The sequence below is a fragment of the Roseinatronobacter sp. genome (assembly GCF_051859525.1).
In the GTDB taxonomy this organism is placed as follows: Bacteria; Pseudomonadota; Alphaproteobacteria; order Rhodobacterales; family Rhodobacteraceae; genus Roseinatronobacter.
In genome coordinates this window covers 1-82,128 of record NZ_JBHYFM010000011.1, presented here as the reverse complement: position 1 = coordinate 82,128, position 82,128 = coordinate 1, and the positions used below count along the sequence as shown (strand labels likewise).

Sequence of the window (82,128 nt, the reverse complement as noted above, 5' to 3'; positions counted from 1 at the left end):
GTGGCTGGACAATCATGCGCTGGGCGAGGAAGTGTTCGGCCCGCTGGGCCTGATCATCCGTGCCCGCGATGCGGACCAGATGCTGGAGCTGGCGCGCGCGCTGCAAGGGCAGCTGACCTGCACGCTGCATCTGGATGGGGGCGACACCGCACTGGGCCAGCGCCTGATGCCGGTTCTGGAACGCAAGGCGGGGCGCATTCTGGCCAACGGCTTCCCCACAGGGGTCGAGGTGGCCGACACCATGGTCCATGGCGGCCCCTACCCCGCCTCCACCAATTTCGGCGCAACATCGGTGGGCACCCTGTCCATCCGCCGCTTCCTGCGCCCCGTGTGCTACCAGAACATCCCCGCAGACCTGCGGCCCGATGACCTGCAGTAACAGCGCCAGACCAGAACCGACATGCAAAAGGGGGCCAAAACGGCCCCCTTTATACGTTCAGCGCATCGACTGATCGGTACGCGCTGCAGGCGGTTGCGTGGCATATTCTAGAGACTGGCCACCATGTCACGCGCGCCCTTTTCAAGCAGGCCGGACAGGGCCTGTGACAACTGCGCGGCAAACCCTTCGTCATGGCGCAGGGCTTCGGGAAAGACCTCGGACATATTCAGATATCCTGCGACCGTATCGCGCGGCTCGTCACGCCAAAGGGCTGCCAGACGTGGCGCAAGGGGGTCTTTGACATCAATCTCGGCGCCCGCCTCGTCGAAGCCGGATGTGTAGCGCATCCATGCCGCCAGCGCCAGAACCAGCCCAGCGCTGTCGCGCCCTGCGGCACGGTTATCGGCCAGTGTCGCCAGAATACGCTGTGGCAGTTTCTGGCTGCCATCCATGGCGATTTGCCACGTCCGGTGCCGGATGGCGGGGTTGGCATAGCGTTCGGCCAGCGCATCGGCATAGGCGGCCAGATCGGTGGCTTCGGGCGGGGTCAGGGTGGGAATAATCTCGGACTGCCACAAATTGCGCGCATAGGCCACAAAAACAGGGTCGGACATGACATCGGCAATGGTCTGGTGTCCGGCCAGATAACCCAGATAGGCCAGCGAGCTGTGCGTGCCATTCAGCATGCGCAGCTTCATATGCTCGAACGGGGTCACATCGGCGACCATCTGCGCGCCCGCCACTTCCCATTGGGGCCGCCCAGCGCAAAAACGGTCCTCGATCACCCATTGGCGGAACGGTTCGTGCATAACGGGCGCTTCGTCGCGCAGACCGGTCAGGGCGGCCACGCGACCCAGATCATCGGGTGTGGTCGCGGGAACGATCCGGTCCACCATCGTGGACGGGAATGCGCCATGCGCGTCAATCCATTCCGCAAGTGCAGGGTCAATCAGGCGGGCCAGTTCCAGCACGACACCACGCACCACATCGCCGTTTTCGGGCAGGTTGTCACAGCACATGACCGTAAAGGGCGGCAGGCCGCGCGCATGACGCAGTTGCAAGGCACGCACCAGATAGCCCGGCGCGGATTTCGGCAGGTCATGTTCCAGATCATGGGCAATATCGCGATGCGCAGTATCCAGCCGTCCGGTGGCGGGTTCGTGGCAATAGCCCTTTTCGGTAACCGTCAGGCTGACAATGCGGGTGGTGGGCGCGGCCATCGCCTCCAGCACGGCGGCGGGGTCTTCGGGGGCGACCAGCACATCGCGCAGCAGGGTCATAACCCGTGGTTTTTCACCGTCCGGCGTCAGTTCAACAGCCGTATAGGCCCAGCCCTGCGGGCGCAACCTGTCGCGCACCCCTGCCGATTGCAGCGACACGCCGATCACGCCCCACTCCCCGCCATGCTGCGCCATCGCATCGGCGATATAGCTAGCGACATGGGCGCGGAAGAAAGCCCCAAGGCCCAGATGCACGATTCCGGCGGGCGTATCTGCGGGGGGGTGATAAAGTCTTTCGGGCATTACAGCCTCCATCTGTGGTCGTGTCCGCCACGGGGGTGGCGGCGGTCAAATCGGCGTCGCGGCCCGCTGCGGGTCAGAGCTTATAGGCGCGCTTGGCCAGCCCGTAGGCCAGATCATGCGCCAGTTCGGGGGCATCACCCGCAGACAGGCGGCCGGTTTCCACCAATGTCGCCAGATAGGCACAATCCACCCGCCGCGCGACATCATGTCTGGCGGGGATCGAGCAGAACGCCCGCGTGTCGTCATTGAAGCCCACAGTGTTATAAAATCCGGCGGTTTCCGTGGTCATTTCGCGGAAACGGCGCATGCCTTCGGCGCTGTCATGGAACCACCATGCCGGACCCAGCTTCAGGCAGGGGTAAACACCGGCCAGCGGGGCCAGTTCGCGCGAATAGGCTGTCTCGTCCAGTGTGAACAGGATAAGCGTCAGGTCCGCGCGCAGGCCGACCGCATCCAGCAGCGGGCGCAAGGCGGTTACATAATCCGTGCGGGTGGGAATATCGAACCCCTTGTCGCGCCCGTGCATGGCCATGACGGGGGCGGAATGGTTCCGGTGCGACCCGGCATGAAGCTGCATCACCAACCCGTCCTCAAGGCTCATGCGGGCCATTTCGGTCAGCATATGGGCGCGGAACGTGTCGGCCTCCTGTGCTGTGCAGGTGCCGCGCAGCGCCTTGTCAAACAGCGCTGCCGCGTCCGCTTGCGACAGGTTTTCGGTGCGTGCACTGGGGTGGCCGTGATCGGATGATGTGGCACCGAACTCCTTGAAATACGCACGCCTTGCGCGATGCGCGTTCAGGTATCCCGCCCATGTGGTGGTATCTTCGCCGGTCTGTTCACCCATCAGCGCAAGGTTTTCGGCGAACCCCTCGATTTCGGGGTCAATCACCCCGTCAGGGCGATAGGCAGTGACGACATTGCCTGTCCAGCCGCTTTCACGGATCATACGGTGCCAGCGCAGGTCATCGGTCGCGGCCTCGGTCGTTGAGATGGCCTCGATATTGAAACGCTCGAACAATGCGCGGGGGCGGAATTCGGGTTTGGCCAGACAATCGGCGATATGGTCATAATACCAGTCCGCGCTGTCCGCGTTCAGCGGCCGGTCAATGCCAAACACATGCTGGAAGGAATAATCCAGCCACATCCGCGATGGTGTGCCCCGAAACAGGTGATAATGCTGCGCAAACAGCCGCCAGATTTTGCGGCCATCGGTTTCAACCGGCCCGCCATCACTGCGCGGCACCCCCAGATCGGCAAGCGCCACACCTTGCGAACACAGCATGCGGAAAACATAGTGGTCGGGCGTGACAAACAGCTGCGCGGGGTCGGGAAAGGCCGCGTTTTCCGCATACCAGCGCGGGTCGGTATGGCCGTGCGGGCTGATGATCGGCAAATCGCGGATTTCGGCATACAGCGCGCGGGCAAGGTCGCGGGCACGCCCCTCAAGGGGGAAAAGGCGGTCTTCGTGCAGCAGTGGCATTTGAACCTCTGGTTCGGGGGAATTGACTGCTCGACTAATATTCTAGTTTACAGGATGCGTCAAGGCAGCTAAAGACAGGGGCTATGTCATTGTCGCAGCTTCTACCGCCACTGGATGCACAGCACCCGCGCAGCATGGCTGATCAGGTGTATGATCTGCTGTATGAACGCATTATCAACCTGACACTGCCACCGGGGACCAAACTGTCCGAAGCCGAGGTAGCGGCGCAGCTGGGCGTGTCGCGACAACTGTTGCGCCCATTTCCAAAGAAGCGATCTTGCAGGCCTATTTCATTCGCAGCGCCTTGGAAGAAGCCACCATGCGCGTTGCCGCCGACAAGCTGGAGGCGGTGCATTTTACCGCCCTGCAGGATATTCTGAACCGGCAGGAAGACGCGCTGCGCGCACAGGATAAAACCGGTTTCCATATACTGGATGACCAGTTTCACCATGACATCTGCAGTTTTTCGGGGCTGGGTTTCGGCTGGACGCTGATCAAGGACCACAAGGGCCATATGGACCGCGCCCGCTACCTTAGCCTGTCATTCGAGGCCCCGCGCGCACATGCCGAACACCACGACATTCTGGCCGCCCTGCGCGCCCGCGACGGCGAAGGTGCGGCGGCAGCGGTCCGGACACATCTGGGCCATATCGGCCAGATCATTGACTGGATACAGGCGCACCAGCCCGAAGTTTTCTGAACCGCCAGCCAGTGCAGTCGCCTGCGCAGGGGCTGACAATACACAAGTGAAGTTTCTGTCTGGCATCCCTGTCTGCTTTGGGCTACACAAACATCAGGTCATCTGCGGGGTTTCCCGATGCAGCAATCTACTATGGGCAGATATGCAGTAATCACGCTTATCTATCTGGGCGCCGTGGGCACCGGTTGGGTCGCGTCCAAACTGCATGTACCATTGCCATGGATGATCGGTGCGCTGGTGTTTTCAACCGCAATCAGCCTTGCCGGTGTGCAGATCAAGGCCCCTGCATTGACACGCCCCGCCGGACAGATTGTCGTTGCCGGGTCTGTCGGGCTGGCCTTCACGCCCGAAGCGCTGGGGTCGCTGGGCGCGATGTTCGTGCCGATGGTGATCGCGGCCTTGTTGACGATTGCGGCGGGGTTCCTTGTGGCATGGGTGCTGATGCGCCTGTCAGATGTGGATGCAATGACCGCCACGCTGGCCTCTGTTCCCATGGGGCCTGTGGAATCCGCCAATCTGGCACAGCGATACGGGGTTGCGCCCGGACCAGTCATTTTTGCGCAGACCTTGCGGATCATGGCATTGGTGTTGTTGATCCCCCCTGCGATCCTGCTGATCGATGGCAGTGTGGCGGACCCGTCCGCAACCTTGCGGTCTATGCACTGGACACCTGCGGGGGCAGGGCTGCTGATCGTGCTGGCCATTCTGGGGGCGCTGGCGTTCAAGGTGGCGCGTGTCTCAAACCCGTTTTTCCTTGGTCCGCTGGCGGCATCTGCGGCGGCTGCGGCGCTGGGCCTGCCAGTCACCGCCACGCCCTATGTCATGCTTGCGGGTGCGCAGGTGTTGCTGGGCGTGTGGCTGGGGGCCGTGATCAACCGTGACCTGTTCCGGCGCGCGGGCCGGTTCGTGCCAGCGGCAATGTTGTCGACATTGCTGATGATGGCGCTTTGCGTGGCGCTTGCTGTGCTGCTGGCGGCACTGACGGGAACCAGCTGGGCGGCCATGGTTCTGGCCACCGCACCGGGCAGTGTGACCGAAATGGCCCTGACCGCCAAGGTGCTGCAAGAAAGCGTGGCACTGGTCACCGCCTATCACATCACGCGGATCTTTATCATTATCCCGTCTGCGCCCTTGCTGACGCGGGTGACCGCACGGCTGACCCATTGGACACCGCCCAAACGGGAATGAGCGACGCCTGCGTCAGTTCAGCAATTCCACCGCCTTGCGCACATTCGCATCAAGTTTGGTGCTGTCCTGTCTGGCCAGTTCGCATAAATGCGCGCGCATGGACGGGTCCCAGAAATCGCGCAGATGGCTGGCAATACGTTCGGCCCCGTCATCACCGGGTTGCGACTTGAAGAAGGTGGCGATCTGGTTGGCCATATAGATCAGTTTGTCAGGCTGCATCGGATACCTTTGTGATAATGCGCGCAGGATGCGCGTAAATGTCGAAACCGCCGCCACGGGCAAAGGCGGCAACGGTAATGCCCGCCCCTTCGGCCAGTCGCAGGGCAGCGGCAGTGGGCGCGGACACGGACACCAGCACAGGACACCCCGCCATCGCGCATTTCTGCACCAGTTCCACAGACAGGCGGCTTGTCATGATAAACGCCCCCTGCCCCGCATCCAGACCCGCGCGGGCCATAGCGCCGATCAGCTTGTCCAGCGCGTTATGGCGGCCCACATCCTCGCGCGCCAGAACGATGCGCCCGTCGCGCGCCATGAAACCCGCCGCATGGGTGGCCCCTGTCTGGTCGCGCAAGGGCTGGCACGCGGCCAGCGCATCGCCCGCCGCCGCAACGGCCTTGCGCGTCAGGCGCAGGCCGGTATCGGGCACATGCGGCAGTGGGCGGCTGGCCTGTTCCAGACTGTCAATCCCGCACAAGCCGCACCCCACCGGCCCCGCCATGAACCGGCGGCGCGCGGCCAGCGCGTCCGACTGGTCGCTGCGCAGCCAAAGCCGCGCCTCCAGCCCTTGGGGGTGGTCTGCCACCTCGAATTCCTGCACATCGCCTGCGGTGGAAATGATCCCCTCGCTTAGGGCAAATCCGACGGCCATGTCATGAATATCAGCGGGGCTGGCCATCATCACCGCAAGGGTTGTACCGTCAAAGACCAACGCCACCGGCACCTCATCGGGCAGGTTGCGCCACATATCGCGCTGTCCGTCCTTGTGGACGGACAGGCCCGACATGCTGGCAGCAGGGGTGCGGGGTGGCGTGGTCATGGCCCTACTCCGCCGCGGGCAGGATACGCCGCGACTGTGCCGCCTGCGCCTGATAGTCTTCCTGCCATTGGGTCGGCCCGTTTGACGGGCTGATCTGCACCGCCGTCACCTTGTATTCGGGGCAGTTGGTGGCCCAATCGGAATAATCCGTGGTGATGACATTCGCCTGCGTTTCAGGGTGGTGGAAGGTGGTGTAGACCACGCCCGGACTGACACGGTCGGTCAATGTGGCGCGCAAGGTGGTTTCCCCCGACCGGCTGGCCAGTTTCACCCAATCCCCCTGTTTGATGCCGCGCTGTTCCGCGTCATGGGGATGAATTTCCAGCAGGTCCTGATCATGCCAGACCACGTTATCAGTGCGCCGTGTCTGCGCGCCCACGTTATATTGCGACAGAATGCGCCCTGTGGTCAGCAGCAGCGGAAACCGCGGGCCGGTCTTTTCATCGGTCGCCACATATTCGGTGACAATGAACCGGCCCTTGCCGCGCACAAACCCGTCAACATGCATCAGCGGCGTGCCATCGGGGTTTGCGTCATTGCACGGCCATTGCACCGAGCCTTTTTCTTCCAGCGTGGCATAATCCACACCGGCGAAACTGGGCGTTGTCAGGGCAATTTCATCCATGATCTGGGCAGGATGGGTATAGCGCCAGTTCGCGCCCATCGCATTGGCCAGAAGCTGGGTCACTTCCCAATCGGCATAGCCGTTGCGCGGGGCCATGACCTGCCGAACACGGTTGATGCGCCGTTCGGCATTGGTGAATGTCCCGTCCTTTTCAAGGAAGGTCGACCCGGGCAGGAACACATGCGCATAATTCGCGGTTTCATTCAGGAACAGGTCATGCACGATCACGCATTCCATCGCGGCCAGCCCTGCGGCCACATGTTTGGTGTCGGGGTCCGATTGCAGAATATCCTCGCCCTGGCAATACAGCCCCTTGAACTGGCCTGACACGGCCGCATCCAGCATATTGGGAATGCGCAGGCCCGGTTCGGGGTCGATTTCCACGCCCCAAGCGGATTCAAAAATCGCGCGCACCTCGGGCAGTTTGACATGGCGGTAGCCGGGCAATTCATGCGGGAACGACCCCATGTCGCACGACCCCTGAACATTGTTCTGGCCGCGCAACGGGTTTACCCCCACACCACGCCGCCCGACATTGCCGGTCAGCATGGCCAGATTGGCAATCCCCATCACGGTGGTGGACCCTTGGGAATGCTCGGTCACGCCCAGCCCGTAATAAATGGCGCCATTGCCGCCCGTGGCAAACAACCGCGCGGCCGCGCGCAGTTCGGACGCGGGCACGCCGGTCAGCAATTCGGTGGCTTCAGGGCTGTGGCGCGGGTCGGACACGAATTCGGCATAATGCTGGAATTCATCCCAATCGCAGCGGGTGCGAATAAACGCCTCATCCATCAGCCCTTCGGTGACGACGACATGCGCCATCGCAGTGACGACCGCCACATTGGTGCCGGGCCGCAAGGGCAGGTGATGCGCGGCCTTGTAATGCGGCCCTTGCACGGTTTCGGTGCGGCGGGGGTCCACGACAATCAGTTTCGCGCCCGCGCGCAGGCGCTTTTTCATGCGGCTGGCGAACACCGGATGGCCCGCATGCGGGTTTGCGCCGATCACCATGATGACATCGGCCTGTTCCACACTGTCGAAATCCTGTGTGCCCGCGCTGGTACCGAATGTCTGGCCCAGCCCGTAGCCTGTGGGCGAATGGCACACCCGCGCACATGTGTCGGTATTGTTGTTGCCAAATACCGCACGCGCCAGTTTCTGCACCAGATAGGTTTCTTCATTCGTGCAGCGGCTGGATGTGATCACCCCCACGGATTTGCGCCCGTATTGCGCCTGAATGCCGCGCATTTTGGTGGCGGCAAAGGACAGCGCGTCTTCCCAGCTGACCTCGCGCCAGGGCTGGTCAATGCTGTCGCGGATCATCGGGTTCAGAATGCGGTCCTTGTGGTTGGCATAGCCATAGGCAAACCGCCCCTTCACACAGCTATGGCCGCGATTGGCCTTGCCATGCTTGTAGGGCACCATGCGCACCAATTCATCCCCGTTCAGTTCCGCCTTGAACGAACAGCCCACCCCGCAATAGGCGCAGGTCGTGATGACCGAGCGTGTGGGCGTGCCCAACTCGATCACGGATTTTTCCTGCAATGTGGCCGTCGGGCAGGCCTGAACGCAGGCCCCGCAGGACACACAATCAGACGCCAGCGCCGTGTCGGATTTCGCGCCAAACGACACGCGGCTGTCAAACCCGCGCCCTTCAATCGTCAGGGCAAATGTGCCCTGCACTTCCTCGCAGGCGCGCACACAGCGCGAACAGACAATGCATTTCGCAGGATCATAGGTGAAATACGGGTTGCTGTCGTCTTTCGGCAGGTATTCGCGATTGGCCTCGCCGCTGGTATTGCGCGGCGCAAAATGATTGGCCAGCGCGCCCCCCTCAGGGGCCTGATAGCGCACATCGCGCAGCCCCACAGCGCCCGCCATATCCTGCAATTCGCAATCGCCATTGGCCGCACAGGTCAGGCAATCCAGCGGGTGGTCACTGATATACAGCTCCATCACACCGCGGCGCAGCTTGCGCAGCTTGTCATTCTGGGTGTGCACCACCATGCCCGCCGCAACCGGCGTCGTGCAGGACGCAGGCGTGCCGCGCCGCCCCTCGATCTCGACCACGCATAGCCGGCACGACCCGAACGCCTCGACACTGTCTGTCGCACAAAGTTTCGGGATCGACAGGCCCGCCAACGCCGCTGCGCGCATCACCGACGTGCCTTCAGGCACCGTCACCTCGAACCCGTCAATCGACAAGGTCACGGGCGCACCCTCGCGCGCAGGGGTGCCCAGATCACGGTCATCGAACGGAATGACAAAATCCTTCATGCGCAAACCCTCTGCTTCATCTTGCTGAAAATACTCCGGGGGGTGTGGGGGGCAGCGCCCCCCACCGGGGCGACGCGCACAGCGCGGCGCAATACACGGGCCGACATCATTCTGCAGCCTCCTTCACACGCGCGAAATCATCGGGAAAATGCGTCAGTGCCGACATTACCGGAAACGGCGTGAACCCTCCCAGCGCGCAAAGCGATCCGTCCTTCATCGTCTCGCACAGGTCGGTCAGCAGCGGAATGGCCGCACCGTCCCCTGCCGCGATCCGGTCAATGGTTTCCACTCCGCGCACCGCGCCAATGCGGCAGGGCGTGCATTTCCCGCAGGATTCCACCGCGCAGAATTCCATGGCGAACCGCGCCATGCACAGCATGTCGGCGCTGTCGTCAAACACCACCAGTCCGGCATGTCCGATCAACCCGCCTGCGGCATCGAATTCCTCGTACCCCAGCGCGGTGTCGAATTTCGACACTGGCATATAGGCCCCCAAGGGGCCGCCGACCTGCACCGCCTTGACGGGTCGTCCGCTGGCAGTGCCGCCCGCAATATCATTGACCACAGCCCCCAGCGACATGCCGAAGGCCGTTTCAAACAGCCCCCCGCGCGCCACATTACCCGCGATTTGCAGCGTCACTGTGCCGCGCGACCGCCCAAGGCCGAAATCGGCATAGAACTGCGCGCCTTTTTCAAAAATCACCGGCACTGTGGCCAGCGAAATCACGTTATTGACCACAGTGGGCTGGCCCAGAAACCCTTCCAGCGCCGGAAGGGGCGGTTTGGCGCGCACCACACCGCGCTTGCCTTCCAGTGAATTCAGCAAGCTGGTTTCTTCACCGCAGACATAGGCACCGGCCCCTTTGCGGATTTCCAGATCGAATGCGCGCCCAGATCCCAGCACATCCGCCCCCAGAACGCCCGCTGCGCGCGCAATTTCCACCGCGCGGGTCATCACTGCAATCGCATCAGGGTATTCCGACCGCAGATAGACATAGCCGCGCGTGGCATCCACGCCCAGACCCGCTATGATCATCCCCTCGATCAGGGTGAAGGGGTCGCCTTCCATGATCATACGGTCGGCAAATGTGCCGCTGTCGCCCTCATCCGCGTTGCAGATGATGTATTTCTGTGCGGCCTGCGCCTGCCGCACGGTGTTCCACTTGATACCAGTGGGAAAGCCCGCACCACCGCGTCCGCGCAGGCCGGATTTTGTGACTTCATCAACGATATCGGCGCTGCTCATGGCGATGGCGCGCCTTAGCCCCGCAAGACCGCCATGCGCCTGATAATCCTCCAGTGACAGCGGATCGATGACGCCGCACCGCGCGAAGGTCAGGCGGGTCTGGCGCTGCATCCAGTCCAGCTTGTCCACAGGGCCAAGCGCCTTGGCGCTGGTGCCATCAAGGATTGCGTCCGCATCATCGGGGGTGGCAGGACCAAAGCCGTGGCGCACGCCATCCACCTCAACCTCGACCAGCGGCTCCAGCCAGATCATGCCGCGGGTGCCATTGCGCACCAACTCGACCGTCAGCCCGCGCGCGCGCGCCTGTTGTGTGATCGCATCCGCAATGTCATTGGCGCCCAGCGCCAGTGCTGCACTATCTGCGGGAACGTAGATCTTCATGCGCCCACCCCTGCCAGCAGTTTGTCCAGTTTCATGCCGTCAACGCGGCCCATAACCTTGTCATCCAGCATCGCGGCTGGTCCGCAGGCGCACAGCCCCAGACAATAGACCGGCTCCACTGTGACGGCACCGTTTGCGGTTGTGCCATGCCAGTCAATGCCCAGCTTGCGCAGGGTCGCTTCGGCCAGCGCATCACCGCCCACCGCCTGACAGGCCTCGGCACGGCAGATTTTCAGAACATGCCGACCGGCGGGGTTTTCGCGGAAATCATGGTAAAAACTGATGACACCGTGCAATTCCGCCCGCGAAATGTTCAGCGCTTCGGTAATCAACGGGCTGGCAGATTCGGGGACATGCCCGAATGCATCCTGAAGCGCGTGTAATATGGGCAAAAGCGGGCCTTCAAGATGGGAATGCTGCGCAATAATGGCGCGCATGTCATCAAGATCGGGGGCTGGCGCGGAAAGTGTCATGGCTGGCCTCGTTAGGTGTTTGCCAGATTAGACCAGTCTAATCATACGAAATCAATATTCGATATCGGTTGATTGATAGCTAAAAGCTATCAATCAACCGTCGAGAGCTGGCGGGCCTCGCGCAGCAGCGCTTCCAGAACCGGCGTGTGGGGTTCGCGCCATGGCGCGACCAGACCCACGACATGCGGGGCCGCCGCCCCGCGCAGGGGGATCGTGCAGACCGCCTTGCCACTGGCCAGAAACCGCGCACTGTCTTCGGGCATGACCGTCATCCAGCCCCCTTCGGCCACCATCGCCATCAAGACCACAGTCGAATTCGCCTCGACCCATGTTTCGGGGGTGACATTGGCATCGGCGAAGTTGCGGTTGATGATCCTGCGGTTCTGCATGTCGGGCGTCAACAGGCACAACCGTTCGCCCTGCAATTCGTCCCACCCCACCGCATCACGCGCAGCGAAACGCGATGTGGCCGCGCAGACCAGCAGATAGCGTTCTTCATACAGCGCTTCGGTGCTGACACGCCCCATGGGTTCATTGTCCAGATATGAAATTCCTGCATCCACATCCAGATTGTCCAGCATCGACAATATCTCGATCGAGGTGCGCGACAGGATGGTCAGGCGCACATTCGGGTGCTTTTCGCTGAAACTGGCCGCCAGCCGCGCGGCCCATGTCAGGGCGGTCGGAATGACAGCAATGCGCAACTGCCCTGCCAGCCCGTGCCGCTTGAAGCGCATTTCTTCCTTCAGCTGGCGGCTGTCGCCGACAATGCGCCGCGCCCAGACCAGCGCTGCCTGCCCTTCGGGCGTCAGCCCACCAAAGCGCGACCCGCGAAAGACAAGCTGCACGCCAAGCTGTTCTTCCAGATGCTTGATCCCGTTGGACAGGGACGGCTGCGTAATGCCCAGACTGGCGGCAGCACGGCCAAAATGCCCTTCGCGCGCAACGGCAATGAACATTTCCAGCTTGTCCAGCATATCTGCGCCTGCCTGTTACATATGCGCCCGCACCTTCCGTCAGGCAATGCGCTGCATCATGCCCTGCTGGGCCAGACTGTCCGCATCCACGGCCTCGGGTGGGGCACTTGCGTCACATGGTGGCACGGTGAAGTGCAGCTTTGCAAGGGTTCCCCCGCCGCTGGCGCGGGTCAGTGTCAATTCGCCATCCAGTGCCTTCGCGAACTGCCGCGCCACGGTCAGGCCCAGACTGTCGGACGCATCCAGATCGAACCCGTCCGGCAGCCCCCGCCCGTTGTCACGCATTTCCAGCGTGGCAGGGATCTGGCCCGCCTCATCTGTCGGGTCCACCTTCAGGGTGACATCGACCACGGCCTTGCCGTCCTGCGCGGCCCCATGTTCCATGGAGTTCATCATCAACTCGCTGGCGATCAGGCCCAAGGGCACTGCCGCGTCATTCAGAATGCGCAAGGGGGCCGCATTGAACCGCAAGGTGACAGGCGCTGCTTCCTTCGCAACCTCAAGGGTGTCTTGCAGCACTTCGCGCAGGTATTCGCCCGCATCAACGGCCTGCACGTCAACCGAATGCAAACGCCGTTGCAACCGCGAAATCGACGTGATCCGCGCCTGCGATGCCGATAATGCCCGCCGCGCGCCGGCGTCTTTGGTCTGCGAGGTCTGAAGCCGCAGCAACGCCGCGACAGTCGCCAGATTGTTTGAAACGCGGTGCTGCAACTCCGAGAACATCAGCGTTCTGGATTGCGCAACGGCATTCGCCTTCTCGCGCGCTAGCGACAGTTCCTGCAAGGCCCAGACCGCCGCTGTGATGAACAGCACATCCGTTGTCGTGATCAACACATAAAACCCGATAGCCAGCAAAGCGCCGCTTGTTATGCTGAACGACCCGAAGGGCGCGATGAACCATATCCACGCAATAACGCCACAGACCACAGCCACCGATATACCGCAGCGGATGGACGCAAAGACCAGCGACAACATGACTGCCGGAAAAAAGGTCAGGAACGGGAAGCCGGACGGCAGGACATCATCCAGCGCGAAGCGCAGCCCGGTGGCCAATATGACAGCCAGCGCGCCGAACATCACTTCAAATGTCAGGCTGCGCCGTGTCATCAATGCGGCACTAAGGCCGTTCATCAACCACCCGAAATACCTGCTATTGTCAAAAATCGTCGGAGTGGGAATAGGCTGCAATCGTCGTCCAGTTCGCGTTAAAGTGGCGATAAGAAATGTTGAAACACGCACAAGATGCGCCTTCCCCCAAAAAAATGGCTAATATCCATTAGGGAATCAAGCGCATTATCCGTGCGCCGGTCGTGATGGGCGAAATACCCCGCCCGCAAGACTGAAAACATGTCTGCCAAATGCGCTTTTTGGCGTTCATGCGGGCAAAATGCGCGGTTCTCCGCGCAAATGGGCGGCATTCCGGCCCGAAAGCTAACGCAACGTCACCCTTCGGCGACTGCGACAAACCGTGCCACAAACGGGGGGGGATTGACGGGAATCAGCCCTGTATGCGCTTGATTTGGGGGCTATTGCGGCTCTTTCGGATCAAAGGCAAAGAAGAACTGATATACGCAATACAGGCCGATTGCCCCGAACAGGACACCGAAAAACGGGCTTGCGGTGACGAATTCAAACACCGCCCAGCCAAGGCACAGCACGGTAATGACGATTCTGCGCCAAAGCGGCCGAAAAAACGGGTGTTGCACATCAAGTAATTTCATCTTCCGGACCAGACCTGCCATTGCACAAGGGGCAAACCCTATCCAGCGCGGGACCATCGTTCAAGCACGGGCGTGTTATATCTTGTTGGTTTCAGGCCAGCGCCCGTCCTGTCCGGCCCCCAGCAACCAGTCATGGACCAGCCGCGAACGCGGTGACGCATGCCTGTGCAGGGTTATCAGAAAATCCTCTTGCGGTTCCACCTGATCGGGCAACAAGGGCACAAGCTGGCCCGACTCCAGATAGGTTTTCGTCAGGCCCACCCAACCCAGAACCGCACCCATATCGTCACATGCGGCCTGAAGCGCGATGACATAGTTATTCACCCTGTGGCTGTTCCTGACCGGCCCGTTATGGCCAAGCGCGCGCAACCAGTCCTGCCAGTCGGTCCAGCCCGCGACATTCGACTGGAACTGGATCAACGGCAGGCGCGCAAGATCATCCAGCCCCGCAACAGGATGGGCGGCCGCAAAACGCGGGCTGGCCAGCGCCATGATCCGGTCATGCAACAGGACGCTGCTTTGCGCCGTGCCGCGTGCGGGTATACCATATGAAATGTTAAGGTCGCAGCCCGCGGGCGCAACGCCCGTATCATCGACAATCTGGGCCACCGAAATATCACCATGCGATTTCCAGAACTGCGCCAGCTTGGGTGTCAGCCACAGTGAACTTACCGCTGTCGTCACCCCGATTGTGACGGCGCTGGTACTGGACCGGCGCTTCAGTTGCGCAACCGCATCGCCCATCGCCTCGAATCCGGTCTGAAGCGCGACGCGCAAATAGGCGCCGGTTTCCGTTAGCGCAACGCCGCGATGATGGCGCAGAAACAACGCGCACTGCAATTCCTGTTCCAGCGCCTTGACCTGATGGCTTATGGCCGCTGGCGTCACATTCAATTCACGCGCGGCTGCCTTGAAACTGACATGGCGGGCGGCCGCGTCAAAGGCCACAAGCGCATTCATCGGCGGCAGGTCATAGGGGCGCTTGGGCAAGGGGACCTCATGCAGAATGCAAATACTCTGCCGAATGCATCATAAAATCCGGCATTTGAATTACTACAGCTAATGCAGGGTGAATCAATTCGGAATTGCGCCATCGCGCACAACGCGGGAACCTGGCAGCACCGCGCCCGCCCCGAAAGGACACCACCCCATGCTGGAACTGTCATCCCCGCCCGCCCGCAGGCCGCGCCGGAACCCGTCACGAACCCCGCGCAGCGCAACACCGGGCCAGAACCTGCATCTGCGCACGCCCTATATCACCCGCCGCATCCCGACATATGACCTGTTGGGTGATGAGGGTCTGACCCGCATCGAGGACACGGCAGACCGCATTCTGGCCGAAATCGGGATCGAGTTGCGCGACGATGTTCAGGCGATGCAGCTATATCGCGCCGCCGGTGCACAGGTTACGCATGTGTCGGGGGAAACATGGCGCATCCGCTTCGCGCCGGGCCTGCTGCGCGAGGTTCTGAAAACCGCGCCCGCGCAGTTCACCCAACACGCGCGCAACCCTGCCAACACTGTCGAAATCGGCGGGACTGCAATGGTGTTTGCGCCCGCCTATGGGTCGCCTTTCGTGATGGATATGGACAACGGGCGGCGCTACGGGACGATTGCGGATTTCGAGAACCTGATAAAACTGGCGCAATCGTCGCCATGGTTGCACCATTCCGGCGGCACGATTTGCGAACCCACTGATATACCCGTGAACAAACGGCATCTGGACATGGTCTATGCGCATATACGCTATTCCGACCGCGCGTTCCTTGGGTCGATCACCGCGCCGGACCGCGCCGCCGACAGTATCGAAATGTGCCGCATCCTGTTCGGGCCGGATTTCGTGGACCGCAACTGCGTCATCATGGGCAATTTCAACACCACATCACCGCTGGTTCTGGACGGGGTGACAACAGCGGGCATTCGCACTTATGCGCAAGCGGGTCAGGGCACCATCCACCTGCCGTTCCTGCTGGGCGGCGCTGTGTCCCCGCTGACCATGGCGGGCGCGGTTGCGCAATGTCTGGCGGAATCCATGGCATCTTGTGCACTGGCGCAACTGGTGCGACCCGGCGCGCCGGTGGTGCTGGGATCATTCCTGTCATCCATGTCATTGCGCACCGGATCGCCCACATTCGGCACGCCTGAACCCGCGCTTGGGTCGCTGGTCATGGGGCAACTGGCGCGGCGACTGAACCTGCCGTTGCGCTGCGCAGGCAATTTCAGCACCTCCAAGGCGCCGGACGGGCAGGCCCTGCAACAAGGCATGATGTCGATGATGTCGGCGGTTCAGGGTGGCGCGAATTACATCCTGCATGCGGCGGGGTTTGTGGACGGGTTGCTGTCCATGTCCTATGAAAAAATGGTCATGGATATGGATATGTGCGGCGCGCTGCATTCCTATATGGCGGGGCTGGATGTGAATGACGACACGCTGGCATTTGATGCGCTGGCCCAGTTCGGCCCGGGCGAGCATTTGTTCGGAACGGACCACACCTTGCGCCATTACCAGACCGCGTATTGGGACAGCGGGTTCAATGACGACCGCACCTATGAAACATGGTCCGAAACCGGCAGCATTGACGCGGCCACCCGCGCCAACCAGCGCTGGAAGGACACGCTGGCACAGTATGAACCGCCCCCCATCGACCCCGCCATTGATGCCGCGCTGAAAGACTATATCCTGCGCAAAAAGGCCGCGACGCCTGATGCGTGGTATTGACGCCTATCGGCGCTAGCTGTTTTGCGGCGCAATTTCGAACCGGAAAAAACAGTCAACTTTTTCTGAAATTGCTTAATGGGGGGAACCATGTCCAACGATCCGCTTTTGCAACCCTACCGCCTTAAGCACCTGACCCTGCGCAACCGTATCATGACCACGGCGCATGAACCCGCCTATCCCGAAGATGGCATGCCAAAAGCGCGCTATGTGGCCTATCATGCCGAGCGGGCCAAGGCCGGTGTGGCGCTGGCCATGACGGCGGGGTCTGCGGCGGTGTCGCGCGACAGCCCGCCCGTGTTCAACAATATCCTTGCGTGGCGCGACGAGGTGGTGCCCCATATCCGCGCCCTGACCGATGCCTGCCATGACCATGGCTGCGCAGTCATGATCCAGCTGACCCATCTGGGGCGGCGCACCGGCTGGAACAAGGGCGACTGGCTGCCCTCGGTATCGTCAAGCCGCCACCGCGAACCGGCGCATCGTGCCTTTCCCAAACTGGCCGAGGATTGGGACATAGAACGCATCATATCCGATTTCGCGGATGCCACCGAACGGATGCAGGCGGGCGGCATGGACGGGGTGGAATTGCAGGTTTACGGCCATTTGCTGGACCAGTTCTGGTCACCGCTGACCAATGATCTGGATGGCCCTTATGGCGGCGAGAGCCTGACATCCCGAATGCAGCTTCTGATGGATGTTTTGCATGGCATTCGTGCGCGCGTAGGTGACGGGTTTATTGTGGGCGTGCGCTATACCGCAGACGAGGCCGCGAAGGGCGGGATCAATGCCACCGAAGGGCTGGAGATTTCGCGCAAGCTGGCCGAATGCGGCATGGTGGATTTCCTGAATGTGGTCAGGGGGCGCATTCATACCGACCCCGCCATGACCGATGTGATTCCGGTGCAGGGCATGAAATCCGCCCCACATCTGGATTTCGCGGGCGCGGTCAAACAGGCCACCGGCATGCCCACCTTTCACGCCGCGCGCATTCCTGACGTGGCGACCGCGCGCCATGCTGTGGCGGCGGGGTTGCTGGATATGGTGGGCATGACCCGCGCGCATATGGCCGACCCGCATATCGTGCAGAAAATCCGCGACGGGCGCGAAGATGATATTCGCCCCTGTGTGGGGGCAACCTATTGTCTGGACCGGATCTATCAGGCGGGCGAGGCGCTGTGCATCCACAACGCCGCCACGGGCCGCGAATTGACCATGCCGCATGACATTATGCCTGCCCCCGCGCGCAAGAAGGTGGTGGTGGTCGGCGCTGGCCCCGCCGGTCTGGAGGCCGCGCGCGTGGCTGCCGCGCGCGGGCATGACGTCGTGGTGTTCGAGGCCCAGCCCGACCCCGGCGGACAAATCCGGCTGACGGCGCAGCACCCCCGCCGCCGCGAGATGGCGGGCATCATTGACTGGCGCATGGCCCAATGCGCCGCACACGATGTGGTGTTTCATTTCAACACCTTTGCAGAGGAACAGGATGTCACGGCACTGGCCCCTGATGTTGTCATCATTGCCACCGGCGGGCTGCCCAATCTGGAACTGTTCGAGGCGGGCACGGAAAACCCGCATGTGATCAGCGCATGGGACATGATCGCGGGCGATGTGAAACCCGCGGGCCGCGTGCTGGTCTATGACGAATCCGGTGATCATCCGGGCCTGATGGCGGCTGAAATTGCCGCAGGTGCGGGCGCTCGGGTCGAGGTGATGACCCCCGACCGCACTTTCGCGCCCGATATCATGGGCATGAACCTTGTGCCTTATATGCGCGCGCTGCAAGACAAGGACGTGACCTTCACCGTGACCCGCCGCCTGCTGGATGTGGTCCGCGATGGCAACCGCCTGCGCGCCACCATCGGCACGGATTACAGCGATTTTACCACGCATCAGCATTATGATCAGGTGGTGGTCAATTACGGGACAATGCCGCTGGATGATCTGTATTTTGCACTGAAACCCCTGTCATCGAATGCAGGCGCCGTGGATCACGACGCGCTGGTGTCGGGCCAGCCGCAGACCATTTCGCGCAACCCCGATGGTGCGTTCCAACTGTTCCGCATCGGCGATGCGGTCAGCGCGCGCAACACCCATGCCGCAATATACGATGCCCTGCGCCTGATGAAGGATATCTAGCACGGTACGCAAAAGCGGGAACCGGTTTTGCGCAACACGCTTTAGGCGACCCTGACCGCCCCCTGCGGCGAAAACCGTGCCGTGGATATATCCGCGTCATAGGCATCCTGCATCGGGTGCGGCATACGCGCCAGTTCATCCACCGCGGCAATGATGCAATCTGCCTTGGCGTCTGTCATCAGGACGCTGAAATTCAGCCGCACCCAACCCGGTTTGGCCATTTCATTGCCTGCGTGAATGGCTGTCAGCATATCTTGCGACTGGCGCGCGTCGATATCCAGCAAACGATGCGCATATGGCCCCGCACAGGCACACCCGCCGCGCGCCTGAATGCCATAGCAATCACTTAGCATACGGGTAAATAACTGGTGGTGGACATATCCGCCCTGCCCGTCACGAATGCGAAACGAAAAGATCGGCAGGCGCGCGCCCTTGTCCATGCCCAGCAATTCCAGACGCGGATTGTGGTCCCAGACCGCGCGCGCACGCGCGTCAAGTGCTGCATGGCGGGCATCCATGACATTGCGCCCGATGGCGTGTTTGACCATGAACGCCAGTGCCGCGCGAATGTCACCGATCACATTCGGGGTGCCCGCTTCCTCTCGCGCCTCCAGCCCCTCGGCATAGACATGGCCCCAAGGGGATACAAACCGCACTGTGCCCCCGCCGGGCATAACGGGCGATCTGCGTGGCCCCACCGCCCCCTTGCGGACAATCAGCACGCCCGACGCCCCCGGCCCGCCCAGAAACTTATGCGGGGAAATGACCACTGCATCCTTGGCGCACTCCCCCCCTGCCTGCATGTCGATGGGCAGATATGGCCCTGCGCCTGCATAATCCCACACACTGCGCACATCATGGGCACGCAGCAGGCGGGTGACGGCATCGACATTCGTGATGATGCCCGTGACATTGGACGCCGCCGAAAATGCCCCGATGCGCAGCGCGGCACCGCGTGTATCAGCCAGCGCGCGGGCCAGCGCGTCCATATCCGGCCCGCCTGTCGGGGCTTCGGGAATTTCCACGACCTCGGCCCCGCTTTCGCGCCATGGCAGAATGTTTGAATGATGCTCATACGGGCCGATGAACACAACCGCGCGCGCGCCATCCGCCAGCACCTGCGGCACCCCCAGCAGATGCACCAGACGGTTTATCCCCGCCGTTGCGCCCGACCCTGCAAAAATAACCGCATGCGTATCATCCGCCCCCGTCATGCGCGCAATGCTTGCGCGGGCCGCGCGCCGCATCCGGGTCATGGCCGCGCCGCAAAACGATGCTTCGGTGTGGCTGTTGGCATAATAGGGCAGCACCTCGGTCATCACAAAACGCTCGACCTGTTCCAGCGCGCGGCCAGAGGCGACATAGTCGGCGTAAATCAGGGGATGCGCGCCAAACGGGCCGGGCACAGGCACCCCTTCGCCAATCAATCCGCCGCGCAACCAGTCCAGCAGGTCGGGGCGGTCAAGCTGGGCCGCAAATCCGGCAAGGGGGGTGTCGCTGGGGGTCATGGCATATGGTCCTTTTGCTGCTGCGAAATTGACATTCACAGCCTAGCGGGCGAAACAGCGTTCATGTGACACTAAATGCACGACAAAAAGGGGTATTATGTTGTCAGACTCAACCAAAATGACCCATTCATTAGATCAGATGGACCGCAATATCCTGCGCGCACTGCAATCGGACCCGACCTTGTCGCAGCGCGCATTGGCCGAAACCGTGGGCATGTCGCAAAATGCCTGCTGGCGCAGGCTGCAAGCCATGCGCAATGCGGGCATTATTGACGGGCAATCGCTGCGGCTGGACCCTGTCAAACTGGGGCTGGGGCTGACGGTGTTTGTCATGATCCGCACGCGCCACCATTCCGGCGAGTGGCTGAAACTGTTTCGCCGCACCGTGACGGCCATTCCCAATGTCATAGATTTTTACCGCATCGCGGGCGATTACGACTATATGCTGAAGGTTGTGGCCGAGGATATGAATGATTTCGACCGCGTCTATCAACGCCTGATCGACCGGCTGGATCTGGATGCGGTGACATCCTACATCACCATGGAAAAAATCGCCGACCAGCGCGACCTGCCGCTATAGGGCCGCAGCGCTATGCGCTGGCGCTTCGGCGCAGGGACGACACGCCAAGGCAGTCAAGCGCCACCCCTTCGATATCATGCGCGGACATGGCGGCGTCCTGATACATGGCCGCCGGACTGGCCTGATGGATGAAACGGTCCGGCAGGGTGATTGTGCGAATGTTGCAGCCCCGCGACAGCCCGCCGGAATTGGCCAGATAATGCAGCACCTGCGCGCCGAACCCGCCTTGCGCGCCCTGCTCGATAGTGATCAGCGCTTCGTGGTGGCGCGACAACTGGTCAATCAGGCCGGTATCCAGCGGTTTGGCAAAACGTGCATCCGCAACAGTGCAGCTGATGCCGCGCGCGGCCAATGCCTCAACAGCCAGCTGCACTTCGGCCAGATGCGCGCCAAAGGACAGCAAGGCCAGCCGCGTGCCTTCGGTGACAATGCGGCCCTTGCCAATTTCCAGCACGGCCCCACGTTCGGGCAGTTCCGCCCCTGTGCCGTTGCCGCGCGGGAACCGGAAGGCGATGGGGCCGTCATCATGTCTGGCGGCTGTGGCCACCATATGCATCAGTTCGGCCTCATCCGCGGCGGCCATCACCACCATTCCGGGCAGGTTGGCCATGAAGGCCACGTCAAAACTGCCCGCATGGGTCGCGCCATCGGCCCCCACCAGCCCCGCGCGGTCAATCGCAAACCGCACCGGCAGGCCCTGAAGCGCGACATCATGCACAATCTGGTCATAGCCGCGTTGCAGGAAGGTGGAATAGATCGCGCAGAACGGGCGCAACCCGCTGGCCGCCATTCCGGCGGCAAATGTCACGGCATGCTGTTCTGCGATACCCACGTCAAACACGCGCCGCGCAAAACGTTGCGCCATGATATCGACGCCGGTGCCGTTGGGCATGGCCGCAGTTACCGCCACAAGCAGCGGATCGCGCGCGGCTTCATCCGCCAGCGTGCGCCCGAAAACGGCAGTATAGCTGGGGGCGTTCGCGCTGGCCTTGGCCTGCTGGCCCGATGCCACGTCGAATTTCGCCACGCCATGATATTTGCACGCGGCCCCTTCGGCGGGGGCATACCCCTTGCCCTTGATGGTGCGCACATGAATCAGAACCGGCCCTTCGGCGCGGTCGCGCGCCATGCGCAGTGTGGCCAGCAGGTCCGGCAGGGAATGGCCGTCAATCGGGCCGATATAGGTGAACCCCAGATGTTCAAACATAGTCGCATCAGGTGGCCCGCCTGCGGCAAGCGCGCGGGCGCGTTGTGCCTGTTCGCGCAAGGGTTCGGGAAGGGCCGCCATGAACCCCTGTGCAATGTCCCGAAGGGTTGCAGGTTGGCCATTCGACTGGCCGTTCAACTGGTTCAGGTAACTGTTCATCGCGCCGACAGGGGGCGCAATCGACATGTCATTATCGTTCAGAATGACAAACAGCCGCCGCCCTTCGCTGCCTGCATTGTTCAGCGCCTCATAGGCCATGCCCGCAGTGATGGACCCGTCGCCGATCACGGCAATCGCATCGCCCGTAGGCTGGCCCATATCACGCCCGATGGTGAAACCAAGGGCGGCAGAAATGCTGGTCGAACTATGCGCCGCGCCAAACGGGTCAAAGGCGGATTCACTGCGTTTGGTAAAGCCCGACAACCCGTCCTGCTGGCGCAGCGTGCCCATTTCCGCGCGCCTGCCCGTCAGGATTTTATGCGGATAGCATTGATGGCTGACATCCCAGACCAGTTTGTCAAAGGGCGCGCGAAACACCGCATGCAGCGCAACGGTCAGTTCCACCACCCCCAGCGACGACCCCAGATGCCCGCCTGTCCGGCTGACCACTTCAATGGTTTCGCGGCGCAACTCGTCGCATAATTCATTCAGTTCCGCATCGGTCAGATCCCGCAGATCGGCAGGTCCGCCGATACGGTCCAGATGCGGGGTGTCGATACCGTAAAGTTCACTGCCGCGCATTGCGTCCCTCCCTGCCCAGATCATGGCTTGGGCCTAAGCGTGAAAAAAGGTGCCGTGGGGCAAGGCCCGCACGGCACCAGTTTCCTGTTGCCAACAGGAAAGGGAACCGGGCGTCACATGCCCGAATCCGGACCGGCTATCTGGTCCGAACCTTGTGGTGGGCAGGCCGCAACGCGCGGCCCGCCCCTGTTTTTGCAATCAGACCCGGACGACAGGCGCATCAAGCGGCGCGTGCAGCTGGCTGAATGGCATTGGCGGGGGCGCGTTCTTGCTTTCTTCGGGCAGGAACAGGCTGACGATATAGATCAGCGCAATGATAAGCCCGATCCCCACCAGCACCGTGGCCGCATACCCCGCGCCGCGCAGCATTTCATACAAGATCCAGTTGCGAATACGCTCGGACGGGGTTTGCTGGATATAGTCGTGTTCAGCCATATCAATGCTCCTTAATAGGTGGGACGATAGCCGCGATCCTCGGCCCAGATGGCCCAGTTATCGACGACAGTGCCCGTCAACAGAATCCCGATACCGCCTGTTAATGTGCACAGAACCGCAAACCACCATGCCCAACGGTGAATCCCCTCCATTGTGGCATTGAACCCCATGGTCCAGCGCCAGAACAGGGCCGCCCGTTCAGATGCCGTGCCACGGTCAACGATCTGTTCCAGCTCACGGTCGCCGCCGAAACGGCTGACGGCCAGAATGGTGGCCCCGTGCATGGCAAACAACAATGCCGACCCATACAGGAACACAATCGACAGCGCATGGAACGGGTTATAGAACAGATTGCCGTAACGCAGGCTGAACAGGTTGGTCCAGTCCAGATGCGAGAAGATGCCATAAGGCACAGCCTCGGACCACGACCCCATCAGGATGGGACGGAACAGGCCCAGCACCAGAAACAGCCAGATGGCGCTGGCAAACGCCCATGCCACATGTTTGCCCATGCCCAGCGCCTCGGCGCGCAGCCATGTGCGCACCCACCACGACATGACCGAAATCAGCAAAAAGAAAGAGGCAATCAGGAAATAGCCGCCTTCGGCCATGGGTGGCATGCGCAACCCGTATTCCGGCCCCGGCGGGTCCAGCGAGAACCAGAACAGGTCGCGCATGAACACAGCCGGGTTGAACCCTGCCTGATACCAATACCACATACCCACCATAACAAACCATGTCAGGCCGGACACAAGGCTAAGAACACCCATAGCCCCCAGATAGACAGGCCCGATCTGGGCGTTGCCAAACCAACCCGCAAGGTTGGAGAAGCTGGCGGATTTGGTGCGGTTTTCCAGCTCGACGCCTTCGACCATGCCCATTTCAGGGGCGGCCCGCACTTGAACCTGTGTGAAAATGTTCTGATACTCAGCCATTGACGCCTCCTGCGATATCGCGCCACCAGGGCAGGTCAAGCCACCAGTCCCACCAGAAGACCCACTGGTCAAACCAGATGGTTCCCGAAATCACGATACAGACCGCCGACCAGAACCCCGCATTCAGCGCCAGCAGCAGGCCCAGACGGTGAATGCCCAATGTGCCCACCGAATAGCCGATCAGATCGCGGAAAAACGTATCCTCATGGTCGGGCGTTTTCATGATCTCGCCCTTCTTGGGGTTGGCGGCAGACAGAACCAGCGCGCCATGCAGCGCCAGCGCCAGTGTCGTGGTGAAGAAGAAGGTCACCGCGATCATATGCGCCGGATTGTAGTGGAAATTGCCGTAGGTGTAGCCAACATTCGACACCCAATCCAGATGGGTCCAGATGCCATAGGGGAACGCATGCCCCCAGGCCCCCATCAGCACAGGGCGGATGACCACCAGCGTGATGTATGCAAAGATCGCCACACCGAAGGCAAAGGGCACATGATAGCCCATGCCCAGTTTCTTGCAGATCTCCACCTCGCGCAGCGCCCAGGACACGAACGCCCCGATCGCGCAGATGGTGACAATCTGCCAAAGCCCGCCTTCAAGCAGCGGTGCCGGACCCAACCCATAGGACAGGGGTGGGGGATTAATTGAAATCAGCCAGGGGTTCCATGTGCCTTGCAGCACCGCCCCCCAAAAAATCAAGAGCGTTCCGAGCACGGCGAAAAAGACCGTCGTTACCCCGAAAAAACCGACGTAGAACGGCCCGACCCAGAAGTCGAACAAATTCCCGCCGACCAGCGTGCCGCCTGGCACACGGTATTTGCGCTCGAAGCTTAGCAGCGCCATGCTTCCCTCCGCTAGGCTCGGCGGCCGTCAAGGCCGTCATGGTTGAATGGATGGCTGCGGGCGGCACGGTGTGCCACGCCGCCCACAGTCGGGACGCAAAAACGCGTCTTAGCGGCCGTATTTCTCGGCTGCGATCTGGAACCAGTTGTAGCCATCGCTAGACAGCAGCACCAAATGGATCATCGCGGCCAGAAGAAACAGGAACACGCCCTGTGCCACGAAAACGCGGCGCGGATCGAAGATCAGCCAGATTTTGTAAAACTTGCTCATTTTCTAATCCCCTCAGAACCACGGGCGCCAGATGAACACGGCCAAATGAGCGACGATGGCAACGGCTGAAAACAGCCAAAGCCCGCTCATATAGACCGAGTGCAGTTCCTGGGCCTGCTCGTCGGTAAGACCTGTAAACGACAGGTCAGTTCTTTCAGCCATAGTATCCTCCGGATCATAAGACTGGCACCGCACACCCTGCGGCCGGGATGGTACCCCCGAAACGGGGTGCCCCAATCCCGCAGGCCCTGGCCCACGGGAATAACGCTCGCGCAGCCGCGTTAGCTGCGGAATACGATCGGCGCGATCACATGCGCATCGGCCAGCGCGCGGCCCACCGGGCCAAGGCGCGGCAATTTGCCGGTGGTCACGCCCCGCCAGCTCCAGGTCAGCAGACCCGTTACCAGCGCCAAAGCAAAGATCACGCTGAAATAAAGCCTGTATTCCCAGTTCCGCGCTCGCTCGTTGCGGGGTCTGGGGGCATTCACGGTGTAATCGGCCATGGTCTTTCCTCCTGTGGTCACGCGCGGGTCAGGTCTGGGCGTAGCGCCGCAACCAATTCGCTGTCGATTTCATCTGCCCCGCGGTCCAGTGCCGCGGCCTCTATGGCGTCACGCAGGCTGCGCGCGGCAGAAATACGGGTCAGAATGGGGTGTTGGGCCACGATGCGGTCCAGTTCGGCCTTGGCCTCGGCGGACCAGGGCAGATCGCGGCGCAATGTGGTGGGGGTGGCTGCGGCAGCGTCCATCTGGCTGCCCAGCGGCAGAATATGGAACAGCGCGTCAAACAGCCCGTTGCACACTTCTTGCAGCACATAGGTCGCGCCCGCATAGCCCATCATGGGCGTGCCGGTATGCCGCCGGATGGCCGCACCGGGAAAACTGGCGGGAATGAACGCAGGCGCCGGCCCGTGTCCGGCCTTCAACTCGGCCAGATACATTTTTTCGTTGATCGACCCGAACACCACCAAGGGGCGCTTTTCACCCAGCAGGGCACGCACACGGTCGTTGTCGGTCTTGGTGCCGCGAATACGCGCCACCGCGAAGGCACAGGGCAGGCCAAGGTCTTCTTCCAGATATTTGCGCAAACCGCGCGTATAGGTTTCGGACGCCACAACCGCGAAACTGGCCGTTGCAAAGAAATCCTGCGTGACTGAACGCCACAGATCCCAGACCGGTTTCAGCGTCGAGTGCTTTTCGCGCGCGATAAACGGCTCTGCATCCAGCTCCAGCAATTCCCCCAGACGGCGCAGGAATTTCGTGGTCGAGTCCATGCCAATGGGCGCTTGCAAATAGGGTTTGCCAAGGCATTCGGCCAATCCGCGCCCGAATTCGCGATACATCACGATATTGACGTCGGCATTCACCAGATTGCGCATATCCGCCAGATGGGTGCCCAATGGCATGACCATGTTGACCTCGGCGCCGATCCCTTCGACCAGACGCCGTATTTCAGCCAGATCGGACGGCATATTGAAGGTGCCATACATCGGCCCAAGGATATTGACGCGCGGGCGCGCGCCCTCCTCGCGCTTCTTCTCCGGCGGCATTCGGCCCTTGGTCTGGCCGAATTCGGTGAACAGCCATGTCATGGCGCGGTCGGCCGCTTCCCATTGATCCTCGTCAATGGTGCGGGGCAGGAACCGCTGGATATTCGTGCCTTGGGGCGTCACCCCCCCGCCAATCATTTCCGCGATTGACCCTGTCACCACAACCGCAGGCAAGGCAGGGTCGAGCGTTTTCCATGCCCGCGCCATCGATTCCTCGGTGCCCGATGACATTTCATCCTCGCCCAGTCCGGTGACGACGATGGGCAATTCATGCGGCGGCAGGGCATCGGTGTAATGCAAAACTGACGTCACAGGCAGGTTTTCACAACCTACGGGGCCATCAATGACAACCTGCAATCCCTTGACGGCGCAGAAGGCATAGACCGCCCCCCAATACCCGCCCGCGCGATCATGATCCTGAACAAGCATCAGATCATCTCCTGTGCTTTGGCGGCGCGCGCGGCCTTGTCCAGTTTTTTCTGGTGCTGTGCACGGAAATCAGGGCGCAGATTCGGGCTACCCTCCCAGATACCCGCAGTGTCACCTTCCCCCACCCCGTCGAAGAAATCGCGCATCGTGTCCATGCGGGCCTTGCCGTTGATCGCGGCATTCACCACCTCGCCCAAGCTGCCCGCACCAGCCGGTCCCATAAGGGGGCGCGCGGAAATCAGGTTGGTGAAATACAGCGAGGGAATGCCCTTTTGCTTGGCATGCTGCACCACAGGCGTGGTGCCAATGGCCAGATCGGGTTCCAGCCCGTCCACTGCGGCCAGATCATCGGCCAGCGACGCGCGGAATTTCACAACCACCCCGCGCGATTCCAGCCAGTCACGGTCTGCCGCCGACCATTTCGACGCCGCACAGGCGGTGCCCACATAGGCCAGATCAGCGCCGCTTTCGACCAGCAGGCGCGCCACCAGCAGTTCAGACCCCTCATAGCCTGACAGCGTGATCCGTCCCTTGATGGGCGCCCCCGCCAATGCGGCGCGCACCGCGGGCACGAAGGCATTTTGCGCCGCCGCAATACGGTCGGGGGCCACGTTGAACGCCGCCCCGATCGCGGCCAGCCAGTCATGCGTTCCGTCAACACCCACGGGCGCGGACCCGATGACGGGCCGCCCCGCGGCCTGAAATTCACGCACCGCCGCTGCATAGAACGGATGGATTGCCGCCACCGCCCCACAATCCAGCGCGGCATATAATTCGCGCCATTCGCGGCAGGGCACCACCGGCCCTGCGGCCAGCCCCATGGGCGCCAGCATGGCCCCGATCATCATCGGGTCGGCGGGAAACATCTCGCCCAGAAGCGTCACAGTCGGGCGGTCCGCACGGCCTGCTTCGGGCGCAGGCACGGGGCCCGCCTCAACCTCCTGACGGGCATAGTTCAGCATCGCACCGGCCAGAACGTCCTTGGCCTCGGCATGGGTGGGCACACCAAATCCGGGCACATCAATGCCCACAATGCGCACGCCGTTGATTTCCTTGGGCAACAACCGCAGCGGCACACCCGATGCAGTGGGCACACACAGGTTCGTCACCACAATCGCATCATATTGCGCCGGATCCGCCATGTCATGAACGGCATCACGAATGTCTTCAAACAGCTTGCCCGTGACCAGCGATTCCGAATTGAACGGCACATAGCCCACAGACCGCCGCGCGCCATAAAAATGGCTGACGAAACTCAGCCCATAGACGCAGCACGCAGACCCCGACAAAACCGTCGCCACACGCCGCATGCGCAATCCCACGCGCAATGACCCGAATGCCGGGCACATCGATTCCGGCTTATCATGCGGGCCGCGGGGATAATCCCTGGCAAACTGGTCCAGAACCGCCCCGTTTCCGGCAGCGCGGGTTTTCGCTTCCATCTGCTGCATGGGCGCATGACATCCCATGCCATCCGCCTGCCCTGCCGCATCATCACCTTTCATCTTGCCCGAAATACTCCGGGGGGAATCGCCGCAGGCGATGGGGGGCTGGCCCCCCTGTTCCATATGTGCAAAATCATCAGGCATCGTCATACACCACTTCCAGCGACGCTTTTGCCACGGCGTTCTTGCCGCGCATATCGGTGTCGGTGGCCGGTTCCAGAACGATATCGCCGCCGGTGTCCTTGCTGTCGAACAGTGCCAGCAGACCGTCCTGATCCAGCGGATCGGGTCGCAGTGGCGGGGCAAGCTCCACAGCCTCGGCCAGACCCACGAACAGGGATCCCCACTGGCTGGCTGCACTGCCGACAATCTGGTAATTTGCGGATTTCTTGCGCAAATCATCATCTTGCGGGATGGCGGCCAGCACCGGAATATTCACTGATCTGGCGAAAGCCGCCGCCTCGCCTGTGCCGTCATCCTTGTTGATGACCAGCCCTGCCACGCCGACATTGCCGCCCATCTTGCGGAAATATTCCACAGCGGAACACACGTTATTGGCCACATACAGTGATTGCAGGTCATTCGAGGCCACCAGAATAACCTTCTGTGCCATGTCGCGCGCAATCGGCAGGCCAAACCCCCCGCAGACCACATCGCCCAGGAAATCCAGCAGGACATAGTCGAAGTCCCAGTCGTGGAAGCCCAGTTTTTCCAGCAGTTCAAACCCGTGGATAATGCCGCGCCCCCCGCAGCCGCGCCCGACTTCCGGCCCGCCCAGTTCCATGGCGAACACGCCGTTGCGCTTGAAGCAGACATCGCCAATGGCCACTTCCTCGCCCGCCAGTTTCTTGCGGGTCGAGGTCTCGATAATTGTGGGGCAGGCCTTGCCGCCGAACAGCAGGCTGGTCGTGTCCGATTTCGGGTCGCACCCGATCAGCAGAACGCGCTTGCCCTGTTCGGCCATCATGCAAGACAGGTTCGCCAGCGTGAAGGACTTGCCAATCCCGCCCTTGCCATAGATCGCAATGATCTGGGTGTGTTTGCTGGGCGGGTCTTGCGGGACTTCCAACGACGGCTCTTCATGGGCCTCGTCGCGCAGCCGCTTGTCAAAATCCTTCAGGTTCGGAATATCAAGCGTCATATCTCAGGCCTCCCAGTCAAGTATCATTTTCAGGCAATCAGCGTCGCTGAAGGCCTGCTCATAGGCACGCGGCGCATTGTCAGGCGTGGCGTGATGGGTGATCAGACCGGCCAGCGACAACGCGCCGCGCCCGATCAGGTCACATGTGGCGATCATGTCTTCGGGCTGCCATTCGGCGGCCACGCGCAGGCGCAGTTCGCGCATGAACGCGGGGACGAAGGTGAATTGCAGCGGTGTGGTGTAGAACCCTGCCAGAACAACCTCGCCGCCCTTTGCCACGCGCCCGATCAACTGGTCCAGCAAACCTGCCGCGCCCGATGCATCCAGAATGCAGGCATAGTCGCGGCGGCTGTCATCATCAGGGTGGCACACGGAATAGCCCTGTGCGCCTGACTGGCGCGCGGGGTTCACCTCCCAGACCTGCGGGGCTGGCGCGCCAAGGGCAATAACAAGTCGCGCCACCAGGCGGCCCAGAACACCATGCCCGACCACCAGATCGGGCAGGCTGGCATTCGGTCCGGCCATGGCATGGCGCGCGGTCGCCGCCAGTGCCAGCAATGCGCCATCGGCACCCAATGCGGGGTCAATGCGGGTGACACGGCGGGCGTCGGTCACAAGGTGTCGCGCGGCCGCGCCAAACAAGCCGAACACCGCGCTGTCATCGGGGCCGGAAAAACAGTTCGCGCCTGGCACGAAGACAGTCTCGCCCGCCGTGAAACCGGTCGCAGGGCCTGCATGCTCGATCACGCCGGTGGCTTCATAACCCGGAACAAGCGGATACCCCATACCCGGAAACGGGGGCATTTCACCGGACCAGAACAGACGTTCGGTTCCCGTTGAAACACCGGAATGCGTGATGCGAATCCTTAGGTCCTGCGGGCCTGCCGCATTCAGCACCACGCGACCCAGCGACAGCTGGCGGGGGGCATTCAGGATGATGGCATCAGTCTGCACAGAAATCCTCCGGGGGTGAGCGCGCGCCGCAACCTGCCGCGCTATCGACTCATGCTTCCCTATGTGTAATCTTAACGATACATAACGGAGTGTCAATTATTATTGACAGTAAATTGGAAGATGACAGGCCCAGATTACAGCTTCTGCGCGGAAATAGCGCCCGTAATAAAGGGTCTATGCGTGCGTACTACCTTCATATTGGCGAATCCGGCAGCTTTTAGCAGGGTGCAGATCTGTTGCGCGCTTCGGGTTCGGCCCGTTTGCATGGCCATTGTGTAAACTGAAAAATACACATCTGTATGTGGATCAGGGCGCGTTCCGCCTGACATGGGTTCAACCACCAGAACCCTGCCCCCTGCGGGCAAGGCGTCATATGTTCTGCCCAGCAGTGCACGCACAGTGTCGTCACTGTGGTCATACAGCACCCGCACAAGCGAAATGGCATCTGCCCCCTGCGGCAGCGGATCGTTGCGGAATGACCCGCCGTGACGGGCAACATGATCCGGCACATCGGCCAGGGCAACGACATCGGGCAAATCGAACAGCGCCAGTTCCAGCGCGGGATAGCGCGCATGCACCGCGCGCAAGAACGCGCCCGTGCCACCCCCCACATCCAGCAATCGCGACACCCCTTGCAGGGACAGCGCCGCCAGCGCTTCGGCCGCTACAATCGTCTGGCTGTCCGCCATCAGGCGCGAATAGCGCGCCGATACATTCGGGTCCATGGAACCGGATGCGCCAAACACATAGGGCCAGAAATCCGCCAGCGCGGGCGCGGTCTCACCGCGAATGAACGCCACCGGATCGGCCAGATCACCATACAGAACGGCATGATGGCGCACCATATCTTCCAGCCCCGCAACCCCCAAAAAGGCCGCGCCGCGCTGTGCCAGATGGAACCTGTCGCCTTTGCGCCGCAACAATCGCATGGCCGCACCCGCCTGCAACAGAACTGCCATGCGGTCAGGCGGCACATTCAGCCGCGCGGCCAGCGTATCGGGGGTGGCGGCACCTTCCGCAAGGATATGCAGCACCCGCAATTCCACCAGCGCGGCCAGCATCTGGCTGTTCACGAACCCCTGCATCAGGTCAAACAGCGCCGCCCCTTCGCGCCGCACGATACCGCGCAGCAGGGGAACACGCGCCGCAAATGCCTGAAATCGCGGGGATGCAGCAAGCCGGTTCAGCATGCCCGCAGGCCGGACCGGCGCGGGCGGGGAAGTCCGGCCCGCTGGCAGGTCACGCACGAACGGGCGCAACCGGCGTCATACGTTCGGCATAGACGCGCACAAGGCTCGCCAGTTGCGCCTCGCCGGGGCAGGACGGAATCGACGCAATGGCCCCGCCCAGAATGTCATGCAGGCGCTTGATTGCCCCCTGCACGCCCAATTCCTCGACGGCGGATGGTCGCGCATAGGCCGCGTCCTGCCCTGCGGGTTTGCCCAGCGTGGCTTCGTCATACAAGGCATCGCGCAGATCGTCGGCCACCTGAAACGCCTCGCCTATGCGGGCACCAAGTTCTTCCCACGGGTCCGGCGCGTGACCGGCGGCCAAGGCACCCATCTGTGTGGCGGCCACGAAAAGGGCGGCAGTTTTCGCGCGGTGATAGGCGCGCAGATCGACCTTCGCTTCGCTTTCCCATGCCTGCCCCGCGCAAATACCATGCGGCATGCCCGTATGCCGCGCCAGCAACTGCACCAGACGCAAGGCGCGCGCGGCATCGGTCGGGGCCGCGCCGCCCAGCAGGTCGAACCCCGCAATAATCAGGCTGTCGCCCGTCAGCACGGCCAGCGGTTCGGAAAACGCCAGATGCACTGTCGGCTTGCCCCGCCGGAAGCTGGCATTGTCGAAGGCGGGCAAATCATCATGCACAAGGCTGGCGCAGTGTATCAACTCCAGCGCGACTGCCGCGCGGTCTGCAAGATCGGGGCGGTCGTCGCCACACGCCAGCGCCACCGACAGACATATCGTCGGCCGGATGCGCGCGCCGCCAGGGGTCACGGCATAGTTCAGCGCCGCCGCCAACCGCCCCGGCACCACATCGGGACTGCCAGCAGCACCCTGCGCCCGCGCAACCGCTGCGGTCATCGCCTTGTCAATCCGTCTGCTAAGATCCATTTGGTTCCCCTTTGCGCGCTTCTGTAAATTATTTTCTACATCATGCTGTAAGTTAAACTGGACAGTTTCGATGAAAGAGTCAAGAATTCCCGCCATGAGCCATGAAAAAGACCCCGTTCTTATCGTAGGTGCCGGCATTGGCGGACTGGTCGCGGCCGTTCATCTGGCCGCGCGCGGGCGGCGTGTTACCGTATTTGATGCGCATTCATGGGCAGGCGGCAAAATCCGCACCACGCCCAGCAGCGCCGGTCCGGTGGATGCAGGACCAACCGTCCTGACCATGCGCCCTGTATTCGAGGCGGTCTTTGCCGCAGCCGGAACCCGACTACAGGACCACCTGACACTTGTTGAACTGCCCGTTCTGGCGCGGCATTTCTGGACGGACGGCACGCGGCTGGACCTGACACCCTGCCCGTCCGCGAATGCCGCTGCGATTGCGTCTGCCTTCGGGTCGCGGGCCGAACGGGAATTTCGGGCGTTTCAGGCCCAAAGCATGACATTGTTTCAGGCCTTCAAGGCCCCTGTCATGCATGCGGCACGCCCTAACGCCCTTGCTGCCGCGCGCGCGGCGCTGCGCCATCCGCAAACCCTGCCATGGCTGGTGCCGGGCCGGACGCTGCAAGACATGCTGATGCGGCGCTTTGCCAGCCCCCATCTGCGGCAGTTATTCGGGCGATATGCCACCTATGTCGGCGGCAACCCCTTGCAGGCGCCCGCAGTTCTGGCCCTGATCTGGCAGGCAGAAGCGGCGGGGGTCTGGGCGGTTCAGGGGGGCATGGCGCAGCTTGCGCAGGGGCTGGGTGATCTGTTGCACCAGCTTGGTGGCAGGGTGCGGCTGGACATGCGGGTGCAGTCCATTCTGTCAAAGGATGGCAGGCTGGACGGGCTGCAACTGGCCGATGGCACGGTGATCCGCGCCACGCAGGTCATTTTCAACGGTGACCCTGCCGCGCTGCCCGCGCTGCTGGGCCAAGCGCGTGGCAGTCCCAAACCGAAACAGGTTTTCCCGCGCAGCCTGTCCGCCGATGTCTGGACCTTTGCCGCCACTGTGCGCGGCCAAGGGCTGGGGCGCGCGGCGCTGGCCTATCACAATGTGTTTTTCGGCGCGGACCCCGTTCAGGAATTCGGCCCGCTGGCGCAGGGAAACCGCCCGCAGCACCCAACGATATATGCCTGCGCCCAAGATCGCGGAACCGGCCAGCCCGACGGGCCGGAACGGTTTCAACTTATCCTTAATGCGCCCCCTGTTGGCGCGGACGGACAGAAAGGCCCCCCCCCATGCCTCAGCGATCCATTGGCGCGACTGGCGCGCTTCGGCCTGCACCTGACACCGGAGGCGACGACGGCAACCCTGACACAGCCGCAGGATTTCGCGGCATTGTTCCCGCACAGTCAGGGCGCGCTGTATGGCCTAAGCCCCAACGGGACGATGGCGACATTCCAGCGACCGACGGCACGCAGCAGGCTGGCAGGGCTGTATCTGGCGGGCGGCGGGGTGCATCCGGGGGCGGGGGTGCCGATGGCAGCCCTGTCGGGCCAGCATGCAGCGCAGGCCGTGATGGCAGACCGGATTTCAGCGCCAGTGTCGCGCCAGACGGCTATCACTGGTGGTATGTCGACGGGTTAAGCGATGACAGCAAAAGTGCTGTTTCGGTCATTGGCTTCATCGGGTCGGTGTTCTCGCCGTGGTATCGCTGGTCGGGGCGGCGCGATCCGCAGAACCATTGCTGCATCAACGTGGCCACGTACGGGCCGAAATCACGGTTCACAATGACCGATCGCGGGCGCGGCGCGCTGCGCCAAAGCGCGGATATGTTGCAGGTTGGCCCCAGTTCCATGCGTTGGGACGGCGATAGACTGGTCATCGAGGTGAACGAGGTTTCATCCCCCCCGCTGGTCAGCCGCGTGCGCGGCACGATTACGCTGCATCCCGAAGTGCTGTTTGGCCAGACCCATGACCTGACGCCCGATGGCCGCCACCGCTGGCAACCCTTCGCGCCCATTGCCCGCATTGATGTCGCCCTTGACCCTGGGCACCACTGGACTGGACACGGCTATTTCGATTCCAATTATGGCACCCACGCATTGGAGGATGATTTCAACTACTGGACATGGGGCCGTTTCCCGCACAAGGGCGGCACAAGGTGTTTCTATGATGCCATTCTGCGCGACGGCCAGACCCAGAGTGTGGCACTGCATTTCCACCCCGATGGCCGGAGCGCGCATGTCACCCCCCCGCCGCGCGCCCGCATCGCCCGAAGCCTGTGGGCCGTGCGGCGCGAAACGCGCGCGGATGCAGGTTTCCAGCCGCATCAGGAACTGGCCATGCTGGATGCGCCATTCTACACGCGGTCCGCAATGCGCACCTGTATCGACGGGGAACAAGCAACAGGTGTGCATGAAGCGCTGGATTTGCGCCGCTATGCGCAACCCTTGTTGAAACCCATGCTGGCGCTGCGCGTCCCGCGCCGTGCGGGCTGGACCTTCGACGATTAGGGCATGTAGCGGTCAGGGGAAAGGAGTGGCACAGACAGGTTGTTTTCCGGCCTGAAGGGGGCCTTGGTACTTGAATAAAGCCCGCGCCATCGGCGGGCCGGGGTCTGCCGATCCGGCGTGATAGAAGTTCACTTTATGCTGGCGGCATACTTCTGACTCTTATGGCTTGGCGTTTCACTGGCCAAATCGGCAGGCCGCGGGACGGCCCACCGATGGCGCGGCGGGCTGCGCCCTTGATTCCGCGCTTTATTATCACACCCAGCGCGCGAAAGGCGGCAGGGACATCAGCACGGCATCGGGGTCATGGCCTGTTTGCAGCCCGAATTTGGTGCCACGATCATAGACAAGGTTGTATTCCGCATATAGCCCGCGATGGATCAGCTGTGTTTCCTTGTCGGCTTCGGTCCATTCCATTGCCCTGCGGCGCTCCACCTGCGCCAGAAACGCGGGCAGGAACGCGCGCCCCACATCCTGCGTGAAGGCAAAATCCGCGTCCCAGTCGCCGGTGCAGTGATCATCATAAAAAATACCGCCCACCCCGCGCGCCCGTTTGCGGTGCGGGATGAAGAAATATTCATCCGCCCATGCCTTGAAGCGGGGATACAGATCCGCGCCATGCGGGTCACAATATCCTTTCAGGGTGTTGTGAAAATCGGCAGTGTCACCGGCATATTCAATGCAGGGGTTCAGGTCGGACCCGCCGCCGAACCACCAGCCGCCCGGTGTCCAGAACATGCGGGTGTTCATGTGCACAGCGGGCACATGCGGGTTTTGCATATGCGCAACCAGTGAAATGCCACTGGCCCAGAAGCGGGGGTCTGCCTCCAGCCCCGGAATTTCCTTGCGTGCGGTCAGGGACCGTTGCGCGGCATCGCCCAGCTGGCCGTAAACCTGCGACACGTTCACGCCCACTTTTTCAAACACGCGGCCATTGCGCATAACACTCATCAAGCCGCCGCCTGCGTCCTGCCCGTCTGGCCCGCTGCGGGTGGTTTCGCGCAATTCGAACCGACCGGCCGCGCGGTCGGACATGGGGCCGGTTGTGTGGCTGTCCTCGACCGCCTCGAATGCGGCGACGATCTGGTCGCGCAGTTCACGAAACCATGCGGCGGCAACAGCTTTGCGGGTGTCAAACGGGTCGGTCATGGCGCGTCCTTTTTCGGTCATACGGGGATTATAGCGCAGCAAGCAGGGTTTCACAGCGCGCAACATAGGCGGCGCGCGTTTGCGCGGGGGGGCGTAAATGCAGGCGCAGGGCGTCAGCAAGCGCCGCGTCAGGCCGGCCGAAGAAGCGGTTGGCCTCGGTCACGGAAAAGCCCGCGATTTGCGTGGCTTCCAGCCATGCCGACAGCTTGTCGGCGGCCTTGATCCGGCGTTTGATTTGCGCGGGCAAAGTGGCGGGCAGGCCAAAGCGGATATGGATTGCCGCCGCCAGCCTGTCATCCAGCGCCCCGTAATCCGGCCCGACAGCGGCCTTGACCGGCGAAATCATGTCGCCGATCACATATTCGGGCGCATCATGCAGCAATGCCGCCAGTTGCCAGCGCGGTTCGGGTCTGGGCGTAGCGCGGGTGAAGATTTCTTCGACCAGCAGGGAATGTTCGGCCACGGAATAGGGCCAGTCACCTTGCGTCTGGCCATTCCAGCGCGCGACGAAGGCAAGGCCGTGGGCGATGTCCTCCAACTCGATATCAACAGGGGTCGGGTCCAGCAGGTCAAGCCTGCGGCCAGACAGCATTCTTTGCCAGGCGCGGGGTGGGGGCATGCAGTCCTCTTGCTTTTGTCTGACATAGGACAGGGCGTTCAAACTGGCAAGCGGGGCTTGGCAGTGCGGGTGCCGCACGGCATAACAAGACACATTCAGGCAGGAGGGGTATTCATGCAGATCAAGGGACATATGGCCATTGTCACGGGTGGCGGCAGTGGTCTGGGCGCGGCCACAGCGCGCCATCTGGCCCGTCAGGGCGCAGACGTGGCGATTTTCGATTTCGATGCCGCGCGCGGGGCGGCCGTGGCTGCCGAAATCGGGGGCCGGGCCTATCAGGTGGATGTGTCCGATGCCGCGCAGGTGGGTGAAACTGTGGCGCGGGCTGTGCAGGACGCGCGCGGGCAGTTGCGCGCGGTTGTGAATTGTGCGGGCATTGGTCTGGCCGCGCGGGTGGTCAACCGTGACGGCGTGCCGTCAACCGACCTGTTTGAGCGCGTGATCCGCGTCAACCTGATCGGGTCGTTCAATGTCATGGCCCATGGCGCGGCAGTCATGCAGACACTGGACCCGCTGGAGGGTGGTGAACGGGGGGTTGTGATCAACACATCCTCGGCGGCGTGGCAGGACGGGCAGGTGGGACAAGCGGCCTATGCCGCGTCCAAGGGGGGCATTGCCGCGCTATGCCTGCCCGCTGCGCGCGATTTCGCGCGCGTGGGCATTCGCTGCATGGCCATCGCGCCGGGGCTGTTTCGCACCCCCATGATGGAAAGCCTGCCGGAAGAAACCACCGCCGCGATAACGGCAAATATACCGTTTCCGGCGCGGCTTGGCGATCCTGTGGAATATGCGCTTATGGTTGGGCAGATCATTGAAAACCCGTATCTGAACGGCACTACCATCCGGCTGGACGGGGCGACGCGGCTGCCACCCAAATAGGCAACAGCCGCGCGCGCGGGGCGGGTGCGCATTCGGGCACTGGTATTGACCACTTAAAGGCGCTATCGCTTCACATGTGCAGCACAGGGGGCAGGCTTTGGACATTCGCGCGCTACTTATGGGTCTGGCCTTCGCGCTCATGTGGTCATCGGCCTTCACCTCGGCGCGGATGATCGTTGCGGACGCGCCGCCCATGATGGCGCTGTCGCTGCGGTTCCTGATATCGGGGTTGATTGGCATAGCGATTGCGCGCGCCCTTGGCCAAAGCTGGCATTTGACGCCCGCGCAATGGCGCGCGACATTCATTTTCGGCCTGTCACAGAATGCCCTGTATCTGGGGTTGAATTTCATTGCCATGCAGACGATCGAAGCCTCGCTTGCCGCCATTATAGCGTCCACCATGCCGCTATTGGTGGCGCTGGCAAGCTGGCTGGTGCTGGGCGAACGTCTGCGTCCCCTGGCGGTGGCGGGGTTGTTTGCAGGGTTCGCAGGTGTCGCCATCATCATGGGGGCGCGCCTGTCCGGCGGGGTTGATTTGCTTGGCTTGGTGCTGTGCGTGGCGGGCGTGGTTGCATTGACGGTTGCAACCTTGTCGGTGCGCGGTGCGTCGGCCAGCGGTGGCAATTTGCTGATGATCGTGGGCCTGCAAATGCTGGTGGGGTCCGCTATACTGGTCGGCCCCGCGCTGGCGTTTGAGCGGTTCGAGGTCAACTGGACATGGCAACTGGCAGGGGCATTCACCTATACGGTACTGGTGCCCGGTCTGGCCGCGACATGGGTGTGGTTCTTGCTGGTCGCACGCATTGGCGCAGTGCGTGCGGCGACCTATCACTTCCTGAACCCGTTTTTTGGCGTGGCTGTCGCGGCCTTCTTGCTGTCCGAGGCGCTGGGCCTGTTTGACATCATCGGGGTTATTGTCATCATGGCCGGTATTCTGGCCGTGCAGCGGTCGCGCGTGATTATGCGCGATGCTGTTCGAACACCGCCCGCGCCCGCCCCCATACCCCCGCGCTAAAGTCATCCAGCGCCAGCAGATGCGGCAGAAGTTGCGCGGCGAAATCCTGCGATGACTCAACCGGCAGCAGCGATGGCAGGTTGTCAATCGCCATCACGTCCAGAACCGGATCATTGCACACCCGCAGCACAGGCGCGTCCCAGTCGGTGGCGCGGTCATACACCTTGACGGGTGAAAATTCTGATGTGGGATCGCAGGCGATATCGCCAACAACGCGCAGTTTGCGCGGGGTGTCGCGCGCATTGGACGGCACAAAAACAGGTGTTTGCGGGCTGGCCAGAATGCAGTTCAGGAATACGTCATGCGCCAGTATTTCCGGAAACGGGCCGCCATGCGCGGTTTCTGCCATGTCCCAGCGTGTTACGCTGGCCTTCGCGGCGGCGCACAGATCCGCCGCGCCTGTGCCCACACGACCCAGCGCGCCAATGATCAGAACGCGCGGCGCGTCCAGCCCTGCCAGCGCATTCGCAACGGCATGCGCCATGGCGTGCCGGTCGTCAAAACGCGCAACCGGCGGGCAAATACCGCCCCGCGCCTGCGCAGCATATGCCAGAAGCGATACTGCCGCCCCTGCATAGTCCGCCCAATAGCCGAAGGCCGCGACACGGCGGCCCTGTTCGCTGGTCAGGTATTCCAGATCATACAGCGCACCACCCCCCGCGCGAAAACGCGCCAGCAGGCGCTGGCCCGCAGGCTGGCCCTTGAAGGCGTGGCCGAACATGATGTGACGATGTGGCAAGGGGCTGTCATCATCCGGCAATTCCTTCAGCCCGAAGATGATGGCGTCGCGCGGGGCGTCCGGCCAGCTGCCGAAGGGGGCAGCTTGCGCGCCCGCCGCCAGATAGGGCGCAAGCGGCAGGGCGCGGCAGGGGCTGTCCTCCACGGTGACACGAAACCCCTGTGCAATCAGTGCGGCGACGCCTTCGGGCGTTACGCCCACGCGTTCTTCCTGCGGGCGCTGTTCGGCGCGGACCCAAAGATGTGTCATGTCAATTCCCGTGCGAATGTCCGGTCCAGTATGGCCTGCAATTCGTCCCTGTCGGTGGGCGTGAACGCGTTGGGCTGGTCGCTGTCGATATCGAACACGGCAATAAGCCGCCCTTCGCGGTTGCGCACCGGCAGGACAAGTTCGGACAGGGTGCTGCTGGAACAGGCAATATGATCCGCAAAAGCGTGAACATCCGCGACAAGCTGGGCCTGACCGCTGCGTGCGCATGCGCCACAAACCCCGCGTGAAAACGGGATGACCAGACACCCATGCCCGCCCTGATACGGTCCGATTTTCAGCATTTCGGGTGCGGTGACACGGTAAAACCCTGTCCAGTTGAACCGCACGTCACTGTGGTGCACCTCGCAGGTCAGGGTTGCCATCAGCGCAACGGTATCGGTTTCCCCGTCCGTCAGCGCGGATATGCGTTGCGAAAGTGCGGCGTAATCAAGCATTGTTCAACCTTTCCAATGTGCAGAAAGCATGGGCGTAGCCCGTTGCTTTGCGCCCGCGTCCCCCCTCGATGGGGGGCAAGGGCGCCCACCCTTTGCACGTTTAACCGCGTTCAATGGCAATCGCCGTCCCCTCGCCGCCGCCAATGCAGATTGCGGCGATCCCGCGCTTCAACCCGTTGCGTTCCAGCGCGTTCAGCAATGTCACCACGATGCGCGCCCCCGATGCGCCAATCGGGTGGCCCAATGCGCAGGCCCCGCCATGTATGTTCACCACATCGCGCGGCAGTCCCATTTCGCGCATGAATGCCATGGGGACCACAGCAAATGCCTCGTTCACCTCCCACAGGTCCACGTCGGACAGCTGCCATCCCAGACGGTCAAGTAGTTTGCGCGCGGCGGGCACGGGTGCGGTTGTAAACCAGCCGGGTTCCTGTGCGTGGCTGGCATGACCGCAGATCCAGCCGCGCGGCGACAGTCCCAACGCATCGGCGGTGGCGTTTGATGCAAGCGCAAGCGCTGCCGCACCATCCGATATGCTGGACGAATTGGCCGCTGTTACAGTGCCACCCTTGCGGAATGCCGGTTTCAGGTGGGGTATCTTGTCGGGTCGGGCTGATCGTGGTTGTTCATCTTCCTGCACCACAATGTCCCCTTTGCGCGATGTCACGGTAACGGGCGCGATTTCACGCGCGAATGCACCGTTTTCCATGGCGGTCAGGGCGTTTGACAGCGATTCCAGCGCGTATCTGTCCTGATCTTCGCGGCTGAAGGCGTAATGATCGGCGCAATCCTCGGCGAAGGTGCCCATCAGGCGGCCTTTGTCATAGGCGTCTTCAAGACCATCAAGGAACATATGGTCGATCACCTGCCCGTGCCCCAGCCGCGCGCCTGCGCGCATTTTGGGCAGCAGATAGGGGGCAAGGCTCATGCTTTCCATGCCGCCTGCCACAATGATACCCGTCTGCCCCAACGCGATCTGGTCATGTGCGATCATCGCGGCCTTCATGCCCGATCCGCACATCTTGTTCAGGGTTGTTGCGGGCACATCCTTGGACAGTCCGGCAGCAAACCCCGCCTGACGTGCGGGCGCCTGCCCCTGCCCTGCGGGCAACACACAGCCCATCAGCACATCTTGCACCGCCGCCGTGTCGGTCAGTCCCGCATCGCGCAGTGCGCCACTGATCGCGGCCCCGCCAAGCTGTGCGGCGGGCAAGTCTGCAAACACGCCCTGCAACCCGCCCATTGCCGTGCGCGCAGCGCCCAGAATTGCGACTTTATCCATATCCGCACCCCCTGTGTATTCCAGCGTTTGACAACTTCTTGGTAATCTTTGCCGCCTAAGCTTGCCATAGGTAATGTAAAGGAAGCGTGTGAAATGCAATTCTCGATAGGGCAATCAGACGGCGCTTTGGTGATTGATGTTCTGGAAACCCGACTGGATGCTGCGGTCGCGCTTGCATTCAAGGACGCGATCCGCGATGCGACCACCAGCCCCGGCAATCCTGTTATTCTGGGGTTGTCGCATGTGGAATTCATGGACAGCAGCGGTCTGGGCGCGATTGTTGGCGCCATGAAACTGCTGGGCCCCGAACGGCCGCTGGAACTTGCCGCGCCAAGTCCAAGCGTCATGAAGGTTTTTCGATTAACAAGGATGGATACTGTTTTCCGCATCCACGACGCCCTGCCTGACACGCAAGGACTGTCTGCGGCGCAATAACCGGCACCGGACAGCACGGGTGCCCGACATCCATGACTTCAACACTTGGGGGGATGACATGAGCGATAAAAGAATGCTCGCGCTGCAAAGCAGTAGTAGCCTTCTCAAGATCAGGGAAATTCTGGAATCAGTTGATGCCTTTGTGAAGGCGGGGGCAGCGCACCCGCAGCTACATGACGATCTGGCACTGGTTCTTGCAGAAGTCCTTAGCAACATAGCGCGGCACGGATATGGCCATGATCAAGGCAGGATTTACATTCAGCTGACAGATGCCGACCAGTGCATGAAATGTTGTGTCCGCGATTTTGGCGCACCGTTTAACCCCATCTTGCAGGACCATAGTGCCCCGATTCCGGACAACCTTTGTGAAGGGGGGTATGGATGGTTTCTGATAAGCAGCCTGACGCGCGATCTGGTCTATACGCGCGACGGTGACCAGAATGTTCTGGAATTCACCGTTGCGGGCCTGCCCTTAGACAGCGCTGATTTTCAGGATGATCCCATGCAGTGTGAAACGCCGGTCAATCCTGCCGCGCCAATCGCCTGATTGCAGATTGCACGGGCGCGGCCATCCTTGCGCTTGTGGGCGTTCAATCGCCGTGCCTGCCACAGACTAGTTCATATGTATCTGCAAGGGATAGGCGCCCTCGCGGAAATCCCCGAACAATTCGTGCAGGTCGGGGTGTTCCAGCGGTTGGCCGGACTCGTCCAGAACCAGATTTTGTTCTGACACATACGCGACGTAGAAACTCTCGTCGTTTTCGGCCAGCAGGTGGTAAAACGGCTGGTCCTTGCGCGGGCGGCTGTCTTCGGGAATGGCGTCATACCATTCTTCGGTGTTGGAAAATGCCGGATCAACATCAAAAATTACCCCGCGAAACGGGTGCTTTCGATGGCGCACAATCTGGCCCAGATGATATTTTGCGTTTCGTTTGTCCAATATGAACCTCCGAGGGCGTTTTAGCTTAAAATTAACATATCTGTCCATGGGCAGCGCAGCGAATCATGGAAACAAACTGTTGGGCCATTTGCGACAAACACCCTGATCCACGCCGGTCAATATGTGCGTTTGGCCCGTATCGCGCTGATTGCGCCAGCATTGCGGGAAGTTTCATTGCCTTGTCGCGCGGTCATGTTAAAACCGAGGCATCCCTGAATGGCGGGTTCTGGCAATTCCGCCCTTGTCATCAGGCGCTTTTTTGACCGAGAGAGGAGTCTCCATGACCAATGTCGTTATTGTTTCTGCTGCCCGCACAGCTGTCGGGTCCTTTGGCGGGGCATTTGCCAACACACCAGCGCATGATCTGGGGGCGGCCGTTCTGGAAGCCGTTGTCGCGCGTGCCGGTATTGACAAGGCAGACGTTTCCGAAACCATTCTGGGCCAGGTTCTGACCGCCGGTCAGGGCCAGAACCCCGCGCGACAGGCGCATGTCAATGCGGGCCTGCCCATCGAATCCGCCGCATGGAGCATTAATCAGGTGTGCGGGTCCGGCCTGCGCGCCGTTGCGCTGGGCGCGCAGCATATCCAGTTGGGTGATGCGGCTATCGTTCTGGCGGGTGGTCAGGAAAACATGACCCTTAGCCCCCATGTTGCGCATCTGCGCGCAGGCCAGAAAATGGGCGATATGAAAATGATCGACTCCATGATCCGTGACGGGCTGTGGGATGCGTTCAACGGCTATCACATGGGCCAGACCGCTGAAAACGTGGCCGAGAAATGGCAGATCAGCCGCGAGGAACAGGACACCTTTGCCGTTGCCAGCCAGAACAAGGCGGAAGCCGCGCAGAAAGCTGGAAAATTCGCAGATGAAATCGCGCCCTTTACGGTCAAGACGCGCAAGGGTGATATTGTCGTCGATCAGGACGAATATATCCGCCACGGCGCCACGATGGAGGCGATGCAAAAACTGCGTCCGGCCTTTGCGAAGGACGGGTCGGTTACCGCGGCCAACGCATCGGGCCTGAATGACGGCGCTGCGGCTGTCATGTTGATGAGTGCGGAAGAAGCGGAAAAGCGCGGCTTGACCCCGCTGGCGCGCATTGCCAGCTACGCAACGGCGGGTCTTGACCCGTCGGTCATGGGTGTCGGGCCAATCTATGCCAGCCGCAAGGCACTGGCCAAAGCGGGGTGGAAACCCGAAGATCTGGACCTGATCGAAGCGAATGAAGCCTTCGCTGCGCAGGCCTGTGCCGTGAACAAGGACATGGGCTGGGATACAGACAAGGTAAACGTGAATGGCGGCGCAATCGCCATTGGCCACCCGATCGGCGCATCGGGTTGTCGCATCCTGAACACGTTGCTGTTTGAAATGCAGCGTCGCGACGCGAAAAAGGGTCTGGCAACCCTGTGCATTGGCGGCGGCATGGGCGTTGCCATGTGCCTTGAGCGGTAACATCCAAAAAGGTTGCGCAATAATCTTGCGCAACCTTTCACTTTTAGATAGCGATTGTTTCTAAGCATAATTCCTGACTGAGGGGGGAGAACATGGCAAGAGTGGCATTGGTAACCGGCGGATCGCGCGGTATTGGCGCAGCTATTTCAAAAGCACTGAAGGCACAGGGCTGCACGGTTGCTGCAACCTATGCGGGTAATGATGACGCAGCTGCGGCTTTCACCAACGAGACGGGCATTAAAACCTATAAATGGAACGCCGCTGATTACGACGCATCCAAGGCGGGCATTGCGCAGGTCGAGGCTGATCTTGGCCCGATTGATATTGTTGTGGCCAATGCGGGTATTACCCGTGACGCACCATTTCACAAAATGACGCCCGAACAATGGCGCGAAGTGATCGACACAAACCTGACGGGCGTGTTCAATACAATCCACCCTGTCTGGCCCGGCATGCGCGAACGTAAATTCGGGCGCATCGTGGTGATTTCGTCCATCAACGGGCAAAAGGGCCAGTTTGGTCAGGTGAATTACGCTGCCACCAAGGCGGGCGATCTGGGTATCGTGAAAAGCCTTGCGCAAGAGGGTGCGCGCTTTGGCATTACGGCCAATGCGGTTTGCCCCGGATATATTGCAACCGAAATGGTTATGGCCGTGCCGGAAAAGGTACGAGAGGCCATTATCGGCCAGATTCCGACCGGCCGTCTGGGAGAGCCGGAAGAAATTGCGCGCTGCGTGGCATTTCTGGTGGCGGATGATGCCGGTTTCGTCAACGGGTCGACCATCAGCGCGAATGGTGCACAGTTCTTCGCGTGAACCTTTTCGTATGAATACAAAAACGGCCCGCAATCGCGGGCCGTTTCGTCATTTATGAAAGAGCGTTTTATGCGTGGGACAAACGCTCGATTTCTTCTTTCAGCCGCAGCTTCTGTTTCTTGAGGGCGGCCACTTCCAGATCATCGATTCCCGGGCTTCGCTGGGCAGTTTCTACCTTTTCAGAGAGGTGTTCGTGCTTTCGGCGGAGTTCTGCAATATGTGAACCCAATGACATTCAAATTCCTCCTTCTCTGATGACAACAAGGATATTGCACCACAGGTTGCAGCGTCTGTCACCAAAAATCGGTGTGACAAAGCGCCACTTGCGCAGAAATCTGCTGTGACGGTTACCAAAGGTTAAACAACCACAGGTTGTGCGTCCTGATGCCCTGTGCCGAATACGCGCCTGTATCGGGCGATCTCTGACATTGGGCCCATTGCCTTGTTGGGATTGTCCGACAGCTTGACCGTTGGTCGCCCGTTCACTGCGGCGGCCTTGCAAACAAGGCTGAAGGGCGCAAGCCCGTCATCAGGGGCCAGCCCGCGAAAATCGTTTGTCAGCAACGTCCCCCAACCGAAGCTGACCTTCACGCGGCCGGTAAACCTGTTGTGCAACTCCTCTATGCGGTCCACATCCAGCCCGTCCGAGAAGATGACAAGTTTTTCGCGCGGGTCCTGCCCCCGATCCTGCCACCAGCGTATGGCGGTTTCAGCACCAGCCACAGGGTCGCCCGAATCAATACGAATGCCGGTCCAGTCCGACAGCCAGTCGGGCGCATTGTTCAGAAAACCGTCACTTCCATAGGTATCGGGCAAAATGATGCGCAAATTGCCCGAATGCTCGGCCTGCCAATCGGCCAGCACCTGATAGGGCGCGCGCGCCAGCGCCGCATCATCAGGGGCCAGCGCGGCATAGACCATGGGCAATTCATGGGCGTTCGTGCCAATCGCCTCTACCTCGCGGCGCATGGCGATCAGGCAGTTTGACGTGCCGATGAACCGCTCGCCCAGCCCTTCGATCATGGCCTGCACGCACCAGTCCTGCCACAGGAACGAATGCCGCCTGCGGGTTCCGAAATCGGCAATACGCAACCCGCTGGTCTGTTGCAGGCGCGTGATCTTTTCCCATAAACGTGTCATTGCGCGCGCATACAGGACTTGCAGTTCAAACCGTTTCATACGGCCCAGAACCGCCCGCGACCGCAATTCCATCAAGACCGCAAGGGCGGGAATTTCCCATAACATCACCTCGGACCAGGTGCCCTCGAATGTCAGTTCATATTGATCGCCCGCGCGTTCCAGATGATAGGGCGGCAGGCGAAACCCCTCGAACCATTCCATGAAATCGGGCCGGAACATCTGGCGTTTGCCATAAAACATATTGCCGCGCAAAAACGTGGATTCCCCGCGCGACAGGCTTAGCGTGCGAATATGGTCCAACTGCTCGCGCAACTCCGCTTCATCGATCAGATGGGCCAGCGGGATATGTGTGGCACGGTTGATCAGGCTGAACGTCACCTGTGTATGCGGGTGGTTGGTAAAAACGGACTGACACATCAAAAGCTTATAGAAGTCGGTGTCGATCAGGGATCGCACAATCGGGTCCATTTTCCAGCGGTGGTTATACACGCGGGTCGCAATATCCATGCTCAGACCAGTTCCACACCGGCGCCGCGCAGGTTCTCAAGCGCCTGTTCCATGGACCCGTTCACGTCAATCCCCCGGCACAGCGATGTCAGAACGCGCACCTTATAGCCCAGACGCGCCGCATCCAGCGCCGACCACGCGACGCAGAAATCCGTGGCCAGGCCGGCGAATTCCAGTTCAGTGATCCCGCGTGTACGCAAATACCCGTCCAGCCCTGTTTGCGTGGTCCGGTCATTCTCAAAGAAGGCGGAATAACTGTCGATATCGCGGCGGAACCCCTTGCGCAGGATCAGGTCTGCGCGATTGGTATCCAGATCGGGGTGAAATTCCGCGCCCTTGCTGCCCTGCACACAATGATCCGGCCACAACACTTGCGCGCCATAAGGCATGTTCACCGACTCCATCGGTGCGCGGTCCTTATGCTGCCTGGCAAAGGAGGAATGACCCACAGGGTGCCAGTCCTGCGTCAAGATCACTGCACCCGCCTGTGCCATCCGCGCGTTGATCCCCGCAACAACGCTGTCCCCATCAGTCACGGCCAATGCACCACCGGGGCAAAAGTCGTTTTGCATGTCGATCACGACCAGCGCATGGGTCATGTTCCGCCCTCCTGTCTGTCGGCTCATGGCTACGCACACAATCGCGCTGCGTCAATCCCGCAGGCTTGCGTCGCGCAAAACTCGGCAGTAAACGCAGACACATGCTGACAGTTGCCGCACTCTATCACTTCACCCGATTCGATGACCCCGCCGCATTGCGCGGGCCGCTGCTTGCGCTTGCGCAAACGCATGGCGTCAAAGGGTCGCTTCTGCTGGCGCGCGAAGGGATCAACGGCACCATTGCCGGCACGCGCGCGGGCATTGACGCGGTGCTGGCTCATATTCGCGCCCTGCCCGGCTGCGCGTCCCTCGACTGGAAGGAAAGCCCGGCTGAAACCATGCCGTTCGGCCGTATGAAAGTGCGGCTGAAACGCGAAATCGTTACCATGGGCCAGCCGGATGTCGACCCCCGCGCAGGCACCGGCCATTATGTCGCGCCGCAGGACTGGAACGATTTGATAAGCGCGCCGGATGTTGTGGTCATTGACACCCGCAATGATTACGAAGTGGCCATTGGCACATTCAAGGGCGCGATCGACCCCGAAACAAAATCCTTCCGTGACTTCCCGAAATGGTGGGAAGACAACCGCGACCGGTTTCACAACAAACGTATTGCAATGTTCTGCACCGGCGGCATCCGCTGCGAGAAATCAACGAATTTCCTGTTGCAACAAGGCATAAACGATGTCTATCACCTGAAAGGCGGTATCCTGAAATATCTGGAAGACGTGCCCGCAGATCAAAGCATGTGGCAGGGTGCATGTTTCGTATTTGACCAGCGTGTGTCCATTGAACACGGGCTGAAACCCGGCCCGCATGTCATGTGTCACGCCTGCCGCCGCCCGCTTTGGCCAGAGGATACACAACGCCCCGAATATGAACAGGGCGTGCAATGTCACCATTGTGTCGATGAATTCACTGACGCGCGCCGCGCGGCATTCCGAGAACGCCAACACCAGATCACCCTGGCCGAAGCGCGCGGGACACGTCATCTGGGCCTAAGTCCCGAAAACCCCTGACCGGGACATTCCGGCAGGATTTCATCTTGCCAGAAATACTCAAAACCGCCCGTAGCGCAGCGCAGGGCCAGAAGGACCAAAAAGGGGGCCGCAGCCCCCTTTTTTCGATATCAATAACGGTAATGCTCGGGCTTGAACGGCCCTTCGACCGCAACCCCGATATAACTGGCCTGATCGGCGCGCAATTCGGTCAGTTTGACGCCAATACGCTCCAGATGCAGGCGCGCAACCTTTTCATCCAGCGCCTTTGGCAGGATAAACACACCCGGCGCATATTCGTCGCCTTTGCTCCACAATTCGATCTGGGCCAGAACCTGGTTGGTGAAACTTGCCGACATCACGAAACTGGGGTGGCCGGTGGCATTGCCAAGGTTCAGCAGGCGGCCTTGCGACAGCAGGATCATGCGGTTGCCTGACGGCATTTCGATCATGTCCACCTGGTCCTTGATATTGGTCCATTTGTGGTTTTTCAGGGCGGCCACCTGAATTTCATTGTCGAAATGCCCGATATTTCCGACGATCGCCATGTCCTTCATCTCGCGCATATGCTCGATGCGGATCACGTCCTTGTTGCCGGTGGTCGTGATGAAGATATCTGCGGTTTTCACCACATCTTCAAGCAACACCACCTCGAACCCGTCCATTGCGGCCTGCAAGGCGCAAATGGGGTCAACCTCGGTGACTTTCACCCGCGCGCCTGCCCCCTGAAGGCTGGCGGCGGACCCTTTGCCCACATCGCCATAGCCGCACACCACGGCAACCTTGCCTGCCATCATGGTGTCGGTGGCGCGGCGGATCCCGTCCACCAGCGATTCCTTGCAGCCGTATTTGTTGTCGAATTTCGACTTGGTTACGCTGTCATTTACGTTGATCGCAGGGAAAGGAAGCTGCCCTTTCTTGTGCAATTCATACAGGCGGTGGACGCCGGTGGTGGTTTCCTCGGACACACCTTTTATCAGGTCGCGCTGGCGGGCGAACCAGCCCGGGCTTGCGGCAAGGCGCTTCTTGATCTGGGCGAACAGGAACTCTTCTTCTTCGCTGGTGGGCACGGCGATCAGGTCGGTTTCGCCGGCCTCGACCCGCGCGCCCAGCAGGATATACATGGTGGCATCGCCACCATCATCAAGGATCATGTTCGCGCCGCCCTCGAACTGGAAAATCTGGTCGGTATATGTCCAGTATTCTTCCAGCGTTTCGCCCTTGATGGCGAAAACAGGTGTGCCACCTGCGGCAATCGCCGCCGCGGCGTGGTCTTGTGTGGAATAGATGTTGCAAGACGCCCAACGCACATCGGCACCAAGGGCCACCAGTGTTTCAATCAGAACAGCGGTCTGGATGGTCATGTGCAGCGATCCGGCGATCCGCGCCCCTTTCAGCGGCTGGGCTGCGCCGTATTCTTCGCGCAGCGACATCAGGCCCGGCATTTCCGTTTCGGCAATAGCTATTTCCTTACGCCCGAATTCTGCCAGCGCAATATCCTTGATCACATAGTCTTGAGACATCCGCCCAAGCTCCTTTTTCAGATGAATTCTTTGGGGCGACATAGCACTCGAACCCCTACCCAACAAGGGCGCGCGGCAGTATTGGTCAATGAAGTGCGAACAGGCAGAGTGTCGCCGCCGCCCAAAGTTTGGAGTTGTTCCCTTACGCCCGATCTGCAACAACATTCAGATAATGCGTCACAGTTGTTATTCATGGGTGGATAGCCGGTTGAAAAAACCACAGGGGGGTGCGCGTGGCCGCTTGGCTGTCATGGCGCAAACACTTGTTTTTGGTATGGTTCTTGCCCAGCCTGCGGCAGGGTTTCAAGACTTGCGTTTTACTGTCACCGGTGGCGACACCGCATTGGAACAGGTCTTGCAACAAGCGTCCCTGCTGCGCGATGCGCGGGCCGAAGGGCTGTCCGACCCGTTCGAGGTGTTCACGATCGCGCGTGCCGAATATGGCCAGCTGATTGGCCTGTTCTATGAAGCGGGCTATTACGCGCCGGTCATCAGTGTCCGGATTGACGGCCGCGAAGCTGCGGATATCTCGCCTTTGAACCCGCCGGCAAATATTGGTGTCATTGATGTCCAGCTTAGTGCTGGGCCGCCGTTTGTGTTCGGGCGGGCACAGATCGGGCCGCTTGCGCCGGAAACGGATGTGCCCGGCGCCTTTGCCACCGGACAGCCCGCGCGCAGCACGGTTATCCGCGACACGGCAGGCACAGTTATTGATGGCTGGCGCGATCTGGGCCATGCCAAGGCCGAACCGGTCAACCAGCAGATCACCGCGCGCCACCCCGCGCAGCAGTTGGATGTTGATGTCGCCATTGACCCCGGCCCGCGCTTTACCTTTGGCCAGTTGCGCCCCAGTGGGCAGGAACGCACGCGACCAAACCGGATTGTGAAAATCGCGGGCCTGCCCACGGGCGAGGTCTTCTCGCCCGATGATGTGCAGCGTGCCGCTGAACGGCTGCGGCGCACCGGCACCTTTGCGTCCGTCGCACTGCGCGAGGCCGAGGAAGGCAACCCTGACGGTTCGCTCGACATTAACGCCGCAGTGGTCGAAGCGCCGCTGCGCCGGATTGGCGCAAGCATTGAACTGGACACCGAAAGCGGTGCCAAACTGTCGGGCTTCTGGTTGCATCGCAACCTTCTGGGTGGCGCGGAACGGTTGCGCATCGAGGCCATGGTCGGCGGGCTTGCCGCACGGCGCGGCGGACGCGATTACCGTCTGGCGCTGGAATTTTCACGCCCTGCCACATTCACACCCGACACCACCCTGAACCTTGGTGTTCTGGCCGAGAATGAACGCGAGGATGATTTCCGCGCCCGCCGCGCGCGGCTGGATATCGGGCTGTCGCACAGGTTCAGTGATGAACTTACCTTCGGTGCGGGTCTGGGTGTTCTGGTTGAACGGGCGCGGTTCGGTTCGGACCTTGAAATCCGGCGGAACTATCGCCTGCTTTTATTGCCGCTGATGGTGGAATGGGACCGGCGCGACGATGAGCGTTCGCCCACCAGCGGGACATATATTCAGGCCGATGTCACGCCGTTTTTCGGGGTTGCTGCCGCCGATAGCGGTGCGCGCGCCTATGTGGATGCGCGCAGCTATTACGGGTTTGGTGATGACAGCCGGTTCGTGCTGGCAGGACGCGCGCAGGCGGGCGCGATCTTCGGCGCGAATATTGACCGCACACCGCGCGATTTCCTGTTTTATTCCGGTGGCGGCGGGTCCGTGCGGGGCCAGCCCTTCCGGTCGCTGGGTGTCTCGCCCGATGGTGTACGTTCTGGCGGGCGCGGGTTTGCCGCGTTGTCGCTGGAAGGACGGATGCGCGCAACGGAAACGATTGGTCTGACAGCCTTCGCCGATGCGGGCTATGTGTCCGAAGGTGTGTTTACTGGCCCGTCGGGCTGGCATGCGGGCGCGGGTGTGGGCATACGGTATGACACACCCATCGGTCCGCTGCGGCTGGATGTGGGCTTGCCTGTGCGCGGCGACACAGGGCGCGGTCCGCAGCTTTATCTTGGTATAGGGCAGGCGTTTTGAGGCGGCTTCTACACCTTATATCCATGGCGCTTGTGTGTCTGCTGGTGGCGTTTCCCGTAAACCTGCCCGCACAGGGCCTGGAGGAGATTGCGCCCGACCCAAGCGAAAGCGATGTGGGTTTTCTGACGCGTCTGCTGCAAGACAGTCTGTCGGATCGGGGCCGCGCGGTCCGGATAACGGGGTTTCGCGGCGCGCTGTCATCCCGCGCGACATTTGACGAAATGACCATCGAGGATGATGACGGGGTCTGGCTGCGCGTGACGGGTGCGGCGTTGCAATGGAACCGGTCTGCCCTGTTCCAGCGCCGTATCGAGATTGCCGAGATTTCGGCGCAGCGTGTCGAAATCCTGCGCGCGCCAGTGGGCGAGGAGTCTGACGAACTGGTGCCGATGCGCCGGTTTGAATTGCCGGAACTGCCCGTGTCCATCAATCTGGGACAGTTGGCCCTGGACGAGGTGATCCTGGGCGCGCCCCTGCTTGGGCAGGAATTGCGGGCGGGCATCAGCGGGCGCGCGGCGCTTGCGGGCGGGGAAGGCGATGCACGGTTGCAAATCGACCGTCTGGATGATGTTGCAGGCCAGTTCCTGCTGGATGCCAGCTTTTCCAATGATACCCGCATCCTGTCGCTGGACCTGAATATCGAGGAAGCAGAAGGCGGTCTGGCAGTCACGCTTCTGGATGTGCCCGGCCTGCCATCTGCCGCGCTTCGCGTGCAAGGCGACGGGCCGATAGACAATTTTGAAGCGGATATCACGCTGGACACTGACGGGCAGCGCCGTGTTGCGGGCGAATTTGCCTTGCAGACCACCCTGCCCGGCGTTGCGCAGGCCGTGCGGCTGGACCTTGGCGGGGATTTGCGGCCGCTGCTGCAACCGGAATTCCACCAGTTTTTCGGCGATGACAGCCGTTTGCGCACACAGGCCCGCCGTTTCGATGATGGTCGCCTGTCGCTGGACAACCTGCGCATCCAGACCGAGAAATTGCAACTGGACGGGCGTGTGCGCATGGGTGCGGACAACCTGCCCGAACTGATTGACCTGCGCGGCGAAATCCGGGACCGCAATGGCGGGCGCGTGCGGTTGCCGGTCGGCGGGTCCGATACCAGTATCGAACAGGCAGATTTGCGGCTGGGTTTTGATGCCGAAACCAGCGAGGATTGGGAACTGGTGCTGGACCTGATCGGGTTCGACAATGGCGATATTTCGGTCGAAAGCCTGTTCGTGAACGGTTTGGGGCGGATCACGTCACAAGGGTTCGGCGAAGATATTGACGTGGTTGACGCGCTTATCGACTTTTCTGCGCTGGGCCTGTCTGCGCGCGATCAGGGCCTGTCCGAGGCATTGGGCAGTTCCATGACCGGATCTGTCGCGTTCATCTGGCGTGAAGGGCGGCCCCTGTTGCTGCCGGGTGTGCTGCTGGAGGGGCGGAATTTCAGTATTAACGGGCGCGCGCGTCTGGAAGATGGTGTTGTGTTCGCCGATGGGCAGGCGGAATTTCTGGACATATCGCGCTTGTCGACACTGGCGGGCCGCGATCTGTCGGGTTCGGTGCGCGCGCGCGCACAAGGGCGTATCGGGCCGCAGCGGGACCAGTTCAGTGTGGAAACCAGCGTTAGCGGGAATGACCTGACATTCGGGCAGGAACAGCTTGACCGCCTGCTGGCTGGCGAAAGCGTGATTTCGTTGAATGCCGAAGGGCGTGACGGGTCCGTGACCATCCGCGAACTGACCGCACAGGCACAGACGTTAAGCGCGGATTTACGCGGGCAGGTCTCGCCAGAAGATATTCGGTTGCGTGGTGATCTGGATTTCGCCGATCTTGCGGTTCTGGGCGGTGAATTCGGCGGCGCGATTGATGCGCGTATCGCGGTGGATGGCCCGCTTGAACGTGAAACGGTCACGATTGATGCGCGCGCGCGTGACCTGACAGTGGGCCAGCCGGATGCAAATCGTGCCCTGCGCGGTGAAACGCGGCTGCAAATTCGGGGCCAGCGTGACGGCGCGGCGTTTGATCTTGCCGCGCTGGACCTTGAAAACGCTGTGCTGACCTTGTCGGCCAACGGGCGCTATGCGGCAGGTGCATCGCGGCTGGATGCGGAATTCGGACTTGGGGCGCTGGCGTCCATCCGATCAGGGTTCGGCGGCAGTCTTCGCGGCACTGTCGCCTTGCGTGAAGATGGCGAAACACGCGCCCTTGATCTGGATATGACTGCGCGTGACCTGCGCCTTGGCAATGATGTGGCGAACCGTTTGCTTGCGGGCACCAATCAGCTAAATGCGCGCGTGATCCAGCGCCCCGATGCGCTGCTGATCGAGGATGCGCGCCTTGCCGGTCCGAATGTCACGGCCACAATTTCGGGCAATAGCGTTCAGGGCCGCCCTGCCATGACAATCGATGCACAGTTGCGCGATCTGGCCCTGATTGTGCCGGGAATTGTGGGTGCTGTTACAGTGTCGGGGGATGTGCGCGACACGGGCGATGCCTTCGTGCTGGATATTGCAGCATCGGGGCCAGCGGGCCTGTCGGTGCAGGCGGCGGGCAGCATTTCGCGCGATTTGCGCGCCGATTTGCGTGCCAGCGGCACTGGCGACATTGCCCTGATCAACCCGCGGCTGGAGCCGCGCTCGGTGCAGGGGCCTGCGCGGTTTGATGTGTCGGTAAACGGCCCGCTTGCGCTGGCTTCGGTGTCCGGCACTGCCGAGGCGACGGGCGCGCAGCTTGTCCTGCCGCAACAGAATATCCGTATCACCGACCTTGCTGCGCGCGCCCAACTGTCCGGCGGGCGTGCCGCGATTGATGTGCAGGGCCGCGCAGTTGCGGGCGGCACGCTTGCACTGACAGGCAATATTGACCTGATGCCCCCCCTGAATGCCGATCTGCGCGCAACCCTGAGCGATCTGCGCATACAGGACCCGCAATTATACCAGACAGATGTGTCCGGTCAGGTCGCGATCACCGGCGCCCTGACACAAGGTCCAAACCTTGCGGGGTCACTGGTTCTGGACGGCACCGAAATTCGTATTCCGCGCGTGGGTCTGGTGTCGCGCGGGTTTATACCACCGGATATCCAGCATCGCGGCGAAGCGGGGCCTGTGCGTGAAACCCGCCAGCGGGCCGGTATTTTCGCGGGCGAAACGCATGGGCGTGTCCGCCGTCCGGCAACGCTGGATCTGACGATTGACGCCCCCAACCGGATTTTCATTCGCGGGCGCGGACTTGATGCCGAACTGGGCGGGCAGTTGCGCCTGACCGGCACCACTGCGGACCCTATTCCCATTGGCCAGTTCGCGCTGATCCGCGGGCGGCTGGATTTGCTGGGCAACCGCTTCACCCTGAACGAAGGGTTTGCCAGCCTGCAAGGGGATCTGGTGCCGTTCGTGCGGTTGGTGGCATCGACCGAACGCACCGGCGTAACGGCCCGTATTGTGCTGGAAGGGCGCGCAGATTCGCCGGAGATACGGTTCGAGTCGACCCCCGAACTGCCCGAGGAAGAAGTGGTGTCGCTGCTGCTGTTCGGGCGGGGCTTTGAAACCCTTAGCGTGTTTCAGGCCGCGCAGCTTGCCTCATCTCTGGCCACATTGTCCGGCCGCAGCGAAGGTATCCTTGAACGCCTGCGCCGCAATATCGGGCTGGACGATCTGGATGTGCGCACGGATGAGGATGGCGAAACCTCTATCCGGTTGGGGCGCTACCTGACCGAGACAATCTATACCGATCTTGAGGTTGAACCGCAGGGCGACAGCGAAGTGTCGATAAATATCGACCTGTCGCCATCATTGACCGCACGCGGGCGCGTCGACAATCGCGGGCGCGTGGGGGTCGGGCTGTTTTTTGAACGCGATTACTGAATGACGGGGGCTGACATGGGTTTTGATGCATCTTCGCTGGCGGGCAAGGTGGTTCTGATTACGGGGGCAAGCCGCGGCATTGGCGCGGCGGCGGTACGGGCCTTTGTGGCCGCTGGCGCACAGGTCGGCATGGCTGCACGCAGCGTTGACGCGCTTGATACGCTGGCGCAGGAAACCGGCGCTGTCCCTGTGCCCTGTGACGTGGCCGATTTTGCCGCCGTGCAAGCCGCGATCGACACCATGTGCCGGCGTTTCGGGCGGCTGGATGTGTTGATCAACAACGCTGGGGCGATTGACCCCATTGGCCTGCTGTCCGAGGTTTCACCTGATGAGTTCGGGCGCCTGATCGATATAAACCTGAAGGGCGTGTTTCATGGCATGCGCGCGGCGCTGCCTGTCATGCAGGCGCAGGGCGGCGGCAGTATCATAACCGTGGGGTCGGGGGCTGCACATAACCCGCTGGAAGGGTGGGGTGCCTATTGCAGTTCCAAGGCGGGCGCATTGATGCTGACGCGCGTGGCCGATACCGAAGCGCGCGCGCGGGGTCTGCGCATCCTGAGTCTGTCACCCGGAACTGTGGCCACGGATATGCAGCGCGACATCAAGGCCAGCGGTGTGAATGCGGTCAGCCAGCTGGACTGGTCGGCACATATTCCGCCCGAATGGGCCGCGCAGGCGCTGGTCTGGATGTGCACACCGGATTCGGATGACTGGATCGGGCGCGAAGTGTCCTTGCGCCAGCCCGACATCCGCGCGCGTGTGGGCGTGCAATGATCCATGTGCAGGACGCAGGCGGCGTCTGGACGCTGACGCTGGATCGTATCGACAAGGCCAATTCCCTGACTGCCGCGATGCTGCAAGACCTGTGTGATGGCGTTGATGCGGCCAGTCGCGCGGGGGCGCGTGCGCTGGTTCTGACAGGGCGCGGCAAGGTGTTCAGCGCAGGTGCCGATCTGGAGGAAGCGCGCGCAGGGTTGGCCACATCGGGCTTGTGGGAAGCGTTATCGGGGCGCATTGCATCCGCCCCCTGCCTGACGATTGCGGCGCTGAACGGCACGCTGGCGGGTGGTGCATTCGGCATGGCGCTGGCCTGTGATCTGCGTGTGGCAGTGCCGCAGGCCAAATTCTTCTATCCGGTGATGAAACTGGGGTTTCTGCCGCAACCGTCCGACCCCGCGCGACTGGCCGCGTTGGTGGGACCGGCGCGCGCAAAAATGATCCTTATGGCAGGTGCGCGCATTGACGCGCCCGAAGCGCTGGCATGGGGGCTGGTGGACCGGCTGGCAGAACCTGATGCCGTGTTGGCGGACGCCATGGCCCTGACGGCAGACGTGGCAGCCGCATCGGGCGAACATGTCGCGGCCATAAAGCGCATGATCCCCTGATATGCCGCTTTTCATAGTCGGGCGAACGGCATAGATTGGCCGCATGTTAAAACTGATGCGCAGCTTGTCCGGTGTTGCGCTGGCGCTGTCATTGGCGCTGGCCAGTATCGGCTTTGTTCAGGCGCGTCATCTTGCGGCGGGCGCGCAAACGCTTGTTATCTGCACGGGCTATGGTCTGGTCTCCATCACGATTGATGCAGACGGCAATCCCGTTGAATATACGCTCCCATGCCCCGATTGCGTGATGCCTGTTGTCGCCGGTCTGTTTGATCCGGAGTTGATGCCGGTCGTTTTATCGCGGGCCTATGATGTGCAATGGGATTCGGGTGCGCCGGTTTTGCATGCGGCTGCGGCGGGGTTCTGGGCCAGATCGCGCGCACCGCCGGAACCTGTCTGATTGCGGAAAAACCCAACTGTCAGACAAGGAATCACAGAATGAAAAAACTAGTTTTGACGACTGCTGTGGCAGTCACGTTTGCCCTGCCCGCCATTGCGTGTGAATTGGAAGTTCATGACGCTTATGCGCGCACATCGACGGCCATGTCGCAATCGGGTGCGGCGTTCATGCATATCATGAACCAATCCGCCACAGACTGCCGCATCATTGGCGCGCGGTCTGATGTGGCGCAACGCGTGGAATTGCATACCCACATGGAAGATGCGGATGGCGTCATGCGCATGATTGAGGTTGAAGAGGGGTTCACCGTCCCGGCCCAAGGCATGCATGCCCTTGCGCGCGGCGGGGACCATGTCATGTTTCTGGGTCTGAACCAGTCCCTAAGCCACGGCGATGACGTGGCGGTAACGCTGGTGCTGGAAAACGGCGAGGAGCTGGAGCTTGTGATCCCCGTTGATCTGGAACGCGGTGCCGATCACGGCGGCGGCCATGACCATGGCCATAGTCACGGGCATAGCCACAGCCACAACTAGCGCATGTTGCGCAAAAGCGGGAACCGGTTCTGAGCTTCTCGGACACGCGAAATCAATAAGTTAGAGCATGTCTGCTGAATGCGACAGCCTCAATAAACGAACAAGACCCCGAACCATGTTCGGGGTCATTGGCGGGGCATGTCTGAAAAGGGGTGCCCCTTTTGCGGTTCAGCGGCCTGTGCAGAATTGTTCAGCACGGTCCCCGAACGCACGATAGCGCGCCCAGAAAGCATTGTCGCGGTCGCTTTTGGACATGCGCACATCCTGCGCAAGCTGCGGATCACGGAAGAACGCTGCCGCACGGCGTTGTTCAGCGCGTGTCAGCGTTTCATTCGCAACAGACCCGATACACCGGCACAAGGACCGCGTTGCCTGCGCACGGTCGGACCGCAAACAGGCGGTTTCAATCGCGCTTGCACTGGCGGGGGTCGGGATTGCGGGGATGATGAATGCCGAAAGGGTGGCGGCAATCAGTGTTTTCTTCATTCTGCCCTCGATTCTTTCTGACTCTGGGATGCTGATGCCGATTCTTATGATCGGTTGGTTAAAAAACTACAGCAAGCTGCCTCTGATAGAGTGGTTGTGGCGCAATTATATCAGAAAGGCGGGGGTTTTTGCCAATGAATTTCAGGAATTGGTCACCATGTCGCGATCACCTGCAGCGGTTCCTTACATATTGCGCAGGCGGGGTTCAAACCTACCATCCATAGACGGGGCGCGCGGCTGAACGTGCCAGTTTTGCAACCGCCTGCGGGTCAGTTGTGACGAATTTCAACAGCGGTGATGATACTGTTTGAAAGAATCGAAAAACGGCCATCGAATCGCGTGCCGCAGGGCAGGTTGGGAACATCCTGCTGCAACTGCGCCACAAAACGCCCTGTTGCCAGATCGGGCGTCAGGTCAAGCGCGTGAAAATCGATCAAACACCGGCTGATCTGGTATTGCGCCTTATAGACGGCTTCTTTTGCGGAAAACACCAGACGGGCAAAATTTCCGCGCTGTGTGGGGCCAAGGCCAGCCAGCCAAAGCAGGTCGTTCTGTGTGCAGATAACGGGCCACAGGTTGGGTTCCAGCGCGGTTGCAGGTTCCATATCAAGGCCCAGTGCCAGAATGTCGGGGTCGTCCGTGACCACGGCCAGCGCGTCATGGTCGGTATGTGTGATGGACCCTGCCAGACCGGCGGGCCAGATCGGCGCACGATCATCGCCATGCAGAACGGGGCGGGCCACATGGCCAAGCTGGTCCATGGCGCTGCGCGCTGCGGCGCGTCCGGCGGCAAATTCGCGTGCGCGTTTGGCACTGACCTGTTCAATCGCAAGCACTTCATCGCCCATCAGGCGGGGCATGGGGGCTGTGGGGTCCGCCCAGCCCATGGCAACCCTGTCGCTGAACAGGGGGCGGGCATATTCCGCAAGGCAAAAACGCTGTTGAATCACCCGCGACCAGCCCTTTCTGCGCGCATGGCACGCCGTTTGGCCATGGCCTGCATTCTGTCGGATGGGGCTGCCGTGGCTGGCGCTGCGGCGGGTGGTGGCGGGGCCGTGCCTGTATGCTGAACTGGGGCAAGCGGGCGCTGTTTGCTGTCCAGATGGCGCGCAAATTCGCCCAGCACCGGAAAGCGGAACAAATCGGTGATCGACAGGCCGGGTATGTTCAGGCGCGTGCGCATTTCGCGGTGTGCCTGCACGGCCAGAAGCGAGTGCCCGCCCAGATGAAAAAAATTATCCGCCGGACCAACCTGCGCAACACCCAGCACATCGCACCAGATCGCGGCAATCTGGTCCACTGTGCCACTGCCTGACGCCACAGGTGCCGCGCCCTTGGCGCTGTTTGCCGGTTGTTGTGCGGCGGCGGGGGCAGGCAGGGCCTTGCGGTCGATTTTCTTGTTGGGGGTCAGGGGCATTTCGGCCAGCGGTACAAAATGCGCGGGCACCATATGCGCGGGCAGGCGCTGCGCCAGTGCGGCGCGCAAATCACCCGCAGGGCTGCCAGTGTAATAAGCGACCAGCCTGATATCACCGTCACGATCCTCGCGGGCGATGGCGACAGCGGCGGTAATTCCGGGTTGGGCGTCAAGGGCAGCTTCAACCTCGCCCAGTTCGATGCGGTGCCCGCGAATTTTCACCTGATGATCGACACGGCCCAGAAACCGGATACCGCCAGCCCCGTGCCTGACCAGATCGCCAGTACGATACAGCCGCCCCGCGCCGAACGGGTTTGCGATGAAACGGCTTTCGGTCAGGTCCGGCTGGTTCCAGTAGCCGCGCGTCACCCCGTCACCGCCAATGAACAATTCGCCTTCGCCAGTGGGCTGCAAGCTGTCATCAAGGATATAAACCTGCGTGTTGGCAATCGGGGTGCCGATGTCCGTGATTCCGGTGCCGCCCTTGGTTGGTTGGGTCGTGGACCAGATGGTGGTTTCGGTCGGGCCATACATGTTTTGCACCGGCTGGCCTGTCAGTTGCGCGATGTCGCGCGCCAGAACACCCGGCAGGGCCTCGCCGCCGATCAGGACATTCTTGACCGTGGCAAGTGCTGCGCGGCTGTCGTCATTCATGGCCAGCATGCGCGCCATTGACGGGGTGCATTGCAGATGCGTGACCTTGTGGCGGTGTATCTGTGCCGCGATCGAATAGTCATCGTCGGGAATATCCACCCCTGCATTGGTGCGCTTGACGACTTCGGCCAGCGGGAACAGCCCTTCCAGAACCTGATCGGTGTTGATGCCGTAATCAATCAGGCAGGCAATCTCGGTCACGCCAATCGCCTTGAGTTGCTCTACCCGCCCCAGACAGTCCTCAACGGTGCCGAACAGGCCGGAATCTTCGAAATAGCGGTTGAAGGCGAAATCAAGAATACCGTCCACTTCGTCCTGTGACAGGGATGACAGGTCGATATCCATGGGGTTTTTCGCACCCTGCGGGCGTTTGAACGCCGGAAAGGCCCATGCATATTGCTTTACCAGACCGGCTGCCGCCAGAAGATAGGATTTCATCGGGCCGCGTGCCACTTCGCGGGCATGGTCGCGGTCGCGCGCAACGAAGCTGTGCAACATCAACGTCACGGTAAAATCGGCGGGGTCATGGCCCGCGTCGCGCAGGGCTTCATGATAGATGGTGATCTTCTCGGCCACCTCGGGGATGGATTGGCCCAGCAGGTGGGTCAGCACATTCGCGCCCAGCCGCCCGGCGTCGCGCCAGGTTTCGGGGTTGCCCGCCGTTGTCAGCCAGATGGGCAATTCGCGCGATACCGGACGCGGCAGGGTTTGCACCTGCACCGGCCCGTCGCCCTTGTCAAATTCGACCGCATCGCCGCGCCATAGTTTGCGCAGCGTGTCGATCATGTCGAACATGGCCTGTTTGTTATTGGGCGGGCGGTTTTCGGGGCGAATGACAAAATCCACAGGGTGCCAGCCAGACGCAATGCCCAAGCCCGTGCGCCCGTTGGTCAGGTTGTCGATCATCGCCCATTCTTCGGCTATGCGCACCGGATGGTGCAGCGGCGCCACGCAAGACCCTGCACGCACCGCCAGATTCTGCGTGACCGCTGCCACGGCCGCGCCAGAAACAGACGGGTTGGGGAACGGCCCGCCAAAAGCGTGGAAATGGCGTTCAGGGGTCCAGATCGCGCAAAACCCGTGTGTGTCGGCAAATTTCGCGCCTTCCAGCAGCAGGCGGTATTTCTGCGGCCCCTGGCCGTCATCATTGCCCCAATACATCAGGCTGAAATCCATGGGCTTGTCGTTTATGCGCACCGGCCCGCGCGACACGGCAGTGCGGTCCTGATCGCCCATAAGCACAAGTTTGAAGCCGCGCGCCAGTGTCCAGAACAGTTCCAGCACCGAAATGTCGAAACTTAACGATGTGACGGCCAGCCAGACACCGGGCGGGTCGTGGCGGATGCAGTCGTCCATGCCGGCAAAGAAATTTGCGACATTGCCATGTTCGACCATCACGCCCTTGGGTGTGCCGGTGGAACCGGATGTATAGATAACATAGGCCAGATTGTCGGGGGTGACGGAGCTGACGGGGTTGGTGTCAGGTGCAGCGCCAAGGCGCGTGTCCGTGTCCAGTTGCAAAAGCGCTGCGTCATGGCGGGGCAGAATGTCCAGATGGGCATGTTCCGTGACCAGAACGGGGGCGGCGGAATCGTGCAGGTAATGCGCCAGCCTGTCCGCCGGATAGGCAGGGTCAAGCGGCACATAGGCGCCGCCTGCCTTCAGGATACCAAGCGCGCCAATCAGCAGGTTTGGCCCGCGCGCGGTACACAATGCGACCGGCGTGTCGGGCGTGACGCCCATTTCCGCCAGAACATGCGCAACGCGGTTGGCGCGGGCATTCAGCTGTGCATAGGTCAGGGACTGGTTTTCAAACGACAGCGCAATGGCGTCAGGGGTTTCGCGCACCTGCGCCTCAAAGGCGTGATGCATGCAGATGCGGTCATAGGGTTTATCTGTCGCGTTCAGTTGCGCCGCAAGCGTATTGTCAGCGCCCTGCGTGGCTGTCATTGCGGCCCTGATGCGCTGTGCCTCGGCGGTTCCGATCAGCGCGGGATCATACCGCATGTCGCCTGTTTCAAGGTCGAGTGTGACGGCACCTGCGTCAGCCGTAGCATTGCGGGTCACCACGATATGCGGCATGTCGATCAGGCCCAGAAAGGGGTCGCGCGCGCTGATGTCGCGGGCAAATCCGGGGGCTTTTGCGGCGAGAGTCAGGCGAGATTCAATCTCTGCCACAGGATCGGCGCGGCGCAGATCGATCTGCAGGGGAACCCAGCCGGAAATATGGTCCGGCGCAGCGGCGGCAGCGTCATGGGTTGCCGCAGTGAACAGGGCCATGTCCAGTTGCGACACACCAAACTGGCGCGCAAGGGCGGTGCCGAATGCGGCAATGACCTGTGCATCCGGCCTGTCCGCCAGCGCCAGCGTCAGTGTTTCACGCTGGTCCGATTGCGGTGCCAGTGCTGGGTTGCCGGTCATTTTGCGCAGGGCATCGCGCCAGCGCTGGTCCCCATTGGTGATGCGCGCCATGGCTTGGCTGACGCCTTCGGGGGGCGGTGTGATGGTGTCGCCTTTGGTGACATATTGCCTTGCGTTCAGGGGCAGCCCCTGCATGCACAGCAACCCCGATATATGCAGCGCCCCGTCGCCGCAGGCCACGGTCAGGCTGTCTGCATCCACGTCCAGTATCTGTCCAGCCGGTCCCTGACCCGCGACAACCCGCGCTGTGCCGATGCAGGCCAGCTGCGCGCCAAGGCGCAGTTTGGCGGCACATAGGGGGTTCCAGTATGGCCCGTGATCCAGGGCGCGCACCATGCGGTCCAGTTCGGTCGCGGTGCGCGTGAAATCCAGCACACCGTCATGCGCGGGACGGTCATTGCGCAAATGCACGCTGCGCGCGGTTTTGCCCTGCGGCTGGCCGGTCACGTTGCCGCGTTCCAGCATGTCCAGCACTTGCGCGAAACTTTCGACCCCTGCGGCAAAACACTTGGCATTCAGGGTCAGGGCCGTGTCATCCGGCGCTATGTCAAAGGTCGCCTGCGCCAGAATATCGCCTTCGTCGACTTTGTCGGTGATAAGATGCCATGTGATACCATGTTGCGCATCGCCCGCCATCAAGGCCCAGACAGGGGCATTCAGCCCCGCGTGCTGCGGCAATGGTCCGTCATGGAAGTTCACGGCCCCCTGTCGCGGCAGCGCCAGAACATCGGGGGACAGCACACGCAACCCTGCAATATTCAGCAACCAGTCGAACGAAACCCCGCCAAGACGTGCAACCAGACCGGCGCCGGGGGTGATTACGGGTATGCCATGCCCCTTGGCCCATTGGACAAGCTGCGTGTTGGTTGTGACCAGGGCCGCGATGCTGTGCCCGCGCGCCAGCATTTGTTCGCTGCATTCCGCAAGCAGGCTTTCATCACCGACGACAACACTTGAAAACAACATATACCACCCATCTTTAGGGCGCGTTTTGCGTCCCTGCCTGCACCTGAGGGGCCTTCGAGCCCGACATTAGCGTTCTGAACAAATGTGCCACAAGATCACGGAGAAAATATGGCGGAATTCGATCCTCTTTCTGTTCCAGATACCGGCGCACCTTCCAGATACCGGCGCCCAGCATGTAAGAAATTGTCGCAAGAACCAGATATCCGGCACCAGCGGTCTTGCGATAGTAATGCGCCCGCGAGTCGAACCAGTAATCCGGCACGCGCCGTTTGTTTGTCATGCCGGTTGTAACCGACCCGATATGCATGACGCTGGCCTGTGGCACATGCATCCCCGTCCAGCCTGCTGCGCGGGCGCGGTGACACAGTTCCGTTTCTTCAAAATACAGGAAAAAGGTTTCGTCAAACAGTCCGATCCGGTCCAGCATACTGCGACGCAACATCACACTGGCGCCTGAACACCAGTCAACCGCGCAGGTCTCCGGCGGGAAGTCCATGGGCACGCGGTAGTTGCGCAGCAAACGGGTGATTATGCCGGTATTTGCCGCCGCCTCGAATTCCGACAGGACCGAGGGGAAGTGAAACGCCACCTCATGGGGGGTGCCATCCTCGCCGCGCACGGCGCTGCCTGCGAAGCCGGTCTGGGGATGCGCGATCATATGATCCCGCAGCAGGCGGATTGCGTCAGGGTCAGGGAAGGCGTCGGGGTTTAGCAGATAGACGAAATCGGGGCGTTCCCCGTTTGGCAAACCGGCGGCAATGCCTGTGTTATTGCCAAACCCGAACCCCCCGTTATGCCCCGATTGCAGGACCCTGACACGCGGCATGTCGCGCGTCTTGTCACACAGAAATTCAAATGACCCGTCCTGACTGTCATTGTCCACGATGGTTATTGCGCCATCAATGCCCTGCATTGCAACATGCGCGGATTGCGCGGATTGCAGCGTCATTCCGGCGCTTTTGTAATTGACAATTACTGTCAGAACAGTTGCGTTCATGCGTGTTACTCGGCTGCTTGCTGTATTTCCGGCGCGGGCATCAGGGCGCGCAATCGTGACACCAGAACCCGCACATTGGGTTCCAGAACCATACTGTCATGGTCGCCCGGCACCTCGATCACGCGCAGGTTCGGGGCGAAACGCGTCCAGTCATTGTCGGCGAAAACATATTCGCGCTGGCTGCTGACCCAGTTGCCGCCCGACACTTTCCAATGCCGGTCCAGCGGGGGGCGGAACAGAACCAGATTGCCGTTCCATGGCTGCACCTGATAGGCGGCCACAGCACGGCGAAAGGCCGCCTCGATTGCGGTGTTATGAAAGGCATCATCGCTGTCTGCGGCAGGGCCTGCGGCAAGCGTGCGTTTCCATGCCTGACGTGCGCGCCACCATTCCAGCACATATCCCGGCCCCTTGCGGCGCAGTTCGGCCAGCTTGATCAGGGCCTTGTCGGGGCGCGTCAGGGCAGGGCGGACGGGCAGCGGGGTGTCCAGCAGCACCACAAGTTCGACCGTCTCGCCCGCAGCTTCCAACTGGCGCGCAATTTCATAGGCTGTGATCCCGCCCCCTGAAAACCCGCCCAGCATATAGGGGCCATGCGGTTGCACCTGCCGCATTTCGGCAATGTAGTCGCGCGCTGCGTCTTCAATCCGGTCATGGGGGGTGTCACCCCCCAGCAACCCGCGCGCCTGTAGCCCGTAAAACGGCCTGTCCCGCCCGATCAACAGCGCCAGATGGCGCAGGTTCAGCACATTGCCGAACATTCCGGCCACAAGGAAAAACGGTGTTTGCGCAGTTTCATGCTGGCCGTCCATTGGCACCAGATGGGTGAATGTCGCGCGGGCGGGCGGGCTGGACTGCGGTTGCGGGGTGTCTGCTTCAGGGTCCAGCCCTGTCTGTTCGGCAATCATGGCGGCGCAGGCCGCGATTGTGGGCGCCTGAAACAGCACGGATATGGGGAAATCCACCTGATAGGCTTTTTTCACCCGCGCAAACAGGCGCACGGCAATCAGCGAATGCCCGCCAAGATCAAAAAAGTTGTCATCCACCCCGATCCGGTCCACGCCCAGCAAATCCTGCCAGAACCCTGTCAGCGTGCGTTCAATGTCATTGCGTGGCGCGACCAGTTCAGTGCCAAGGTCTGGGCGGTCGAATTTGGTCTGGGGTTTGGCTGTTGCGTCATGATCGGCTTGTGCGATCAGGGCGCGCGGGTCGATGGACGACACGACAAGGGCCGCATGGTCCGACCGCAGGGCGCGCAAGAAGGCAGCGGCCCCTTCAGCGGGTGTAATTCCAAGGCCCAGCATGTCGCGCAGGCGTTCTTCTGCTGGTGACAGGGCAGGGTTGGCGGGGGTGTCATGCTCCACCTCGGAGGGGCGCAGGGGGGGCGCGTCACCAAAGGCAGCATCGGTCAGTTGCTTGATGGTGAAGCGCCGGATCTCGACCAGAACGCGCCCGTCCGGTGTGGCCAGCGTCAGGTCAAAACTGGCAAACTCCGTGTCAGTGTCGGTGTCAGTCTCGGGGCACAGCCGCGCGTGGCTGACAATGCGCGCGGGCAACCCGGCAAAGACGGTCACGCGGTCATAGGAAACCGGCACCCAAAGCGCGCGGGCGTCATAGCCGGGGATCAGCCGCATGGCCCAGCCGGTGGCCAGATCCATAAGCGCGGGGTGCAGCACATGGCCCGCGTCCAGATCGCCATGAAACGCGGCAGGCAGGTCCAGATGCGCCAGCCCTTCGCCGGTGCCATAGGCGGTGCGGGTAATGACGCGCCAGCGCGGGCCGAAATTCAGATGCGCCTCTTGCGGGGTGGGCAGGCCGTTGCCTTCGGCCCTATCGGGGCAGCGTGCGGCAATGGCGGCGGGATCTATCGGGGCGGGGGTGTCTGGCGTGGCCAGCACCACATTCGCGCGCGCATTCAGCACATAGCCCGTTGTGCCGCCTTGCCGGACATCGCTGCGCAGGGCAAAATCATAGCCCGCCTTGGTGCGCGTCACTGTGGCGCGCAGCTTGCGCGTGGCATTCTCATGCACAGTAAGGGCGCGCAAAAGCCAGACATCGCGCAATTCAAACGGGCCGTTCTCGCCCTGTGCGCGCAGCGCCTGTGCGCACAGGTCCAGATAGGCGGTGCCGGGCAAAATGGCGGTTCCGTCGCTGGTGCGGTGCTGGTCCACAACCCAATGGCTTGTGTCCAGTTGCAGGGTCAGGCGGCGGTTGCCGGCGGCGTCAAAATCCATCGTATCATATAGCGGCTGTGCGCAGGGGGTTGCATGGACAGCGGGGGTCTGGCCCAGACGCGCGGCCATTGCGTCGGCGGCCATGCCGGCATTGGCCCATATGCCCCAGTTCAGCGACAGCACGCGGGTTTTCCCGCCGGTCCGCGCCCGTGCAAACGCGTTCAGGTATTCATTCGCGGCCACATAATCCACCTGACCCACGGGTGTGGTCAATGTCGATGTGGACGAAAACAGCACCAGCACATCCAGCGCGCCATCGGGCAGCAATGCGTCCAGCACTTGCAACCCGTGCAGTTTGGGGGCCAGCACATCTTCCACATCGGCGGGGGATTTGCCCAGAAGGGGCGCATCCGCGATATGCCCTGCCGCATGGATCAGCCCGTAGGGCGCGCCGAAGGTGTCGCGCGCCCCGTCCAGCGCGCGGCGCATCTCATCAATATTGCACACATCGGCGCAGGCCACATGGACCTGCCCGCCCAGTGCTTCCAGCCGCGCTATGGCCTGAATGCGCAGGCTGGTCCGGTCTGCGGGGGAATTGCTGGCCAGCCATGCGTCCCAATCGCTGCGGTCGGGCAGGGGGGTGCGGCTGACAAGCGTGATGCGCGCGGCGCTTTTTGTAATCAGCGCCTCGGCCAGTGTCAGGCCAATGCCGCCGAAACCGCCGGTAATGACCCAATGCGCACCTTGTGGCAGGTCTGGCAATTCATCTGGCAAGGGCGCGGGGCGGATAGTCTGCACATAGCGCCGTTGCCCGCGCAGCATGGCGGTGGTGTTGGCGGGGGTGGCGCAAAGGTCTTCCAGCAGGGTTTGGGTCAGGTCGGCGCTGGCCACGTCAATATCCAGCGTGGCGCAGGTCAGGCCCGGCATTTCGCGCGGGGCCACACGGGCGGGGCCAGCGATCATGGCCTTCTCCGGATGGGCCAGCGGCTGGCCGTCCAGCGCTTGTGCGCCATGGGTGATGATCGTCAGGTGAACCGGCAGGGGCAGGTTTTCGGACTGGATGGCCTGCGCCAGATACAGCAGGGAGTAGAACCCCTGTTCCAGATTGCGGTGTATCGCACTGGACCCCGGCCTGTAGGTGTCGCGCGGGTCGGCAAGCCAGAAATGCCCGATGCGGGTGGGGGTCACACCGCCCGCGATCAGGTCTTGCAGAAGCTGCATATACCCGTCCGCGCCCTGTTCGGGGGCCAGTGTATAACTGTCTGCGGATTTGCGCGCGAAGGTGTCGCCCGCCTGCACGTCGATCACGCGCGCGCCGCTGCCACGCAGTTGCGCAATTACGGGCGCGGCAATGCCCGCGTCATCTGCAAAAATCAGCCATGTGTCGGACAGGGCGGACAAATCGCGGGTTACATCAATCTCGCAATCGGCATAGGCTGGTTTCCAGCCGGTCGCAAACCCCCATTGGGTGACATCATCGATGCGGTCCAGCGCGGGGGTATCGGCGGCGCTGCTGGTGCCCGGTTCAATGAAATAGCGCGCGCGCTGGAACGGGTATGTGGGCAGGCGCAAGCGCTGGCGGCGCGCATCGCCCCAGATTTGCGCCCAGTCAAATTGCCCGCCCAGTGCCCAGATACGCCCAAGCGTGCCCATGTGATACAGATCATCGGCAATATCTTCGTCAGGGTGGCGCAAAGCCGACAGCACCTGTTGTCCTGCCACGGCCCCGTTCATGCGCGTCAGCGACGACAGCGCCTTGCCCGGTCCCATTTCCAGATAGATGCGGTTGGGACGCGCCGCCAATGTGGTGATGCAATCGCCAAACAGCACAGTATTGCGCAGGTGCTGCACCCAATATTCGGGATCGCAAGCCTGTTCCGGCGTCAGCGGCTGGCCGGTGCGGTTGGAAATGACGGGCAGTTGCGGGGCGTTCAGGGGCACGCCCTGCAAAAACGCGCGGAAGCGGTCCAGAATGGGGTCCAGCATGCGACTATGTGCAGCAATGTCGATAGGCACGCGCTGGGCGGCAATGTCATCTGCGCGCAATGCCGCGTCCAGCTGGTCAAGGGCTGCTTGCGGGCCGGATATGACCGTCAGTTCCGGCGCGTTCAGCGATGCAATGTCGTGGTCCGGCCCCAGATAGGGGCGCAGCGCGTCCAGCGACAGCGGCACAGACAGCATGCCGCCCGCGGGCACAGTGTCGAACAATTGCCCGCGCAGATGCACCAGATCAATGCAATCTTCAAACCCGATGACACCGGCCAGCGCGGCGGCGGTGTTTTCGCCCATGGAATGGCCCACCAGCACCGACGGGGCCACCCCCCAATCGATGAACATTTGCGCCAGCGCGTATTCGGTCATCATGATCAGCGGCAATTGCACGGACGGGCGTTTCAGCGCTTCGGTCGCGTGGTCCATGTCCTGCGGGTCCGGCAGCCACAGCGCGCGCAGGTCATAGGCCAGTTTGGGTTGCAGATGGGCCAGCCCGCGATCCATCCATTCCGCAAAGACAGGCTCGGTTTCATACAACTCGCGGGCCATGCCCGCATATTGCGCGCCCCCGCCGGGGAACATGAACACCATATCGGGGTTGTCCAGCGCGGTATGGGTGAACACGCGGGCGGGGTTGTCGGCGTCCAGCAATGCGCTTGCATCTTCATGGGTTTCGGCCACGACAATGCGGCGCTGGGCGAATGCGGTGCGCCCTTCGCGCAGGGTGAAGGCCACATCGGCCAGCGGCTGGTCGGGATGGGTGCGCAGATGGGCAGCAAGGTTGCGCGCGGCATCGTCCAGCGCGGGCTTGTTGCGTGCCGACAGGGTCAGAAGCTGGAAGGGCCAGTCGCTGGCGTCAGACGGGGCGCGCGCGGGCGCTTCTTGCAAGATGACATGGGCATTTGTGCCGCCCACACCCAGCGAATTTACGCCAGCGCGCAAGGGACCATTGCCCTGCCACGGTGTCAGGCGGTCATTGACCACAAAGGGGGTCGCGTCAAAATCAATGGCGGGGTTGGGCGCTTCATACCCAAGGCTGGGGGGCAATTCGCGGTGTTCCAGTGCGGACGCCACCTTGATCAAGCTGGCCACGCCGGCGGCTGTGTCCAGATGGCCGATATTGGTTTTCACCGATCCGATACGGCAAAAGCCGGTCTTGTCGGTCGTTGCACGAAATGCCTGTGTCAGTGCGGCAATTTCAATGGGATCGCCCAGATATGTGCCGGTGCCGTGGCATTCCACATAGGACACGCTGTCAGCGGATATGCCCGCGACAAGATGCGCTTCGGACACGGCGGCGGCCTGCCCTTCGACAGACGGGGCCAGATAGCCCGCCTTGGCCGCGCCGTCATTATTGACCGCACTGCCCTTGATGACGGCGATGATATGGTCGCCATCCGCCAGCGCATCGGACAGGCGGCGCAGCACCACGGCACCTGCGCCCGACCCGAACACCGTACCTTGTGCGCGGTGGTCAAAGGCGTGGCATTCCCCGTCCGGCGACAGGATTTCGTTTTCCTTGAACAGATAGCCGCGCCCGTGGGGCAATTCGATGGTGACGCCCCCCGCAAGCGCCATGTCGCATTCCCCCGTCAGCAGCGATTGCACAGCATAATGCACGGCCACCAGCGATGTGGAACAGGCTGTCTGCACATTGACCGACGGGCCGCGCAGATCGAAAATATGACTGACGCGGGTGGCCAGAAAATCCTTGTCATTGCCGGTATGGCGCAACAGGAACATGCCCACATCATCAACCAGATGGGGGTTTGAACACAGGTTGAAATAGAAATAACTGCCCATGCCGCAGCCGGAAAACACCCCCACAGGGCCATCGAATGCAGCGGGCGGGTGGCCTGCATCCTCGAACGCTTCCCAGGCGACTTCCAGAAACTGGCGGTGTTGTGGGTCCAGAATGGCCGCCTCCTTGGGGGAAAAGCCGAAGAATTCGGGGTCGAACTCGGCAAAGCCGTCCAGCGTGGCGGCATGGGGCACATAGTTGGGTTTGCGCAATGTTGCAGCTGTTTCCCCAGCGGCGCGAAGCTCGCCCTCGCTTAGTTGGCGGATGGCGCTGCGCCCGGCGCGCAAATTGTCCCAGAAATCAACAACAGACCCCGCACCCGGCAAATGCGCGGCCATGCCGATCACGGCAATGTCGTTTTCGCTGAACTGGTCTGGAAGGTCGGTCATAATATTAAAACTTTACCTATGTTGTTCAAACAGCACCTTACAGGAAGCTGCGCCTAAGGGCGGGGTTGCGGGTTTGTGCCACTGCCATCAGGCCCGCACGGCCAGGCTTGGTTCGCCAGTGTTGCAGTCTTGCCTGCTGCGTGCGCTGATGCAGCAATTCCGCATGCCCCAACAATGCGCCAGCAATAAGCCATGTCAGCGACACCAGCGTGGCATTTGGCAGCAGGTCCACCAGACTGGCGCCAAGCAGCAGCGCCAATACGCCAGCCTGCGGGGCAATCGCCCCATCCGGCATTTGCCTGCAACGCCACCACAGCGCCACCAATGGCAGGCACAGCAGACCAAACAGCGCCAGATAGCCCAGCCAGCCCCATTGCCCGATTGTGATGATCCATTGCCCGTCACTGATAGAGGTCATGACACCCGTATCGGGGTCGAAGATCATGCTGCGCCCATACCCGCCCCAGCCGAACAGCGCCTTTTCTGCCGCACGTTCCAGCAGCAGATCCTCGTTGTCGAAACGAAACTGCAAGGACAGCGACCGTTCCAGACTGTGCTGGCTGACAAGCGCGACAAACCTGTCGGTCGGAATGATCCCTGCCCCCCGCAAGATCGGGTATGTCAACGCAAGCAGCGCCATCAGGCCCGCGATGCGCAACTGGAACCTTGGTTTCACGAACATCACCAACGCGGCCAGAACCAGCAGGATCAGCAGCGGCCCCAGACTTCTGGTCAGGGCTGTAATGCCGAACAGAAACACCACGGTAGCGCTGGCGCGCAGCCTGTCGGACGGGTCGGCCTGTTTGGCAAAATGCAATGCGGAAATGGCAGCCATAACCATGAACAACGCAAGCCACAGCCCATGGGGCATGAAAACAATGGGCCGGTATCCGCCTTGGCGGATCATCTGGCTGAAATCATGCTGGAAGAAGCCGTAAATGTTGGTGTGCAACTGCGGGCTGAAGCGGACTTCCCACAAGATCGGGGCCGAATAGATCAATCCGGCGATCACCAGCGCACGCAGCAATTCTGTCAGGCCCTGTTCACTGGCCAGAATGTGCCGCGCCAGCAGGAATGGCACGATCATGATGATCTGGCGCACCACAACCGCCACGGAATCATAAATGCGCATGGCCGGTATCGTGGTGGCATTATCGCCGATCAGGGTCAGGCGGCCAAGTTGCTGGATGCCATATTGCAGCGTCTCTACGTTGAAAAACACCGAGACCACAGGGGAAATGACCAGCGCGATCATAAGAATCTTGCCCAGGGTGCCGACGGGCAGCAGGCTTGGCCGCAGGTTCAGCATGATAAGGCACAGTGCCACTGCCGTCAGGTTCGGAATGGATGTTTTGTCAAACGCAGGGATAAGCGGCACGTTGAATTCGGTCAGTTCAGGCAGCACCATATACCCGCCCAGAATGGCCCAGATGAACGCGCGTTCGGGTGCCATTTTGCGAAACATCACCACCATGACCAAGGGCCAGATCAGCAGTGCGGCATAGGCGATGGCATTGGGCATGGTTGGACCCCGCCGCGTTATTGCTGGATCAGCGGGCTAAGCGTTGCTGCCAGTGCAAGGACAAACAACGCAAACCCCGCAAGGCGTGCAATCCGCAATCGCCGCCTGTCAGCGGGCAGAACCAGTTCGGGCAGAACCAGCACAGGGCGCATTCCGGTGTCGCGTTCTACCTGCCCCGGACTGCGCAGCGCGGGGCGCATCACCTCATAGGCGAAGGCCGCAACGACCGCCAGAACAGCAGACCCCATGATCCCCATCAACAAGGTGACCTTCCGGCTGCGCGACATCGGATAATCCGCCGGTGTTGCCGTTTCCAGCACATCGAAGGCCGCAATCTGCTGGCCGGTTTCCAGCCGCAAATTGGTTTCGGCGCTGGCAATCTGGTCGGCAATATCGCGCAAGCTGTCTTGCAGCCGTTCGGCGCGCTGTGCGATTGCATCCATGTCGCGTTCGATCTGGGACACACGGGTAAAGAATGGTTCCAACTCGTCACGGCGCGATTGCAGGCGTTCCAGTTCGGCCTGGCGTGTTATCAACTGGTCACGCAGCTGGGCCATACGGCGCTGCGTGCTGCCCTGACGGTTTTGGGCGGCCAGTTCCGATTCCAGCGTTACAATATCGCTTTCGGTGGTTTGTATTGCCGTTGTCAGTTGCAACAATTCCGAGCGGCGCAACTCTACATTAAATGGCATCACATCAGGATTAAGTGCCGCAAAGGCGCGTTGTTCGGCCTCGATCTCGCGCAGGTTTGCCTCGGTCTGGGTTTGCCTTTCGCGCAGGAAAGCCAAGGTTTCGCGCGCGCGCGCCTCGCGTCCGGCACCAGTTTCGGCGATGATCATCGCGGCCAGTTCATTCGCAATATCTGCGGCCTTCGGGCCAGTATCGGCGCGGGCCTGAACAATGATGGATGACAACATGCCATCGCTTGCGAAGCCTATTGTAACGGCTTCCCGGCTTAGGAAAGTGATTGATGCGCGTGTTGCATCAACGCGTTCCTGCGCGGGCAGACCGGGATACAGGTCGTATTTGTCGGCCAGTGCCAGCATGTTTTCGCGTGTGGTCAGACGCTGTTCCACCAGTTGCAGCAGGCGCGCAGGGGCGTTCTGCACCCCTGTCATGCTTGCAAATTCACCCGACACCGTGTTCAGGCGTGCCGACAGGGTGGTATGGGACTGGTAAACGGGAACTGTTTGCAGCGCCATGAACGCTGCAAGGACTGTGCCAAGCCCGATAGTCACAAGAATCAAGTCCAGACGGCGGCGCAGGAAAGCCAGCAATTCGCTGATGGACTGGATCGGACCCATGCTAGCGCCCCCCGGATGCGGGTGCCGCACGGTTCATGACAACGCCCAGAAACTCCGCCTGATCGTGCAAGACCCGTTCGCATGCCGCAATGTCATCGGCGGTTGTTTTGTGGCTGTCTGACACAACAAGCACAGCGTCGATTCCGGCAAGAAGGTTCATTGCGGTGTCGCCTTCCAGCAATGGCGGCATGTCGCAAACAATGAAATCCGGTGCAATGAAGCCCAGAATATCGTGCACGAAATCGGTGAAATCCTCGGCGGGGAAGGTTGCGATCTGCTGGTCGGGTCCGGTGGCGGGTTTGTTGAACCCAAGGGCCAGCGCGGCATTGGCGCGGCGCAAATGCGATTCAATGGGAATTTCACCCCGGACCGCGGGCAGAATGGGACCGTCTGGCGCGGCCTCGAAATAGCGGTGCAGACCGGGATCGGCAAAATTAACGTCCAGACCCACGACATGCAGATCGCTGCGCCGCGCAAAACTGGCCAGAAGTCCGGCGGTGACAAAACTTGCACCAGTGGCCGAATGGGGCGCAGCGATTCCCAGACAGCGATGGCCGCGTTTACGGAATGTCTGGACAAGCTGGGTGCGCAGCACATCAAACAATGTGGTTACAGCGGGGTCGCGCGCATGTTGATTGAAAGCGCGCGTTGCCTTGTCCACGCCCGTGTCGGGTGTGACCGGCGCAAGGTCGTCCCATACTGCATCATTCCATGGCACGATCTGGGGTTCATTGGACTGGGTGGTCACGTCATTGCGCAGGGCCGGCCCACCCGACAGCGCAAGCCCACGCCGAAGCGGTGCAGTGTCCGGTTGTCCCTTGCCAGAAGGTCTGGCCGGGCCTGAACGCTTCAAAAGCTGTTCCAGCTTTCGCGTGTTTACCATAATCATACCTGCCACCGGACGCACATAACTCGGACGCGATTGTTTCCTTATCGTAATCTTTATCAGCGTATGGCGTTGTTTGGCGACAGAAATAAGGCAATTTATAGGCCATATACTGTCACGTTTGCCCGATCAGTGAACGGAATGGCGAACATGAAAACGCCCGCCTTTGGCAAGGCGGGCGATGAATTCCGGCGATTTCGGTCGCGTTAGCGGCGGATGCCAAGCTTCGCGATCAGAACGCGGTAGCGGGCTTCGTCCTTGCTGCGGACATAGTCCAGCAGCTTGCGGCGCGTGGCCACCAGTTTCAACAGCCCACGACGGGAATGGTTGTCTTTCTTGTGGGTCTTGAAATGCTCGGTCAGGTTTGTGATGCGCTTGGTCAGCACGGCAACCTGAACTTCGGGCGAGCCGGTGTCGCCTTCGCCACGGGCAAATTCCTGAATCAGGCGGGTCTTGTCTTCTACGGTGATCGACATCGGGATCTCCTGTTTAATAGGGTTTTGGCGCAGGCCGGGATGTCGTCCAGCAGGGCCGTTCTACCATGCCAAAGGCACAGGCGCGCCGCATAGACCATTTTATGTGCCAAGGAAAGCCCAATTTTCCGAGTCTGGTGTTAACCAGTTTGATAAATTCACGCGCCAGCCCGCGCGATATAGCTGTCAAAACCCCAAGAATTATGAGATTATTGTGCCATTGGGTGAAAACACTTTTCAAGATTCGCTGCTGCGTGGGGTGGTGCAATATGTTTATGTTTCTGGGTTTGTTTGGTGCTTTGCTGGCCGGTGTCGCCGCCGATAGCCTGCTTTCGGCGGGCAAGGGCACGGATGATCACGAAGACGACACCCGTGACGGTGCCGACGATGAGCAGTATAGTGACGACAGCACGCAACCGCAGATGATTGCGTCATCGGGCGGTATTCTGGGCCAGATGTCCGACAGTATTCCAGCCACAGCCGAAACCCCTGCCGCGCCTGATTCCCTTGCGGGCGTGGATGACGACCCCTATTTCTTTGCGGCACCCGATGTTGCGGGTTTGTTTGATGATCTGGATGAACGCATCCACAGTTCGGACGCCTTCGCGGAACCTGAACCCCCGATGCCCGTGAACCTGACCGGCGGTGATGATGCGACCTTTCTGCAAGGCGGCGCGCTGGATGACACGCTGACCGGCGGTGCAGGCAATGATACGCTGGCCGGTCTGGGCGGTGATGACTGGTTGCAGGCAGGTCAGGGCGCGGCACATATGAATGGTGGCGAAGGGAATGATACGCTGATCGGCGGTGCAGGCAATGACAGCCTGATCGGGGGGGCGGGTGATGACCTGCTGATCGCCGGTGAAGGCAGCAATACGCTGAATGGCGGCGCGGGCAATGATACACTGGTCGGTGCCGCGCTTGATCAGGATGGAAACGATCTTGGCGGGCGCAATTTCCTGAACGGTGGCGATGGGGACGATTTGCTGGTTGCCGGTCAGGGTGACTATCTGAACGGCGGCGCGGGGTCCGACACATTCGCACTGGGTGACTGGCTGCAAGGGCGGGACGCCGCCACGATTGTCGATTTCGACCCCGCAGAGGACCAGATCATCCTGCATTATGACCCGTCACGTCTGGCAGCACCTGATTTGACCGTGTCATTCACCGCCGCGAATCCTGATACCGCGCAGATATGGCTGGACGGGCATTTGATTGCAAATGTCGCCCATGGCGCCGGTCTGACCGCGCAGGACATCGCGCTTGTTCCGCACTATCCCGACATGGCGCGCATTGCCGCAGAATAACGCCAATACGCGAATTCTGCCATGCATTTAGGGGCAGGCGGGCAGCTTGGTGCCCGCCATCAGCGTTTCAGGGTCAGTTGACCGAAACCACCTGCACCGCGAAGGTCAGATCCTTGCCCGCAAGTGGATGGTTTGCATCCAGTGTCACGGTTTGGTCTGTCACCTCGGCCACGGTTACGGGCATTGCCCGCCCGTCAGGGGTTTGCATTTGCAGCATGGTGCCCGGGTCCAGTGGAATATCGGCGGGTATTTGATCGCGCGGCACATCCTGACGGGCCTCGGGCTGGTAATCGCCATAGGCTTCGGCGCAGGGAATGGTGACGGTTTTCTGGTCGCCCACGATCATGCCGTCAATCGCGCGGTCCAGTCCGGGAATGATTGCGCCCGCACCAAGCTGGAATTCCAGCGGGTCACGGCCATCGGAGCTGTCGAATACCGATCCGTCTGCCAAAGTGCCGGTATAATGAATGCGCACAGTATCGCCCGCTTTCGCTTGCGTCATGGAATATCCTTTCGGGGAATGGAGAGTTTGTGGGTTTTTCAGAGGCGCGCAATCTCGCACGGTGACTCTGGGCTTGCAGGTTCAAACATGGGGGTTTGGTCCTTATTTGTAAACCCATGACCCCCAAGCCGCTTGACCCAAGCGGCGCGCACCTGCATACCGACCGCGCAAAAGCCACGGAATAATGCATATGTCATCGCCCAAATCCCCTGAGACGCGCAATTTTTACGGTCGAATCAAGGGAAAATCGCTGAGACCTGCGCAGAAGCAGTATCTTGATCAGGATCTGGCGCCTTTGCACCCGAAGGGTGTCAGCGTAGAAGATAATCCCGACCGGCAAATCGTGAACCCGAACGATTTTTTCGGGGATGCGCGTCCGCTTTGGCTGGAAGTGGGTTTCGGCGGGGGTGAACATCTGGTGCATCAATGCGCACAAAACCCCGATGTCGGGATCATTGGGTGTGAACCCTATATCAATGGCGTCGCCATGTTGTTGGGCAAGATCCGGCAGGCGGGTGTCAGCAATTTGCGTGTATACCCATGGGATGTGCGCGATTTGTTTGATGTGCTGCCCGACCAATGCCTGGACCGCGCTTTTCTGTTGTATCCCGACCCATGGCCGAAAGCGCGCCATCATCGCCGCCGGTTTGTAACGCCCGGATATCTGGATGCGTTGGCGCGGGTCTTGAAAGCGGGTGCGGTATTTCGCGTGGCAACCGACATACCCGATTATGTCCGCCAGACCATGGAAGAAGTGCCGCCTGCTGGTTTCGACTGCCTGACGCCCGCGCCTGCTGATTGGGTGCAGCCATGGGATGACTGGCTGTCAACGCGCTATGAGCAGAAGGCCCTGCGCGAAGGGCGCAGGCCCCATTACCTGACCTTCCGGCGCAATGACCAGCCGGTGCGCGATTGACGATTGTTATATGTCGGTCTGCAACCCGTAGCGCCGCATCTTGTCATTGAGTGTGCGTCGCGGAAGGCCGAGGGTTTGCGCAGCACGCAATGTATTTCCGCGATGCGCATCCAGCACGGATGCAATCTCGCGTGCTTCGAACTGTGCCACACGTTGCGCCAGTGACTCTGGTCCGGGTGCTGCGTTTTCCATGGGTTTTGTATCAAACAGGCCAAGCGCATAGGCTTCTGCACTTGCTTTCAGTTCCCGGACATTTCCGGGCCAGCCGCGTTGTTTCAGTTTCTGCCGCAGGCCCCAAGGCAGTTCAGGGTCGGGCCTGCCATAGCGCCGCGCGGCAAATTGGGCGTAATGGGTGAAAATCAGGGGAATATCCTCGCCTGCGTCGCGCAGGGTCGGGGTGGTCAATTCGGCCCCTGCAAGGCGAAAATACAGATCGGCCCGAAACCCCTCGACATGTCGCAAGTCGGTTTTTGTTGTTGCGATAACCCTTATATCAAGGGGGCGCGGCGTATTTTCGCCAATGCGCTCGATCATGCGTTCCTGCAATACCCGCAACAATTTGGCCTGAATCGACGGGGGCATGGCCTCCACCTCGTCCAGCATCAGGGTGCCACCATGCGCGGCCTCGATCTTGCCTGCGCGGCCGTCTGAATCATGCGCGAATGCACCTGCCGCGTGGCCGAACAGGATTGTTTCGGCCATCGCTTCGGGCAGGGCCGCGCAGTTCAGCGCCACAAACGGACCTTGCGCGCGCATGCTGCCCGTATGGATGGCGCGTGCGGCAAGTTCCTTGCCTGTGCCGGTTTCGCCAGTGATAACAACATCCAGATCAACCTGTGCCAATGTGTCGATCCGGTCACGAAAGCTGCGCATGGCACGCGATGTGCCCAGAATGGCGACATTTGCCTGCTCGGCCAGCACCTGTTGCAGGCGCGCAAGCTCCACTCTGGTAGCATTGGCGTCCAGCGCGCGCCGGATGACCGCCAGCAGATGCGCGGAATCGTAAGGCTTTTCCAGAAAGTCCTCAGCGCCTGCGCGCATCGCCTCAACGGCGTGGCCCACATCCCCATGGCCCGTCAACATGATCACCGGAAGCCCGGGAACCTGAACCTTCAACTGCGCCAGCAAGGCCATTCCGTCCATGCCCGGCATTCGCAGATCGCTGACAAGCAGGTCCGGACCTGCGGCCAGCGCGTCCAGTGCCGCTTGCGCATCGGCAAAGCCCTGCACCCTGTAACCTGCCGCGCCAACCAGATCGCACAAGGCCGCCAGATGGTCGCGGTCATCATCGACAATGTGAACAAGCGCTGTCATTGCGCTGCAATCCCCGCCATTTTGGCCACCGGCAGGGAAACTGTGACATGCGTGCCCTGCCCCTTTACGGAGGCAATTTCCAGCGCGCCGCTGAAATCTGCCAGAATGGCCTTGCAGATGGCCAACCCCAGCCCCAACCCCTCGCCCGATACCTTGCTGGAAAAGAACGGCTCGGTCACTTGCAACAGGTCGGTATCGGCAATGCCCGCACCCGTGTCACGGACGCATAGCAACGCTTGTTCGTTCTGCGTGCGTAATGTCACGTCAATCCGCCTTTCGTGGCTGTCTGACATTGCATCAAACGCGTTCAGCAGCAGGTTCACAAGAACCTGTTCCACCCGCACCACGCCAGCAAGAACCATGACCGGATCGTCGGGCATGTCCAGCGCATAGGTCACACCGACCGCCCGTGCCCGCGGCGCAACCATTTCCAATGCGCTTGAAACGGGTGCGCGCATATCTATCAGTGACAACTGGCCGGTTTCCTTGCGCCCGAAACTTTTCAGATGATGTGTTGTGCGCTGCATGCGCTTGATAAGGCCGCGCGCTGTTCCAAGCCGCGCGCCGGTCGCGGTATCATCCTTGTCCAACCCCATCTCGGCGGCGGCAAGCGTGGCTTCCATCGCGGCCAGTGGCTGGCTGATCTCATGCACAATGGCTGCCGACATGCGCCCCAGTGCGGCCATCTTCTCGGTGTGGATCAGGGCTTCCTGGGTGGTGCGCAAATCGCTTTCGGCTTGTGCGCGCGCCTCGATCTCGCGTGCGAGTTCGGAGGTGCGCATCTTGACCATGGATTCCAGCTTCTCGGATTGGGACAGCCGAAGGGCAATGATCTGCCGGCGCTGTTTCCATGCCACAAGCCCCGCCGCGATCCCCAGTGTTGCCAGCGCGGCAAGACCGGCCCAGCCCATGGCAACAAGATGCAAGGGGGCGGTTGCACGCGCGGCAATGACCTGCCAGCCCGTCGCAGGCAAGGGCGCGACACGCGCAATCCATCCATTCCCCGCTGCATTCGCGCCTGTGGGCATATCAGTGAACAAGGCGGCATTCTGCGCCAGATCCACCCCGTCATATGCGCGGGTGCGTGCAATTTCTTGCAAGCTGGTCTGCCGCAAGGGCAGTAAGGGGCGATACTGCCAGTCAGGCCGCGCCGAAAGGAACACAACGCCGTTTTCATCCGCCAGCGCGACATCTGCATCGGCCGCCCGCCATGTGTCCTGTAACGGCTCAAGGTTCAGTTTCACGACAAGAACGCCCACGGCCTCGCCCACTGTGACACGGGTGGACAGAAAATAGCCGGGAATGCCGGTTGTGACGCCGATGGCATAGAATTTGCCGTTGCCCTGCTGCATCGCCTTCTGGAAATAGGGGCGGAATCCGTAGTTATGTCCAACAAAGCTACCTTCGCGATTCCAGTTTGACGCCGCGATTGTCAGACCACTGGAATCCAGCAGGAACAACTCATCCGCACCGGCATGGTCTGAGACTGTTTCCAGATAGATGTTGGCTTCTTGCAATGATCCGGTGCCGGCCAGTGCCGAACGGATGCGCATATCTTCTGCGGCAACGTCAGGCAAGGCGCGCAGGCGGTCCACCTCGGCCTCGACAGCGCGCGCGGTCAGCAACAGCGTCTGGTCAAGTTCCTGCCGTGCCACCCCCTGCGCATGATGCTGTGCAACCACCCAAACCAGCAACGCAGCCAGAACTGCGGCAATGAAAGGCGGGAAGGATTTCATGCAATGGCCCTTTTCGCATGTTGCGGCGCCGTCACAATAGCGTGCTTGCCCCGTTTCGTCAGCATTCACGTCCCATTTTCTATGGCCTGTCTTGCATTGAGCCAGTTGATGGACAGCAGGACGAGTATCACGCCTGCGCCTGCGAGTTCGATGGTGAAGGACGGCCAGAACAGGGCGGTGACGGCGGGGATGGACAGCAGGCGTGACAGCGGGTCCATGCGGCCAAACAGCCAGCCCTCGATTGCGGCGGCGAAGGCCACCAGCCCAAGGATGGCGGTAAACCCTGTCCACAGCACATGCGGCAGCGGGCCGCCATAGATGATTTCGGGGTTGAACACCATGAACAGCGGGATCAGATACAGGCCCTTGGCG

Annotated in this window: 70 protein-coding genes and 2 pseudogenes; 24 read left to right on the top strand and 48 right to left on the bottom strand. The window is 61.3% G+C overall.

All coding sequences use genetic code 11. From position 1 onward, the window contains the following. Nucleotides 1-379, top strand: a pseudogene (locus ACTIE1_RS10495) (aldehyde dehydrogenase (NADP(+))); the annotation flags it as partial. Nucleotides 380-486: 107 nt separating this feature from the next. Here the strand turns inward: ACTIE1_RS10495 and ACTIE1_RS10490 are convergent. Continuing rightward, nucleotides 487-1,902, bottom strand: a complete 1,416-nt coding sequence (locus ACTIE1_RS10490; protein ID WP_439562638.1) for a mannitol dehydrogenase family protein — start codon at nt 1,900-1,902, stop codon at nt 487-489. Nucleotides 1,903-1,975: 73 nt separating this feature from the next. Continuing rightward, complete coding sequence (gene uxaC, locus ACTIE1_RS10485) at nt 1,976-3,382, bottom strand: glucuronate isomerase (protein WP_439562637.1); 1,407 nt, start codon at nt 3,380-3,382, stop codon at nt 1,976-1,978. An 83-nt stretch (nt 3,383-3,465) separates the two neighbouring features. Here uxaC and ACTIE1_RS10480 point away from each other — a divergent pair, with 83 nt between their 5' ends. The 3 genes from ACTIE1_RS10480 (at nt 3,466) to ACTIE1_RS10470 (ending at nt 5,270) form a co-directional block, all read left to right on the top strand. Then, nucleotides 3,466-3,762: a GntR family transcriptional regulator gene (locus ACTIE1_RS10480; protein ID WP_439563373.1), complete on the top strand. Its 297-nt coding sequence runs from the start codon at nt 3,466-3,468 to the stop codon at nt 3,760-3,762. After that, on the top strand, nt 3,660-4,082 hold the full coding sequence (locus ACTIE1_RS10475; protein ID WP_439563372.1) for a GntR family transcriptional regulator: 423 nt from the start codon (nt 3,660-3,662) through the stop codon (nt 4,080-4,082). Before ACTIE1_RS10480 ends, ACTIE1_RS10475 begins: the two co-directional genes overlap by 103 nt. A 132-nt stretch (nt 4,083-4,214) precedes the next feature. Further along, nucleotides 4,215-5,270: an AbrB family transcriptional regulator gene (locus ACTIE1_RS10470; protein ID WP_439562635.1), complete on the top strand. Its 1,056-nt coding sequence runs from the start codon at nt 4,215-4,217 to the stop codon at nt 5,268-5,270. A 12-nt stretch (nt 5,271-5,282) separates the two neighbouring features. On the opposite strand, the gene ACTIE1_RS10465 is transcribed toward ACTIE1_RS10470, so the two are convergent. The 9 genes from ACTIE1_RS10465 to ACTIE1_RS10425 all read right to left on the bottom strand — a co-directional run bounded on the left by ACTIE1_RS10465 (nt 5,283) and on the right by ACTIE1_RS10425 (nt 15,002). Then, complete coding sequence (locus tag ACTIE1_RS10465) at nt 5,283-5,489, bottom strand: formate dehydrogenase subunit delta (protein ID WP_439562634.1); 207 nt, start codon at nt 5,487-5,489, stop codon at nt 5,283-5,285. Beyond that, the gene (gene fdhD, locus ACTIE1_RS10460) at nt 5,479-6,309 is read right to left on the bottom strand and encodes a formate dehydrogenase accessory sulfurtransferase FdhD (RefSeq protein ID WP_439562633.1); all 831 of its coding nucleotides are present in this window, start codon (nt 6,307-6,309) and stop codon (nt 5,479-5,481) included. Before fdhD ends, ACTIE1_RS10465 begins: the two co-directional genes overlap by 11 nt. Before the next feature lie 4 nt (nt 6,310-6,313). Continuing rightward, nucleotides 6,314-9,211 (bottom strand): formate dehydrogenase subunit alpha, encoded by a 2,898-nt coding sequence (fdhF, locus tag ACTIE1_RS10455; RefSeq protein WP_439562632.1) that lies wholly within the window; start codon nt 9,209-9,211, stop codon nt 6,314-6,316. Nucleotides 9,212-9,317: 106 nt separating this feature from the next. Next, nucleotides 9,318-10,838 carry a formate dehydrogenase beta subunit gene (locus tag ACTIE1_RS10450; protein WP_439563371.1) on the bottom strand — a complete coding sequence of 507 codons (1,521 nt, stop codon included), beginning with the start codon at nt 10,836-10,838 and terminating at the stop codon, nt 9,318-9,320. Then, the gene (locus ACTIE1_RS10445; protein WP_439562630.1) at nt 10,835-11,311 is read right to left on the bottom strand and encodes a formate dehydrogenase subunit gamma; all 477 of its coding nucleotides are present in this window, start codon (nt 11,309-11,311) and stop codon (nt 10,835-10,837) included. The genes ACTIE1_RS10450 and ACTIE1_RS10445 overlap by 4 nt, the downstream gene beginning before the upstream one ends. 89 nt (nt 11,312-11,400) lie before the next feature. Next, the gene (locus ACTIE1_RS10440; RefSeq protein WP_439562629.1) at nt 11,401-12,288 is read right to left on the bottom strand and encodes a LysR family transcriptional regulator; all 888 of its coding nucleotides are present in this window, start codon (nt 12,286-12,288) and stop codon (nt 11,401-11,403) included. A 39-nt stretch (nt 12,289-12,327) separates the two neighbouring features. Continuing rightward, nucleotides 12,328-13,422, bottom strand: a complete 1,095-nt coding sequence (locus tag ACTIE1_RS10435; RefSeq protein WP_439562628.1) for a sensor histidine kinase — start codon at nt 13,420-13,422, stop codon at nt 12,328-12,330. Nucleotides 13,423-13,817: 395 nt separating this feature from the next. Further along, complete coding sequence (locus tag ACTIE1_RS10430) at nt 13,818-14,012, bottom strand: hypothetical protein (RefSeq protein WP_439562627.1); 195 nt, start codon at nt 14,010-14,012, stop codon at nt 13,818-13,820. Nucleotides 14,013-14,087: 75 nt separating this feature from the next. After that, nucleotides 14,088-15,002, bottom strand: a complete 915-nt coding sequence (locus ACTIE1_RS10425; RefSeq protein ID WP_439562626.1) for a LysR substrate-binding domain-containing protein — start codon at nt 15,000-15,002, stop codon at nt 14,088-14,090. A 160-nt stretch (nt 15,003-15,162) separates the two neighbouring features. Here ACTIE1_RS10425 and ACTIE1_RS10420 point away from each other — a divergent pair, with 160 nt between their 5' ends. Together ACTIE1_RS10420 and ACTIE1_RS10415 are read left to right on the top strand one after the other, a co-directional pair. Next, nucleotides 15,163-16,731, top strand: coding sequence for a trimethylamine methyltransferase family protein (locus ACTIE1_RS10420; protein WP_439562625.1), 1,569 nt, complete (start codon nt 15,163-15,165; stop codon nt 16,729-16,731). A gap of 87 nt (nt 16,732-16,818) precedes the next feature. Beyond that, nucleotides 16,819-18,864 carry an FAD-dependent oxidoreductase gene (locus ACTIE1_RS10415; RefSeq protein ID WP_439562624.1) on the top strand — a complete coding sequence of 682 codons (2,046 nt, stop codon included), beginning with the start codon at nt 16,819-16,821 and terminating at the stop codon, nt 18,862-18,864. A gap of 41 nt (nt 18,865-18,905) precedes the next feature. Here the strand turns inward: ACTIE1_RS10415 and ACTIE1_RS10410 are convergent, their stop codons facing one another. Further along, nucleotides 18,906-20,372 carry an aminotransferase class V-fold PLP-dependent enzyme gene (locus ACTIE1_RS10410; protein ID WP_439562623.1) on the bottom strand — a complete coding sequence of 489 codons (1,467 nt, stop codon included), beginning with the start codon at nt 20,370-20,372 and terminating at the stop codon, nt 18,906-18,908. A gap of 118 nt (nt 20,373-20,490) precedes the next feature. On the opposite strand from ACTIE1_RS10410, the gene ACTIE1_RS10405 reads away from it, so the two are divergent. Continuing rightward, nucleotides 20,491-20,952, top strand: a complete 462-nt coding sequence (locus tag ACTIE1_RS10405; RefSeq protein WP_439562622.1) for an Lrp/AsnC family transcriptional regulator — start codon at nt 20,491-20,493, stop codon at nt 20,950-20,952. Between the two features lie 10 nt (nt 20,953-20,962). Here the strand turns inward: ACTIE1_RS10405 and dxs are convergent, their stop codons facing one another. The 13 genes from dxs to ACTIE1_RS10340 form a co-directional block, all read right to left on the bottom strand. Beyond that, on the bottom strand, nt 20,963-22,900 hold the full coding sequence (gene dxs, locus ACTIE1_RS10400; RefSeq protein ID WP_439562621.1) for a 1-deoxy-D-xylulose-5-phosphate synthase: 1,938 nt from the start codon (nt 22,898-22,900) through the stop codon (nt 20,963-20,965). Between the two features lie 198 nt (nt 22,901-23,098). Beyond that, a complete protein-coding gene (gene pufX, locus ACTIE1_RS10395) occupies nt 23,099-23,335 on the bottom strand; it encodes an RC-LH1 core complex protein PufX (RefSeq protein WP_439562620.1) in 237 nt (78 codons plus the stop codon). Nucleotides 23,336-23,346: 11 nt separating this feature from the next. After that, nucleotides 23,347-24,270 (bottom strand): photosynthetic reaction center subunit M, encoded by a 924-nt coding sequence (pufM, locus tag ACTIE1_RS10390; RefSeq protein WP_439562619.1) that lies wholly within the window; start codon nt 24,268-24,270, stop codon nt 23,347-23,349. Continuing rightward, a complete protein-coding gene (gene pufL / locus ACTIE1_RS10385; protein WP_439562618.1) occupies nt 24,263-25,111 on the bottom strand; it encodes a photosynthetic reaction center subunit L in 849 nt (282 codons plus the stop codon). The genes pufM and pufL overlap by 8 nt, the downstream gene beginning before the upstream one ends. 108 nt (nt 25,112-25,219) lie before the next feature. Next, the gene (pufA, locus tag ACTIE1_RS10380; RefSeq protein WP_439562617.1) at nt 25,220-25,381 is read right to left on the bottom strand and encodes a light-harvesting antenna LH1, alpha subunit; all 162 of its coding nucleotides are present in this window, start codon (nt 25,379-25,381) and stop codon (nt 25,220-25,222) included. 12 nt (nt 25,382-25,393) lie between these two features. Beyond that, nucleotides 25,394-25,543, bottom strand: coding sequence for a light-harvesting antenna LH1, beta subunit (pufB, locus tag ACTIE1_RS10375; RefSeq protein WP_209425017.1), 150 nt, complete (start codon nt 25,541-25,543; stop codon nt 25,394-25,396). Between the two features lie 119 nt (nt 25,544-25,662). Then, the gene (gene pufQ / locus ACTIE1_RS10370; RefSeq protein ID WP_439562616.1) at nt 25,663-25,884 is read right to left on the bottom strand and encodes a cytochrome PufQ; all 222 of its coding nucleotides are present in this window, start codon (nt 25,882-25,884) and stop codon (nt 25,663-25,665) included. Nucleotides 25,885-25,901: 17 nt separating this feature from the next. Continuing rightward, nucleotides 25,902-27,359: a chlorophyllide a reductase subunit Z gene (gene bchZ / locus ACTIE1_RS10365; RefSeq protein WP_439562615.1), complete on the bottom strand. Its 1,458-nt coding sequence runs from the start codon at nt 27,357-27,359 to the stop codon at nt 25,902-25,904. Further along, nucleotides 27,359-28,828, bottom strand: a complete 1,470-nt coding sequence (gene bchY, locus ACTIE1_RS10360) for a chlorophyllide a reductase subunit Y (protein ID WP_439562644.1) — start codon at nt 28,826-28,828, stop codon at nt 27,359-27,361. The genes bchZ and bchY overlap by 1 nt, the downstream gene beginning before the upstream one ends. Before the next feature lie 112 nt (nt 28,829-28,940). Beyond that, complete coding sequence (locus ACTIE1_RS10355) at nt 28,941-29,945, bottom strand: chlorophyllide a reductase iron protein subunit X (RefSeq protein WP_439562614.1); 1,005 nt, start codon at nt 29,943-29,945, stop codon at nt 28,941-28,943. A 3-nt stretch (nt 29,946-29,948) separates the two neighbouring features. Next, entirely contained in the window at nt 29,949-30,899 is a 951-nt protein-coding gene (bchC, locus tag ACTIE1_RS10350) for a chlorophyll synthesis pathway protein BchC (protein ID WP_439563370.1), read from the bottom strand. 134 nt (nt 30,900-31,033) lie between these two features. Continuing rightward, the gene (locus tag ACTIE1_RS10345; RefSeq protein ID WP_439562643.1) at nt 31,034-32,089 is read right to left on the bottom strand and encodes a methyltransferase; all 1,056 of its coding nucleotides are present in this window, start codon (nt 32,087-32,089) and stop codon (nt 31,034-31,036) included. Between the two features lie 49 nt (nt 32,090-32,138). Further along, nucleotides 32,139-33,017: a polyprenyl synthetase family protein gene (locus ACTIE1_RS10340; protein ID WP_439562612.1), complete on the bottom strand. Its 879-nt coding sequence runs from the start codon at nt 33,015-33,017 to the stop codon at nt 32,139-32,141. Between the two features lie 70 nt (nt 33,018-33,087). Between ACTIE1_RS10340 and crtD the strand changes: the two genes are divergently transcribed. Both crtD and crtC read left to right on the top strand, forming a co-directional pair. Next, nucleotides 33,088-34,644: a 1-hydroxycarotenoid 3,4-desaturase CrtD gene (crtD, locus tag ACTIE1_RS10335; protein ID WP_439562611.1), complete on the top strand. Its 1,557-nt coding sequence runs from the start codon at nt 33,088-33,090 to the stop codon at nt 34,642-34,644. 29 nt (nt 34,645-34,673) lie between these two features. Continuing rightward, on the top strand, nt 34,674-35,513 hold the full coding sequence (crtC, locus tag ACTIE1_RS10330; protein WP_439562642.1) for a carotenoid 1,2-hydratase: 840 nt from the start codon (nt 34,674-34,676) through the stop codon (nt 35,511-35,513). A gap of 252 nt (nt 35,514-35,765) precedes the next feature. Here the strand turns inward: crtC and hemF are convergent, their stop codons facing one another. Together hemF and ACTIE1_RS10320 are read right to left on the bottom strand one after the other, a co-directional pair. Beyond that, entirely contained in the window at nt 35,766-36,659 is an 894-nt protein-coding gene (hemF, locus tag ACTIE1_RS10325; protein ID WP_439562679.1) for an oxygen-dependent coproporphyrinogen oxidase, read from the bottom strand. 28 nt (nt 36,660-36,687) lie between these two features. Next, entirely contained in the window at nt 36,688-37,278 is a 591-nt protein-coding gene (locus ACTIE1_RS10320; RefSeq protein WP_439563369.1) for an HD domain-containing protein, read from the bottom strand. Nucleotides 37,279-37,392: 114 nt separating this feature from the next. Here ACTIE1_RS10320 and ACTIE1_RS10315 point away from each other — a divergent pair, with 114 nt between their 5' ends. Both ACTIE1_RS10315 and ACTIE1_RS10310 read left to right on the top strand, forming a co-directional pair. Then, nucleotides 37,393-38,157 carry an SDR family NAD(P)-dependent oxidoreductase gene (locus ACTIE1_RS10315; RefSeq protein WP_439562677.1) on the top strand — a complete coding sequence of 255 codons (765 nt, stop codon included), beginning with the start codon at nt 37,393-37,395 and terminating at the stop codon, nt 38,155-38,157. A 97-nt stretch (nt 38,158-38,254) separates the two neighbouring features. After that, nucleotides 38,255-39,172, top strand: coding sequence for a DMT family transporter (locus ACTIE1_RS10310; RefSeq protein WP_439562676.1), 918 nt, complete (start codon nt 38,255-38,257; stop codon nt 39,170-39,172). Here the strand turns inward: ACTIE1_RS10310 and ACTIE1_RS10305 are convergent. The 3 genes from ACTIE1_RS10305 to ACTIE1_RS10295 all read right to left on the bottom strand — a co-directional run bounded on the left by ACTIE1_RS10305 (nt 39,117) and on the right by ACTIE1_RS10295 (nt 41,897). Further along, nucleotides 39,117-40,160, bottom strand: a complete 1,044-nt coding sequence (locus tag ACTIE1_RS10305) for a saccharopine dehydrogenase (RefSeq protein ID WP_439562675.1) — start codon at nt 40,158-40,160, stop codon at nt 39,117-39,119. The genes ACTIE1_RS10310 and ACTIE1_RS10305 overlap by 56 nt on opposite strands. Next, on the bottom strand, nt 40,157-40,615 hold the full coding sequence (locus tag ACTIE1_RS10300; protein ID WP_439562674.1) for a GAF domain-containing protein: 459 nt from the start codon (nt 40,613-40,615) through the stop codon (nt 40,157-40,159). The genes ACTIE1_RS10305 and ACTIE1_RS10300 overlap by 4 nt, the downstream gene beginning before the upstream one ends. A 100-nt stretch (nt 40,616-40,715) precedes the next feature. Beyond that, nucleotides 40,716-41,897, bottom strand: coding sequence for an acetyl-CoA C-acyltransferase (locus ACTIE1_RS10295; protein ID WP_439562673.1), 1,182 nt, complete (start codon nt 41,895-41,897; stop codon nt 40,716-40,718). Between the two features lie 93 nt (nt 41,898-41,990). On the opposite strand from ACTIE1_RS10295, the gene ACTIE1_RS10290 reads away from it, so the two are divergent. Further along, nucleotides 41,991-42,332 (top strand): STAS domain-containing protein, encoded by a 342-nt coding sequence (locus ACTIE1_RS10290; protein WP_439562672.1) that lies wholly within the window; start codon nt 41,991-41,993, stop codon nt 42,330-42,332. Nucleotides 42,333-42,390: 58 nt separating this feature from the next. Then, complete coding sequence (locus ACTIE1_RS10285; RefSeq protein WP_439562671.1) at nt 42,391-42,879, top strand: ATP-binding protein; 489 nt, start codon at nt 42,391-42,393, stop codon at nt 42,877-42,879. A gap of 66 nt (nt 42,880-42,945) precedes the next feature. Here the strand turns inward: ACTIE1_RS10285 and hspQ are convergent, their stop codons facing one another. Continuing rightward, nucleotides 42,946-43,272, bottom strand: a complete 327-nt coding sequence (hspQ, locus tag ACTIE1_RS10280; RefSeq protein WP_439562670.1) for a heat shock protein HspQ — start codon at nt 43,270-43,272, stop codon at nt 42,946-42,948. Nucleotides 43,273-43,552: 280 nt separating this feature from the next. Between hspQ and ACTIE1_RS10275 the strand changes: the two genes are divergently transcribed. Both ACTIE1_RS10275 and phbB read left to right on the top strand, forming a co-directional pair. Then, nucleotides 43,553-44,725 carry an acetyl-CoA C-acetyltransferase gene (locus ACTIE1_RS10275; protein WP_439562669.1) on the top strand — a complete coding sequence of 391 codons (1,173 nt, stop codon included), beginning with the start codon at nt 43,553-43,555 and terminating at the stop codon, nt 44,723-44,725. A 92-nt stretch (nt 44,726-44,817) separates the two neighbouring features. Further along, on the top strand, nt 44,818-45,540 hold the full coding sequence (gene phbB, locus ACTIE1_RS10270) for an acetoacetyl-CoA reductase (protein ID WP_439562668.1): 723 nt from the start codon (nt 44,818-44,820) through the stop codon (nt 45,538-45,540). Between the two features lie 67 nt (nt 45,541-45,607). Here the strand turns inward: phbB and ACTIE1_RS10265 are convergent, their stop codons facing one another. From ACTIE1_RS10265 to pncA, 3 genes are all read right to left on the bottom strand, one after another. Next, complete coding sequence (locus tag ACTIE1_RS10265) at nt 45,608-45,775, bottom strand: YdcH family protein (RefSeq protein ID WP_277805429.1); 168 nt, start codon at nt 45,773-45,775, stop codon at nt 45,608-45,610. 122 nt (nt 45,776-45,897) lie between these two features. After that, nucleotides 45,898-47,187 carry a nicotinate phosphoribosyltransferase gene (gene pncB, locus ACTIE1_RS10260; RefSeq protein WP_439562667.1) on the bottom strand — a complete coding sequence of 430 codons (1,290 nt, stop codon included), beginning with the start codon at nt 47,185-47,187 and terminating at the stop codon, nt 45,898-45,900. Nucleotides 47,188-47,189: 2 nt separating this feature from the next. Continuing rightward, nucleotides 47,190-47,786, bottom strand: a complete 597-nt coding sequence (pncA, locus tag ACTIE1_RS10255; protein WP_439562666.1) for a bifunctional nicotinamidase/pyrazinamidase — start codon at nt 47,784-47,786, stop codon at nt 47,190-47,192. 101 nt (nt 47,787-47,887) lie between these two features. On the opposite strand from pncA, the gene trhO reads away from it, so the two are divergent. Next, the gene (gene trhO, locus ACTIE1_RS10250; RefSeq protein WP_439562665.1) at nt 47,888-48,805 is read left to right on the top strand and encodes an oxygen-dependent tRNA uridine(34) hydroxylase TrhO; all 918 of its coding nucleotides are present in this window, start codon (nt 47,888-47,890) and stop codon (nt 48,803-48,805) included. Between the two features lie 110 nt (nt 48,806-48,915). Here trhO and ahcY read toward each other — a convergent pair whose 3' ends face one another. Continuing rightward, entirely contained in the window at nt 48,916-50,307 is a 1,392-nt protein-coding gene (gene ahcY / locus ACTIE1_RS10245; protein ID WP_439562664.1) for an adenosylhomocysteinase, read from the bottom strand. A 208-nt stretch (nt 50,308-50,515) separates the two neighbouring features. Here ahcY and ACTIE1_RS10240 point away from each other — a divergent pair, with 208 nt between their 5' ends. Genes ACTIE1_RS10240 through ACTIE1_RS10215 form a run of 6 tightly spaced genes read left to right on the top strand, consistent with a single transcriptional unit; the run spans nt 50,516 to nt 58,499 of the window. Continuing rightward, nucleotides 50,516-52,336 (top strand): autotransporter assembly complex protein TamA, encoded by a 1,821-nt coding sequence (locus tag ACTIE1_RS10240; protein WP_439562663.1) that lies wholly within the window; start codon nt 50,516-50,518, stop codon nt 52,334-52,336. Next, nucleotides 52,333-56,184 carry a translocation/assembly module TamB domain-containing protein gene (locus tag ACTIE1_RS10235; protein ID WP_439563368.1) on the top strand — a complete coding sequence of 1,284 codons (3,852 nt, stop codon included), beginning with the start codon at nt 52,333-52,335 and terminating at the stop codon, nt 56,182-56,184. Before ACTIE1_RS10240 ends, ACTIE1_RS10235 begins: the two co-directional genes overlap by 4 nt. A gap of 15 nt (nt 56,185-56,199) precedes the next feature. Then, complete coding sequence (locus ACTIE1_RS10230; RefSeq protein ID WP_439562661.1) at nt 56,200-56,958, top strand: SDR family oxidoreductase; 759 nt, start codon at nt 56,200-56,202, stop codon at nt 56,956-56,958. After that, entirely contained in the window at nt 56,955-57,569 is a 615-nt protein-coding gene (locus tag ACTIE1_RS10225) for an enoyl-CoA hydratase/isomerase family protein (RefSeq protein WP_439562660.1), read from the top strand. The genes ACTIE1_RS10230 and ACTIE1_RS10225 overlap by 4 nt, the downstream gene beginning before the upstream one ends. Nucleotides 57,570-57,612: 43 nt before the next feature. After that, the gene (locus tag ACTIE1_RS10220) at nt 57,613-57,966 is read left to right on the top strand and encodes a hypothetical protein (RefSeq protein ID WP_439562659.1); all 354 of its coding nucleotides are present in this window, start codon (nt 57,613-57,615) and stop codon (nt 57,964-57,966) included. Nucleotides 57,967-58,004: 38 nt separating this feature from the next. Continuing rightward, entirely contained in the window at nt 58,005-58,499 is a 495-nt protein-coding gene (locus tag ACTIE1_RS10215) for a copper chaperone PCu(A)C (protein WP_439562658.1), read from the top strand. 168 nt (nt 58,500-58,667) lie between these two features. Here the strand turns inward: ACTIE1_RS10215 and ACTIE1_RS10210 are convergent, their stop codons facing one another. The 9 genes from ACTIE1_RS10210 to rpsO form a co-directional block, all read right to left on the bottom strand. Beyond that, nucleotides 58,668-58,985, bottom strand: a complete 318-nt coding sequence (locus ACTIE1_RS10210; protein ID WP_439562657.1) for a hypothetical protein — start codon at nt 58,983-58,985, stop codon at nt 58,668-58,670. 269 nt (nt 58,986-59,254) lie between these two features. Then, nucleotides 59,255-59,935, bottom strand: a complete 681-nt coding sequence (locus ACTIE1_RS10205; protein ID WP_439562656.1) for a 4'-phosphopantetheinyl transferase family protein — start codon at nt 59,933-59,935, stop codon at nt 59,255-59,257. Continuing rightward, nucleotides 59,932-64,443 carry a MupA/Atu3671 family FMN-dependent luciferase-like monooxygenase gene (locus ACTIE1_RS10200; RefSeq protein WP_439563367.1) on the bottom strand — a complete coding sequence of 1,504 codons (4,512 nt, stop codon included), beginning with the start codon at nt 64,441-64,443 and terminating at the stop codon, nt 59,932-59,934. Before ACTIE1_RS10200 ends, ACTIE1_RS10205 begins: the two co-directional genes overlap by 4 nt. 13 nt (nt 64,444-64,456) lie before the next feature. Then, nucleotides 64,457-65,440, bottom strand: a complete 984-nt coding sequence (locus ACTIE1_RS10195) for a glycosyltransferase (RefSeq protein WP_439562654.1) — start codon at nt 65,438-65,440, stop codon at nt 64,457-64,459. Between the two features lie 5 nt (nt 65,441-65,445). After that, on the bottom strand, nt 65,446-71,796 hold the full coding sequence (locus ACTIE1_RS10190) for a type I polyketide synthase (RefSeq protein ID WP_439562653.1): 6,351 nt from the start codon (nt 71,794-71,796) through the stop codon (nt 65,446-65,448). Between the two features lie 37 nt (nt 71,797-71,833). Beyond that, nucleotides 71,834-73,318 carry a hypothetical protein gene (locus ACTIE1_RS10185; RefSeq protein WP_439562652.1) on the bottom strand — a complete coding sequence of 495 codons (1,485 nt, stop codon included), beginning with the start codon at nt 73,316-73,318 and terminating at the stop codon, nt 71,834-71,836. A gap of 17 nt (nt 73,319-73,335) precedes the next feature. Further along, nucleotides 73,336-74,622: a hypothetical protein gene (locus ACTIE1_RS10180; protein ID WP_439562651.1), complete on the bottom strand. Its 1,287-nt coding sequence runs from the start codon at nt 74,620-74,622 to the stop codon at nt 73,336-73,338. A 1-nt stretch (nt 74,623) separates the two neighbouring features. Then, a complete protein-coding gene (locus tag ACTIE1_RS10175; protein ID WP_439562650.1) occupies nt 74,624-75,505 on the bottom strand; it encodes a hypothetical protein in 882 nt (293 codons plus the stop codon). A 209-nt stretch (nt 75,506-75,714) separates the two neighbouring features. Next, nucleotides 75,715-75,984 carry a 30S ribosomal protein S15 gene (gene rpsO, locus ACTIE1_RS10170; protein ID WP_277805410.1) on the bottom strand — a complete coding sequence of 90 codons (270 nt, stop codon included), beginning with the start codon at nt 75,982-75,984 and terminating at the stop codon, nt 75,715-75,717. Between the two features lie 266 nt (nt 75,985-76,250). On the opposite strand from rpsO, the gene ACTIE1_RS10165 reads away from it, so the two are divergent. Next, nucleotides 76,251-77,288, top strand: a complete 1,038-nt coding sequence (locus ACTIE1_RS10165) for a calcium-binding protein (protein WP_439562649.1) — start codon at nt 76,251-76,253, stop codon at nt 77,286-77,288. Nucleotides 77,289-77,361: 73 nt separating this feature from the next. Here ACTIE1_RS10165 and ACTIE1_RS10160 read toward each other — a convergent pair whose 3' ends face one another. Beyond that, nucleotides 77,362-77,790, bottom strand: a complete 429-nt coding sequence (locus ACTIE1_RS10160) for an FKBP-type peptidyl-prolyl cis-trans isomerase (RefSeq protein ID WP_439562648.1) — start codon at nt 77,788-77,790, stop codon at nt 77,362-77,364. A gap of 184 nt (nt 77,791-77,974) precedes the next feature. On the opposite strand from ACTIE1_RS10160, the gene trmB reads away from it, so the two are divergent. Beyond that, nucleotides 77,975-78,706, top strand: a complete 732-nt coding sequence (gene trmB, locus ACTIE1_RS10155; protein WP_439562647.1) for a tRNA (guanine(46)-N(7))-methyltransferase TrmB — start codon at nt 77,975-77,977, stop codon at nt 78,704-78,706. Between the two features lie 6 nt (nt 78,707-78,712). Here the strand turns inward: trmB and ACTIE1_RS10150 are convergent, their stop codons facing one another. The 3 genes and pseudogenes from ACTIE1_RS10150 to ACTIE1_RS10140 form a co-directional block, all read right to left on the bottom strand. Beyond that, on the bottom strand, nt 78,713-80,020 hold the full coding sequence (locus ACTIE1_RS10150) for a sigma-54-dependent transcriptional regulator (protein WP_439562646.1): 1,308 nt from the start codon (nt 80,018-80,020) through the stop codon (nt 78,713-78,715). Continuing rightward, nucleotides 80,017-81,756, bottom strand: a complete 1,740-nt coding sequence (locus ACTIE1_RS10145) for a sensor histidine kinase (RefSeq protein WP_439562645.1) — start codon at nt 81,754-81,756, stop codon at nt 80,017-80,019. The genes ACTIE1_RS10150 and ACTIE1_RS10145 overlap by 4 nt, the downstream gene beginning before the upstream one ends. Nucleotides 81,757-81,821: 65 nt before the next feature. Continuing rightward, a pseudogene (locus tag ACTIE1_RS10140) lies at nt 81,822-82,128 on the bottom strand (hypothetical protein); the annotation flags it as partial.

Coding starts and splice junctions, on each gene's coding strand:
- trmB (WP_439562647.1), top strand. CDS start 77,975: ATGCATATGTCATCGCCCAAATCCCCTGAGACGCGCAATTTTTACGGT.
- ACTIE1_RS10490 (WP_439562638.1), bottom strand. CDS start 1,902: ATGCCCGAAAGACTTTATCACCCCCCCGCAGATACGCCCGCCGGAATC.
- ACTIE1_RS10290 (WP_439562672.1), top strand. CDS start 41,991: ATGCAATTCTCGATAGGGCAATCAGACGGCGCTTTGGTGATTGATGTT.
- ACTIE1_RS10320 (WP_439563369.1), bottom strand. CDS start 37,278: ATGCCCCCACCCCGCGCCTGGCAAAGAATGCTGTCTGGCCGCAGGCTT.
- ACTIE1_RS10175 (WP_439562650.1), bottom strand. CDS start 75,505: ATGGTAAACACGCGAAAGCTGGAACAGCTTTTGAAGCGTTCAGGCCCG.
- ACTIE1_RS10480 (WP_439563373.1), top strand. CDS start 3,466: ATGTCATTGTCGCAGCTTCTACCGCCACTGGATGCACAGCACCCGCGC.
- bchY (WP_439562644.1), bottom strand. CDS start 28,828: ATGGGATGTCATGCGCCCATGCAGCAGATGGAAGCGAAAACCCGCGCT.
- ACTIE1_RS10190 (WP_439562653.1), bottom strand. CDS start 71,796: ATGACCGACCTTCCAGACCAGTTCAGCGAAAACGACATTGCCGTGATC.
- ACTIE1_RS10160 (WP_439562648.1), bottom strand. CDS start 77,790: ATGACGCAAGCGAAAGCGGGCGATACTGTGCGCATTCATTATACCGGC.
- ACTIE1_RS10220 (WP_439562659.1), top strand. CDS start 57,613: ATGTTAAAACTGATGCGCAGCTTGTCCGGTGTTGCGCTGGCGCTGTCA.
- ahcY (WP_439562664.1), bottom strand. CDS start 50,307: ATGTCTCAAGACTATGTGATCAAGGATATTGCGCTGGCAGAATTCGGG.
- pufL (WP_439562618.1), bottom strand. CDS start 25,111: ATGGCGCTGCTAAGCTTCGAGCGCAAATACCGTGTGCCAGGCGGCACG.
- pncA (WP_439562666.1), bottom strand. CDS start 47,786: ATGACCCATGCGCTGGTCGTGATCGACATGCAAAACGACTTTTGCCCC.
- hemF (WP_439562679.1), bottom strand. CDS start 36,659: ATGACCGACCCGTTTGACACCCGCAAAGCTGTTGCCGCCGCATGGTTT.
- trhO (WP_439562665.1), top strand. CDS start 47,888: ATGCTGACAGTTGCCGCACTCTATCACTTCACCCGATTCGATGACCCC.
- fdhF (WP_439562632.1), bottom strand. CDS start 9,211: ATGAAGGATTTTGTCATTCCGTTCGATGACCGTGATCTGGGCACCCCT.
- ACTIE1_RS10430 (WP_439562627.1), bottom strand. CDS start 14,012: ATGAAATTACTTGATGTGCAACACCCGTTTTTTCGGCCGCTTTGGCGC.
- ACTIE1_RS10275 (WP_439562669.1), top strand. CDS start 43,553: ATGACCAATGTCGTTATTGTTTCTGCTGCCCGCACAGCTGTCGGGTCC.
- uxaC (WP_439562637.1), bottom strand. CDS start 3,382: ATGCCACTGCTGCACGAAGACCGCCTTTTCCCCCTTGAGGGGCGTGCC.
- ACTIE1_RS10285 (WP_439562671.1), top strand. CDS start 42,391: ATGAGCGATAAAAGAATGCTCGCGCTGCAAAGCAGTAGTAGCCTTCTC.
- ACTIE1_RS10195 (WP_439562654.1), bottom strand. CDS start 65,440: ATGAACGCAACTGTTCTGACAGTAATTGTCAATTACAAAAGCGCCGGA.
- dxs (WP_439562621.1), bottom strand. CDS start 22,900: ATGCGCGGCAGTGAACTTTACGGTATCGACACCCCGCATCTGGACCGT.
- ACTIE1_RS10435 (WP_439562628.1), bottom strand. CDS start 13,422: ATGAACGGCCTTAGTGCCGCATTGATGACACGGCGCAGCCTGACATTT.
- ACTIE1_RS10420 (WP_439562625.1), top strand. CDS start 15,163: ATGCTGGAACTGTCATCCCCGCCCGCCCGCAGGCCGCGCCGGAACCCG.
- ACTIE1_RS10145 (WP_439562645.1), bottom strand. CDS start 81,756: ATGAAATCCTTCCCGCCTTTCATTGCCGCAGTTCTGGCTGCGTTGCTG.
- crtD (WP_439562611.1), top strand. CDS start 33,088: ATGAAAGAGTCAAGAATTCCCGCCATGAGCCATGAAAAAGACCCCGTT.
- pufM (WP_439562619.1), bottom strand. CDS start 24,270: ATGGCTGAGTATCAGAACATTTTCACACAGGTTCAAGTGCGGGCCGCC.
- pncB (WP_439562667.1), bottom strand. CDS start 47,187: ATGGATATTGCGACCCGCGTGTATAACCACCGCTGGAAAATGGACCCG.
- ACTIE1_RS10345 (WP_439562643.1), bottom strand. CDS start 32,089: ATGCTGAACCGGCTTGCTGCATCCCCGCGATTTCAGGCATTTGCGGCG.
- ACTIE1_RS10415 (WP_439562624.1), top strand. CDS start 16,819: ATGTCCAACGATCCGCTTTTGCAACCCTACCGCCTTAAGCACCTGACC.
- ACTIE1_RS10340 (WP_439562612.1), bottom strand. CDS start 33,017: ATGGATCTTAGCAGACGGATTGACAAGGCGATGACCGCAGCGGTTGCG.
- ACTIE1_RS10165 (WP_439562649.1), top strand. CDS start 76,251: ATGTTTATGTTTCTGGGTTTGTTTGGTGCTTTGCTGGCCGGTGTCGCC.
- ACTIE1_RS10440 (WP_439562629.1), bottom strand. CDS start 12,288: ATGCTGGACAAGCTGGAAATGTTCATTGCCGTTGCGCGCGAAGGGCAT.
- ACTIE1_RS10230 (WP_439562661.1), top strand. CDS start 56,200: ATGGGTTTTGATGCATCTTCGCTGGCGGGCAAGGTGGTTCTGATTACG.
- ACTIE1_RS10315 (WP_439562677.1), top strand. CDS start 37,393: ATGCAGATCAAGGGACATATGGCCATTGTCACGGGTGGCGGCAGTGGT.
- ACTIE1_RS10150 (WP_439562646.1), bottom strand. CDS start 80,020: ATGACAGCGCTTGTTCACATTGTCGATGATGACCGCGACCATCTGGCG.
- ACTIE1_RS10355 (WP_439562614.1), bottom strand. CDS start 29,945: ATGACGCTTGATATTCCGAACCTGAAGGATTTTGACAAGCGGCTGCGC.
- pufA (WP_439562617.1), bottom strand. CDS start 25,381: ATGAGCAAGTTTTACAAAATCTGGCTGATCTTCGATCCGCGCCGCGTT.
- ACTIE1_RS10295 (WP_439562673.1), bottom strand. CDS start 41,897: ATGGATAAAGTCGCAATTCTGGGCGCTGCGCGCACGGCAATGGGCGGG.
- ACTIE1_RS10215 (WP_439562658.1), top strand. CDS start 58,005: ATGAAAAAACTAGTTTTGACGACTGCTGTGGCAGTCACGTTTGCCCTG.
- bchZ (WP_439562615.1), bottom strand. CDS start 27,359: ATGCTTGTTCAGGATCATGATCGCGCGGGCGGGTATTGGGGGGCGGTC.
- phbB (WP_439562668.1), top strand. CDS start 44,818: ATGGCAAGAGTGGCATTGGTAACCGGCGGATCGCGCGGTATTGGCGCA.
- fdhD (WP_439562633.1), bottom strand. CDS start 6,309: ATGACCACGCCACCCCGCACCCCTGCTGCCAGCATGTCGGGCCTGTCC.
- ACTIE1_RS10265 (WP_277805429.1), bottom strand. CDS start 45,775: ATGTCATTGGGTTCACATATTGCAGAACTCCGCCGAAAGCACGAACAC.
- ACTIE1_RS10445 (WP_439562630.1), bottom strand. CDS start 11,311: ATGACACTTTCCGCGCCAGCCCCCGATCTTGATGACATGCGCGCCATT.
- ACTIE1_RS10405 (WP_439562622.1), top strand. CDS start 20,491: ATGACCCATTCATTAGATCAGATGGACCGCAATATCCTGCGCGCACTG.
- ACTIE1_RS10185 (WP_439562652.1), bottom strand. CDS start 73,318: ATGCCCAATGCCATCGCCTATGCCGCACTGCTGATCTGGCCCTTGGTC.
- ACTIE1_RS10470 (WP_439562635.1), top strand. CDS start 4,215: ATGGGCAGATATGCAGTAATCACGCTTATCTATCTGGGCGCCGTGGGC.
- rpsO (WP_277805410.1), bottom strand. CDS start 75,984: ATGTCGATCACCGTAGAAGACAAGACCCGCCTGATTCAGGAATTTGCC.
- ACTIE1_RS10450 (WP_439563371.1), bottom strand. CDS start 10,838: ATGAAGATCTACGTTCCCGCAGATAGTGCAGCACTGGCGCTGGGCGCC.
- pufB (WP_209425017.1), bottom strand. CDS start 25,543: ATGGCTGAAAGAACTGACCTGTCGTTTACAGGTCTTACCGACGAGCAG.
- ACTIE1_RS10305 (WP_439562675.1), bottom strand. CDS start 40,160: ATGACACATCTTTGGGTCCGCGCCGAACAGCGCCCGCAGGAAGAACGC.
- ACTIE1_RS10210 (WP_439562657.1), bottom strand. CDS start 58,985: ATGAAGAAAACACTGATTGCCGCCACCCTTTCGGCATTCATCATCCCC.
- ACTIE1_RS10465 (WP_439562634.1), bottom strand. CDS start 5,489: ATGCAGCCTGACAAACTGATCTATATGGCCAACCAGATCGCCACCTTC.
- ACTIE1_RS10225 (WP_439562660.1), top strand. CDS start 56,955: ATGATCCATGTGCAGGACGCAGGCGGCGTCTGGACGCTGACGCTGGAT.
- ACTIE1_RS10200 (WP_439563367.1), bottom strand. CDS start 64,443: ATGTTGTTTTCAAGTGTTGTCGTCGGTGATGAAAGCCTGCTTGCGGAA.
- pufX (WP_439562620.1), bottom strand. CDS start 23,335: ATGGCTGAACACGACTATATCCAGCAAACCCCGTCCGAGCGTATTCGC.
- ACTIE1_RS10300 (WP_439562674.1), bottom strand. CDS start 40,615: ATGCTTGATTACGCCGCACTTTCGCAACGCATATCCGCGCTGACGGAC.
- ACTIE1_RS10410 (WP_439562623.1), bottom strand. CDS start 20,372: ATGACCCCCAGCGACACCCCCCTTGCCGGATTTGCGGCCCAGCTTGAC.
- ACTIE1_RS10180 (WP_439562651.1), bottom strand. CDS start 74,622: ATGGGTCCGATCCAGTCCATCAGCGAATTGCTGGCTTTCCTGCGCCGC.
- pufQ (WP_439562616.1), bottom strand. CDS start 25,884: ATGGCCGATTACACCGTGAATGCCCCCAGACCCCGCAACGAGCGAGCG.